Below are 112054 nucleotides of genomic sequence, written 5' to 3' on the forward strand. Positions count from 1 at the left end.
CTCTGGCAATCGCGCCTCAACCCGCTGGAAGAAGCGGATCGCCCGCTGCCCTTCCAGTTGGGTATCGTAGAGAAAACCCTGCCACTTTGGGCCACGCGCCAGATAGCGCTCCACCACATCGCGGGCATTGTTGCGGGTGTCGTGGTGGTCTTTGGTGGTCATCAGGGCAAGGCCAACGTTCGGATCGTAGGGCGGCAGCAGCACGGCGGCATTCGCACCATAGTAGGTGTCGGTGTCGTCCGTCTGCACCGCCAGAAATACCTTGCGCAGGTTCACCACCCCATAGGCCCGATCCAGATCGCTGATATCGGGAAACATGCTGTTATGTTCGCCGCTGACGATCTCCTTGCCGGTGATGCGCCCGCCACCATCCTCGGTGTCCGTCATCCGCTGGCTGGCCATCAGCTTGATATCGCCAGATAGAATGGTCATGGGGTTACCTCAGTCAGATTCAGGGTCAAGGCATAGGGGTCTCCCCCTTCCGGGTCGGCCATCTCGATCAGTGGCGTGGCCACCACGCCAGGGCGGCGCCACATCACGGTGCGGGCTACGCCATCAAGCAGGGTCAACGTCATCAGCTGAGCCACCTGCGCCTCCAGCACCTTGAGCTCCTGCACCTTGGCACGGGAGCAATGCCCGATCAGGGTCAGCGGCCGCCCCTCTGGCTTGGCGGTCTCCTCCACCAACAGGGCGCCGCTCAGGGTCGGGGTCACCACCTGCTCAACCGGCGCCCACTCGAACTCGTCGCACCAGACCAGATCATCTGGTAGCAGCACGCTGTTTAAGGTCACGTTCATTGCCGCAGTCCTTGCTGTTTAAGAATGTTGATAAAGGCGTTGGCATTGGCCTCATCGGCCTGCAGTTCGGCCGAGCCTCCCACCCCTTTGAGCTCGATGGTGATCCGCTCAGGCAAGGGTCTGCGCGCCCCTGGGTAGTTGGGGCCGGGGGCTGGCTGCTCTACAGTTGTGACTGGTGGCTGGGTGGCGGCCTGGTTGGTTTTGGCACTCTCTTTGGCAAGAGCCTTGTCGAGCTCCTTCTTAAGGCGGGCCCGCATGGCCTCCATCTCCTTTTGGAACTTCTCGCCGTAATACTTGCTCCACTCGCTGTAGGCCGGAATGTCCTTGACCTTCTGGCTGTAGCGGGCCAGCTCATCCTCAACACCAGCCAAGGTATTGGCCAGCCCCTCGGCATTGCCGCGCAGGCCATTGAGATCCACGGTTTTGTAGTAGAAAGACCCCGCCCCTACTGTGCGAGTCACCTCGCCACGGCCAGTGCTGGAAAGCGCCGAAGAGCTGCCACCGGCACTGGCGACAGCGGCGCCAGTGGCATCAGCCTGAGCTTTCACATCAGCCAGCCCAGCCTTCATGGTGGCCGTAGCACTCGATGCGTCTTTGGCCGCTTTGGTAAAGCCATCACCAATTGCGGCAACTGATTTCTTGGTTTCGCCGCTACTGCCAGTTAGTTTGTTCAACGCGCCAGCCATGGCACCAAGGGAGCGGGTGAGGCTGTCACCAGTGAGTTTGCCTTGCGCCTGCATCTCCTCCATTTTGCGGGTTACTGCATCAATCTCGGCGCGGTTTTTGGCCTGATTGAAGCCCACCATCAAGGCATCCTCACATGCCTGTGAGCTGGCACCGGTGTACTGCACCAGCACATCCAGCGCATCCAGGGTCTTTTGAAAACCGGCTCCGATACGGCCATTGGCTTGCTCGAAGTCGAGGCCAAGCGCCTTAAACGCCTCGGCCAGCTTGGCTGGGCCATCTGCCGCAGTCTTCTGGGCAGCGGCATTAAGCTCATCCATATAGTCACGGGTCTGCTTGGCCTGCTCCCCCGTATCCTTGATGGCCGCCGCGCCGAGCTGGTAGCTCCCGGTTGCTTCGTCGTAATGCACCTTGCCATCTGCGATCGCCTTATCCATGTCTTCCACACTGGTAATGGCAATACCCAGTTGTGCAGAGAGGGCGGCCAATTGGCCATTGAGCTGGGCTTGGGTCTGCGACCGCAGAGCCTGAGACTCTCGAAGTGCTAGCTCAGCCTGGATCCACTCCTTGAGGGCGGTGGCCATACGAATGATCTGACTGATCGATTCGACCGTCATGGCGGCCAGCAACCCCTTGACGGCCAAGCCTAGGGCCCTAACACCTATCGAGGCCGCTGCCGCTGCAGTTCCAGCAGTGGTCATGCCGCCTGCCGCTGTCGCTGTCGCCACTGGCATGGCGATAAACTGGGCATAAAGACCGCGCAGCTCGCCGATCCAGCTGGCAATTTTTAATCCCCACCAAGCCTGGGCCAACACGGTCAGCGCAGTGCGCCACTCATAGAGGGTCTGGATCAGCGACTTGAGGGTTTCCCCCATGGAGATAAAGCCATCGGATAGGCGCTGCGCCCACTCCTGCAGGCGACCATCATTGGCCATCCGAGCGAACTCTGCGTTTAAGTTGGCCAGCTGGTTTTTGAGCCAGGCCAGCGCACCGCTCTCGGCTACCATCCGGTAGAACGTTTCTAGGTTGTCCTGGGCATTGGAAATCAGCCCGGAGAGCAGACTCATGTTGTCGGCAGCCGCGCCGCGCGATTGGGTGGCAATCTCATTCATCAGGGCAGAGATGGTCTCGCGGCCCAGCTTGCCTGCCTCAGAGAGCTTCTGCAGCTCGGCAGTATTGCGTCCGGTGACCTTCTCCAACATGTCCCAAACAGGAACACCCCGCTCCATCAACTGCAGGATCTCCTCACCCTGCAGCTTCTGTTTGGCCCAGGCTTGGCCGAGCGCCAGGGAGATGCCCTGCACCTCTTCAAAACCGCCGCCCAATTTGAACGCCTGATCGACAATGCCCTGCATCGAACCATTCATTGGGTCGATGCCGAACGCCTTGAGCCGCACGAATACCTGAGTTACCTGATCGAGCTGCAGGGGGGTGTTCTTGGCAAAGTCCTTGATCCAAGCTGACGCCTCTTTGCCACCGGCAATCGACCCCATCACCGCCTTGAGCTGCACATCGAGGCGCTCGGCCTGATCGCCGCTTTTGAACATGGCAATCAACTGGGTCGTCAAGGTCTGGATACCAAACCAGGTACCGGCCATGGCCACCAGGCGGCCGGTCAGACTGCCGATGGCCCCTTGAAAACCACCGGCATGCTGCCCACCCTGGCTAAGCTCGCGCCCCAGCCGCTCGGTCTGGGCGACACTCTTGGTCAGCTCACGCTGCAGGCGCTGCTGTTCCTGGGCAAGGTTCTTGGTATCGAGCCCGGACTGCTTGAGCCCTGCGTGCAGGCGGGTATGACTGGCGGACTGAGCGACCAGCTGGCGCTCCAGTTGCTTGACCTCGGAAGCCAGCAACCGCTCTTGTTCGGCCAGCGCCTTGGCATCACCGGCGCCTGCTTGCTGCTCACGGCGCAACTGCTCCAGCTTGTCACGGCTGAGCACTGTCGCCAGTTCGAGCTGGGTCAGGGCGGCTTTGGAGTCATTGAACTGCTGGATCAGCGCCTGCTGGCTGCTTAGCGATTCGAGGGTTTCAGCCAGCCGTGTCGTCTCAGCGGCCGTCTCGTCCGAGATAGGGCCCAGCTCCTGCACCTCACCCGCCAACGCGGCCAGGTCTTCCCGGCCGGTGACTTTAGCCGCCAGCTCCAGGGCAAGTTTGAGGGTGGTGTTGGTGCTCATCAGATTTCCTGCGCTCATAAGGCTACTGGGCCGATTGCCATATGGTGCAGGATGGGCAGGGAGGGGCGGGTTTATGGCGGATTAGTCATAAGCAAAGGCCCCGAGAGATCGGGGCCTTTGCGTCGGTTGAACAACAAGCAGGGGTTAAACGGTGACCGGTCGATCCACATAGAAGGGGGCGGTCTCGCCATCCACGGCCAGCAACTCCCCCTCCAGCTCGATCTCGATGGGCTTATCGCTCATAAAGTCCACCGCCTTCTTGGGGGACAAGCTGGCACGGGGCACCGTCAGTTTGATGGCCTCGCCGCTGACGATACTGCGGCCATCGAGCAGCAGCCGCGCCTTGATCTCCGGCTGGATGTTGCCCGCGATGCGGGTACCGGTCACCGCGTTATAGGTACCGCTGACCGTCAGGCTACCGCCATCCGCTACCGAGCCCCCCTTAATCGCCCGTACCAGCCCGAGCGCATAGTTGACCTCGATATCGGTACCCACCACCAGCGCGGTGACCCCTTCCTTGATGGCCAGGCCAGTCGAGGCAATATTGCTCTTGCCCAGCTGGGCCCACTTCGGCCAAGCGGGCAGCACGACCGGCAGATCTGTCAGCGTCCCAGCCCCCTGATTGATGGGGCTCTCCAGACCCATAAAGGCAGCGGCCAGCAGCACGGGCGGGATCTCGGTGGTCTTGATGGTGACCATGGCAGGCTTGGGAATGTGGTAGTTCTCCCGCGCCTGACCGTATTGCCCCTTGCGCTTACTGGGAATGGAGATCTTCTGGCTGTCGGGTTTCACTTCCAGGCTATCCACATCGATGGGGCCAATCACCCCGGCCGAGACCCCGTTGGTAAAGGTCTCGATAAAGAGATCCCCTTCCAGGTGCAGTGTTTCGCTCATCATCGCTCTCCTTTGAATTTCACTCGGGTAGTAAAGGCAAGCGGCAAATAAGCCGCACCGCCGCTGTAACTGGGTTTGACCGGTGGGGTTTCGCGGCGAAAGGTACTGTCACCACATGCTCGCCCACTGACGGCCTGCAGGATGCGGGCAAGCCACACTCCGGCACTGACCTCCTTGGGGCTGGCACGATGCACCAGCACCAGCAACCAGAGCTGATCAAAGCTGCTGGCCCGGCCTGACTGGGTGCCTTCGCTCTCACGTTCGCCCTGATAGACCACATGCACCGCCGGGCTGTGCTGGCCCAGATTGGCGATGGCCGCCACATCGGTGGCCACAAACACCTCCTTGAGCCCTTTCGTTTTCAGTGGGGCCAGCAGCTCACGCAGCCGCTCGCCCGCCTGCAGGTAGTCGAGTTCGGTACCCGACTGGTTGGTGGGCTGGCTCATAGAAAGCCCCCCTTATCCCGCCCGAACACCCGACCATCTGACTGCAGTTGAGCCAGATTCTGGCTCTCCAGGGTGGCGCCATCGGATGCCAACCCCAGCGCCAGCTCCCCCTTGCCAACCGATTTCAGAAAGGCCAGGGCCGCCTCATTACGCTTGGCTATCTGCTCCGGGGCCTGTTCACCATAGAGACGGTGACGGGCGATATCGGCGCAGATAGGTACCAGGGCACTCGGGATATGGGCCAGCGGCAAGGGATAGCGACCCGCCAGATAGCCATCGATCAAGGCGCCTGCATCCTGCAGGGCGATGGTGATGGCCGCCTGATCCAGCTCACCGGTCGGTGTCATGGCCAGGCGCAGCAACTCAGCCTCGCCAAAGCGGATCACCATGTCATTGACGCTGGCATACATATCACTGCTCTCCGTTCTGGCCGGATGACTGCTCATCCTTGACCGGGTATTGCACTTCGGTCGCGGCGATCGCTGTCACCAGTTCGGCCTTCTTGAGCTTGGCCGCCTCCGGGATACCCATCTGCAGCGCCAGCTCGCGCAGCTCATCGACCTTCATCTCGGCCAGCGGCGTGACCTTGCCAGCCAAGGTGGCAACCCCTGCCAGATAGCCCGAACCAGTCAGGACGCCCAGTGTTGCGTCCAGATCCCCAGGCGCCGATGGTGCATCACCTGCCTGAAGGCTGGCGTCTTCAGCCAACCGGACGACCACCAGACGCGGGTCGTTCTCCAGGGTCGCGCACTGCTCAGGCGACACAACCATCTCAGACTTGCCCGGTACAATCGGCAGGCCCGCGCGAAAATAGACCTGACGAACTGTTGACGTAATCCCCACTCGAATAGCCAGTTCCATCTCTTGTTCCATCTCATGTTTTCCTCGTCGTATCTGATAGAGAGGCTGTTTAAACCGGGGGTAAACAGTGCCTGGCAGCTGTTTAACCCCGCTTTAAACAGGCATAACGCAGGGTTAGAGGTAGTCAGCCACCACCAGCTCCAACTTGCCTTTCAGCTCGTTGCTGCTGCTGCTCGACAGCTCTCGCTCCAACATCTGGGTCGCCAGCTTCTCAAGGGAGGGGGGTACCACCAACATGGTGGCCTTCACCCCAAGCTTGCGGCCGCCATCAGCCTGAAACTCCCGCATCTTGGAGAAGGAATCCCACAGGTTGTCGGGGGTCAACGCCCGCTTGTTGGCAAAGGCCAGTTGCCAGAAGCCAAAGCCTGCGGCATCACGGCAATCGACCCCGTAACGAAACTCCTTGCGGGTGAATACCGCTTCGTCATCGATCTTGGTCATGGCAATCAGCTGCGGTGACTTGCGATCCTGGAAGATGACCGGCTTGAGGGCACGGCTGGTATCGAGCAGGAACCAGGGCTCCCCCTGATAACCGGCATCCACCACCACGTTGGCAGTCATCACAGGGGTACCGGTGCCATCGGCCTTGGGATAGACCGGGTGATCGGTGTCGAAGAAATACTGGCCGTCATAGCAAGGCGTGGTGAAGCCAGCACCGAGCAGACCGAAACAGAGCTCATCGGGGTGAATGCCAGCCGAACGGCCCATCTCGGCAAACATCGGCGCGTAGATACCCAGCTCGTCATCTTCGATATCGTTGCGATCGACGCCGACGGTGGCCTCGAAGTCTTCGTTGACGATCTGGTAACCGTGCGCCTTCATCGACTCGATCACCCGATCACCGACCCACTTACGCAGATTGGGGAACTTGCCCAACCAGCCATAGGTGTTGGACTTGGTAGTCGATTTGATCACGGTGGCGATCTTGGTGTACTGGGCAGGCGCTTCACTCTTGGCGTCTTCAAAGTTCTTCTTGAAGCCGGTGAAGAGGGACTGCAACAGCGCGGGTGTAATCATGGCCATACGGGTGTTCCTTCTCTGGATAAATGGCGTGGTAGGGTCTGCGCTTAAGCCTGCTTGGCCTTGGCAAACTCCTCGTGGCTGATACCGAGCTGGTCGGCGGCATACTTGTCATCCGCCGAGAGCACCGCATCCCCCTTCTTCTCGGGCAGGGTCACCTGAGTGGTCTGGCTGGCGGACAGTGCGGCAATCGCCGGACGGGGATCCAGCAACGCCTTAAGGGCAGCTACCCCTTTCTGGGCGGCATAGGCGGTCAAATACTCTTCTTCGGCGGCCACCACCTTGCCCTGGGTACGGGCTTCCTTGATCAGGGTTGCGGCATCCGTGGTTTCCACCTTGGCGCTTAAACTCGCTACCTGGGCAACCAGGGCGTTATAGGTCGCCACCGGCACGAATTGCGCCAGGTCAACTTGGCCACCCGGCTGCGCTTTGAGCGCGGCCAGCGATGCCTTCTCGGCAGTGAGTGCCGCCTCCAGCTCCGGCGCTTTCTTGGCGCTGGCCTGCAGGCTATCGAGCTCGGTGAGCGCCTTCTGCAGTTGCTCATCAGTGGGATCGCCGGTCAGCTCGATGCCGAGCTTGGCCAACAGCTTTTTCAGCAGTTCATTCATGGATGTCTCCTTGGAGGGGTTGGCCAGCTGGCCAGGTTGGGAAGCGGGTAGCGCACTGAGCGCCGCCAGAGCCTGCATACCCACCACACCGGGATCATTGGTGATGGCGGCCATTCGCAGTTCTAGCGGGCGGCCCTGGGCGTCATAGGGAAAGACGGCAGAAAGGAATCGGTACTCTTTGGCAGCCACCATGGCAGCGGCACGATCCGTCCAGCGCGGTTTGATAAAGAGGCCCAGCCCCTCACGCCATTCGATCTCGTCACCGTTGAACCAACCGGCAGCCGGAGCCTCCTTGCCAGTCTTTTCGATATGGAGGGTCTGGTGGTCGTAGTCGATCAGGATGTCTTGCCCGAGCGCTTTGGCTCGATTGATCAGGGTGGTGGCGATGCTCTTGTCGAGCTGCCAGTGACCACCAGGAACATCAAAGGGGCGGCCATCGCGGGCCTTGAACGGGCCGACCGGTAGCAACTGGTGCCAACCGTCGTCGCTCGGGCCAAGGGCTGCATCGAGCACGGCCAACCCCAGGGCGGTTGGTCTTGCATTCAAGATGGCCACGGCAATGGCGGAACTGGCGGCAGATAGGGGCATCACTCTCACTCCGGCTGGTCACAGCAAACCTCATTGCGGCCAGTGTCATCGAACTGAGAATTGGGTGGGGTTTATGGTGGGTTACTGCAACAGCAGGGGTGGCGGCGCTGTTTAATGGTGTTTAAACGCTCTTTTGCCGTGCGAATAGCAGACGGGCCATGCCATCGTAGCAGCACAAGGCCCCAAAACGCGCTCAGGAGCATTCAGGACGTTTCGTTATCTTCCCGCTCAACCTCCTATTTCCCTATGGGCTGTTATGGGTAGCAATGCCACAGTCTGACCCGCAAGATCATGGGAGCAGTCAGAGAGAAATTGCGCTTCCCCATCGGTTACCCACGTATGGCATCGGTGGAGGTGTGTTTCTGATAAGATGCTCGGGCGTAGCGTCGGCTTGTCCGTATCTCCATTCCATGACCAGCACCCTGTGCCATCGCGTGTCCCACGCAGAATAACGGGCAGATAGCGCTGAGGTAGCGGCCCCGGCATATTCAACTCTACATGCGTAGCTTCGCTTACGGGGCATTCAAAATACCCTTGCCCATACACCAGCTTTACTGGTTTGGCTTTCATTGCCATTTGTTATTCCTCAAAGTAGGCCCCCACCAAGTCGAGCACCTGTTGCAAGTCGGTGGGTGAAGCCCCTAACCAAACACGCTCCGGCACACCTAAGCCTAACTGGTGATATTCACCGTACCCCATCGGCGTGCCGAAATAGAGTGCCAGCGGATCTACCTGATAGTTGAGCATATCCCTTAGGTAGTCATGCTCTCGCAGTATCAAGTCGTGCCCTTTACGCTCGATGGTCTCCTCGGAGAGGGGCTGCCAAGGAGTACCGTCAGGGGCCTGCTCTACCTGCCAGCGCTTTTGGTGGCTGATCAAAAACATTTCCCCGATATCTGCCAGCACCGGGCTCAGGTCACCAGTCTTCTCATAATACAGCTGTAGTTGTTCGAGCACCGGCTCATAGCCCGATGGGGTAATGGTGAGAAATGCCCCTGCCATGTTGCCTCCTTTATCATGTTACCGTCATACTTAACTCGATCCGAGACGGGTGCGGGCCGCCGCTATACCTGAGCAGGAGAGCCCGCCCGGCGGTCAGGGAGTGAGGGCCTCACCTTCTGTGTGAAGCAGTTGCCCAATCCGCTGGCGGTTTACATACTTCAAGTCGGACGTGCCAATCAGCGTCCACGCAGTCAACACTCCCCTTACAGCATTAAACGCCACCAAGATCGCCTGGTCTTTTCTCACCTGGTAAACCGTGACAAACCGAGTGCGTAGCACTATCTTGCCGGTTCCTTGATGCTGCTCGAAGCTCTGCCAGATCTCTTGCGGGTTGGTCAGCGCATCCATCAGCAAAGGCAGATACGCGGTTCGCTCAGCCTCGATGTGCGCCCCCAGCACTGATGCATCGACCAGCACAGTGCCAACTGGTGTGGAGATCAGTACCTCATCTGCCCCTAGTGCAGACTGCACCGCCTTGATGACATCCGCTTGGTCAACCGGTTGTTGCAGTGGTTGAGGCAGCTCCCTTGAGGTCAAACGCTCCGGGCGCTTTGTGCTCTGCCAGTTTCCCTTGCTCAGGCTCTGCCAAGCACTCCCCTTTTCCCCTTGCCACTGAGCAAACTCTTCTTGGGCTAATCGACGGCCAAACTTGGCCTCACCGACCGAGTAGTCAAAGCCGGGGTCTATCCCCTTCGGCACCTGCAGTACCTCGCCGGTCTTCTTGTTCACGTACTCATAGGTACCATCATCTGGCGCCTCGCCTATCTCGATCCCCTTGAGCCGGGCCCGTATCTTGGAGTATCCCTCAACCCGGCACTTGCAGCCCCAGCCGTTCTGGGGGAAGTGCGCCCGCCACCAAGGGTCATCCTTTGACAAAGTCAGTCCGTTCCAAGATAGGTGTAACTGACGGGGGTTGCGGCTGTCGCCGTGGTGATATACCCAGATAGGGAACTGCTGTAACTGCTGCCAGCGGCCCGCGTTGTAGGCTTGCCGAACGTTGGTGTCATAGATCACCTTCGTCCGCCAGGCCATCCCGGCCTCGCTCCCCTCGCCCCTGAAACCTGTCCAACCCCGCTTGGTAACAATGTCTTTGAACTCATCACGAAACTCCGCAAGGCTCATGCCCTCGGAAATAGCCTTGTCCACGCTCTGGCGCAAGTCACAGAGCAGATCGTCTTTCATGGCTCCCGCCACGGTGAAGGCAGTGGCATGCTGCCCTTGCCAGAGCGAATCCCACGCATCACCCTTGACATTGACCTTGTCGCGGAAGTAGTCGATCGCCTGCTGGAAATACTGGCTACCAGAGCGGGCATCCATCGGCCCCTCCGGGCCGCCCATAAACGGGCCAAGGCTCTGGCGACTGCGTTTGGTGCTTTCTGCCATTATGCCTCCTCAGACGAACCCACATCCGCCATTCCAGCCAGCTCAGCAGCAACCAGCGCACGCTGCATCAACATAGCCAGCTCCTCAGTCGGCAACTTGCGATAGCGCTCAAGCAACCGATCTCGAAACTCATCGAGCGAGTTAACTTCGCCCAGCAGATGCTCGACCTCTTGCGTCCATCCCTCTATCGCATCCTCCCCGGCTGCGCTTAACCGACCTGTCAGCAGGTCTGCCCGATCCTGCATCTGACGCTCTGCAGCCAGCGCGGCCAGTCCCTTTGCCTTGAGCGCGGCGTCTCCCTGCCCGGCCTGTTTGTCCACGATGATCAGTACCTCTTCCCCCTCTTTGGGGGCCGGGATCTGCAACTTATCCCGCACCCACTGCGCCGGGATCTGCATTCCCATCCCCACCAGGGCCCGCAGCGGATACGCCAAATCGCGCATATCCTCCGGCTCGGTCACATCAAACTCCAACCGGGGGCAACGGCGCGGCCCCTGGTAGCTCTTGCCGTTCAGGGCATAGAGCGGATAGACCAGATCGCGGGTCAGGGTAGCGGCCAACTGACGCAGGTCGGCATCCCGTACCTCCTGACGCACCTCGTTATGGACATTGCCCAGGGCATTGGTCGAGCTCTTGCCATCGGCTTGTGAGGTCAGGGGTGCCCCCCAGGATGGCCTTGCTCATGGAACGCTCGCACCAATCCATCATCACCACGAAGGGATCAGCCTGACCGCTGGCGGCGTTCTCGAACTCAATCTCCATCCCACGCGGGATAATGCCCCCGGCGTTATGACCGATGGAGAGCACCGCCTGCAGCAGGGTAGCCTTCTCTTTCTCGGTCGCCCCTTCCGGGTATTTCCCCAGCCGCACCGGCAGGCCGTAGATCTCCAGAAACTCGGCGAGATCCCGCACACTGTAGTTCTTGAACAGGAACGGCCAGACCAGGGTGCGGACAAGGCCGGTACGGGCCAGATACCCCGATTTGGACTTGGCCTTGTGCAGCAGCCAGCCAAACGGGTTGAGGGCAACCCCTTCCTGGCTGCCGTCTCGCAAGCGCAGCTGATTGCGATCGTCCGGGTGGGTCTGGAACCAGGCAGGGTCGCGCCAGATGATACCCTTGGGGATTTGCAGCCCCTCGACCATCTCCCAGCCGCTGAACTCCTGGGCACTGAACCCCTTGAGGATCCCGTCGGTGGCGTCAAAGATGGCATCATCCAACCAGGTGAAGTCCTCCAGCAGCTCCCGGATAAGCTCGGCATCGCGCTTCTCGGCCGGTGTGGCGTTGCGGGGTGGCTCGATTGTCCAGCTCACCCCAAGCAGGGCACGGCGGCGTTTGCCGAGCTCGCTCTGCAGGTGGGCATCCTTCTCCTCCATGTCTTCGGCCAGCTCGCACTGTGCGATCAGGCCCCCTTCCTCGGCCTCTTTCAGCGCCGCAGCCGCTTTGCCGGGGGTCAGCCCGATGGTCGGGTGATCGCTGTAGTGACGGCGCAGCTGGGCCAACTTGGCATCGTTCTCGGTCTGCGGCTCTTTTTCCAGACTCATGGCTTTGCCATGGATATCAATGATCCTGCCCATTACCAGGCTCCTCGCTCATATCGGTGATAGTCATCGTTGTTGTCGCTGCCATGGTCATCACGTTTACCTGGTAGTGGGGTGAACTCGATGGCGCCCCCCTCCATCCAGCTAGCCCGCACCGCCATGGCCAAGGCCACCGCAAAGTCACCGTGGCGCTGTTGGCCCCCTTGGCCGGTGTTCTTGCCCTTGTCGATCTTGGGGATGCCGTTGATGACCTGGATTTTCCCCAAGTCATCCTGCACGTCTGCATGGCGCGGGATGGTCAGGTTGCCATCCTCAAATTCTGCCTTGAGCTTGGGCATCCACTCCCGATACCAAGGGTCATTGAGCATCACACACTCGATCATGCTGGCGCCCCAGCGCAGTCTGGCAGCCTCTGCCAGATAGCCGCCGTTACCGGTGGCATCGAAGGCCGCCGCAGTGAAACGGTGCAACCCCTGCAGCAGGTAGAACAGGATCTGGCGCTGACTCTCATAGGGGGCATTGACCAGCTCCACCACAAAGGGCACCTGTTTGCGCAAGTTGGTGGCGATGGAGAGCGGCACGAACACCGACAAGTCCCCCTTGCGGGCGAAGTCCTCTCCAAACGCATGGCGGCAACTGCGATCGAGTGCTTCCAGACAGGGCTTGAGGTTCTCCTCGCACCAGATATCCACCACTGCCTTGCGGGTCTCCTCGCTCTGCAGTTCGAAATCTTTGGGGGCGGTAAAGCGCAGGATGGGGATATCCGGTTGCATCGCCCGCTCGATCAGGGTGCGCTTGATATAGACGCCGCTGCTCTGCTTGGGTACGCAGAAATACTCCTCAAGGGCATCCTCTTCGGTGGCGGTGGCCTTGAGCAGCCCCGCCTTCCAGGCGTCCTCTGCTTCCTGTGTCCAAAGGCCGCCCTTGACCTGGCAGATCCGGCGATAGAGCCCCTGGCGGCAAGCATCGTCCAGGCTGATGGTATGGATGGAATACTCTTTACGGCCCGCTCGGCTGTCGTTGATGAGCTGGTTAAACAGGTTATCGACGCCGTTATGGGTACTGATCAACCGCACCTTGGCGCCCCACATGGTCAGCGCCATGGCGGCCTTCAACACCTCGGCCAGTCGGTCGTGGAAAGCGGCCTCGTCGATGGTCACATTGCCCTGCATCCCCCGCAGGTTGGAGGGGTTGCTGGAGAGCGCCTGCACCTTGAAGCCCGAGGCGAAATAGACCACGAAGGTGAGGATCGCCTTGTCCTCGTCGTCGGTGAATACCTCCTCCTGGATCTCACCGGCCGCCTTTTTGTACGCCTTGGCCCACATCGCCACCGCATCGATAAACTCGCGGGCCATCTCCTTGTTACTGCCCACATAGAAGTGGTGGCAACCCCCGGCCGTTTTGGTCTTGGATGCCGTCAGAGCCGCATCAGCCGCCTCCGCCCAGGTGATACCGGTACGGCGGCTCTTCTCGGCAATCTTGAGCGGGCTCTCATCAGCGATCCAAATCTTCTGATAGGGCAGCAACACCTCGTTAGGGTTGTATTCAGTACCCAGGGTCTGGGCCAACTGCTGGGCGATCGTGCTCATCAGGCAATCCCCAGGATTTCGCGGCGAATCTCGGCGGCGGCTTCACCGCTCAAGCCCGCCTTGGTCACGATGGCTTCGGTCTTGGCTGCGATCTCTTCGGCAAATGCCTGGCGGATCTCTTTCTCCCGCTTATGACTCTGCATGGCGGTCGATTCGAGCCGCTGAGCCGCCAGCATGGCGTTCTTCAGCATGTCGATATCCACCGCCTCCTCCGGGTTCTGCACCTGAGCCAGCATCGCCTTGAACAGCTGAGAGCGACCCAGCTCCAGAATGAGCTTGGTGGTCTCCCCCATCGGCTTGTCGCCAAGCTGGGAGGTCAAGGCGGCCGTGGTTTCACGCAAATCCCGCAGGTGCTGGCCGACCTGTTCAACCTGGCTGGCATGACGGCTTAACCCGGAGCGGGAGAGCTTGAGCTCATCGGGCAACCCCGCCTCCTCGATCAGGCCATTGATCTCATCCAGGATGTCGGCCTGGCTGTTGCCCTTGTCCCGCAGCATCTCGTTGAGCGCGTTGCGGATAGACTCAGGCAGCAGCCACACCTTGCTGGCGCGGCCTCGGGTCGGTTTCTCGGCCATGCTTAATCCTCCGCTCGGGGCTTCTTGACACCGGGCACCGTTGCCCGGCCCTCTGCCGTGTCCTGACCCCGACCGGTCAGGTGAGCCACCTGCACCGTGGCCAGTCGCTCGATGCGCACCAGCCCCTGCTCTTCCAGCCAGGCCAGCAGGGTCTTCACCCGATCCCGCGTCACCCGGCCGGTACCCAGCTGGTCAAGGCAGTCATTGAGGATTGACTCGTTGGCGGCACCACCGATATCCAGCAGGGAGCGCAGGATCACCAGCCGCTGCTGGGCGTCCAAAATCGCTTGAATACTCATGCCTTCTCCTTGAGTTCATTTTCCAACAGCAGATCGGCAAGGCGGCGGGCTTGGCGCAGCTCCGGCTTTACCTCCCGCAGCTCCCCCCGCAGCTCGCTTATCTCCAACTGCAGCTTGTGCAGCTCACGCTCACTCGGCAGATCAGCCAGCACCTGCTCCACCCGCTGCACTCTCTGCACTAGGGCAGTGAGGTCTTCACGCTTGGCGTAGGTCTTGGAGAGCAAGATGATGACCACCAGACCCACCAGGCTGGCCAACGCATAGAGCGGGCCCCAGTTCTTAACGATGAATTCCCACACGGGTCGCCTCCTTGCGCTCATACAGGGTCTGGCACTCGATACAGCGCTCGGCACCAGGCTCGGCTGCAAGGCGGGAGGGCGGGATGGCTTCGTCACAATCGCAACAGATACCATCGCCGTGTGGCCTTGCCCTGTTCTGGTGGGCTTCGATAATGCGCCCAGTCCGATCGGCATCGGCCAGCTGGGCACGGTCTATGAGGTTTGTCACATGACCTCTCTTACTTGACGGTATGGGTCGCCTTGATGCGGCCCCAGATGGCGAGCAGGCCACCCACCGCACTGGCCAGATCCACCAGGGTGGATGCCAAGCTGGCTTGGGTACCCGCATCGACCGGCACACCGAACAGGCCCGCAATACCGGCCCCCACGGCAATCACACCACCGATCACGGTGCGGCTTTTGAAGGCAGACTTCGCTTGAGGTAACAGGGAATCAGGCATGATGGACTTCCTTTTGTTGAGGTTGGGAATGACGGGCACGGGCCCGCAGGCGATCCAGTTCGGTCACCGAACGCCACCCTTTCTCGAACAGGGATTGACGGGTCTGGTGGTGGCTATAGAGCGGGATCGCCTTCGGGTCAGCGATCTGATTGGCCAGAGCGGCCTTGAGATGGGCTTTGCGCCCATCCTTGAAGCAAGCGAGGTAACGGGGGTTCTTGAGCTCAGGAATGCCAAAGTAGCCCGCAGCCTGGATCGCGGCCGCCGCCTTCTGTTGCTTGATGGACAGCACGCTCATGCCACCACCTCGCCAACCACGTCGGAAAGGAGGTAGCTCTGCAGACGCAGCAGCCGGTTGATCCAGCCATCGGCATTGGCCCACTGGCTCGGGTCTTTGCGCACAATGCCGTGCATGAAGCTGGCCCGCTGCATCATCAGCGCCAGCAACAACTGGCCCTCGCCCTTGGCCCCCAGTTGCTGCTTGAGTCTGCCAATCGACACCGGGCCAAGGCGACCATCTGCCATCACCCCCAAGACCTGCTGCAGCTGTTGGATGGCGCGTTTCGGCCCGTGATGCACCGCTGCATCAAACACGGCGATAGAGAGGGCCGGGCTTAAGCTCGCAATCAGGTCACAGCGGGCGGGCATCCAGTAGTTCTGGCGGAAAAAGGGCTCAGTATGGGCAGGAGTCAGATCACCGATAGCGATATCGGGCACCCCATCCCGATCGAGGTCGGCCATGCCGTCCTTCTTGCCATCGGCGGCATCGGCAATGCCGTACTTGGTATGACCACCACGGTCGGCAGGATGGTTGACTTCGCCCCCTTCCACATCGGGACGAAGCAGCCATTTAAGTGCGAGTGATAACATAAAGGCCCCTCGGTTAACTGCGTTATCAGCAGCGTACCGAGGGGCCTCTATGGCATGGGTTTATGGTGGGTTAGTGTGAATTACTGTTCTGGATAGTGGCCATGCTTGAGCTTATACAGCTGGTCTTCTGCAGATCGCTCTGATGGGTTACTTATGCGCTCAAACAGCGCCTCTGTTTCTTGCTTAATCCGGGTTTCACGCTGCTGGTCTGACTCCAGAAAGCCAACACGCTGCAGAGCAGCAACCCCCAAGGGGTAACGTGAACGAGCCCCAATGATGGGCATATTCAGCAATTCATCGGTATTGATAAACATCTCGCTGAATCCAGCGGACAACCGGCCAACAAACAACGGGCCTTGGTATGTAGACCCTCTGACAATATGAACGTGAGCCAGAAACAGCACAATACCCAACAACAGCAGAGATCCCAACACGGGTACCGGGCCAATACTCCGATGGCGCTTTCTTGGCACCACATGCGGTTTTACTGGCCTAGCCGCTTCGACGGGGTCAATCAACGCACCATGACAGACAGAGCAAGCATTGGCTCCATCATCCTCCAAGTTACCGCACTGGCTGCATGAACGTAACACCGATAGATTCCTCCTTGAATAATCCATCATCAACGCTAATTGAGTCGTCACCAAATGAAAACCCCGCCGCAGCGGGGTTTCTCTTTAATGTGAGTCGCATCTCTATTGATAGCCAAACAGGTCAGGTTGATGGCGGCGGCGGGTCAGTTCGCGCTGTTCGGCCACCACCGCATAGGTCTGTGGCACTGAGAGGCCATGCTTACGGGCCAGCACATCGATATTCCGCCCATTGAACTCGTCCCAGATAGCCCGGTCACGCAACGCGGCCTTGAGATGATCCCCGGTGGGGATGTAGTAGGCACGGCCCCCCATGTAATGGGCCTGTACCAGCGCCAACTTGCGGGCCTGAGCCTTGGCCAGCTCTGGCTCCATTCCCCCTCTGACCAACTCGCAGGCCAGCACATCGACCAACTCGGCCAGGGCTTTGGGCCATTTGGCCGTCAGTTCGGTGGTCGGGATCTGATCCAGGCGATCGACAAGCTGCCCCAGCGACTCATGATCATCGGCGAACAAGTCCAGATTCTCAGCGTTAGCGTCCATCATTCATCTCCTCAAACGCCGCCACAACGGCCTGATAACCGGCCACTCGCCCGGACTTCTCATTGGTGGGGACGGTTTTCTCGGCCGCGACAAGGCGGGCAACCAGCTCCCGCTTGTGCCAGTTTTTCAGTGACTCAAGCACCTGGTAAGCCAACCCATCGGTGAGCCAGGCCACCTCTGCCACGCCGATGCCGTTGTTAAGCCGCACCGTTTGCCGCTCAACATAGTGATTCAAGGCCGTCTCACTGCCATCGCGCAGCAGGCCATGGCGGTGCATGGTGATCCATACAGCCCGGATCACGTTTATCTCGGCGGTTTTGGCATGAGCCCCACGGGCCGGGCTTAAACGCTTGTGCCCTTCCGCTTTAACAGCCCCTTTAACAGGGCGTTTAACCGTCGGTTTAAACCCTGCCCCCTTCATAGCCAGCAGCACCTTGTCCAGCTCCGGGATCGTCAACTCGGCCGCCGAACGCTTGCCACTCTGCTGCTCCAGCAACGCCCTATAGGTCTCCTCATCGAGCCCCAGGGTACGCCTGCCAACCTGAACCAGACGGATCAGGCGGGTACGATCACCACTCTGCGCAGCATTTGGCTGATTGTTAGCTAAGGTGTTCAATTCCCCCTCCCCGTCTTTTTCATCCAGATTTGCCCGGCCGCCATCACGTCAGGCCCACTACGCAACTGAGGGCAATGGCTATCGAGCCACTGCTCTGCCTGCTGCTGGCTCAGGTTGCCAAACTTCATCACGTAGGCCAGCAGTCGTTGCCAGTTAGACATGGCCATGGCTGGCCTCCAGCGCCACCGCTCTGGCTTGCTGCAGTTCAGCCACCAGTTGCCAGCGCATCTGGCTTGCTTCCCCCGCTAGGGCAAATAGCCCTTGGGCGCGGGCCTCTCGAATAAACTGTTTGAGCTGTTTGCACACAGCCCGTTTTTCAGCTGCCGCCAGTGCAATGGCTGCGGTGCTGAATATCTTGGTAAGCCGAATATCCATCTCTGTTTTAGTCATCGCCGTGCTCCTTTATTGGCGGTGAACGCCTGGGCCGCTCTTTTCCACACATAAGTCGGCTGCTCATCAGTGCCCGGCCACCACGCCGGGCAGACGCCCCTCAAGGCGTTTCGCAATGCCAAGTTGCCCTGGCGGTTTCACTCCGGCATGGTTAAAGCGCCAACCCAACCACAAGGAGTACGTTATGACCGATGCCAAACTCTATGAGCTGGCTGTTCAACTCGCTGCCGCCGAAATTCAGTGCGGCTTTATTGGCCAGGCTACTGTCGGCCGGGATATTCAGATTGAGGAGCGGATTGCGTTTTTTCACGATCTTCTGCGTCAGCAGTGGCGGGAACGCCATAACGTGGAAAATATTGAACCCTTCCCCCCTGTGACCCCCTGATATACACCGCTTCACCACTGCTCTGACTGGGGGTAGGCATACGGCCCTCAGTCTCTTCCACCTTCTTGTCCATCTGTCCTCCGGCTGCTCATCAGTACCCGATCACCACATCGGGCAGACAGGGCGGCATTGCCGCCCTGTTTCGCATCGGGCCGTTACTCGAACTGCAGTGGCTTCGCCCCTTCATACTCTTCGGCATTGAGGGGGGCAGGCCCCAGCCCCAGCGCCCAGAGCAGAGCGGCCTTGATGCCATCCTCATAGGTGTCGTCGGGGTAGCAGGTGCCCTCTGTTTCAGTGATCTGCTCACAGAGCTGCAGTTGCTCTTCGGCCATATCCACGTTGATTTCCATCGCGTCTCCTCCCCTTACAACTTGGCCAGATCCAGGCTCATCTGGATGTAACGCCCCTGGGCGTCACGCTCATAGAGCCGCAGGTATTGGCTGGTTCCGGTCACCTGAATGGCATCGGCGATCGCTTGCATGGCCTGCTCCCAGTCGGCGTCTTCGATGTTGAGCTGACGCAGGGAGAGCACCTGGTTAACGTCGATATGACCGGCTTTGGAAACCCGAAAAGCGTGGTCAACCAGGGCCCGCAGTTTAGGACTGGCCCCATCGCTCCAGCGGGCGATGCACTGGTCAATCAGCACCTTGGCAGCCTGGATCCGTTCATCAAATTTGCGGTGCTCCCCCACCGCCCGGATCAGCTTGTAACGGCCGTCGAAACTGAGCAGGGTCACGTTGCCCTTGGCGCCGCCCCACGCCACGCCGTACTGCTCGGATGACAGGTCAACAAAGTCGTTGATCTGCTGCATGGCGCCAATTTTGAAGGCGGCCAGCTGCGAACGCTGCTCGCGGGCAGCCGCAATGATGCCCATCACCACTTCATCACGCAGCTTGTCAGCTGGGGCGATCAGGTGTTCCGGTACCCAGTGCCCTTGGGCGTTCTGGCGCATCGGGGTGGTACTGCCGGTTTGTGCTTCTTGCATAGGGTTCTCCTTAATGGATCTTGTTGCTGCCGGGCATCTGATAGCACACGGCGGCAGCCTGCTGTTTCGCTGGGCCGAGTACCTGTTCTTCCAGGTGAGTCGCACGGCAAAATTCGAGGAACTTGGGTAATTGACGCAGCACGACCTTGGCCAGTGCTTCGTCTTCGATATCGAGCTCTATCTTGGCCATCTCAGTTCTCCTTACTGGCCGCTGTTTAGCACTAGGTCAAATTCACCTTTCTCAATCGCTGCCAATACTCGATATCCATTTACAGCCGTCTCCTGGCTTTCACTTTCCATCGGTACCCAACACTTCTCTTGCCGGTTGAACTGCATGATGGATTTTTCTGCATTGAGCCTTCTGATATCAGCCATTACGGTTTGCTCTGATATCCCAAATATCTGAATAGCCATCTCTTTCACGAAATATCGATAGAAATCCAAATTGGCTCTGATATAGGCCAACCGTACGATCTTCATTTGCCGTTCCGTTAATTTGGTCATGTCCAATTCCCCTTGTTAGATTACTGGCGCCAGTGCAGCAGGCAGCCGCCAAAGCGCACCAGGGCGACCTCCCGAACCACGCCAGCCAAGCATTCGCGGCTTAACACGGCGCGGTCTTTCATCGCCTGTGGCAAAGGGCCAGTGACGGCCAGCAGCGGGGTGTGGCGCACTTGGCTGGTGCGGACTTCACATCCCTTGGCTGTCAGCCACCTGCTGAGCTGCTCGGCGGTGTTTTGCAGATTTTTTTTCATCCCGTTCTCCTTGTGATTCATCACCGGGCCCACTGCCAACAAAGAGCCCCCTGCCTATCGAGCAGACACAGATCGCTATTTCTTCTCACCAGACTTTCTAAGCAGTTGGTTCAACCGCATAGCTACATGTTCCAGCTCATTACTGAGCAACTTCACCAGCTCACGCTCATCCCCATCAGCCTGGAAGGTCAAACGACTGATAGCCCTCCCCGCTTGGTAAAGCTCTACCTGCTCACCTTCAGTGCTCAATTGAATTGGGCGCTTAAGCTGTTTCTCTTCTGAGAGTCGGCTATGCGGACAACCACTTCGGCAAGCCTTGTAAACCTGGATGTAAAGCGGGTTACTACTGACACTTCGACGGTTTTGGTGCGCCAGGCACTGGTCTTGGCGGATCTCCCCCAGGATCGGGCACTGAACGGTGCAAGAGAGATAAACCCCTTCCACCAGTTTTTGTACCCGTTCCAAATCCCCCGGATATTTTTGGTTACAAACCTGACTCACCATGGTTCTGGATACCCCGAGGCGCTTGGCAACCGCCGCCAGCGAGCTACTTTTTACCGCCTGCTGTAAGGCTGCCAACCAAGCAGGCACATGGGGGTTACTCATGACTCAATTCCTCCTGTTGTGGCGAACGGGTAGAACCTTTGTTCGTTCTGATCCCATACACCGGCCTTGCGCACCAACGGGGCCAGCTGGCCGGTATTACGCAGCAGGGTGTAACGACTCAACTTCCCCTTGTTCTGGATCCCGGCTTTCACCTTGACCAGAAAGCGGATATACCCGGCCTTGTACAATGCGCTGAGAAATGATTTGGCATGGCTATCGGTAACCTCGGCAGTCATTTGCAGATCGATTCGGGTGAACTGTTTGTGCATCTTCATCGCGTTCCACATTTTCTGCTGCTTGGTTTTATGGTCACGGCGCCGAACTACTCGCCCTTCGCCGCAATGCCCACGTCCAAGAACTGGTTCCTGCCCTTCAATGCGGGCATATATTTTTGGACGCCCCGCCACACCAATCCCGGCGACTTGTTGGATAACCCCTCGTCGCTCGAATTCCTTAACTATTTCCCGTCCCTTTTCAGTTGACTCTGCAATTACCATGGCAATATCGTTAACCGTGAAACACTCATTGGCCGCGATATGGTTCCAAGCTGCAGCTCTTTTATTTCTTGTTTCCTGAGCCATTCAAAAATCCCCTCAAATATCCGTCTCAAGGTATTGGCTGTCTCCTAAGCCAATAATTCAGCCGAGCCGCCCCTTGCCGTTAAAGTCGAGGAAAAGCTCGGCCTCACGACCATGCAAATCAGCAAGGCTGACCACGGCCAGATCGTTTGCCAAAGCCAACGACTCCACTTTCTCCAACGCTGTGAGGATCCGACGCACTTCGCCATGACCTCTTTTGCTGATCATGTTGAGCAAGTCCTCCTCCAGCAGGATGTCGCCACCGATAAGGTGGTCTGCGAACATGCCCACATCGGCCAAATCGGCAGGTTGAAATTCGATCCAGTCAGAGATGCGGTTGAACAACTGCTTCCGGTGACTAATGCGTTTGGCGATTTGGTCCATACCAATCAGGATGACCGGCTGATCTGTGCCGTCGTAGATGTCACGGAAGCTATCCATGATCTTGTTGGAACCCACGACGTAATCGCACTCATCAACAAACAGCGTCAGCTCTTCAGCTCGCATACGCTCGATGACATCATCAACCATGCGCTGAATGGGGTAGCGTGGAACCATTCCCAGCTCACGGACAATACGCTCCAGCACGCTGCTGGGGGTATCAGTCGCATAGCAACGGATATAGATTGCATTCACCCCATCCTGATTGAACAACCAGGTCATGGTGGTGGTCTTACCAAACCCGCTCTGGCCATACACCAAGCCAATTCCAGGTACGACCTGAGAACGGCTGTTGAGGTTGTGAAACAGCGTCTCGGTACGGGTTACGTTTTTGACCGGAACAACCTTTTTTTTCATGATTTGCACTCCTGTTTAATGACGTTTAAATGGGGGGATAACCCCTTACAAACCTTGCTGCACTTTGAGTTCCTGCTCCTTGCGCAGGGTAAAATCGATCCGCCGAGCGACCAGGTAATAGTCCTTTCGGTACTGTTCCAACCACGCGGACTCCTTGTCTGATAGGGGCTCGTTGCAGGCTTTTCGGGACAAGTGCCACGCCTGCTCCTCTTCGCTCTTGAGTAATTTGGCTTTGCTCTCCTCCTGCTGACGCATCAGCTGGCGATCCTGCTCACGCCGACGAGCAAGAGCCTCTCGCTCTTCGTCGCTGAAGCTTTGCTCCGGTTTATTTATCAATGCGTTAGCTGAGGTACTGAGGGCTGTGATTGCTGCATTTTCGTGATCACGACTGCTCAATGGCATCCCAACCACACCTTGGTTTTGCGCTTTTTTGGCAGCCAACATGCGAGCCGCGATTTCATTGATCTCGAACTCATCCTCCAACCGTTTTGCCTCACGGCGGAAGTCACGCAGCACCTTGGTCGCCGCTTTACGACTGGCCCTAAACTCATCGGGCGCCATCGCCGTTCCGACCAATTCATCGTTGATCGCCTCGACATAGGTACCCCAGTCATCAAGCGGGTAGAGAGTGGCTCGGCCAACGTTGGCTGGATCGAGAAAGACTCTGACCCGGCGCCGATCCCACTCGGGTTGCATTAACTCAGGTGCGGTATATTTGAGACTGTCTGCTGCCACTTTGCCCCGAATGACGGTCGCCTCTCCGATGTACTGCAAGAGCATGTCCAACGCATGTTCCTGATTGATGAGGCGTGGCTGGTAACGGCTTTGCTGATATTTCTGAAAGGGAGACAAATTGCCCAACCCATCGTGTGGCTCGTGGTGATAGTGAAATTCCAACCAATCATTGAGAGCCTTTTCGAGTTGCTCCGGGGTTAACGCAAGTTCCAGAGCCTCTTTCTCTCCCTTTGCGCGGTTCTTACCGATCCGCTCGCAAAAGGCTCGCACCGCCTCGATTTTCTTACGATCACTGACGTTGTGGCCGATGTAACCAGGCAGCAGTTCCATCAAGCCGTGAGACATGGTGCGGAAGAACCGCTCAATAAACGGCTTCTCCCAACCCGAAAAGGCTTTGGCACGCTCAAGATTAATTTCCAAGAGATTGAAGATCCCGGTGGTGCGCTTGCTGACATAATCCGAACCGTTATCTGTCTTGCAGATCCCGTTTTCATTGGGCAGACCCCAACTCAGCAGGCACTTGCGCAGCAGCAGGCAGATCCCTTCCGAATCGGAGGTCGGTGTCAGTAACAGCTGCACCCGTCGGGTCATTACATCGATGGCGCCAATAATGGTGTAACGCTTGAGCTTGCCATCCACATTCAGTTGCACGTCTACCGGGGTGCTATCAAACTCCCAAACATCATTTGGCAGCTCATAGCGCTGATACATCTTCTGGAAGACAGGGCGATGCTTGCCATTAAAACCGTCAGGATCAGTGACGTAGGCAAATTCGGCGCTATGTGTTACCAGCCACTTGTTGACCCAGCGGCGAATACTGGAGGTTGAGGGTACGACCCAATCGTGTTCTTGCTTGGCTTGTTCAGCCACCATATCCAGTAGGGTGTGGGCCTTGCTGGCGAGATGCGGCTTGGAGGTCAATATCGCGATCAAAAACTTTTCCATTCTGGGAAAGGTTTCAACCATATGAGGACGTTCCAACTTATATGCGCCAGCCAGCGCAACGATGCCTTCCTGCTCGCGCTTTTTCTGCCAACGATAGAGGGTGGCCTGCGATAGTTTCTGCCGATGGGTAATGACCCACTCAGGCAAATCAAGCTGCCGCTGGTTGTAAGCGTCAATAAAACGCAGGGTGCCTTCAGTTTTTCGCCCGGCCATGCAATATGGTTCGATAAAGGCATCCAACGCAGACAAGATTGCCATCTTGGCGCTAGCGCGTTCCTGACGGGATTCAGGCAGGCTATTGAAGCGTACCAAGCCGATGTTCTTGCTTTCCTGTACGGCTGTTTTCACCGTCAATTCTTCCGCTTCCAGCTTTGCCACAAGCTGTTTTGCCGCAACAACAACCGTGTCGCACTCCTGCAACATGGCCTTGGCCTGCTGCTTAGCAAGGTCTTGCTGAGTGAGGTGCGGAAGACTGGAAAAGTGGTATTCCAATCCCTTAGCATTGGATCGTTTTCTGGCCTGCCAATTTTCTGCTGTCTCCTTGCTTCTCACCCTTCGATCCGTTGAAGGCATGCCATTCAGCCCTGCGAGTTCCTGAGCGGTAAACCATTGCTTATTCATGGTTACCCCCAATCAGATCAAACCCGATAGATGCTGATAAGGCCGCAATGATCTCCTTGGCATGAGGGCGTTTTGGCTTCCTCCCTGTATCTGGAGCGAACATCTGGATGCAATTCAAAACAGTTCGAGGATGATAGCCATGCGTCAAGGCCCATGACCTGCAGGTCATTCCCTGCGCCCTGAGGGCGGCATGGATATGGTTGGCATTATCTATTTTCATGACTTGTCACCGTGGTAATATCATTTGCTTGCGTGCGCATTTGGCAAGTTACCAAGTGCGCCATATAGAAAGCATTGATCCAACCAATATATCTAGTCAAGACCTTTTTATTGCGTCCGATTACTAACCACAACCAAAAGGTTGCAATAAGAAGAATTTACACATTAAAAACAAAGGCTTATATGGAATCGGACGACATCAACCACGATCGGACACTAGGTCCGATTCTTCCAGAAGGCATCGGACTTTTTAATGAGCGACTAAAAGAGTTAATCGGACATGAAAGCGTGCGAGCTTTTGGTCGCAGAGTTGGGATTAGTGACACTACGATACGCAAGTACCTGAGCGGTGAAACTGAACCAACCATCAGTCGGTTAGTCAGCATTGCTGTCTCATGTGAGGTGGCGCTGGAGTGGCTTGCAACTGGTGAAGGTCCAAAGCAACGAAGCCATCTGATTGAAGAGCGAGCCAGCCAGGACAAGTGGGAGCTATTTGGCCTTGAAAATGGATACTACAAGGATGAGTTTGACGAGGAATATGCGCTAGTCGATGGCTACCATGTCACCGTCAGTACTGGCTATGGCGCATTTAACGGCGACGATACCCCCGTTAAACGGCGGCTCGCATTTCGCCGTAAATGGTTGAAATACAGGGGTTTTAAAGCAGAGCAGCTTAAGGTGGTGTTTGCCAAGGGAGACTCGATGGAGCCCACCATAGCTAGTGGTGATAGCTTGCTTATCAACCTCGCGGCCTCTAAACCAATCGATGGTGAAATTTTTGTTGTGCGGCTAGGAGAGGAACTCTACGCCAAGAGAATCCAGAAACGCTGGGACGGCGCGATCGAGTTACTCAGTGATAACAAGGAGTATAAGGAGCAAGTCATCCCTGCCAGCGAATTAGAACGCCTCGCCCTTATCGGCCAGGTGGTATGGATCGGAAAAGACGTAGGTAAGTGACCATGGAAGAAGAATTGCGGGTGTACCACGGCACCAGCTTCGAAAAACTACAATCGATTCTGATCGAGGGTGTCAGGCCCCCGTCATTCTGGTCATACAAGCACCAGGCAACGTTAACTTATGCTGGTATCGAAGAGATGCGGGGCTATGGCGGTGCTGTCATCTCGGTGCGCATAAGAAATCATCACTGGCACGATGTAGACAAGCAAAATTTCAACTTCCTGCCCATCGATGGTACGGCTGATGAGGCCTATTACATCATGGAGAACAATGGTATCGGTATCGTCTGTCTAGATCATATCAGCCCCGCAGACTTGGAGGTTGTTTATGTGGCTGAGCCAGATGAGAGAAAATCCAGACGCAAGTTTAAACACCTGTAGTTTTGTTTTATCAAACTTGCCGCTGCGCTAGCTGTTTCTCACTTTTGGCGGAGTAGTAACCGCAACAAGTACCGGAATGGTTTTTTTATCACTCCCTCGCGGTTTCCTTTAAGCCATCTTTTCATGACACTAAACCGGCCTTAAACCTGTGCTACGACTGAGTTTTCTCCCACATGCTCCCACTTACTCCTGCGACCTCCCGGTTTATCACTGGTGACGGTCCTTTACATATCTGACGAGATGTTGATGTCTGCCACTCCTGCCCAGCTTGTCGCCCTGCTGCAACAACGCGTAGAAGCCTGCTTTGTGCAGGCCGAGGCGCGCCTTGGCCGTACCTTCCCCCGCCCGCGGATCTACTGCAATATGCGGGGCCGGGCGGCGGGATCGGCGCGGCTGCAAACCTGGGAGCTGCGCTTCAATCCCGCCCTCTATCAGGCCAACCAGCAGGCGTTTCTGGATGAGGTGGTGCCCCACGAGGTGGCCCATCTGCTGGTTTACGCCCTATGGGGTGAAGGACGCGGCAAAAACCGGGTGCTACCCCACGGCCGCCAGTGGCAATCGGTGATGCGGGAGGTGTTCGGCCTTGAGCCCAGAACCACCCACAGCTTCGATCTGGCGGTATTGGCCCAGCGCACTGTGCCCTATCGCTGCCTCTGCCAGCAGCATCAACTGTCGATACGCCGTCACAACAAGGTGGTGCGTGGCGAGGCCCGCTATCACTGCCGCCGCTGCAAGCAACCGCTGGAGCGGGAACGGCCGGAGCCAGAGCAGTAAGCCAGCTTGTGTCGCGCCCCTGTGGTAGGGTGCCCGCCATCGTTCGTCAATCATCCCGTTTGCAAGGAATCCCATGCGTTTCATCTCCTCCCTCGCCCTGACCCTGCTGGCCGGTTTGCCGCTGCTTAGCGCACCCCTGCACGCCCAGACCTTTCGTGAAGCCAAGCAGGATCTGGTGAAGCTCTATCGCAGCCAGCCTGCGGTCACCACCTTCTACTGCGGCTGTGACATCGACTATCAGGGCAAGAAGATGAGCCCGGATCTGGCCAGCTGCGGCTATGAGCCGCGCAAGCAGGCCAAGCGCGCCGCCCGCATCGAGTGGGAACACGTGGTCCCCGCCTGGGAGTTCGGCCACCAGTTGCAGTGCTGGCAGGATGGCGGCCGCAAAAACTGCGAAAAAGCGAGCCCCGAGTTCAACAAGATGGAGGGGGATATGCACAACCTCTTCCCCGCCATTGGCGAGGTGAACGGCGATCGGGCCAACTACCGCTTCTCCGACTGGAACGGCAAGCCGGATCAGTACGGCCAGTGCCAGATGCTGGTGGATTTCAAGGATCGTCGGGTGCAGCCGCCCAAGGGGCCGGTACGGGGCCAGATTGCCCGCGCCTACCTCTACATGAGCCAACAGTATGGGCTGCGTCTGGCAGCGCAACAGCGTAAACTGTTTGAAGCTTGGGATCGCCAGTACCCGGCAGAGGGCTGGGAGTGCGAGCGCAATCGCCGCATCGGCAAGCTGCAGGGCAATACCAATCCCTTTATTGAAAAGCAGTGCCAATAACCCCATTTGACCAGGGAGGGGGATTGCCCCTCCTATCATGAAACCCTTACCCACTGCCGCGTGAGCCTTGCTCGCCGTCTCGCAGCAGGATTTGAAGGGTTTCCAAGCAAGAGACTGACAAGCAGCCATGCGCATTCCACGTATCTATGAACCGGCCACCCTGCAAGTTGGCCAGACTATCGCCCTGTCGGAAGACGGCGCCAACCATATCGGCCGGGTACTGCGCATGCAGCCGGGCCAGCAGCTCGAGCTGTTCAACGGCGATGGCAATCAATACCCCGCCACCATCGCCAACGTCGGCAAGAAGTCGGTGGAAGTGACCATCGACCGCTGCGATACCCAATCGGTGGAGTCACCGCTGGCCATTCATCTGGGTCAGGTGATCAGCCGCGGCGACAAGATGGACTTCACCATCCAGAAATCGGTTGAGCTGGGCGTCACCTGCATCACCCCGCTCTTCTCCGAGCGCTGCGGCGTCAAGCTGCCGGCCGATCGACTGGAGAAGAAGCGCGAACAGTGGCAGAAGGTGGTGATCAGCGCCTGCGAACAGTGCGGCCGCAACGTGGTGCCAGAGGTGCGCATGCCGATGGAGCTGGACGCCTGGCTGGCGGAAGAGACCAAGGAGCTCAAGCTCAACCTGCACCCGCGCGCCGAGTACAGCATCAACACCCTGCCCGTTCCCGAGCATGGGGTACGCCTGCTGATTGGCCCGGAAGGGGGCTTGTCGAGCGACGAGATCGCCCGTACCGTGCAGGAAGATTTCAAAGAGATGCTGCTGGGGCCGCGGGTGCTGCGCACCGAAACCGCCGCCCTGACGGCGATTACTGCGCTGCAGTGCCGCTTTGGCGATCTGGCCTGAAGCAGGTTTTAAGAATCTCACTCGCAATCGAGCTACCAGAAGGATATTCGGATGACCATTAAACTCGGCATCGTGATGGACCCCATCTCGGCCATCAACATCAAGAAAGATTCCAGCTTTGCCATGCTCGAAGAGGCGCAAAAGCGCGGCTATGAGCTCTTCTATCTGGAGATGAAGGATCTCTACATGGAAGCCGGTCGTGCCTTTGGTACCATGCGCCCGCTCACTGTCAAATATGACTATGCCGACTGGTACACGCTGGGCGAGGTGGTGGATCAGCCCCTCTCCAACCTCGATGTGATCCTGATGCGCAAGGATCCGCCGTTCGATACCGAATTTATCTACGCCACCTACATGCTGGAGCGGGCCGAGGATGAGGGTTGCCTTATCGTCAACAAGCCGCAGAGCCTGCGCGACGCCAACGAGAAGCTCTACACCGCCTGGTTTGCCGAGCACACCCCGACCACGCTGGTGACTCGCCGCGCCGACAAGCTGCGCGCCTTCCACGCCCAGCACAAAGACGTGATCTTGAAGCCCTTGGATGGCATGGGCGGCGCCTCCATCTTCCGCATGAAGGAAGATGACGCCAACGTCGGTGTGATTATCGAAACCCTGACCGCCCACGGCAGCCAGTACTGCATGGCGCAGACCTATCTGCCCGCCATCAAGGATGGCGACAAGCGGGTACTGGTGGTGGATGGCGAACCGGTTCCCTACTGTCTCGCCCGTATTCCGGCGCAAGGGGAGACCCGTGGCAATCTGGCAGCCGGTGGCCGTGGTGAAGCGCGTCCCCTGAGCGAAGCCGACTGGGCCATCGCCCGTGCGGTGGGCCCGACGTTGAAAGAGAAAGGGCTCATCTTCGTCGGTCTCGACATCATCGGCGATCGGCTGACCGAGATTAACGTCACCAGCCCGACCTGCATTCGCGAGATTGAAGCCGCCTTCGATGTGCACATCACCGGCATGCTGATGGATGCCATCGAGCGTCGGCTGGACAAATAATCACCAGGAAGGCTAACCGGCCTGTTCAGGGGCAACCGCCCCCGACAAGCCCGGAAAAAGAGAGGGTGGCCCGGCGCCACCCTCTCTGTTTCAAGACAATCCGGAAAAGGGCGGGATCTCGCCCAGCCCAAAAAGCGGTTTTTCCCATGGGGATCAACTGCCATAATTGACCTCAAATACCTTTGCACTATTTGGCCTCTATGCAAACACTGCAAAATCACTTCCTGCTTGCCATGCCAAGCCTGACGGATCCCTACTTCGAGCGCTCGCTGGTCTATCTGTGCGAGCACAACGAAGAGGGCGCCATGGGCTTGGTCGTCAACATTCCGGTCGAGATGTCGCTGGAAACCATGCTGACCCAGCTCCAGCTCAACCCGCCCAACAACCCGGAGCTCAAGCAACCGGTACTGCAAGGGGGGCCGGTTCACGCCGATCGCGGCTTCGTGCTGCACAGCTTCCGCCCCGGTTTCAACTCCACCCTGCAGGTGGGGGATGAGATGATGGTAACCACCTCCAAGGATATTCTGGAAACTCTGGGTACGAGCGAGGCCCCTGCCCATTGGCTGGTGGCCCTTGGCTATGCCGGCTGGAGCGCCGGGCAGCTGGAGCAGGAGCTGGTGGATAGCGCCTGGCTGGTGATCCCCCCCAATCCGGCTCTGGTGTTCAAGACCCCCATTCACAAACGTTGGCAGCAAGCTGCCGCCAGCATAGGGGTGAACCCGGTTCACCTCTCCAGCGACATCGGCCACAGCTGATCGGCTGGCCCGCTCCGCTCTCTATTTCGAGGATTTATCAGTTATGTCATCACGCAGCATCATGGGCTTTGACTATGGCACCAAGAGCATTGGCGTCGCCATCGGTCAGGAGCTGACAGGCACAGCCCAGCCTCTGCGCGCCCTCAAGGCCAACGACGGCATCCCCAACTGGGACGAGATTGAGAAGCTGCTCAAGGAGTGGCAACCGGACCTGCTGGTGGTCGGTCTGCCGCTGAACATGGATGGCACCGATCAGGAGATCACGGTACGGGCCCGCAAATTCGGCAACCGGCTGCATGGCCGCTTCGGCAAACCGGTAGAGTTCAAGGATGAGCGACTCACCACCACAGATGCCCGCGCCCGCCTGTTTGAGCGAGGCGGCTATCGCGCGCTGGAAAAAGGCAGCGTGGACGGGGTATCGGCGCAGTTGATCGTAGAAGCCTGGATGGAAGAGCAGTACAACTAAGCCATCAACAGCAAGGCAAGGGTCGCAACCCTTGCCTTGTCTCGCACAATCCCCTCATTACGCCTGTGATTGTCCCGCTACCAGCCCTTCGGCCTCTGTCGGCGTCGCATTCATCATCCGGTTGAGCCAGGGCACCATCAGCCCCATCACCACCGCAATCAGCAGGGTCGCCATCCCGATCTTGCCAAATACGCCGGTGTAAATGGGCAAAGTTTGCAGCGGATCCGTCATCCCTTGCGGCACGGCGGTAAAGGTCGCCACATAGCCCCCCAGCAGGGACGCCATCGCCTGAGTCAGGAACCACATTCCGAGAATGAAGCCCATCAGGCGTTGTGGCACCAGCGCGGCGACCATCGCCAGTCCCAGCGCACTGATCATCAGCTCGCCCAGACTCTGGAACAGGTAGATAAACACCATAAACCAGGGGGAGGTCAGCCCCTGCTCATCGGCAAACCACCAGCCGGATGCCGCCGCCGTCAGAAAGCCCAGCGAGCAGAAGAACATCCCGAGGGTGAACTTGAGCGGCATGGTGAGATCCCGCCCCTTGCTGCCCATCCGAGTGTAGATCATCGCGAGTACCGGGCTACCCACCACCACCCAGAAGGGGTTGAGCGCCTGGAAGCTGATTGGGTTGACGCTCATGCCCAGCATCTCATGGTGCATGTTGTTGATGGCAAAAAAGTTCAGAGACGTCGGCATCTGGGCGTACAGCACGTAGAAGAGCACTGCCTCCAGCATCAGCACGAAGGCCACATACATCTTGTTGCGGCCCACGGTGTCAAGCCTGAATGCCTCGCGGAAGAAGAAGATCACCACGGCGATGGTTACCGTCATCAGCACCATGTTGGCGATCACCACGTGGTGCATCAGCCAGGCGCAGAAGAAGACCATGGCTACCGAACCCAATATAACCAGCAGCAGTTTGCTGTAATCGAGCGGCAGGTGATCCGGCGCGGAGCCAATATCCTTGACCATATTGCGGCAGGCAAAGAAGGTGAGCAGCGCAATAATCAGCCCCACCCCACACAGGTTATAGGTCACGGTATAGCCGTAGTGATCGGCAATTACCGGCGCGAGCGAGAGGGAAATAAGGGAGCCAATATTGATCGACATATAGAACAGGGTAAAAGCCCCATCCAGCCGCGGATCTTTTGGCTGGTAGCATTTTGACAGCAGGCTGGCCGGATTGGCCTTGAACAGGCAGTTACCGACTGCGATGGTGCCTAGCGCATAGAAAATCAGGTCGGGATTGTAGATAGAGAGGCCGGTCATAAAGTAGCCGATAACCAGCACCACGGCCCCCAGCACCATGGTGCGCTTGGTACCGAGAATATGGTCGCCGACATAACCACCGATCGAGATAAGGCCATACACCAGCGCCGAGAAGGCTCCGAAGGTGATAAACGACTGCTCCTGGGAAAAACCCAATTGCTGTACAAAGAAAACCGCCAATATCCCCTGCACGCCGTAATAACCGAAGCGCTCCCAGAGTTCGACAAAAAATATCATGAAGAAGGGTTTGGGCTGTTGTAACAACCCTGTGGGTGCTGTTGCTGGACGCATATCAACCTGCCTTTGCTGAGATTTATTTTTATTAATCTGGTGGTGGCTGCCGCACTATTTTTTCGTCCGTCATTGCCATTACGGGGAGTACAGTCAGCCTGCCAATCTGGCTATTTTCGGGTGCACGAGCCCCGTTCGATGAAAGGTGTTTTTCATCTAGCCGGTTTCAATTACGGGTTATCGGGGGATGGTGAGTGGCGTCTCCCGGTACAGTTACCGGCTCCGGGTTCTACCTTTGCTGCATCCCTTTACTCAAGCCGGTTTATCAACCTTGATGCTTATTCCCCTCAGCTCCGTCACTCATGGCTGGTGGCCAGATAGCCGGGGCATGGCACGGCCACAGACGACCTGTGGGGCTGGCTCACGCCGCGCTCTACTGGCAGTCACCCTACGCAGGCGCTATCTAACCCCGTCATTTCAAGGGGAGTCATGCTATATCACTGCAAATACAGGAACTTAATGGTCGATCACACTTTAAAAGTGACCATAGGTGAAGTTTTCTAATGAAACCACATGAATTCTTTTCGTGAAAAGAGCTTCACTCGAGACGTGCAACCAAGGCTAATCTGTGCATAAAGAGAGTTGAATGACACACAGCTGAACCCGAGCTCGGCACTTAAGTCGTGCAAAAGCCCACTCATCAGGGCGATGCGACAACAAAAAGCCGAAGCTGATGGCTCCGGCTGATCGATGGGCACAGTCACGGCCACATTAGCGTGGCGATTCGTCGTTGTAGAGTCGCCGGATCTCGTTGCGCAGCCACATCACCTTGGCATCCTGATTGTGCCGTTTGTGCCACAGCAGGATGAAGGCGATCTCCAGCTGGGCGTAGAGCTTCTCGGGGAGCGGCAGCGGCATGGCGATCAGATTGCCGTGATGCCGACTGGCATAACCACCGCAGTAGGAAGGAGCCACCGCAATCAGTTCGTGACTCGACTGGGAGGCGATATGCAGCGCCTGTTCGAAGCTGGAGACCATGATGGGCACCTCCCGCTTCAATCCCTCATCCTCCAGCAGACTGTCGAGAGCCCAGGTATCGTTCGCTTCCCACACCATGCTGATCTGGGGGCAGGCCAGAAAGTTCTCCAGCGACCACTTCTGCTGGAGCAAGGGGTGATCCTTGCGCAGGAACACGACCGGGCGATCGGTGAACAGCACCTCGTGATCGATGTAATAAGGCAAGCGGTTGACCTTGGCCAGGGAGCGGCCATGGGTCTCGCGGGCGCAGAAACCGAGATCCGCATCGCCATTGACGATGTCGTTGAGGGAGTGGTGATCCCACCCCAGCATCCTGACCACCGAGTTGGGGTACTTCTGGTAGATGGTCATGGGCAGATCGCTCAGGAAGCTGATGTAGAAGGGGGACTCCATCACCAGCGTGAAGCGGGCACCGTCTGGGATCGCCTCGCTATTGAGCGAGGTGATGCTGTCGGTGAGCTGGAACCAGACCTTCAGCTCCTCCTCCAGGGTCAGGGAGAGGTTGGTGGGCTGCAACCCCTGCCGCACCCGCACAAACAGGGGATCGTCAAACCACTCCCGCAATTTGGCCAGAGATTTGCTCACCGCCGACGGAGTGACGCAGAGCTTTTTGGCCGCCCCTGCCACACTGCGCTCCTGCATCAGGTACTTGAAGACCACCAGCAGGTTCAAATCGAGTTCACCCAGATTGCGCATATCCCCTCTCATCTTCCATCAGCCCTGCTACCGCACTTCACGAAGCGCGAGCCATGGTAACAGCCCTTTGACAGCCAGGTAACTGAGCAGTGCCAGCAGCAGGGCGCAGATCAGCATCTCGGACGGAGTAAAGCCAAGTTGGCCCAGCAGCCAGATATAGAGGCCGGAGAGGCTGATCTGCATGATGCAGAGCACGGCGCTGGCAAAGGCCACGTTATGCTGACAACCATCGAGCGCCTCTCCCATCGCCACTCCGAAGCCACAGGAGAAGCCGACACAGACCAGCGCAAACCCCGGCAGCAACAGATGGATATCGCCCCCCAACTGCCAGCACCCGAGTAGAAAACACGCAGCCAGCAGATAGGAGAGATGAGACACCGCCAGCACCTTCTGTTTGCCCAACCAGCGCAACAGCAGGGGCGTCAGGAAGGAGGTGGACATACTCACGCCGGCCATCACCATCATCACGATGGAGTACTGCTCGGTGGTGAAGCCAAACTCCTTCATCAGGATCAGCGGCGAGACGCTGACATAGACCAGAATGGCGGTCACGCTGGCACTGGTCAGCAGGGAGAGCAACATAAAGCGCGGGGAGCGCAGCAGGGCAAAGGGAAGCGCCGCGTCACTGCCCGGTTGCCGGGCCGGACGGGTCTCCTTGAGCAGCAACAGGTTGACCAGACCGCTGACGGCCGCCACCAGCGCCATCGCCACGAAGATCCCGCGCCAGTCAAAATGGGACAGGATAAGGTAACCGAGCACCGGCGCCAGCACCGGGATCACGCAGATGACCCCGTTAATCATTGAAAGTGCCATCGCCAGCCGCTCCTGACTAAGCACATCCCGCAGCACGGTAAAGGTCATGATATAGAGCGCCCCCGCCCCGACTCCCTGCCAGAAACGACCGAGGTAGAACTGGGTGATCCCCTCGGCATGACCCGCCACCAGCGAGGCAAGGACAAAGATCAACGCCCCCCCGAGCACCACCCAGCGCCGCCCGTAGCGATCGGCAATCATCCCGCCCAGCAGCACGGTGGCCGCCATACCGAACAGATAGATAGAGAAGGCGGTGTGGATCTGCGCCTCGCTCGCCTGCAGGGCATCGGCAATCTGGGGCACAGCGACCAGATAGAGATCGATCCCGACCGGATAGAGGATGATCATCAGAAAGGCGCACAACAGGAATACAGGCATGGATGCTCCATAACAGATTGGCGTGCCGATGCCTGCCAGATCACAGCGACAGGCGAACAGTGGCGGGGCCAAGGTGGTGACAAAGGTAGCAACACTGTGCGTCGCAATGGGGGCAACTATATGGGCGCCCAGCGCCCTCACCTAGTGAAGAGATGGCGATCGGTACATTCCAATCAGGAAATATTGTATTGAGTTACGTGCCATAGCGGCCATATTGAATCGAGCAGACTCACTAATAAACCGCGTCACCTCCCGCTCATTGCCATCCCTGCGCTGCACTTTACCGCCCGTCTGTTATCTGCCTTGGCCCTTGCGGGCGTATAAGCTGTAGGTGCGACGCAATACAGGGAATGTGTATGAAGGGAATGAAAAGAGAAGAGCAGATTGCTGGGCTGCTGGCGGCACTGGAGCAAGTCATTCTGGGCAAGCCGCTGCAACTGAAAATCGCGCTGGTGACCCTGCTGGCGCGCGGTCATCTGCTGATCGAGGATCTGCCCGGTATGGGCAAGACCACCCTGGCCCACGCGCTGGCGCAGGTGCTGGGGCTGGCATGCAGGCGCATGCAGTTCACCGCCGATCTGCTCCCCGCCGACCTGCTGGGGCTGCAGATTTTTGACCCCCAGCAACAAACATTTCGCTTTCACCCCGGCCCCATCTTCACCCAGGTTCTACTGGCAGACGAGATCAACCGCGCCAGCCCCAAGGTGCAGAGCGCCCTGCTGGAGGCGATGGCCGAGGGCAAGGTGAGCATTGAGGGGAATACGCATTCCCTCCCCACTCCATTTTTCGTCATCGCCACCCAGAATCCGGCGGATCAGGCGGGCACCTATCCGCTGCCGGAGTCCCAACTCGACCGCTTCGCCGTGCGACTCTCGCTGGGTTTTCCGCCGCCGCGAGAGGCGGAGCGCCAGTTGCTGCGCGGCAACCAGCCGACTGGCCCGTTGCCCGCCATGCTGAATGCCGCCGAGCTGACTGCCCTGCAAGCGGAAGGTGATGCTATCCATGTTTCCGATGCCACCCTCGACTACCTGCTGGCACTGGTGTACCAGAGCCGCTTTGCTGGGGATCTGCCACAGCCCCTCTCCCCCCGAGCAGCCCAGACCTTGCTGGCGGTGAGCCGGGCCTGGACGCTGGTGGCCGGGCGGCGCTTCGTCACGGTAGAGGATGTGCAGGCGGTATTCCCCTATGTGGCCGAGCATCGGCTGCGGGGCAGCTTTGGCGTGCAGCACGGCGAAGCCTGCCCCCTGAGCCAGCGGTTGCTGGCCAGGGTCGACCCGGACAATCCCTGATGAGCAAATGGCTAAGCCGTTGGCAGCAGTGGCGTGCCCGCTGGCAGCGGCGCTGGCTCGATCGCCGTATTCCGCCGGCCCGCCAAATCACGCTGGGTACCCGCAGCCTCTTTATCCTCCCCACCCGCATGGGGCTGCTCTATCTGCTGGTGCTGCTCGCCATCTATCTGCTCGGCACCAACTACCAGAACAATCTGGTATTGCTGGTGGCCTACTGCCTCGGCAGCCTGTTTATGGCCGCCATGTGGCTCACCCACCGCAACCTGCTGGGGCTGGAGCTGCTGGGGGGCCCACTGATGCTCGGGGAAGCGGGTAGCCAGCTGCCTATCCGTATCTTGGTGCAGAGCCCGCGCCCGGTGCAGGCACTTCACTTTAGCCTCAACGAAGGCGCCCTCTGGCTGGCACAGGCCGACGCTGTGCCCAGCACAATTATCCTGCCAGTATCGGGCTCGCGCCGTGGGCCACTGCCCCTTGGCAGATTGCGGGTTGAGAGCCGCTACCCCCTCGGCCTGTTTCGCTGCTGGTCCCTGCTGGACTTGCAACTGGAGGGCTGGCTTTTCCCCAAACCCGCGTTCGGGACGCTAAGAGGGGAACATGCGACCCAAAGCGAGGGGCATCAGGGCCAACCGGCTCCAGCCACTCTCGGTGACTTTGATACCCTGCGGACACATCAGGCCGGTGAACCACTGAGCCGGGTCGCCTGGAAGCAACTTGCCCAAGGGCGCGGCTTGCTGACCAAACAGTTCCATGAACCACAGCAGGATGACAGCCACTTCACCTTACAGCGGGTCGCGGGTGGGGATCTGGAGCAGCGGCTGGCGGTGCTGGCCTGGTGGTGCGCCGATTACGGCAAGCGGGGCATCCCCTTTACCCTGACACTGGCAAACCAGACGCTGGGGCCCGATAGCGGCGCCGCCTTTGTGCAGCGCTGCCTGCTGGTACTGGCCCAGTTCGATGCAACACCATCGAAGAGCACGCCAGATGCTGCTCGATAACCGCCGCCTGCTGCCATTCATCGCCCTGCAACAGCTGCTGCTGGTCGCGGCGCTATGGCCCCAGTTGCAGCTCTGGGTGGTGGCGGTAAGCGCCGCTACCCTTGGCGTCCGGGCCATGATGCTGTGGCGCGGCTGGCCGCCCCTGCCTGCCCGCGGGTTGGCACTGCTGGCCATCACCACTGTGCTGTTGCTGGGGCTGCAGTGGCGTGGGCTAGGAACCCTGCCCGCCCTGATCAATCTGCTCTGGCTCGGCTATAGCCTCAAGATGATCGAGGTACGGCGCGAGCGGGATATCGAGCAGGTGCTGCTGCTCGCCTTCTTTCTGATCGCGCTGGCGCTGGTGCAGCGACAGAACATCGGCTGGACGGCCGGAATGACAGTAGCACTCTGGCTGGCAGTGACCGCGCTGGTGGCCGCCATCGCTCCCGAGCAGAAACGGCCTTGGCGCAGTGCGGGGGGTACCCTGCTGCTGGCGCTTCCCCTGCTCATCACTCTGTTTCTGCTGCTGCCGAGGCTCCCGCCCCTCTGGCAGATGCACACCACCAGCCGCGCCCTGTCGGGGCTCTCGGAAGAGCTGGCCCCCGGCGATATCAGCGAACTGGTCAACTCCTCCGAACTGGCGTTTCGGGTCACCTTTGCCGATGGCCCGCCCCCTGTCCGCGAGCGCTATTTTCCGGTGATGCGCCAAGAAGTTTTCGATGGTCAGCGCTGGTTGCTGAGCCCCGAGGTCAAAACATGGCAGCAGACAGTGCCGGTGCAGACCGGGCTGACCCTTCTGGCATCCTCTTCACAGGCCAACACTCAACTGGCAGATAGTCCGTTACCCGCCGGGAGCTACGAGGTGATCGCCGAGCCCCAGCGCCACCGCTGGGCCTTTGCTCTGAGTGAACCGCACCTGCTGGCGGGTCCGGTGCTGCTTACCCCTCTCGACACCCTCTATCGGCAGGGGAGCGGCGAGGTGGCAATCCGCTATCGCATTGGCCGCAGCGAAGCGCAGCCCGAGGACGACAACCAAGCCGCCCAGCGCAACCTGCAACTGCCTGGCGGGGGCAACCCGAGAGCGCGAGCCTATGGCCAAGAGCTTGCGGCACGCTATCCGGATCGCAGCACGCTGGTCGCCGCCCTGCTCGAACAGTTTCGCAGCCAATCCTATTACTACACTCTGACCCCGCCACGACTTGGCAGCGATGGGGTGGATGAGTTCCTGTTCGATACCAAGCAGGGCTTTTGCGGCCACTACGCCATGGCGACCGCCTTCGTGCTGCGCGCCGCCGGTATTCCGGCACGGCTGGTCACCGGTTATCTCGGCGGTGAGTGGAATCCCAGAGGCAACTATCTGGCGGTACACCAGTTCGATGCTCACGCCTGGGTGGAATATCTCGATGAAGGGGGAACATGGCGGCGAGTTGACCCCACGGCGGCAGTGGCACCGGAGCGCATTGAAGGCGGCGTGAGGGAGGCGCTAAGCGACGAGTTTACCGCCGCCGACCCCCTCGCTTTGCAGCGTTATCGCAACTGGGCTCTGCTCAATCAGCTGCGCTGGTGGGGCAACAATATCGACTACCAGTGGAGTCGCTGGGTGATTGGTTACGATGCGGGCCAACTCTGGCAACAAATCGGTCTGCGCTGGCCTACACTGGCGGGACACACCCCTTGGTTGATCCTCGCCAGCCTGATGCTGGTCGCCCTGCTGGTGAGCCTGCCCCTGCTGTTGCCCGCCCGCCTGCCGCCAGAGCGGCGCATCTGGCAGCCCCTGCTCAAACGGGGCAAACGCAGCGGCTACCCACCAGAGCCCGCCGAGAGCATGGGGGCATGGTGCGAGCGGCTGGCACGGCTGCGTCCCGACCTTGCCCACTCCCTGCTAAAGAGTGCGTGGCTCTATCGACTCTGGCGTTATGCCCCCCTCAGCGAACGGCAACAAGGGCGCTGCGGGCGCCAGTTGCAACGGCGTGTCAGACAGCTCGCCCAGCGCTGGGATCAACAGCCAACGAGTGCGCCATAAAAGAAGGGGGAGCCACTGGCTCCCCCTTCAGGTTTTAATCAAGAGGTTTGACTCACCGCTTGTTATTTTTTGGTCGGATTGTCCCAGATCCCCTCTTCCAGCTGGGAGCGGATCTCGGGGTATTTGTTGGCATCGAAGGTGGGCACCTTGCCCAGCCGGAGCTGGTCGTTGTAATCCTTCGCCAGCTTGATGGCAACGCTGGAGAGCAGCAGGATCGCCACCAGGTTGACGATGGCCATCAGCCCCATGGAGACATCCGCCATCGCCCACACGATCGGCAACTCACCCACGGCACCGAACATCACCATCCCCAGCACGAACACCCGGAACAGCATCAGGCCACCCTTGTGGTTGTGCTCGAGGAACACCAGATTGGTCTCGGCATAGGAGTAGTTCGCCACGATAGAGGTGAAGGCGAAGAAGAAGATGGCCGCAGCAATGAAAATGTTGCCACCGCTGCCAATCTGGGAGGAGAGCGCCCGCTGGGTCAGCTCGACACCGGTCACACCGGAGCCCGGCTCAAACTGACCGGACATCAGGATGATGGCGGCGGTACAGCTGCAGATGACGATAGTGTCCATAAAGACCCCCAACATCTGCACATAACCCTGGGAGGCCGGGTGCGGCGGATAGGGAGTGGCAGTAGCCGCAGCGTTGGGCGCAGAGCCCATGCCCGCCTCGTTGGAGAAGAGACCGCGCTTGATACCGTTGATCATCGCCTGGGAGATGGCATAACCGAGCGCACCCGAGCCTGCCTGCTCAATCCCGAAGGCGGACTTGATGATCAGCATGAAGACATGGGGCAACTCGGTGATGTTCATCGCCACGATCACCAGCGCCAGCAGGATGTAGGCCAGCGCCATAAAGGGCACCACCAGCTCGGCAAAACGGGCAATGCCACGAATGCCGCCGAAGATAATCAGGCCGGAGAGCGCCACCAGCGCCAGACCGCTGACCCAGTCAGGAATGCCAAACGCCACCTTCATCGCCAGACTGATGGAGTTGGCCTGCACCGCGTTGAACACCAGACCAAATGCCAGGATCAGGCAGAGCGAGAAGACCACCCCCATCCAGCGCATGCCAAGGCCTTTCTCCATGTAGTAGGCCGGGCCACCACGGTAGTTGCCATCCTCATCCTTGACCTTGTAGAGCTGGGCCAGAGTGCTTTCAACGAAGGCGGTCGCCATGCCGATAAAGGCAATCAGCCACATCCAGAAGATGGCGCCGGGGCCACCCAGATAGATGGCGACTGCCACACCGGCCAGGTTGCCGGTGCCGACACGGGCGGCAAGGCTGGTACAGAGGGCCTGGAAGGAGGAGATGCCCGCGTTGTCCGATTTACGACTGTTTTTCAGCACGGAAAACATGTGGCCAAAGTGACGGATCTGGATAAAACCCAGGCGGAAGGTGAAAAAGATACCGACCCCGATGAGCAGGTAGATGAGCACGGCTCCCCACATCAGGTCGTTTAGCATCGCAATCAAGGTGTCCATAATTCTCTCGTTGTTATTCACATCCATGGTCAGTCTGCGCTGACCGTTTTCTGTCTGTCGTTTAATTAGCGTTTCGCTAAAGGGGCGGAATCTAGCACAGCGGGAGAGCCCGGAATAGTGATCCCGGTCACGCGAGACACAAAAAACGAACGGTAAAAGCCCATAAAGCTCCATTTAAATCGCAAACTTTCAACAAACTCAATAATTCAATCAGACAGGCCACCATTAAGCCCCATAAGAGAACCATTTTGATATATCCCTGATGAGCTATGCGAAAACGCAAACGCTTGCATGAAATGGTTTTCAAACTGCGATATTTCGCCAAACGTTTTCGCTGTAATTAAATTTCAAGTACGTAGCGAGATAATTTATGTGATCGACGACACAAATATGGATATTGGCTAAAAAAGTTCAGCTGAAAGCAAACCGGAGCGAGGTCGGGAGGAAATGTAAAAAACCTTACTAATCATATAGTTTCAAGCCATAAAACGGGATAACTCAACAGCCTGAATGTTTAACAACCAAGCGCCCCTATTGCAGGATGCAGCACATCAGTATTAATTAGGCAGGCAATGACGATGGGCCGCCCCCATCGCGCTTTTCTGAGCCTGAGGCACCAAGATCCTGTAATTTTATTTCAGAACCACCGTCTCAAGCCCGCAACCCAGGGATTACTCCCTCATTAAGAGATGATATTCGCTATGGCCGATAAATTAACCCAGCTGAAAGCCCTGACCACTGTTGTTGCCGACACCGGTGATATCGAAGCCATCAAACGCTATCAGCCCATCGATGCCACCACCAACCCCTCTCTGGTTCTGAAGGCCTCCGAGATCCCCGAGTACGCTCCGCTGATCGAAGACGCCATCAACTGGGCCAAAGCCCAGAGCCAGGACAAGGCACAGCAAATCATCGACGCGGGCGACAAGCTGGCCGTCAACATCGGTCTGGAAGTGCTGAAGATCGTTCCGGGCCGTATCTCTACCGAAGTGGATGCCCGTCTCTCCTTCGATACCGAAGCCAGCATCGCCAAGGCCCGCAAGCTGATCCGTCTCTACAACGAAGCGGGTATCAGCAACGACCGCATTCTGATCAAGTTGGCCTCCACCTGGGAAGGGATCCGTGCCGCCGAAGTACTGGAGAAAGAGGGTATCCAGTGCAACCTGACCCTGCTGTTCTCCTTCGCCCAGGCCCGTGCCTGTGCCGAAGCCGGTGCCTTCCTGATCTCCCCGTTCGTGGGTCGTATCCTCGACTGGTACAAGGCCAAAAATGGCCGTGATTACACCGCCAGCGAAGATCCGGGCGTGGTCTCCGTCACCTCCATCTACAACTACTACAAGCAGCACGACTACCCGACTGTCGTGATGGGCGCCAGCTTCCGCAATACCGGCGAGATCCTGGAACTGGCCGGTTGCGACCGCCTGACCATCGGCCCGGCCCTGCTGGAAGAGCTGAGCAAGACCGAAGGCGCCGTGGTACGCAAACTGGACTACACCGGTGAGCGCAAGGCCAAACCGACCCCGATGACCGAAGCCGAATTCCGCTGGGAACTGAACCAGGATGCCATGGCTCACGAGAAGCTGGGCGAAGGCATCCGCATGTTCGCCATCGACCAGGGCAAGCTGGAAACCATGCTGGCAAGCCGCCTGTAATCGGTTCTTTTTTCTGATAAAAACCGGGCCCCTAACAAGGGGCCCGGTTTTTTTCATGGGCTTTTTTAGCGCTGTCATAGAGTCGTCACGAAAACGTTTTAATTTCAGATTCGTTATGTTATACGGGTGGTGAAAACGATAAAAACCAAGGAGGGAGCCATGGAAATGTTCAACTTCGATTATGACGAGGTGGTTGAACTCGGTTCGCGTAGCCGCGGGACAACGGGAAAAAAACGTAAATGGCGTGAAATCGAGGCGTTGAAAGACAAGCACCGCCTGCAGAAGGAGCTGCAATCCATCGATATCGCCTATGAAGGTCTTACAGACGAGATTGAACTGTAATACCGCCAGACACCTGTAAAAGCGCTCCGCATAGTCGGGGCGCTTTTTTATGCCGCTATCGGATGATCAAGCGGCTTGTCATGCCACCGCTAGCGATGCCAAAGGATGCTGCAGGCTACTGGCAGCCCTCACCAACGGTATGGTATACCAACCCTTCCTCTCACCCGCGAAGAGTGAGCAGCGCCGTTTCAGGGCGCGTTGGCACAATCACCGCAAGACAGGTCATCAGCAATAAAAAACCCCCATCGATGACGGGGGCCTGAATAGTCGGGGTTGACGGCAGCGCTTAGCAGTAGCCGTAGCCTAGCAGACGCTGGTAGCGCTGCTCCAGCAGTTGCTCGGTATCGAGCGGACGCAGGGCGTCCAGATCCTGCTTGATGCGGGCCTTGAGGTTTTTGGCCATCTTCTCCACATCGCGGTGAGCACCGCCGAGGGGCTCGTCGATCACGTGGTCGATCAGCTTGAGCTCTTTCAGACGCTGGGCAGTGATACCCATCGCTTCGGCAGCTACGGAGGCCTTGTCGGCACTCTTCCACAGGATGGAGGCACACCCTTCCGGCGAGATGACGGAGTAGGTGGAGTACTGCAGCATGTTGACCCGGTCACCCACGCCAATGGCCAGCGCACCACCGGAGCCACCCTCACCAATCACGGTGCAGACAACCGGCACGGTCAGACCGGCCATCACTTTCAGGTTGCGGGCAATCGCCTCGGACTGGCCACGCTCTTCGGCACCGACGCCAGGGTAAGCGCCCGGGGTGTCGATAAAGGTGATGATCGGCATCTTGAAGCGCTCGGCCATCTCCATCAGACGCAGGGCCTTGCGGTACCCTTCCGGACGCGGCATACCGAAGTTGCGCTTGATCTTCTCTTTGGTCTCGCGACCCTTCTGGTGACCAATCACCATCACCGGCTCACCGTCGAGACGGGCGATGCCGCCGACGATAGCCTTGTCATCGGCATAGGCGCGATCGCCAGCCAACTCGTCGAAATCGGTGAAGATATGCTCGATATAGTCAAAGGTGTAGGGGCGCTGGGGATGACGCGCCATCTGGGATACCTGCCAGGCACCCAGATCACCGAAGATCTTCTTGGTCAGCTCTTCGTTTTTCTTCTCCAGCCGGCGGATCTCGTCTTTCAGATCCACGGCGTGATTGCCTTCACTCACATGTTTGAGTTCATCAATCTGCGCCTGCAACTCGGCAATCGGCTGTTCAAAATCCAGAAAAAGACTCATAGGGCCTTAGAACCTCTAATCAAAAACCAATTCAACCCGCTCTCGTCCAAGCAGGACTCGCAAGTCATCTATCAGTTGATCGGTGGGCGTCACCCGCCACTCGGTACCGAGCGTCAATCGCACCCGGGAGCCGGGGCGACGATAGTTTACCTGAACCGGACAGACTCCGGCACGGGCGGGCTCCAAAATCTCGCACAAACGCGGGAAAAAGCGATCATCAATCCGCTGTTCATCGAGGGAGATGCGGATTGCTCTGGCAAAACGCTCCCTCGCATCGTTGATATCCAGTAATTCTCGAGCCGACATTTTAAGGCCACCGGAGAAGTCATCAAAGCTGACCTGTCCAGAAACCACCAAAATGCGGTCTTTTTGCATCAATTCTTCATATTTTTCCAGCGCTTCACTGAACAGGGTCACATCAAGGCGACCAGAACGGTCGTCCAGGGTGAAGATCCCCATCTTGTTGCCACGCTTGGTCACCATGCTGCGAGCCGCGATCACCAGCCCCGCCGCCGTGGTCACGGTATCGCGGGAGGTGGGATGCAGATCGCACAGGCGACCCGAGGTATAACGACGCAATTCGCTGCTGTACTGGTTGATGGGGTGGCCGGTGAGATAGAGCCCGAGGGTCTCGCGCTCCCCTTCCAGCCACACCTTGTCAGGCCAGTGCGGCACGTTGGCAAACGCCTTTTTGACGTCGTCAATCTCTTCGGTGAGCACGCCGAACATGTCGACCTGCCCCACTGCCTGCGCCTTGGCGTGCTGCTCGGCGGCGCGCATCGCCTCCTCCAGGGTCGCCATCAGGGCGGCGCGGTGGGGGCCGAGCCGATCCATGGCACCGGAGAGAATAAGCTTCTCCATCACCCGCTTGTTGAGCTTCTTGATGTCGACCCGGTTGCAGAAGTCGAACAGGTCGCGGAACGGGCCGTCCCGATCCCGCGCGTCCAGAATCGCGTCGATAGGGCCTTCACCGACCCCCTTCACCGCGCCGATACCGTAGACGATATGACCATCTTCATTGACGCTGAAGCGGTAGCGGCCGGTATTGACGTCCGGCGGGATCACGGTGAGCCCCATCCGCTGGCACTCGTCCACCAAGGTCACGATCTTGTCGGTGTTGTCCATATCGGCGGTCATGACCGCCGCCATGAACTCGGCCGGGAAGTGGGTCTTGAGCCAGAGGGTCTGGTAGGAGACCAGCGCATAGGCGGCGGAGTGCGACTTGTTGAAGCCGTAGCCCGCAAACTTCTCCACCAGATCGAAGATCTTCATCGCCAGTTCGCCGTCGACGCCATTCTTGATGGCGCCCTCTTCGAAACCGGCCCGCTGCTTGGCCATCTCCTCGGGCTTTTTCTTACCCATCGCCCGGCGCAGCATGTCCGCACCACCGAGCGTGTAGCCCGCCAGGGTCTGGGCGATCTGCATCACCTGCTCCTGATAGAGGATGATGCCGTAGGTGGGTTCGAGGATGGGCTTGAGGCTCTCGTGCTGCCACTTCTCGTCCGGATAGGAGATGGCTTCATTACCGTGTTTGCGGTCGATGAAGTTATCCACCATGCCTGACTGGAGCGGGCCCGGACGGAACAGGGCCACCAGTGCGATCATGTCTTCGAAGCAGTCGGGGCGCAGCCGCTTGATGAGGTCCTTCATACCGCGGGATTCGAGCTGGAATACCGCCGTGGTCTCGTAGCGCTGCAGCAGGTCGAACGACTTCTTGTCATCAATGGGGATGGCGGCGATATCGACCGGCGGCTTGCCCTCTTTGGCAAGACGCGGGTTGATCATGCCGAGCGCCCAGTCGATGATGGTGAGCGTTCGCAGACCCAGGAAGTCGAACTTCACCAGACCGGCGTACTCCACATCGTTCTTGTCGAACTGGGTGACCGGGTGATGACCCTCGTCATCGCAGTAGAGCGGCGCAAAGTCGGTGATCTTGGTGGGCGCGATCACCACGCCACCAGCGTGTTTACCGGCGTTGCGCACCACCCCTTCCAGGCGGCGGGCCATATCGATGAGGTCTTTGACCTCCTCATCCTGCTCGTAAAGCTCGGGCAGCTTGGGCTCGGCCTCGAACGCCTTGGCCAGCGTCATGCCCGGATCCGGCGGGATCAGCTTGGAGATGCGGTCGACAAAGCCGTAAGCGTGGCCCAGTACCCGGCCCACATCCCGCACCACCGCCTTGGCCGCCATGCTGCCGAAGGTGATGATCTGCGACACCGCCTCCCGGCCATACATGTCGGAGACGTGCTCGATCACCTCGTCGCGCCGATCCATGCAGAAGTCGACGTCGAAGTCGGGCATGGATACCCGCTCGGGGTTCAGGAAACGTTCGAACAGCAGGTCAAATTCCAGCGGATCCAGATCGGTGATCTTGAGGGCGTAGGCCACCAGAGAGCCAGCACCCGAGCCCCGGCCCGGACCAACGGGAATGCCGTTGTCCTTGGACCACTGGATAAATTCCATCACGATGAGGAAGTAACCCGGGAAGCCCATCTGGTTGATCACTTTCAGCTCAACATCGAGGCGCTCGTCATACTCGGGACGGCGCTCGGCCCGCACCGCCGGATCCGGGAACAGAAACTCGAGACGCTCCTCCAGACCCTCTTTCGATTTGGCCACCAGAAAATCTTCGGTAGTCATGTCGCCGGTCGGGAAGTTAGGCAGGAAGTATTCGCCGAGACGCACCGTCACGTTGCAGCGCTTGGCGATCTCCACCGTGTTTTCCAGCGCTTCGGGGATATCGGCAAACAGCTCGGCCATCTCCTCCTGACTGCGCAGGTACTGCTGGGGGCTGTAGCGACGGGGGCGGCGTTTGTCCATCAGGGTATAGCCATCGTGGATGGCCACCCGGATCTCGTGGGCGTCGAAGTCATCGGCGTTGAGGAACACCACCTCGTTGGTGGCGACCACCGGCAGCTCGAACTCGGTGGCGATGGCCACCGCCATGTGCAGGTAGACCTCTTCGTCGGGTCGACCGGTACGCAGCAGTTCGAGGTAGTAGGCATCGGGGAAGTGGGTCTGATAGAAGGCAACACACTGCTCGGTCATCTGCCGGTTGCCCTTGAGCAGGAACTTGCCCACATCCCCCTCGCGGCCGCCGGAGAGGACGATCACCCCCTTGGCGTGTTCGGCGAGCCAGCTCTTGTCGATGACCGGCCGCCCCTGCACATGGCCGCGCTGGTAACCGCGGGAAATAAGCAGGGTGATGTTCTGGTAGCCGTCGTTATCCATGGCGAGCAGGGTGAGACGGAACTGCTCGTCGCCGAGCTCATCGCTCTGCACCCAGAAGTCTGCCCCGACGATGGGCTTGATCCCCTTGCCGTGGGCGGCACCATAGAAACGCACCAGACCGCACATGTTCATCTGATCGGTCAGCGCCAGCGCCGGCATGTTGTTGGCCGCCGCAGCCCCGACGATGGGATTGATCTTCTGCAGGCCATCGACCATGGAGAAGTCGGAGTGGACTCGCAGGTGGATAAAACGGGGGTCAGCCATCGTCATCTCCTCTCGCTGCTCAAACTAAATGGCATGGTCTACTCGATCCCCAGTGCGCGGCGCACCGGTTTGAAGCTCTTGCGATATTCGGGCAACGGGCCGCGCTCGGCCAGAATGGCGAGATGCTCCGCAGTCGGATAGCCCTTGTGGCGGGCAAAACCATACTCGGGATGACGGCTGTCCAGCTCGGTCATCTCCGCATCTCGGGTCACCTTGGCGAGGATCGAGGCGGCGCTGATGGCGGCCACCAGGCTATCGCCCTTGACCACGGCGCGCGCTTCCATCGGCAATGCCGGGCAGCGGTTGCCATCGATAAAGACCAGCTCGGGGGTGACCTTCAGTCCCGCCACGGCGCGCTGCATCGCCAGCATGGTGGCATGCAGGATGTTGAGCTCGTCGATCTCCTCCGGAGTGGCGCGACCGATGGCCCAGGCGAGCGCTTTCTCTTTGATCTCGTCAAACAACGCCAGCCGCTTCTTCTCGGAGAGCTTCTTGGAGTCGTTGAGCCCCGCGATCGAATTGGCGGGATCGAGAATGACCGCAGCGGTGACCACATCACCCACCAGGGGGCCACGGCCCACTTCGTCCACACCGGCAACCAGCTTGTCGTCAGGAATATCGATCATCATCTTGTAGCCTTGAATCAAAACAGGCCCCGCGGGGCCTGACAGGAGTCGACTGGCGCCGCATCACCGCTAGGAAAACGGATGAACGGGCTGCGCGGCGCAATCGACGGTCCGAAATAGCGTTATCTGCCGAGCAGATCCGCCACCGCATCGGCGGCCTGCGAGTCGGCATTGCAGCGGATCAGCTGGTGCAGCTCGGTGAAGGTGTTGACCAGCGCACTGTTGTCGTGCTCGAAGTACTTGCTCACCTCTTCCACCAGATTCTCCGGGGTGCACTCGTGCTGGATGAGTTCCGGCACCAGCATGCGACCGGCGAGCAGGTTGGGCAGAGAGACAAATTCGGTCTTTACCAGTCGCTGGGCCAGCCAATAGCTGAAGGGCTTGAGCTTGTAGCCCACCACCATCGGCTTTTTCACCAGCATGGCTTCGAGCGCCGCGGTGCCGGAGGCCAGCATCACCACGTCGGCGGCGATCATCGCCTCGCGCCCCTGCCCTTCCAGCAACACCATCTCGAGATCCGGTGCCACTTCAGCCTTGATGGCCATGAATTGCTCACGCCGTTTCTGGTTGACCAGCGGCACGATAAAACCGAGATCCGGATAGCGCACCGTCAGGTGTTTGCACGCTTCGAGAAACAGAGGGGACATAAAGCCCACTTCCGCCGTGCGGCTGCCCGGCAGTACCGCCAACCAGCGGCGGTTGGCATCGATACCCAGCTTGCGACGCACGGCAGCCTGATCCGGCACCAGCGGAATGTCATCCGCCATGGTGTGGCCAACAAAACGACAAGGGGCCTCGAAACGGTCGTAGAAAGCTTTCTCGAACGGCAGGAAGGCGAGCACCATGTCGGTAGCGGCCTTGATCTTGTGAATGCGGTTCTGGCGCCAGGCCCACACCGAGGGGCTGACATAGTGAACCGTCTTGATACCGGCGCGGCGCAGTTTCAGCTCCACTCCGATATTGAAATCCGGTGCATCCACGCCGATGAAGATATCGGGCGGATTGGCAATAAAGTGGTGCAGCAGTTCGCGACGAACCTTGAGGATGCGCGGCAGACGGCCCAGCACCTCGGTGATCCCCATGACGGAGAGCTCTTCCATCTCGAACAAGGCCTTGACGCCGAGGGCCTGCATCCGCGGCCCGGCGATCCCTTCGAACTGCGCATCCGGGTAGCGGGCTTGCAGCTCGCGCACCAGACCGGCAGCCAGAATGTCACCGGAGACCTCTCCGGCGACGATACCGATACGAACCGGATCAGGCACGGATGATCCCGCGCTCGTTATCTCTGAGGAAGTCCACATAGAGCTGGACGGCCGGTTCGGCTTGCGCCATCTCAATCAGCACAGGCAGCACCTCTTCGATGGTCTTGCCAGAGCGGAAGATCTCTTTGTAGGCACGCTTGACGGCAGAGATGGCCTCGGCGCTGAAACCGCGGCGACGCAGACCTTCGGAGTTGACCCCGAACGGTTTGGCGTAGTTGCCGGCGGCCATCACGTAAGGCGGCACGTCCTTGTTCAGGGCTGCGCAGCCACCGACGAAGGCGTGGGAACCGACGCGGCCGAACTGGTGAATGGCGGAGAGACCACCGAAGATCACGAAGTCACCGATCACCACGTGGCCCGCCAGGGTCGCATTGTTGGCGAAGATGCAGTTGTCACCGATGATGCAGTCGTGGGCAACATGAACGTTGACCATGAACAGGTTGCCGCTGCCCACCTTGGTCAGGGATTGATCCTGAATGGTGCCGCGGTGGAAGGTGCAGTTCTCGCGAATGACGTTGTTGTCGCCAATCTCGAGGAAGGTGCGCTCACCGGCGTACTTCTTGTCCTGGCAATCCTCACCGATGGAGGTGTGCTGGAAGATCTTGTTGCCGCGCCCAATCTTGGTCGGGCCCTTGATCACCACATGGGAACCTACCCAGGTGTTGTCACCGATTTCCACCTCGGCGCCGATGACAGAAAAGGGGCCGATTTCAACCCCTTTACCGATCACGGCAGACTCATGGACGATGGCAGTATCGTGAATGATGGCAGTCTGGTCGATCACGTGTGTTAAACCTCGCGTTTGGCGCACATCAGCTCGGCGGTACAGACCACTTCACCGTCGACAGTGGCGACACCGGTGAACTTGGCAATACCGCGACGCTCTTTCAGGAACTCCACGTCGAGCACCAGTTGGTCACCGGGGCCGACCGGACGCTTGAAGCGAGCGTTGTCGATTGAGGCAAAATAATAGAGTTCGTTGGGAGACGGCTTGCCCACCATGGTAAAGGCCAGGATACCGGTGGCCTGTGCCATCGCTTCCAGGATCAGTACACCAGGGAACACCGGCTTGGCCGGGAAGTGCCCCTGGAAGATCGGCTCGTTGAACGAGACGTTCTTGATGGCGCGCAGGGTTTTGCGCTCATCGCTGATCTCGTAGTCGTCTACACGATCCACCATCAGGAAAGGATAACGGTGGGGCAGCAGATCCATGATTTCCTGGATACCCAGGCTCTTCTTTTCAGTAGTCAAAACAGTACCCTATACCAATCGTGATTATTCTTGATCCAGCTTCTTCTCAAGCTTGCTTAACCGCTTGTGCATCTCTTCGATACGCATCACCCGGGCGGCGGTCTTGCGCCACTCTTTATTGGTTTGCAGAGGGATGCCAGAAGAGTAAACACCGGGCTCGGTAATGGGTCGCATCACCATGGCCATACCGGTGACGGTGGCCTGGTCGCAGATCTCCATATGCCCGTTAAAGACGGAAGCGCCGCCAATGATACAGTATTTGCCGACCTTGAGACTACCAGCCATCACGGTGGAGCCCGCCACGGCGGTGCCGTAACCGATCTCCACGTTGTGGGCGATCTGGCACTGGTTGTCGATGATGACGTTGTCAGCGATGCGGGTATCTTCCAGTGCACCGCGGTCAATGGTGGTACAGGCACCGATCTCGACCCGGTTGCCAATGGTCACGCCGCCGAGCTGTGGGATCTTGATCCACTCGCCACGCTCGTTGGCATAACCGAAACCATCGGCCCCGATCACTGTGCCGGATTGAACCAGACAGTCGGTGCCCATGGTCACATTGTGATAGAGGGTGACGTTGGCCCACAGCCGGGAGCGCGCTCCCAGCCGGGTATTTTTGCCAACAAAACAGCCCGGGCCAATGCGTACATCGTCACCCAGCACGACGCCGGATTCGATCACTGCATTGGCGCCGATGGCCACTCTCTCGCCCAGTTGCACGTCAGCCGCGATAACGGCGCTCGGATGGATATCCATGGCCGGCTGCGGGGTGGTGTCCAGCAGTTGGGCTACCCGGGCAAAGCCCACATAGGGGTCTTTGAGCACCAGGGCATTGGTGGGACAAAATGGCAGATCCGCTTCGGTAATGAGCACGGCGGTCGCCTTGCTCTGCTCCAGATAGTGCCGGTACTTTTTGTTGGACAGGAAGGTGATATCCCCCTCCCCGGCCTTTTCCAGTGTCGCTACCTTGCGGATTTCCAGGGTTCCGTCGCCATGGACCTGGGCCCCCAGTTGCTGGGCCAGCTGTGCGAGAGTGAATGCCATCAATTAGTTGCTCTTGCTTACCTGAGAAATAACCTGGCCGGAGATGTCCAGCTTGCTGGCGGCATACGGGGCGGCATTGCGCTCCAGCACCAGATCGTAACCATTGCTCTTGGCGATGGAATCGATGGCAGCCTGCACCTTGGTCAGGATCTTGTTGCGCTCTTCGGACTGACGGCGACCGTTGTCCTGCTCAAAGGCTTGACGCTTCTGGTTGAACTCCATCTGCAGCTTGGCCAGCTTCTCCTGGTTCTGCTTCTTCTGCTCGGCGCTCATGAAGGCTTCATCCTTGCGGAACTTCTCGACCAGCTTCTGGCCTTCCTGTTCCAGCTTCTGCAGCTCACGCATACGCGGCTCGAATTCACCTTTCAGCTTGGCTGCAACGGCTTCACGCTGGGGCAGCTTTTGGAAGACTTCGCCCATATCAACCACGGCGATCTTGGTCTCAGCGAAGGCAGAACCCATGCCGGCAGCCATCAGTGCAAAGCTCAAACCAGCTACTTTCAACGCTTTATTCACACTTACTCCTTGTTCCCTCATGGCGAGGGCTACCTGATTTACCCGATTATGCAAGCGGCGTTAGGACCGTCTTGTTACCTGGTGAGGCACGCATACCGCGCGTCCCATCATTGAAGACCCCCACCGCATGGGTGGGGGCGAAACTCTGCTTAGAAAGTACGACCGATGTTGAAGGAGAAGAACTCGGTACGATCCCCTTCGTATTTCTTGATCGGCTTGGCCAGGGCGAACACCAGCGGGCCCATCGGCGAGAGCCACTGCAGGGAGACACCGGCAGAGACCCGGATATTGCCCGGACTGGAGTAGTCCTGGCTCACATAGCTACAGTTAGCATTACCGCTAGGATCGCAGGTATAAGCACTGTTGGCAAAATCAGTGCTCCAGACGGTACCGGCATCAATAAATGCGGTGGTACGGATCTGCGGACGATAGGTCTCGGAAACGAACGGGGTCGGGAAGACCAGCTCCAGTGAGGCGACGGCCAGAGCATTGCCACCGACAGAAGTATCCGAGCCCTCGTAATTGCCGGTCTTACAAGGTTGATTGCCAGTACAACCGTTTTTACCTAGAGGGTTATAGGTCGCATAGATAGCCTTGGGGCCTATGGTGTTGCTCTTGAAGCCACGTACTGTATCGAAACCACCCGCATAGTAGTTCTCGAAGAACGGCAACATGGAGTCGTCGCCATAGCCGTTACCGTAGGAGACACGGCCCTTGCCGATCATCACCCAGCTGTGATCCACATCGAGCGGGAAGTAGTGGGCATCTTCGGCGGAGAGCTTGTAGTACTGCAGCTCCATGCCCGGCACAGTCACCTTGGCGTTCACTCGTTGACGCTCACCGGCGGTCGGAAACATCCCCTTGTTCAGGGTTGAACGGGTCCAACCAGCGGTGAGGTCGACTGTCACGAACTCAACACTATCCTCACCCTTGGCATAAAGATCCCAGAACTGATCCATCTGCACTGACTGACGGTTGTCATTCCATTGGTTATAACAATTGTTGTTCTCGTCAACGCCATCAGAACCGATACACTCCTTGAATTTTGCCTCATTAAATGTCGGTCGGCTGAGCTTGGAGCTTTCAATACCGGTACTGAAGTCGAGACGGTTGAACTCGTTGACCGGGAAGCCGCTGGAGAGACGAAAACCGATGGTTTCGTTCTCGTAATCGACGATATCGGCATCATCGGCGCGGAACTGGTTGTAGTAGACCCGACCACCCAGGCTGACACCATCCACGGTGAAGTAGGGGTCGTTGTAGCTCAGGTCAACGTTCTTGGAGTAGTCGTTGGTGCTGGCGTTGATGGAGACCTTTTTACCGGTACCCATAAAGTTGTCCTGGGAGATCCCCGCCTGCAGGCTCAGACCCGATTCGGTACCGTAACCGATACCGGCGTTGATGGAGCCTGCTGGCTGCTCCTTGACCTTGAAGTCGAGGTCAACCAGGTCATCGTTGCCCGGCACCCGCTTGGTGTCCACTTCGACGCTCTCGAAGTAGCCAAGGCGGTTGAGACGGCTCTTGGACTGCTCGATGTTGTCGGAGGAGAGCCAGGTGCCTTCCATCTGGCGCATCTCGCGACGCAGCACCTGATCTTCGGTGGTGGCGTTACCGCTGAAGTTGATATTGCGCACATAGACACGGGGGCCCGGCTCAACGTTGACGATCAGCTCTACTTCCTTGGTTTTGTCATTGATCTGCGGGAAGGTGACCACTTTCGGATAGGCGTAGCCGTAGCGGCCGAGGAACTTGGAGAGCACCTCTTCGGTATGAGTCACCTGGCTGGCGGAGTAGGTGCTGCCGGCAGCGATCGGGATCAATCCCTTCATCTCGCCACCGCGGTCGATCAGGTCACCCTTGAGCTGGACACCGGAAACCTTGTACTGATCCCCTTCCTTGATGTTGAGGGTAACGTAGACGCCCTTCTTGTCGGGGGTCATGGAGACCTGGGTAGACTCCTGCTGGAAGCGGATATAACCGCGGTCCATGTAGTAGGAGCGCAGGGTCTCGATATCACCAGCCAGTTTCTGCTTCTGATAGCGCTGGTCGGCGGTAAAGTTCCACCAGGGCACTTCGTCGCGCAGGGAGAGCTGGGCAATCAGCTTCTCTTCAGGGAAGACGCTGTTGCCGACGATGTTGATCTGCTGGATCTTGGCCGCTTCCCCTTCCACGAAGGTGAACTTGAGGTCGACCCGGTTGCGCGGCAACGGGGTGACGATGGCCTTGACCTTGGCGGAGTATTTACCCACGCCATAGTAGAAATCTTCGAGTCCCTTCTCGAGGGAGGTGAGTACGGTGCGATCCAGCGGATCACCCACACGAATACCGGAGGACTCCAGACTCTGGGTCAGTTGCTCCTCTTTGATATCCTTGTTGCCGGCAAACTCGATGCTGGAGATGGTCGGACGCTCCTTGACCATCACCTGCAGCACCTGGCCATCACGGTAAACCTTCACATCCTCGAAGTTACCCGAGGCATAGAGCTTTTTGATGGCGCTGGCCAGAGCCACGGAGTCGACGGTATCACCGACCCGGATCGGCAGGTTCAACAGTGCGGCACCCAGGGTCACCCGTTGCAGACCTTCGACCTGGATATCTTGCACCACAAAAGAGGCAGGGGCCGCCTGGGCCAGGAAACTGGCACCCAGCAGGCAACTCAACACCAATGCTTTTTTAACAGCCATTTTGTTCTTATGTGTCCTTGTTGATGCTCTGGCCTCAGAGGCGAGCGAAATCGTTAAACAGCGCAATGCCCATCAATAACATCAGAATGGCGGCGCCGATCCTGAAACCCACTTCCTGTATTTTCTCTGATACCGGCTTGCCGGTGACCGCTTCGATCAGGAAATAGACCAGATGGCCACCATCGAGCACCGGCAGGGGGAACAGATTGATAATCCCCAGGTTGACGCTGATCAGCGCCAGAAAACTCAAGAAATAGACCAGACCATAGTCGGCACTGCTGCCGGCGCCCTTGGCAATGGAGATGGGGCCACTCAGGTTATCCAGCGACACGATGCCACCGATCAACTTGCCAATCATGTCAAAGGTGAGTGTGATCAGGCTCCAAGTCTTGTCCGCGCCATGCCACAGCGCCTGCAAAGGCCCATACTGTAACAGAATTCGATATTCATCCGGTAATGGAACCAGTTGTGGCGAGAGACCGACGAATCCTACCAGCTTGCCCTGCACCTTGCGGCTATCCGGGGTCAGGGTCACGTTGAGAGCGCTGTTGTTGCGCTCAACCACCACTTGCAGGGGTTCGCCCGGTGCCTGTTGCACCAACTCGACAAACTGGGCCCACGCGGTAATAGGCTGATCGCCGACCTGTTTGATACGGTCACCGACCTGCAGCCCCGCCTTTTCACTGGCACTCTTGGCCACCACGGCAGCCACGACGGGCAGCACTTTGCCACTCAGGGGGACGATCCCCAAGCTACCGATAGGCGACTCTTTATCCGGATCGAAGGTCCAGCCGGTCAGCGACAAGGTTTTATCGGTGGCATAGCTGGTATTGGGTGCCTGCACCTTGAGAGTCACAGCATCATCACCCAGATGGCTGATAAGGGCGTAAGTGACGCTCTCCCAGTCACCGGTCTGCTCATCGCCGACCCCGACAATCTCCATCCCCGGCAGCACACCCGCCTCGGCCACGATGGATGCCGGACGCACTTCACCGATCACCGGCTTGACGCTCGGCACCCCGATGATAAACATCAGCCAGAGGGCGAACAGGGCAAAGACAAAGTTGGCCATGGGGCCTGCGGCGACAATCGCCATCCGCGCCCAGACACTCTTGTGGTTGAAGGCATACTGCTCGTCACCGGGCTTGAGTTCATCGACCCGGCCATCGAGCATCTTGACGTAACCACCGAGCGGGATCAGCGCCAGCACATATTCGGTGCCATCTTTACCCATCCGGCGCCAGATCGCCTTGCCAAAACCGATGGAGAAGCGCTCAACCTTGACGCCACAACGACGGGCCACCCAGAAGTGACCAAACTCGTGCACTGCGACCAGCAGGCCCAGCGCAACAACAAAGGCACCGATATTCCACAACACACCGCCCATCAGCCAAGCTCCTCAATCAAAGTGTGAGCACGGGCTCTTGCCGCACCGTCCAGGGCAAACAGATCATCGAGTGAACCGACTGCGCTGCTCTCCAGCGCCAGCATCACTGCCTCGTTGATCCGGGCAATATCCATAAAGCCGATGCGCCCGGCCAAGAAGGCGGCAACCGCCTCCTCGTTGGCCGCATTGAGCGCAGTGGTCGCCGCTTGTCCCTTCTGGCAGGCATTGATGGCCAACGCCAGACAGGGGTAGCGATCGTAATCAGGCCGGATAAAGCTGAACTCTCCGACACTGAAGAAATCCAAAGGTTCCACACTGGAGGGGATGCGATTGGGATAAGCCAGCGCATGGGCGATGGGGGTACACATATCCGGATTGCCAAGCTGAGCCAGCACGGAGCCATCCTTGTACTGCACCATGGAGTGGATCACCGACTGCGGGTGGATCACCACCTGGATCTGCTCGGGCGCCGCATTGAACAGCCAGCGTGCTTCGATGTACTCCAGCCCTTTGTTGATCATGGTGGCGGAGTCGACCGAAATCTTGGCCCCCATCGACCAGTTGGGATGAGCGATGGCCTGCGCCGGCGTCACCTTCGCCAGCTCGCTGATCTCGGTGTAACGGAACGGGCCGCCAGAACCGGTGAGCAAAATCTTGCTGATCCCCGCCGCCGCCAGATCGCAAAAACCGGGCTGGCGCTGCACGGCGGTCGGCAGACACTGGAAGATAGCATTGTGTTCGCTGTCGATGGGCAGCAGCTCGGCGCCATGTTCGCGCACGGCTTCCATGAAGAAAGCACCGGACATCACCAGCGCCTCCTTGTTGGCCAGCAAAATTCGCTTGCCGGCACGTACCGCGGCCATAGTCGGGGCCAGTCCGGCCGCACCGACGATGGCGGCCATCACGCTATGGGTGTCGGGGTGAGCGGCAACCTCGCAGAGGGCTGCTGCACCAGACATGACCCGGGTCGCACTGCCGTGCGCTTTCAGACGGGCAGCCAGTTCACGGGCGGCATCCTCATCGACCATCACGGCAAAACGGGGGAGAATTCGAGGCAGTCCCGCAACATGGCATCCACGTTGCGGGCGGCGGTCAACGCCAACACTTGCCAACTGCCCGGGTTATGGCGCAGCACTTTCAAGGTACTCTGACCGATGGAGCCGGAGGCCCCCAGAATAACCAGTGACTTGTGCATCAAAACTCCTGACTGAGTAGCAGATAACTGAGCAGAAACACCGGCAGGGCGGCGGTCAGGCTGTCGATCCGGTCGAGAATGCCGCCATGACCCGGCAACAGGGTGCCGGAGTCCTTGATGCCCGCTTCGCGCTTGAACATGCTCTCGGTCAGATCGCCGAGTACGGAGGCCAGCACCGCCAGCAGAGAGCAAAACAGCACGGTGATCATCTTGGCAGGAACAAATCCCATCGACCAGGTGACACCGATGGCCAGCAGGCTGGCGGTAAAGAGGCCGCCACACATCCCTTCGATGGTTTTGCCCGGACTCACAGCCGGTGCCAGCTTGTGCTTACCGAACGCCTTGCCGAAAAAATACGCGCCAGAATCTGCCGCCCAGACCAGTCCCATCACGAACAAGAGGATCCAGGCCCCCATCATGGGGTCATGGTAAAAGTTGTAACCACGGATAGCGACCAGCGACCAGAAGAAGGGAACCAGGGTCACCAGACCAAACAGCGACTTGAGCCAGATAGACTCTTTCCACAGCTTGGCGCTTTGGGGATAGCGCAGCACCAGCAGCAGACCCAGCAGCCACCAGCTTACCGCTGTCCAGAGCACGCCCATCACGAGGGGGTGCAGGTGGGGCGTCCAGAGTTGCTCCACCGGCAGCCAAAAGAGGCTGGCACCGAGCAACAGACAAAATACGATGGGCAACCATTGTTGCGGAGCAGCAGAGACAAACCCACTCCATTCGCGACTGGCCAACAAAAACACCAGCGCAGCCAACAGGGCAAAAAATTTCAATGGCAGAAAGAAGAGCGCCCCCAACACCAGGGGGATCAACATCAAAGCAGTAATAATTCGTTGTTTTAGCAAAAGAAACCTCTCTCTTGGGAGCGGGGTTTAGCCGGTCTGCTGCTCGGCGATCAATTCCCGTATCTGTTCACCCGTGCAACCGAAGCGACGCTCGCGGGCAACGAAAGAGGCGACCGCCTCACTGAACTCGGCCTCGTTGAAATCGGGCCACAATACCGGGGTAAAATAGAGCTCGGCATAGGCGAGCTGCCATAACACAAAGTTGCTGATGCGATGATCGCCACCGGTGCGGATCAACAGGTCCACGGGTGGCAGATCGGCCATGCAAACCTCACGGGTCAACATGGATTCATCAATGTCGTCAGCGGCCAGTTCACCGGCCGCCACTGCTTTAGCCAGCTTGCGGGCCGCCTGGGCGATATCCCACTGGCCGCCATAGTTGGCCGCAATGTTCAGGGTCAACCCCTTGTTATTGGCGGTCAAGGCTTCCGCCTTGGCGATTTTGGCCTGCAACCGCTCACTAAAGCGAGCAGTATCGCCAATCACCTTGAGCCGGATCCCGTTGTTGTGCAGTTTCTGCACCTCACGACCCAGCACTGTGATGAACAGTTCCATCAAGGCACTGACCTCCCCTTCCGGGCGGCGCCAGTTCTCGCTGGAGAATGCAAACAGGGTCAATGCCTCGATCTTGGCACGCGCAGCAAAGGTAACGGCCTCGCGCACTGACTTGACGCCCGCCTTGTGGCCATAAACCCGCATCTTGCCTCGGTTCTGGGCCCAGCGACCGTTACCATCCATGATGATGGCGACGTGACGGGGTAAAGACGAGTTGGCACAATCACCCAACGCAGCCAAAAGCGACATGTAATTCTCCCACAAAGACAAAAGCGCCGTGCAGGGGCACTACACGGCGCTCGTAATATACCTTTCAGACGGTTAGATTTCCATTAGCTCCTTCTCCTTTACGGCAAGGGCCTCATCGACCAGCTTGATGTAGGAGTCGGTCAGTTTCTGGATCTCTTCCTGGGCGCGACGGTCGTCGTCTTCGGAGATCTCTTTGTCCTTCAGCAGCGCTTTCAGATCGGCGTTGGCGTCACGACGGATGTTGCGCACGGCAACACGGGCGTTTTCCGCTTCGGCACGGACAATCTTGGTCAGGTCGCGACGGCGCTCTTCGGTCAGCGGCGGCAGCGGCACGCGCAGGGTCTGGCCATTGCTGGACGGGTTCAGGCCCAGATCGGAGGTCAGGATCGCCTTCTCTACCGCCTGGATCATGGAGCGGTCAAAAATGGAGATGGAGAGGGTGCGAGCATCTTCTGCCACGACGTTGGCCAACTGTTTCAGCGGAGTGGCAGCACCGTAATACTCAACCTGGATACCGTCGAGCAGGCTCGGGTGAGCGCGGCCGGTACGGATCTTGGACATTTGAGTCTTGAGCGCTTCTACGCTCTTGCCCATACGGTCCTTGGCGTCGTTTTTAATCTCGTTGATCACAGTGGTTTTCCTTTTGGCGAACGAGCCGCTACACGGCCCGTGTCTATCTTATTTACTGACGTGATGGATAGGATAAGAGCGCCAGGTGGCTCACTTTTATCTTATTTACCAACGTGGTGGATCAGAGTGCCTTCCGGTTCACCCATGACAACCCGGCGCAGGGCACCCGGTTTGTTCATGTTGAACACGCGGATCGGCAGATCATGGTCACGTGCCAGGGTAAAGGCAGCAAGATCCATCACCTTGAGCTCTTTTTCAAGAACTTCATCATAACTCAGTTCATGATACAGCACGGCATCCGGATTCTTGACCGGATCTTCGTTGTATACACCATCAACCTTGGTGGCTTTGAGCACCACATCAGCTTCGATCTCGATCCCGCGCAGGCAAGCCGCAGAATCGGTAGTGAAGAAGGGGTTGCCGGTACCGGCAGAGAAGATAACGACTTTGCCAGCACGCAGCTGGCTGATTGCCTCGGCCCAGCTGTAGGAGTCACAGACACCTTGCAGGGAGATGGCAGACATCAGACGGGCATTCACATAAGCACGATGCAGGGCATCACGCATGGCCAGACCGTTCATCACGGTTGCCAGCATACCCATGTGGTCGCCCACCACGCGGTTCATGCCCGCTTTGGCAAGACCGGCACCACGGAACAGGTTGCCGCCACCGATGACCAGACCGACCTGAACACCCAACTCAACCAGTTCTTTGATCTCTTGGGCCATCCGCTCCAGCACCGCCGGATCAATGCCGAAACCCTCGGATCCTTGCAGGGCTTCACCACTCAACTTCAGAAGAACACGTCTGTATGCAGGTTTGGGATTGGTACTCATGTCACTGATTCCTGGTCATATAAAGACCGCGACATAAGTCGCGGTCTGGGGAAACGGAAAAACCGGTTCGATTAGGCCTTTTGAGCGGCCGCGATTTGGGCTGCAACTTCAGCAGCGAAATCGGTCTCTTGCTTCTCGATGCCTTCGCCCACTTCGAAACGGGTGAAGGAGACAACGTCAGCGCCTTCTTTCTTCAGCAGTTCGGCAACGGTCATGGAAGGATCTTTCACGAACGGTTGACCAGTCAGGGAAACCTCACCGGTGAACTTCTTCATGCGGCCTTCAACCATCTTCTCGGCGATCTCTTTCGGCTTGCCGGAGTTGATGGCGATGTCGATCTGGATTTCGCGCTCTTTGGCAACGACTTCAGCAGACACGTCTTCAGGCTTGACGAATTGCGGGCTGTTGGCAGCAACGTGCATGGCCAGATCTTTGGCCAGCTCGGCAGAACCACCGGTCAGCTTGGTGATAACACCAATGCGGGAACCGTGAACGTAGGTACCCAGGTTGTCACCTTCAACCAGCATCACGCGACGCAGGTTCATGTTCTCACCGATCTTGGCGATCAGGTTGGTGATGGTCAGCTCGACGGATTCGCCGTTACCGAAGTCAGCGGCTTTCAGCGCGTCAACGTCAGCAATTTTCTGGGTCGCAGCGATGTCAGCGATCTTCTGGCCCATTGCCATGAAGCTGGCATCTTTGGCGACGAAGTCGGTTTCGCTGTTCAGCTCGATCATGACGGCAACGTTGCCTTCGGTGCGAGCAAAGATAACGCCTTCAGCGGCGATACGGCCAGCTTTCTTGGCGGCTTTGGCCTGACCGGATTTGCGCATGTTCTCAATTGCCAGCTCGATATCACCAGCAGCTTCTTCCAGTGCTTTTTTGCAATCCATCATGCCAGCGGCAGTGCGCTCGCGCAGTTCTTTTACCAGGGCGGCAGTAACGTTAGCCATGTCCAGTATCCTCGGTCTTGAATTGACAAGAAACAGGGGCCACAAGGGCCCCTGCTAACCAATTACATCAGCTTGGTTAATAAGGGCTTTGCAGTCCTTATCAATTACTCAGCTTCAACGAAGCCATCTTGTTCAGCTTGAACAACGATGTCCTGAGCGCGAGCTTCCAGTACGGTGTCAGCAGCAGCATTCAGGTACAGCTGAACAGCACGGATAGCGTCGTCGTTACCCGGGATGACGTAATCAACGCCGTCCGGGTTGGAGTTGGTATCAACGATGGAAACTACCGGGATACCCAGGTTGTTGGCTTCTTTGATAGCGATGTGCTCGTGGTCGGCATCGACAACGAACAGAACGTCAGGCAGGCCGCCCATGTTCTTGATACCACCCAGGCTCTTCTCCAGCTTTTCCATTTCGCGAGTACGCATCAGCGCCTCTTTCTTGGTCAGCTTGTCGAAGGTACCGTCCTGGCTCTGGGTTTCCAGATCTTTCAGGCGCTTGATGGACTGACGAACGGTTTTCCAGTTGGTCAGCATGCCGCCCAGCCAGCGGTGGTTAACATAGAACTGGTCGCAACGCTCAGCGGCTTCTTTTACGGCTTCAGACGCGGCACGCTTGGTACCTACGAACAGTACCTTGCCTTTCTTGGCAGCTACGGAGCTGATGAAGTTCATGGCATCGTCAAACATCGGAACGGTTTTTTCCAGGTTGATGATGTGAACTTTGCTGCGAGCACCGAAGATGTAGGATTTCATTTTCGGGTTCCAGTAACGAGTCTGGTGACCGAAGTGAACGCCGGCTTGCAGCATGTCGCGCATAGAAACTTTAGCCATTTTATACCTCTGTATTGGGGTTAGGCCTCCACACATCCCATATAACCGACCCGTTAAGGCACCCCGGCATATGTGTCGATGTGTGTGTGTTGTTTAAGTAAGGGTGATGAAATCGGGACGCAAGTTCCCCATTCCGGCGCGCTTTATACCATAACTTTGTTCAGGACACCACCGGCCGACACCCTAAACAGGTGTAAATATGGATCCCGCCAGAGGATGCTGCGATGCCGATTTGACGTTGTGATGACAATCACACTGGAAGTACGCGGGGGTTGCGGATAAAATTTTGCCCTGATTGCAAACGCATCTATTTTTCATTACCTGTCCTGTCAGCCCTCGCAGGCCCAGCGGCAGGCCGCAAGAGAGATCCCATGTCCATTAAAATCAAGACACCGGAAGAGATTGAAAAGATGCGCGTTGCCGGCCAATTGGCCGCCGATGTGCTGGTCATGATTGCGCCCCATGTCAAAGCTGGCGTCACCACTGACGAACTGAACACCCTCTGCCACGACTATATTGTCGACGTACAACAGGCGGTTCCAGCTCCGCTCAACTACCACGGCTTCCCCAAATCCATCTGCACCTCGGTGAACGATGTGATCTGCCACGGTATCCCGAATCACAAGAAACTGCGCGATGGCGACATCATTAATCTGGATATCACCGTCATCAAGGATGGCTACCACGGCGATACCTCGGCCATGTTCATCGTGGGCGAGACCACCCCACTGCGCCGCCAGCTCTGCAAGGTTGCGCAAGAGAGCCTCTACGCCGCCATCAAGAAGGTGCGTCCGGGTGCCTGCATCACCGAAATTGGCGCCGTGATCCAGCCCATCGTCGAGAAGGCCGGCTTCTCCGTGGTGCGTGACTACTGCGGTCACGGTATCGGTGCCGAGTTCCACGAAGAGCCGCAGATCCTCCACTACCGCAACAGTGGCAAGCTGGAGCTGAAAGCGGGCATGTGCTTCACCATCGAGCCGATGGTCAACAGCAAGAAGTATCACTGCAAGGTCAATCCGAAGGATGGCTGGACCGTGACCACCAAGGATGGCGGCGACTCCGCCCAGTGGGAACACACCCTGCTGGTGACCGAGGATGGCTGCGAGGTGCTCACCCTGCGCCCCGATGACACTATCGACCGCTTCATCAAACACAGCTAACATCGAACCCCGGCCCTGAACTTCCAAAGCGCCGGGGTTTTTACTTCTGTTTCAGCCGTTTGCCTGCCACTGTGTGTGAGATGCCATGGACGCCAGCCTACTTTCCCCCCATTTGTTACCCGATGATCAGCTCACTCGCGACAACTGCAAAGAGTACCTGAGCCGCTTTCTCGGCTGGCTGCACGCCCGTTTTGATGCCGGCGACAACATCATCGAGCTGGTCGCCACCCGCTCCGAGTACATGGATCAGTTGCTCTGCCGGTTGTGGCAGAAGTTCGGCTTCGACAAGAGCGACCTCACCCTCATCGCGGTGGGGGGCTATGGTCGCGGCGAGCTGCACCCCCACTCCGATATCGACCTGCTGATCCTCTATGACGGCGACGAGCTGGACGAGGTGTTGGGACTGCGCATCGGCGAGTTCATCACCTTGCTGTGGGATCTCAAGCTTGAGGTGGGTCAGGCGGTGCGCAACGTGGCGGAGTGCCTCGAGCAGGGGCGCGCCGATATTACGGTCGCCACCAACCTCATCGAGGCCCGCTACATCACCGGTCGCCAGGAGGGCTTTCGGCAACTGAAAGAGGCCACCGGCCCCCAGCACTTCTGGCCGAGTGAAGCCTTCTTTCGCGCTAAACGGCAAGAGCAGGCGGAGCGTCATCAGCAGTTTCTCGGCACCGCCTACAAGCTGGAGCCGGATCTCAAGAGCAATCCGGGCGGCCTGCGGGATATTCAAACCCTCGCCTGGGTCGCCCGCCGCCACTTTGGCGCCACTACCTTGTTCGAAATGACCAGCCACGGCTTTCTCAATCGCGCCGAGTACCGCGAACTGCTCGACTGCCAGAATTTTCTCTGGAAGGTGCGTTTCGCCCTGCATATGGCCATCAACAAGGGAGATAACCGCCTGCTGTTCGATCGCCAGCGCACTGTAGCCCAAATGTTGGGGTTCGAAGGGGAAGGCAACACTCCGGTCGAGCAGATGATGAAGCGCTTCTACCAGACGGTGCGGCGGGTCTCGGAGCTCAACGAGATGCTGCTGCAGCTGTTTGACGAGGCGATCCTCGGCAACACCGCCATGGATGTGCGCCGCCTGTCCGACGAGTTCCAGCTTCGTGGCCGCCTCATCGATGCGGTGGATGCGGAGCTGTTTAGCCGTGAACCAGCCGCCATCCTGCGCCTCTTCTATCAGATGGCCCAGCATCCCGAGATTGCGGGCATCCACTCGGCCACCTTGCGCCAACTGCGCGAGGCGCGCCGCAAACTCAACTGCTGGTTGCAGGACTTGCCTGACTGCCGTCGCCTCTTTATGGCGCTGCTGCGCCACCCCAACGGCATCGGCCTGCCGCTCACCCTGATGCACAAGTACGGCATTCTGGCGGCCTATCTGCCCCAGTGGAACCTGATCGTCGGCCAGATGCAGTTCGATATGTTCCACGCCTACACGGTGGATGAGCACACCCACAGGCTGCTCAAGAACATTCATCAGTTTCCCAATCCGGCCAGTCGCCAGAGCCACCCGCTCTGCCACGAGGTCTTCACCCGGCTGCGCAAACCGGAGCTGCTCAGCATCGCCGCCCTGTTCCACGATATCGCCAAGGGACGGCGTGGCGATCACTCGGAACTGGGCGCCGTCGATGCGCTGGAGTTCTGCCAGCTGCACGGTCTGGATCGCTACGAGAGCCGACTGGTCGCCTGGCTGGTGCGCCACCATCTGCTGATGTCGGTTACCGCCCAGCGCCGCGATATCTACGATCCCGACGTGGTCACCGACTTTGCCCAGAAGGTGCGCGACGAGCAGCATCTCGACCTGCTCTACTGCCTTACCGTGGCTGATATCTGCGCCACCAACGACACCCTGTGGAACGACTGGAAGGGCACCCTGCTGCGGGAGCTCTACTTCGCGACCCAGAAGGCGCTGCGCCAAGGGTTGGAGAACCCGCCCGACATGCGGCTGCGCATTCGCGAAAACCAGCGTCAGGCCAAGCAACTGCTGGCACAACGGGATGTATCGGAAGAGGCAATCAACCTGCTCTGGGCCGATTTCAAGGCCGACTACTTCCTGCGTCACAGCCCGGAGCAGATCGCCTGGCACTGCCGCCATATCATCGAGCATGGCGACAATCCGGCACCGCTGGTGATCATCGGCAAACACCCGACCCGCGGCGGCAGCGAGGTATTTATCTACTGCCGCGATACCCCGAATCTGTTTGCCACCGTGGCCTCGGCGCTGGATCAGAAGAACCTCAACATCCACGACGCCCAGATCATGAACTCGCGCAGCAACTATGTGCTCGATACCTTCGTGGTGCTGGAGCCGAGCGGCGAACCCATCAGCCCCAACCGCACCGCCACCATCAAGAAGGCGCTGGAGAAGGCGCTGCAGGAGCCGGGCAAGCTGGTGCTGCGCAACAAGCCGCTGTCGCGGCGCCACCGCCAGTTCAGCGTACCGACCCGGGTAGTCTTCCTGCCTCATAAAGGGGAGAGCCGTCACACCCTGATGGAGCTGACGGCCCTCGATACCCCCGGCCTGCTGGCGCGGATCGGTGCCGTTTTCCAGCAGTGCGGACTGTCGCTGCACGCCGCCAAAATTGCCACTTTCGGTGAGAGGGTCGAGGACTTTTTCAGCCTGACCAGCCTCGATGGCGAACCATTGACCGCCGAGCAGCAAAAACAGCTGGAAGAGCGACTGGTACACCAACTCAATCCCCAGCAGTCGGTACTGGATTAAGCGAAGAGTGATTCGAAAGAGGCTGGTTGTCGGGCGCTTTTTGCCATGCCAAACAACTGGTTGGCGCACACCGGATGAAGAAATGGCCGCTGGCCGGAAGAATTCTGGTCAACCCCTTAAAAACAGTCGGAAAAGTGTGATACAACAAACAGAATTTTTTAAAGGAAACCTGTCATGACCGAGTTGCAACAGATCATTGAAGCGGCCTTCGAGCGCCGCGACACCATTACTCCGGGCTCCGTGGATAGCGCCACCAAGTCCGCCATCCTGCAAGCCATCGACCTGCTGGACTCTGGCAAGGCGCGGGTTGCCGAGAAGATCGCCGGTGAGTGGGTTGTCCATCAGTGGTTGAAGAAAGCGGTATTGCTCTACTTCCGCATCAACGACAACGGCATCATCAAGGGCGACGATGCCCAATACTACGACAAGGTTCCCCTCAAGTTCTCCAACTACACCGCCGAGCAGTTCAAGGAAGCTGGTGTGCGCGTGGTGCCGCCGGCAACAGCCCGCAAAGGCTCCTTTATCGCCCCCAATACCGTGCTGATGCCCTCCTACGTCAACATCGGCGCCTTCGTTGACGAAGGTACCATGGTCGATACCTGGGCCACTGTCGGCTCTTGCGCCCAGATCGGTAAAAACGTGCATCTCTCCGGCGGCGTCGGCATCGGTGGCGTACTGGAACCGCTGCAGGCCAACCCGACCATCATCGAAGACAACTGCTTTATCGGTGCCCGATCCGAAGTGGTTGAAGGGGTCATCGTCGAGGAAGGTTCCGTCATCTCCATGGGCGTCTTCATCGGCCAGTCCACCCGCATCTATGACCGCGAAACCGGCGAGATCCACTACGGCCGCGTACCGGCTGGCTCCGTGGTCGTCTCCGGCTCCCTGCCCTCCAAATGCGGCAAGTACAGCCTCTACGCGGCGGTGATCGTCAAGAAGGTTGATGCCAAGACTCGTGCCAAAGTCGGCATCAACGCCCTGCTGCGCTCCATCGACGAGTAATCAGCATTGCTGTGATGAAAGGGCGCCTGATGGCGCCCTTTTCATTTTGGCGCCCCTGTCACAGGCAAGCCATGAGGCATCGGTTAAGATGGATGGGACAGGATCGTTTCAAACCGAGGAAGCCTGATGTACGAGAATCTGAAGAGCCTGGGGATCCAGGATCCCGCCTCCGTCGACAGCTATACCCTGCGCCAGGAGGCCAACCACGACATCCTCAAGATCTACTTCAAGAAGCAGAAGGGCGAGTTCTTCGCCAAGAGTGTCAAATTCAAATATCCCCGCCAGCGCAAGACCATGCTGGTCGACTCCGGTACCCATGAGTACAAGGATGTCACCGAGATCAACGCCAACCTCAAGTATGTGGTGGACGAGCTGGACAACCTGACCCAGGGCGTCCATCAGCAGGCCGACCCGGACATCAAGCAGAAGATCCTGCGCGACCTGCGCCATCTGGAAAAAGTGGTACAAAACAAGATCAGCGAAATCGAACGGGATCTGGAGAAACTCTAATCCCCTCGACTCGACAAAAGAGCGCCCAGGTGGCGCTCTTTTTATTGGCTGATTACTGGATGACTTTATCTGGCGATAGGTTGATCTGGTGATGGTGTGCGATAAGGCGAGCGAGGTACAACACCGACAGAATGTATCCCGTTACACATCGCATCTTGGGCAAAGAGACTCCTGCCGAGATCGATCTACAGCGACTCGCACGCTCCATAACCACAAATAGCAAGAGGGAGGCTTTCGCCTCCCTCTTCAAACACGCTGATATTCAGGCAACAGAATTAGTTGCTCTTCATCCAGATGTCCATGTCGGTTTTCAGGTTGTCAGACTTGGTACCGAAGATGGCTTGAACGCCGGAACCAGCCACTACCACACCGGCAGCACCCAGTTTCTTCAGACCAGCCTGGTCAACTTTGGCAACATCTTTCACGCCAACACGCAGACGGGTGATGCAGGCATCCAGAGAAGCGATGTTCTCTTTACCACCGAAGGCGGCAACCAGAGCAGCAGACATCTCGTCTTTGCCTTGGCCAACGGCCTCTTCAGCAGTCTCGTCTTCACGACCCGGGGTTTTCAGGTTCATGGCACGGATAACGAAGCTGAATACCACGTAGTAGATGGCCGCGTAAACCAGACCCAGACCAACCAGCAGCAGCATGTTGTCGGCACGCGGTGATTGCACCACGAAGTCGATGAAGCCGTTGGAGAAGGTGTGACCGTGTACGATACCCAGAGAGTTGGTCAGCACATAAGCCAGACCAGCCAGTACTGCGTGGATGGCGTACAGAACCGGAGCGATGAACAGGAAGGAGAATTCAATCGGCTCGGTGATACCGGTCAGGAAAGAGGTCAGGGCTGCAGAGGCCATGATACCAACGATCTTGGCGCGGTTTTCCGGCTTGGCAGCGTGAGCAATGGCGAACGCAGCAGCAGGCAGACCGAACATTTTGAACAGGTAGCCACCAGCCAGCTGACCGAAGCCGTTACCGGCAGCGCGGGACGCGTCATCAGCAGTCAGGAAGCAGGTCATGATACCGTGAACAGTTTCACCGGCACCGTTGACGCAGGTACCAGCCTGATAGAAGAACGGTACGTTCCAGATGTGGTGCAGACCGAACGGGATCAGGGAGCGCTCAACCACGCCGTAGATACCGAAGGCCAGTACCGGGTTCTGGTTGGCAGCCCAGTCAGAGAAGGCACCGATGGCACCACCCACTGGCGGCCAAATCACAGACAGGATCACACCCAGACCGATGGAGAGGAAACCGGTGATGATGGGTACGGCACGTTTGCCCGCGAAGAAGCCCAGGTACTCTGGCAGCTGGATCTTGTAGAAACGGTTGAAGGCCCAGGCAGCAATACCACCGGCCAGGATACCACCCAGCACGCCGGTTTCGATGGTTTCAACCCCCATCACAGGTGCCATGACCTTCAGGGTTGCGACCATGATGCCGTAGCCAACGATGGCTGACAGACCGGATACACCGTCGTTATTGGTAAAGCCCAGAGCAACACCCACTGCAAACAGCAGGGCCATCTGGCCAAATACGGAACCACCGGCTTGCTCCATCAATTGGGAGACAATTTCCGGCATCCAGCTGAAGTGGGCAGCACCCACCCCCAGCAGAATACCTGCGACTGGTAAGACTGATACTGGCAGCATCAGCGCCTTACCAACCTTTTGCAGATTAGAGAAAGCATTTTTGAACATTGTGTGCGCTCCTGAATGGATTGTCGTCCCTGAACGATCTATCTGGATGAAATAAGCACTGATTCATTCAGATATCTTCGAGTCGGGCTTGTTTATTTTGACCATCAGAATATAACCCAGCGGGTCATAAATTGCTGCTTTCGAAGGTGGGGGAATATTGAATTTGGAGGGAAGATCACAACTTGTTTAGCGGCTAAAAAACGCATCTAATATAAGTTAATAATCCGCACTATCACTCTATTACAAAGACATATAAATAGCAGTTTCACTTTGTATTTTAATAATGCCGTTTACATCAAACAGCAACTCATTGTAACCAAATGTAACGGCGTGATTTTTATTTATTACAGTCTACCGATTAAAAAGGCCTCCAACAAGGGAGGCTTCAATAAATATATCTGACCAGTAAATGGTCGTATTATTCTATTTTTGCGAGCGCTTGACCGCATCAATAAACACGCTTTTTGCTTTGGTTGAACCAGCCCGCTCGGCCTCGTTCACCAGCTTCATCGCCTTGTCGATATCCCCCGCCTTGACCGCTTTTTCGATCTGAGTCTGATAGAAGGCTTCAGTTTCACTCAACATGGCAGGAGCAGGTTTGGCAACTACCGAGGCACTGGTTGCGACAACCGCAGTTGCAGCAGGGACGACCAGTTTATTAGGAACCACTTCCACAGTTGAGCGTCTCGCCTGCTCTTTTATCTCATCAGTACCAATTGCATACGCTGGCTTGTACACATTTCCACCATCTTTTCCTGCGCTAAGGTCTACAACAGAGAAACGGATAACCCCCCAAGGCGAATGTGGAATAACTGGGTCCTTGATGCCGTAATCATTGACAACCTTTGCTTTGGCCATCAACTTGGCATCACTGGGAATCGTTAGGGTCTCACTCAATCGCGATTCATCTGTATAGATAAGCAGGTAGCTCTCATTGTTCGGATTACCGATGTGACTACGGTCGACGGTAAAGGTTCCACTAACAGCATTCCCACTGATCAATCTCGCTGGGTCATATCTAAAAACGTTCCGCCCCATCGTTCGGGTGACCTGAAAACGCGAGTCCAACATAACCACGACTGGCTCAAACATAGTCTGATCGATGATCCCTTCGACAGTGATACTGAGGTCACCAGAATGAGTAGGGAGACGATAAGCAGCAAAATAACTCTTGCCTTCAGAAAACGCATATACGGGAGAATTTGCATCAATGGCGGCTAGCTGAGATGTCCCAAGCACCATATCCACATACGGGATATTCGCAAAATCCTTGCAACACGCTTTAGCCAAATCCAGAGATTGCATGGCACGTTCTCGATCCGTAACGGCTGCTTTGAACCCTTTGGTTGGAGAGAGCTGTGCTTCGAGCGAGGCACACCCGCCCAACAACAAAGAGCCTAGCAAAACGACTGCGAGCTTGGTGTTATACATGATTCGACGCATCCATTAACAGAATAAACAAAGAAGCCCCCGACAAGCGGGGGCGTGACTATACAAGCATTTAATACACCTATTACCACCAAGCTTCTGCTTGCACACCGACGGTGAAAGCATCATCTTGCGGAACTCCATTGGAGTCTTTTTCAAGTGCACCGTCTTGCTGCAGGTAGCTAGCAAAAACCCGAATTTCCGGACGAGCCCAGTAGCCACGGCCAGCAGACCATGCCTGCGCGATAGTGTATTTACTACCTTCGGTAGACTTTTCTACACTATTTTTAATCTTCTCGTTATCCTTGAAGTAACCCAGCTCAAGGTAGGTCTTCATAGTATCAGTCCAGTTATAGGCAGGACGAACAACCACAGAGAAGGTATCAATGTCTGCGAGTTTTTTGTTAACGTAAACATCATTGGCTTCACCATAGACCAGTTGATGGCCAACTTCGAAGTTACTTGCGCCCAAAGCGATGACACCGTGGTTGATTGCACGGAAACCTTTCCCATCACCTTGTTCGATAACCAAACCGTTTCCGTTACCAGCACCGTAACCAGCAGCTTGATTGGCCAAACCACCACTCATGTACTGCAGAACTGTCTTATTAAAGCCGCCAGACAGCCCCCAAGTCAGCTCTGCCGTACCCATTTGCCCATCTTCTGCATCATAACCAAGTCGAGCTTTCTGATCGTCAGTGACATTTGCTTGCGCAAAATCGTAACCCAGCTCCAAGCTGGCGTCTTTCCACAAAGGGATACCAGCATAACGAACATCCAAAGTGTTGGTATCGACACGCTCTTTACCTGCTTTGAACTCAGCACTGGTATCAGATTGAATCAAAGCAACAGATGCCTTACCAGGGCCAATGTTCACATTTTCAAGACCACCACCGATACCAGACACATCCCAGTAGTAGAAGTCACTAAGATGAATATCATGGCGCTGATAGTAGCGCTGACCAGCCCAAAGGGTCTCGCCACCACCAAACAGATTCTTGGCCTGAACGTTAAATTGGCGACCTGCAATGTTGTCATTCCATGTGCTCTTGGCTGAATCGTCATCACCAAAAGCAATCATTGAGTCAACATAAAATGAAATATCATTTTTATTGTATACTTCTTGGCCAAGCTGAATTTCGCCGAAAACGTTTTTTTCGTTACCAAGACGACCAACTTTTTGCTGGCTCAGGGTCTGCTGACCGCCATTGTCAGAAACACCAAAACCACCACGCATATAACCGTGGAAATCTACGGCAAAGGCGGCTTGGGAAGCCAGGGCGGCAGTAACAGCTGCTGCAATCGGGAGCCACTTCATTTTCATTGTCATATTCCTTATTTCCCGCAGTGAGGAGTGTGATCCTGAATATTCAACTTCTTATCACCATGTAATCCTGTTGGTGATAACCGAGGTTGATTATAGGGAGCGTATTTCACGACAAATATGAAGCGACTCACAAAATGGCGACAAATCGCTCGGCAAACGATAGCCACAACACCTGCCAGCAAAAAAACGGCCAACAAGGCAACAGTTAACCAATAAAACCGCAAAACAAGCAATCACACCAAACCTGAAAGCGTTACCAGCAATTAATTCGCGACTGAACCAAAGTCGTTATTTTACGATCGAATGACAAAAACATGACTGAGATCGCTTTCAAGATTGAACTTTTATTTGGAGAACGGGTCTGCGGTGCGCTTGAAACCATTACGCCGATGGAATGCCAAAAGGGGAAAATATCCCTCCGCCACTATCGACAATAAGAGTGGGAAATATGCTTGCTGAGTGAGATGACATTTGTGCAAATAACAATCCCCTGCCGGTTAAGGATCAGGGGATTGATATGGCTCTTTTTCAGAGAATATTCAGGGCTGAATATCCCACTTTTTCAGCCAGCTGAGTGCCACCTGTTCGGGTTCATCGTGCACGGTAGCATCTAGCTCCAGCGGGGGAATCACTCGCGTGGCGCCCAGCTCTTGCAGCAATCCGTCCAGCCGACGGCCCGCGCCACAAAAATGGTCATAGCTGCTGTCGCCCATGGCAATCAGGGCATACCGCAGCCCCTTGAGCCAGGGCGCCTTGTCAGCCAGCTCGCTGGCAAAGGGCTGCAGATTGGGAGGAATGTCCCCCTGTCCTGTAGTGGCACTGACCAGCAATAAAAAACGGCCGGGGTCGATGTCCGCCAGCCGTGCTTCTTCGTGCAGAGAACAGTGATGCCCCTTGCGTTCCAGCTCATCTGCCAAGGTCTCGGCCACCAGCATGGCTGCGCCGTAGACAGTTCCTACCACGATATCGATCTGCGCCATTCTCCTCTCCCTGCTTGAGTCACTCTTTTGAGCAACTCTATCAGCAAGCTGGCGTCAGATGCCACCGGTTCAAGGCTGAGGATCAGGCGCTTAGTAGTCGCTCTCGCAGGCAGGCCAGCCCAGCTCGGCAAACAGGCGCAGCACATCCTGACCGAGTGGCGCCTGGATCCGCATCGGCACCTTGAGCACCGGATGGGTAAAGCTCAGGGTGCGGGCCACCAGCAGCAGCCGTTCGCAGCCAAAGTGCTCGCGAAAGAAACGGTTGTGACGACCATCCCCATGGGTGGTATCCCCGACGATGGGGTGGAACAGGTGATCCATATGACGGCGCAGCTGATGCTTGCGGCCGGTCTTCGGGAACAATCTGACCAGACTGTAGCGACTGGTGGGGTGCTTTTTGGAGACCGCGTGGGGCAGCTCGACCTGATGCAAGCGCCGGAAGGTGGTGACGGCATCCTGCGCCGGGCGATCCGGGTTGCTCATGGCATCGGCAATCTTGTCCAGCTGCTCCTTGAGGGGATAGTCGATCACCCCCTGCTCGGGTGCCCAACCGCGCACCAATGCCAGATACTCCTTGTGCACTTGACGCTGGGTAAAGGCTTCGGTCAGCGCGCGGGCAATCACCGGATCGAGCGCAAACAGCAGCACGCCTGAGGTGGGCCGATCGAGGCGATGCACCGGATAGACATGGCGACCGCCGATGAGATCCCGGGTCATCTGCATGGCAAAACGGGTCTCGCCCTTGTCGAGCCAACTGCGATGCACCAACAGACCGGACGGCTTGTTGACCGCCACCAGCCACTCATCCTGATAGAGCAGGGTCAGCTTCAGGTCACTCTCTTCTCGGGTTTGCGCTGGCATCATTGTTCGATCACTTTGCCGGAGAGCAGCAGATCGAAGCGGGCGATCAGGCGCAGCAGCGCTTCTGCTTCGGCCAGATCCTCTTTGTAGACTTCGCTGGCCATGGGATAGAGGGAGACGCTGGTGGGCAGCGGCGCCTGCAACATCACCAGCTGCTCCATGCGCGGGATCAGCACGAACTGCAGCCACTGATCAAAGCTCAGGGTATCGACACAAAAAGGCAGGGTACTGGCCAGGGCTTCGTCACCGGGATGGTCAGCTTGCCAGCGCTCAAGGCGCTGCAACTCGGCGGTGAGTTCCCCCAACAGGCCAGCTACCAGCAAATATTGATTCATCTCGCTCTCTTCCTCATAACCACAGATTGATCCGCTGACCCGACAGGGTCAGCCAGAATGCCGATATATTCGGTCGCGCAGCACCGGCGATTCAGCCGGCTCGTCGACATACACGGCAGCCAGCGCGGCCTGCCGACTTTAAAAAAGGGCGATACTATACACCTCCCCCCGCATGGCTGCCATGTTGATATCTGCCGCAGCGCGCGTCTGCTGCCACTGGCTATCCTCGGCAAGGGCCTTATAATCGGCCCGCATCACCATTAGCCGGATCTCACCATGTCTGCGACGCCTACTGCCATCAATACCTTGACCGAATTTCTGACTCAGGCTGGCACCCAGTTCCAGCTGTTTGACATGGGCCGCCAGGTGCGGTCACTGGCAAGCGATACCTTTGTGCGCATCGAACAGCAGCAGGAGCCCTATCCCTGGCCGCTGCAACAGCACGCCTGGCTGGGTGTGCACTTCTTCCAGCCGAGCGAGTCTCGCCACTACCTCTGGTTCCTCAAGTTCGCCCTCGATGAGCGCGGCCTGCTGATGTCAAATGGCCCCAAGCTGTTCATGGATCAGGTGGTGGAGACCCTGGGCTACAAGCTCACCGGCGATCTGGACGAGGAAAAAGCCCAGCGCTTGGCCGACAATCCCTACACCTTCCGCCCGGCAGAGGCAAAAATGGCCAGTCTGCACGCCAAACTGGCGCGCCAGCTGGAGCAGGCCCCTTCTGCCTATTACGATGCCCTCTGCCACTATCTGGCCGCCCCCAACGACACCGGTTGGCAAACGCTGGGGCTGCAGGGCTTTGCCGATCTGGCCGAGCGACTGCATGATGAACGCAATCTGGCGCTGATCTGCAAGGCGCTGCCCAAACTGCCGCAAGAGCCGCTCTACGCCCTCTGCCAGAGCCTTGAAAACGCCCCGCTGCCGCCGGCAGTACAAGGCGCCCTGCTCGAGCGGATCGGCAAGGAGCAGGAGTGCGCCGCCCCCAACCCTGAGACCCTGGCCTACCTCTGCCGCGCCATGGCCTCCTGCCCCGGCAGCACTTTGCGCACCAACAAGCTGCTGACCCTGCTGCAAACCCAGCCAAGCCCGGCGCTGCTGCTCGCCATTGCGGGCCGGCTCTGGCCCGATCTGAAAGATGCCAATCTGCTCAGCCACTATCTGGAACAGCTGGCACTGCAACCGACCCAGTTCTTCAATCAGGTTTTTGCCGAGTTGGTCACTTTACCGGCCCTGCGCAATGATATGCTGGCCAGACTGCGTGACCCCAACCGCAGCGATGCGCTGGGCAAGGCCATCGGCCGTCTGTTTGCCTCGGCCTGATCCCTCGCCTCCCCCTCACGCCACGAGGCAACACGGCGGGAAATAGAAAAGGAGATCGGGAGTGCCGAGCAGGACTCCCGGTTATCGACATCACGATAAGGAAGCCCGCCTATGGGAGAGATGCTCGGAATTTTGTTGCTGATTGCCGTAGCCGGCCTGTTCTGGCTGCAACGCCAACAGGCAGAAGTGGCCTGGCAATACATGCGCCGCTACTGCCAGCACCATGATCTGCAACTGCTGTCACTGGCTCGCCATCGGCGGGAGCTGGCGCATAATCCCCTGCGGCTGCTGACCCACTATCAGTTTGAATTCTCCAGCGATGGCGAGAGCCACTATCAAGGCACCCTCAAGATGCAGGGGCTGCACATCGTGGGCGTCGATCTGCCCCCCCATCGCATCCCCTCTGCCTGATCCCCAATCTCGTCTCTGCGCCCGGTTGCTGTGCCGGTCTATAATCTCAGGGATTAAACAAAGGGAGAGACGAGATGGAACCCCTTGTCCACGATCTGCCAGCCCTGTTTGCCCAGCTCGGGATGGCCAACGACGAGCTGAGCCTGCACCGCTTTGTGCACGACCATCACCTCGACAATGAGACCCTGCTGCCGGAGGCCGGTTTCTGGAACGCCGCCCAGGCCAGCTTTCTGCGCGACGCCCTGTGGAACGACTCCGACTGGTGTGAAGCGATCGACCAGCTCGATGTGATGCTGCGCCAGCCCCGCTAAGCCGCCCTTTCCTCCCCTGCCGGCTTTGGTTAAGATCCCGCCCCGATATCGATCCCCCCTTCTCACCCAGAGCATGCTTATGTCCGCCCACGAGATCATCCGAATTGCCAACGAGCTGGCCGCCAAGGGCCTGACGCCCACCACTGCCATGATCAAGGCCCGCCTCACCCAACCTGTGCCGATGGCCGAGCTGCTGAAAGTGCTGAGCCAGTGGAAGCAGCAACCCGTCGCGACCGCCGAGAGCGAGATCCTGCAAGAGGTAGCCCCCCAGCCTGCACCGGAGCTCACCCTGCAGCAACTCGCCAAACAGCTCGCGCGCATCGAACAGAAGGTGGATCGCCTGACCGACCTGCTCCTCCAGCAAGGGCAAGGCTGAACCATGTATATCGTCGAACTCTGCTTTGAATGTTACCGCGATACCTCCCTTGGCGACGCCGAGCGGGCCATCGTCAACTACCTCGACATGCTGCGTTATCAGGGCCAGATCCTCGGGCGGGAGTTCCCCACCAGCATGCATGAGGGCTATTTCGTCAGTCGGGTGGTTTGCCCGGAGCAGGATAGCCTGCACCCCGACAACCAGAGCGATCAGGTCAAGCTGGCCGAACAGCAGCTCAATCAGGCCGGGCTGCTGGCGCCCAAACTCCAACTGCAGGGGGCGGATCTGCTCTCCGACAGCACAGATCCTTGCGGCCAGCAGGGCAAGCGGCCGAGCTGGATGATGCTCTACACCAGCTTCCTGCACACCTGCTCGCCGCTGCGCTGTGGCGACCACTTCGCCCCGATTCCGCTCTACCAGCTGCCCGCAGTCGCCAACGGCGATCAGAAGCAGATCATCAAGTGGCAGGAGGATTGGGAGGCGTGCGATCAGTTGCAGATGAACGGCTCCATCGCCGAACATGCGGCGCTGCATGAAATCGGCGAAGTGGGCAGCCGCCTCTACCGGCGCGGCAGCGATCTGGCCAAACGGTTGGAAGTGCTGAGCGGCATCCCCACCTACTACTACCTCTACCGGGTGGGCGGGCTGAGCGCGGCCGAGGAGAAGGCGCGCCCCTGCCCCAGCTGTGGCGGTGAGTGGGCGCTGGCAGAGCCACTGCACGAGCTCTTCGACTTCAAGTGCGACAGCTGCCGTCTGGTCTCCAACCTCTCCTGGGATTTCAAGGATTAAGCGCGTTCCCTGTACGCGATGCCATAAACAAGAGCCTTGCCGCATGGCAAGGCTCTTGTCGTTCCGATGGGTAACCTTGGCTCGAAGCGGCGCTATTGCGGCAACGTCTCCAGCCGCTCCAGAAACGCCGGTAAGGAGGGAGCCAGCGTCAGACGGCGGCCTGAATCGAGCCACTCCAGCCACACCTGACCACTCTCGTTATCAAGGGAGATGAGCGTCATCTCGTTGCGGGTGGTGGCAATAAAGATGGAGGGGGTTCGTTTTAGCTTGCGCAGCATCAGCAGGTGGCCGATGAGGTTCTCCCTGAGCAGGTCGAGATCCCCGTCGTTCCACGGCAAGATCAGTTCAAGGCGCAGCCCCTTGAAAAGGCAGGGGATAGGGCGACTGAACCAGTGTCCGAACAAGGCCATGGCGCTGGGATGAATCGTCAGCTCAAGGGCATCGGCCATGGCCGTAAAATCGGCGGGCTCGGAGCGATAGTGAGGACGCCAGGCCACCCGACCATCGGCGGGCTCACCAAGCTGGCAGGGGGAACGCCAGTCCGCCTCCCACTCGCACAGGGGCAGGCCTCGTCTGGCCTCGCCATCCCGTTGCCAGCGGGCAAAAAAGTGCTCCAGGGCAGACAAAACTTGATCCGACATCGAAAATCCCCACAATTGCTGGCAAAGTCCGCTATTGCACCACCAAACCCGGTAACAGACAAGGTTGCCAGCCGACCTTGCGACCCGGGAAACAGAACACGGGATACAGAGAGGCCGACGCCCAAGCCAAACGGCTGCAACCATCCGGCCCTGCAATGGCCCGTTTCATTCAACTCATCATGAGCACATTACGTGAGCAACCCTGTGAGCAAACAAGATAGATACGCCGGGGCCAGCGCCCTGACCGGCCTGAGCCTGGGCCAGCAATCCGATTACATCAGCCAGTACACCCCCTCCCTGCTGCAGCCGGTTCCACGTAGCCTGAACCGGGATGATCTCAAGCTGGGCGATGATCTCCCCTTCACCGGTTGCGATGTCTGGACCCTCTATGAGCTCTCTTGGCTCAATGCCAAGGGCAAGCCGATGGTGGCGGTGGGTGAAGTGACCATCCCGGCCACCAGTGCGAACCTGATCGAATCCAAATCCTTCAAGCTCTACCTCAACTCCTTCAACCAGACCCGTTGCGACTCAATAGAGGCAGTCGCCGCCATGCTGACCAAGGATCTGAGTGCCTGTGCGGGCGAGACCGTCAAGGTGACCCTGTTCCCCCTCGACAAGGCGCCGCACCAGATTGCCCTGCTGCCCGGCGAGTGCATCGATGAGCAGGATATCGAGGTAGACAATTACGAGTTTGATGCGTCCCTGCTGCAAGGGGCAGCCGGTAGCGATCAGGTAGAAGAGACCCTGCACAGCAACCTGCTCAAATCCAACTGTCTGGTCACCAGCCAGCCCGACTGGGGCTCTGTAGTGATCCGCTACAAGGGGCCGAAACTCGATCGGGAGAAGCTGCTGCGCTATCTCATCTCGTTCCGCCAGCACAACGAGTTCCACGAGCAGTGCATCGAGCGGATCTTTATCGACCTCAAGCACTATTGCCAGCCTGAGCAGTTGACCGTCTATGCCCGCTATACCCGCCGCGGCGGCCTCGACATCAACCCGTTCCGCTCCGATTTCGAAGCCGTGCCCGCCAACCTGCGTCTAATCCGCCAATAAAGTCGAGTTGCGACAGATAGGGCAGTCGCACTGCCCTCCATGACTGGCAAAAAGGTTTCGATCGATGCTTTACGCAGCTGTGATAAGGGGGCTGGATAATAAAATCCAGACGAAACCCACTTGCCGGCCACCAGCAAACCACAGTAAACACTGGACTCGCAGGGGGGGGCTTGGATAACATGCCAACACCTCTGCGCCGTCCTTAATCCAATGAATCAACTGTTTTTTCTGGCCATGATGATGTCCTCCCTGTCAGCTCCGAATCTGGATCTGGACAAGGAGCAACTCTCTATCGATCTGCAACAAGCGCAATCGATGGTACTGACCGATCCTGCCAGATGCGTCCAGATCACCACCGCCTTCCTGACGCGCGCAGCCAATAATCCCCAGCAAATCATCAGCAATCGCCAGGAGTTCGGTTATCGCGAACCCATCCTGAGTTACAGCACGGCAGCCCAGACCATCGGCGCCCATCTGCTCAAAGGGGAGTGTCTGCTGCAACTGGGCCAATATCAGGCCACCCAGCAAGCGCTCGACAAGGCGATGGCGCTGGCAGACAAAGAGCGGCAACCGGAACTCAAGGCCCACGGCCTCTATCTCAAGATCCGCAGTCAGGCCCTCAAACCGGATAACCAGAGCACCAGCCGCGCCCTGATGGATCAACTGGACGAGCAGCTGGCCGTCCCCACTCTCAAGCAGAGCCAGCTCCAGATTTATGGCCGCCTGCAACGCACCAGCTACGACATCGAGAACCAGCACTTCGATGATGCCAAGGCCCACTTGGCAGATGCGCGGATCTGGGCCGCCAAGACCCCTAATCCCCTCGCCAGTGCCTGGGTCAGCGCCATCAGCGGCGACCTTTATCGCGCGCTGCAGCAGCCGCAACTGGCGCTGGGGGAATATATTGATGCCCAGCAACAGGCCAAAAGCCTCAACGACCCGCTCTTTCTCGGCCTGCTGTCGAACCAGATAGTGAAACTCTACCAGCAGGAACAAGAGCCCCAGAAAGCGCTGCAGTATGCCAATGAGGCGGCCAACTACTTCCACTCCATCGGCAACCCCTCCCTGCTGTGCGACTCCCTGATGGTGCTGGCGCGACTCAACCGCGAGCAGGGCGACCTCAATATGGCGCTGGTCTACTTCTTCAATGCGCTGGATCTGCTCGATGAGGGGAGCAACCGACCACAAGCCTCCCTGCTCAAATACGAAATCGGCAAAACCTACCTGCAAAGCGGCAACCTCTCGCTGGCCAGCAACTACCTCAATGCGGCCCGTCAGTCTCACGAACTGAGCGATGCCAAAGAGCCGCTGATCGATACCCTGTTGCTGCTCGGCGAGCTCTATCTGAAGAAGCAGGAGGCCGCCATCGCCATCCTGCAGTTGGAGAACGCACGCGCGCTGGCCAATCAGCTCGGCGATACTCGCCGTCAGTACGAGGTATTCCGCCTGTTGTCGCTGGCCTACGAGCAGAAGGGGTATCTGCGTCAGGCACTCGACAGCTACAAGCGCTTCCACCGTCTTGGCGAGGAGGTGCGCCAGCAGGAGCAAGCCATGGAGCAGGCGGCGATCCGCGACAACTATGTCCAGGTCGAGCGGGTGCAACATATCAAGGAGCTGGAGCAGCGACTTAACAACAGCCAGCACCAGCAGGAGCGCTATCTCTGGTCGAGCATCACCACCAGCCTGCTGCTGGCGCTCTTTATCTACCTCTTCTTCACCCTCTGGCTCAAGCTGCGTACTGCCCGCCTGCAACTGAAACGGACCAATGAGGCCCTGCTGATCGAGCCACGCTCGGGGCTGGCCAACTGGCAGCGGCTGATGAACCGCTGGCCGCGGGAGATGGCAAAGCGCCAGCTGAAATCGGATCGCTGGTACCTCAGTGAACAGCCCTCCAGCGAGTTCGATGACAAGCTGCACTATCTGCTGTTCCGTGTGCCTTTCCTGGTCAACACGCTGGAGCGCCACGGCTATCAGGCCAGCAGAGAAATCGAACAGGCCTTCGGTGCCTATATGGACACCCTGACCCCGCAAGATGGCCGTATCTATGACTTGCGTGAAGGACACATGCTCTATGTGGTGCCACAGCGCCACGTCACCAACCTGCATCAACTGGCGGGAGACCTGCTGACTGCCATCGCCGCCTTCCCTTGCAGCTATCCGCTGGATCGCCAGATCAGCCTCGGGATTGTCAGTCACCCCTTCCTGCCGAAAGCGGCGACCGCGCTCGATCACAATGGCCTGTTTGACCTCTGCTATCTCGCCCTGTCGGGAGCCATTCAGCTCAGTGAAAAATGCCAGCAAAACGCCTGGTTGGAGCTCGCGGCGATCGATTGCCAACAAGCGGCATTTTTTAATGGAGATGTGTGGCAATGCGGCCTGATGGCAATTGACAAGGGACTGGTAAAAGTCAATTCTTCTCATGAAAAGCAATGGGTTAATTGGCCCAGCCTTGCAAGGAAGCCGGCAGCCGATAACCACCAGGAAATAATGTAGATAACAGGCGAGGATCGAAACCAAGTTCGACCACTGTTGCTATCCAACACCAAAAACAATAATGACAACAGGGCGACCTGATAATGAATGACATCGCTGCCGTAGCAGGACAATTGGCAAGACTCAGGGAATCCCTTCAGCAGAAACAGCTGGAACTCGATGGCGTGCTGTCGTTTTCCGATGCAGAGCGTGCTCGCGGCATCCAGTTTATCAACAAGTTGATGCTCTCCTGCCGTGGCTTCGACCGCGAGCTGGACAATCGCTTCGCCAAGCTCAAGCAGAAACTGGATAACAATCCCGCATTTACCTCGCTGGACGCCGACCTGCTGGCCATTGAAAAATTGCTGCAGCAGCACAGCAATGCGCTGGAAGAGTCGATCACCCTGACTCAAACTGCCATCGATCTTGGTTCCAAACAGCTGAAAACCATCAAGGGCTTCCCGGAAGAGACCCGCAAGTCCCTCAAGGAATTTCTGGCAAGTCCCGCCGGTTACGGCATTGCCGATCACCAGAAGAAGGTGATCAAGCTGCTGGAGTTCTACCAGCAGGCGATCAAGATCCAGCTGCTGCCAAGCCAACCCCTGTTGGCACCTTCAGGTGCAACTCAACAAGAAAGCGATACTGCCAGCAACGATGGCCAGCCCGATGTAGACCCGTTTGATCTAAAGGATCACGCGCGCATCGCCGATGAGCTGCAGCGGCTTATCACCGAACTCGACTTTGCCGGCGCCATCGGCGAGAGCCTGAGCGACATTCGCCGCCAGCTGCTGATCGGGCTCAACCCTGCCCTGCTGGCGGAAACCTGCCTGCAGGTGATCGAGCTCATCATCGAAGGCACCCGTGAGGAGCGCAAAGCCTCCCGCGCCTTCCTCAGCTCCCTCAACGAGAGCCTCTCTGCAGTACATGTCGGGTTTACCGAATCCCTCGATGAGGGGCGTGCGCTGCAAAACGAAACCCGAGAGACCCGCGAGGCGCTGGTCAACGAATTGCAGGCGATCGATCACTCCCTGGCCAGCCATAACTCCATCGATGCGCTCAAGCGCGCCATCTCCGGCCATATGGGCGCCATCAACCTGCTGCTGCAAGAGCGTGACAGTACGGCGGCGCGAGAGCGTCACCTGCTCACCCGCCTCTCCACCATGGAGTCCAAGCTGCGCTTGATGAAGGAGGAGACCGCCGAGTACAAGAAGCGGCTGACCATTCAAAAACACAAGCTGTTCCTCGACAGCCTGACCCAGGTACACAACCGGGCCGCCCTCGATGAACGGCTGGAGCAGGAGTACAAACGTTGGCTTCGTTACCGCACTCCGCTCTGCATGGCGATCATCGACATCGATCACTTCAAGAACATCAATGACAACTACGGCCATATGGCGGGTGACAAGGCGTTGAAAGTGGTCGCCAAGGCGCTGCAAAGCGCGCTGCGTGACACCGACTTCATCGCCCGTTTTGGTGGGGAAGAGTTCGTGGTGTTGCTGCCCAACATTAACCCGGACAAGTTCCAGAAGCCGCTGGAAACCCTGCGCCAGACCATCAAGAGCATCCCGTTCCGTTTTCGCGATGCCAAGGTGGAGATCACCATCTCCATCGGCGCAACCCTGTTCAAGGATGGGGACAACCCGTCCGATGTGTTTGAACGGGCGGACAAGGCGCTCTACCACTCCAAGCACACCGGCCGGGATCAAGTGACACTGGCCTGACAAGCGGCTAAAAAAACAGCGAACAGTCGTCGCCCTATTTCCCTCCACCCTCTGTTACCACTACTATCGATCTCAGGGGATGCAACATAGCATCCCCTTTTCTCCCCAGGGAAAAACACAACGATAACAAGTGAGTAAAGGGGAACCTATGATTACGCACATCAATCCCGTTGGCAGCATGGATTTGCTGTCACAGCTTGAGGTGGATCGCCTCAAGCAGACTGCCTCCAGCGATATCTATCAACTGTTTCGCAACTGCTCGCTGGCAGTGCTCAATTCCGGTAGCCATACCGACAGCTCCAAGGAGATCCTGGAGCGCTTCAAATCGTTCGATATTCATGTGATCCGGCGCGAGCGCGGGGTCAAGCTGGAACTGTTCAATGCCCCCGAGCACGCCTTTGTCGATGGCGAGATCATTCGCGGCATTCAGGAGCACCTCTTCTCGGTGCTGCGCGACATTCTCTATGTCTCCAATCAGCTCGAGTCCAACCGCCAGGTCAATCTGACCAACTCCACTCATATCTCCAACGTGGTGTTCGCCATTCTGCGCAACGCCAAGGTGATCCTGCCCGGCGCCGATCCCAACCTGATCGTCTGCTGGGGTGGCCACTCCATCAACGAGATCGAGTACCAGTACACCCGCGCCGTGGGCAGCGAACTAGGCTTGCGTGAGCTGAACATCTGTACCGGCTGTGGCCCGGGTGCCATGGAGGGCCCGATGAAAGGGGCCGCCGTCGGCCATGCCAAACAGCGGGTACGCAACGGGCGCTACATCGGCCTGACCGAGCCCTCCATTATCGCGGCCGAACCGCCCAACCCCATCGTCAACGAGCTGGTGATCCTGCCGGATATCGAGAAACGGCTGGAAGCCTTCGTACGCCTCGGCCATGGCATCATCATCTTCCCGGGCGGGGTCGGCACCGCCGAAGAGCTGCTCTATCTGCTCGGCATCATGATGCACCCGGCCAACGAGCGGCAGCCGATGCCCATCATCCTGACCGGCCCGAAAGAGAGTGCCGACTACTTCCGAGCCATCGACGACTTCATCAAGGCGACCCTCGGTGAACCTGCGACCAAACTCTACCGGATCATTGTCGGCGATGCACCGGAAGTGGCCCGGGTGATGAAAGAGGCGATGCCAAAAATCCGCGAATACCGCAAATCGGTCGGTGATGCCTACTCCTTCAACTGGTCCCTCAAGATTGAGCCGGAGTTCCAGCTCCCCTTCGAACCGGATCACGCCAGCATGGCCAGTCTGGATCTGCACCGCAACCAGCCGCCCCAGTTGCTGGCCGCCAACCTGCGTCGTGCCTTCTCCGGCATCGTCGCCGGCAACGTCAAGGAAGGGGGCATTCGCGCCATCGAGAAGAAAGGCCCCTTCAAGTTGCACGGCGACAAGGAGCTGATGCACCTGATGGACAAGCTGCTGGAGAGCTTCGTCAAGCAACAGCGGATGAAGCTGCCGGGCAGCCAATATGTGCCCTGCTACGAAATCGTCCGCTAAGGTACAGATACATCATCGACAGAGGGGCGCATAGGCGCCCCTCTTTATTGGCGCTATGCCTTCCCGACCGCCATCAATCCCCCATAAGGCGAGCGGTTTGTTACAATGAGGCGTCCCGACCGCCAAGAGTGCCCCATGTCAACTATCCGGCCACACCTGCTCATCATCGATGCCCTCAACCTCATTCGCCGTCTGCACGCGGTACAGGCCCAGCAGGCACTGACCCCTGCCCAGGCGCTGGTCGCCACCCGAGCCAACCTTATCAATACCTGCCGCAAGCTGCTGGCCAATAGCGAGCCGACCCATGTCATTGCCGTGTTTGATGGCGAAGTGCATAGCTGGCGCAAGGAGGTCTATCCGGCCTACAAGGAGGGGCGAACCCCCATGCCCCCCGAACTGCGTGAAGGGCTGGCGACCCTGCAGGATGCCTTTTGGGAGTGCGGGGTCGATGCCCTGCTCTCCGAGACCGATGAAGCGGATGACCTTATCGCCACCCTCGCCAGCGGCATCGCCAGCCACGGCCATCAGGCGACCATCATCTCCACCGACAAGGGTTTTTGCCAACTGATCTGCCCGCAGATCCGGGTGCGCGACTACTTCAACAAGCGCTGGCTGGATGCCGCCTTCGTCCAGCAGCAATATGGGGTAGCCCCTGCTCAGCTGGTCGACTTCTGGGCCCTGACCGGTATCAGCGGTTCCAATATCAAGGGGGTTCCGGGGATCGGCCCCAAGACCGCCACCCAACTGTTGCAGCAATATAGCAATCTGGCAGCCATGCTCGAAGCCTGTCAGCAAGAGGACGCAGCCAAGCCACTGCTCAAGCTGCGCCAGCATCAGGATGAGGCCCTGCTGGCCCAGCGGCTGGTGCGCTTGCAGCGGGATATTCCGCTGGGATTCAACCTGCGGGACATCCGCTACCCGCCCCAGCCAGACTGAAGTGCCGAACAAAAATGCAGGCAAGGGCGTGAACCATGACGAGACTCACCCTCGCTGTTGATAAAAGTGAGTAGAATGTAAAGGAATGTGGTTGGTTTGCTGAGTAAATGCTATAAAGCAGCCCCATCCTCCCCTATACCCTGGAAGTGGAACCCTCTCATGTCCAAAAGAAAAATTACCGTGATCCCCGGCGACGGCATCGGCCCCAGCATCATTGAATCAGCCATCCAGATCCTGACCCATGCGGGCTGTGACTTTGAGTACGAATACGCTGATGCGGGTCTGGTTGCCCTCGAGAAGCATGGCGAGCTGCTGCCCCAGGCTACCCTGGATCTGATTGAGAAGAACAAGGTGAGCCTGAAAGGGCCATTGACCACACCGGTCGGCGGCGGTTTTACCTCCATCAACGTCTCCCTGCGCAAGAAGTTCAACCTCTACGCCAACGTGCGTCCGGTCATCTCCTTCAAGGGCACCAGAAGCCGTTACGACAACATCGATATCATCACGGTGCGTGAAAACACCGAAGGGATGTACTCGGGTGCAGGTCAGAAGCGCAGTGATGACAACAAGAGTGCCGAGGCGATGAGCATCATCACCCGCGAAGGGGCCGAGCGCATCGTCAAGTTTGCCTTCGAGCTGGCTCGTCAGGAAGGGCGCAAGAAGGTCACCATCATCCACAAGGCGAACATCCTCAAGTCAACCTCCGGCCTGTTCCTCGAAGTAGCCCGTGAAATCGCCAGCCACTATCCGGATATCCAGAGCGAAGAGATGATCGTCGATGCCGCCTGCATGAATCTGGTGATGTACCCGGAGCGTTTCGATGTCATGGTCACCACCAACCTGTTCGGCGACATCCTCTCGGATCTTTGCGCCGGTCTGGTTGGCGGCCTTGGCATGGCGCCCGGCGCCAACATTGGCGATGGCGCGGCCATCTTCGAAGCGGTCCATGGCTCTGCCCCCGACATCGCAGGCAAGAACATTGCCAACCCGACCTCGGTGATCCTCGCCTCCATTCAAATGCTGGAGTACCTCGGCATGCAGGATAAAGCAGAGCGGATCCGCGAGGCAGTACGAGCTACCATCGAATCCGGTGATCGGGTCACCCGTGATCTGGGCGGCACGGCTTCCACCAGCGAATTCACCCAGGCCATCATCGATCGCCTGTGAGTTAATTCATTGATTTTAAAAGGGAGCTTCGGCTCCCTTTTTTATATTTCCGAATCCTTTGCCACTCCCCGAACAGCAACTATGTTCAATAGAGAAGAAGAACAGGGAGTGTTTTTCATGAAGGGATACGGGTGCTATCTGGTGTCGGGCCTGCTGCTGGTGTGTGGTACTGCAAGTGCTTTCGAGCAGGATCAACAGACCCAAACCGCCAAACTGCCACAGCAGGAAAAACGGACTGCCACCGAGGTATGGCGCTCGAGCCTGAATACCAACGACCTGCTCAAGGCACCCAAACCCCTGTCGTTTGGTATTGAAGTCTCCACCGACAACTTTGGCAATCAAAAGATCACCTCCTACCCGCAGCTCAATCTGACCCCGGAAAAGAGCGTCAGTCTGTCGGTCGAACGCTTCAGACCCAAGGTCAAGTTCAAGGCTGGCGGAATGAACACCGCCCTCAGGCTGAGAGGAGACGGGATAAAGATGCAATTCAATCCGGTCGACAAAACCATCCCGCTGCAGATAGAGATCAAGGTGACCGACGACGAATCCTCCCTGCGCCTCGATTACCGTTTCTGATATTTTCCGGCAACCGAATAGCAAAAGGCCGACAGGTTTCCCTGTCGGCCTTGGTATTTATCGTACGGGCAGAACTGCTACATCACGCCTTGGGCTCGAGTTTGGAGACCCAGTACTTGTTGTAAACATGCACGGTGATCTCTTCTCGATCGTGATAGAGCTGCTTGGCCTGGATCACGAACGCGTTGTCGATCTCCTTGAGCATCTCGCGCAATACCTCGATATTGTGCACCGACTCGGCATAACGCTTCTTCATCGGCAGCTTGAGGTTGAACATCGCCTCCTGGCAGTCGCCCTCACGGAACCAGTCTGCAATCATGTGAACGACCCGCGCCGGTTTATCGACCATGTCGCACACCAGCCAGTAGGTGTTCTTCTTGCTCGGACGCCAGACGAAACCGTCATCCCGGATATGCTTGACCTGACCGGTATCCATCAGGGATTGGGCCATCATGCCGTTGTCGACCGCCGTCACCATCATGCCACGGCGCACCAGCTGATAGGTCCAGCCGCCCGGGCAAGCACCCAGATCCACCGCCTTCATGCCGGAGCAGAGACGCACATCCCACTCTTCCCGCGGCACGAACACGTAAAACGCCTCCTCCAGCTTGAGGCTGGAGCGGCTCGGCGCATCGGCCGGGAAGCGCAAGCGCGGGATCCCCATGTGGAATCCTGAGTTGTTGAACGAATAGGAGTAGCCCAGCAACACGTGATCATTGGCCATGAAGAAGGCGTGGAACACCGGACGGTTTGGCGTTTCCTTCTTGGTCAGGATCTCGTTGCTGCGCAGCGCCTGACGCAGCGGCACGGTGAACTTGCGGCAGAAGGCCGACAGCTCTTTCGCTTCGTTGGTGTCCGCGGTTTCGACCCGCAGATCGCCGCAAATGGTGTAGTCACTCACCGCCTCAAGGATGGGGGAGATCCTGTCCGCGACATCCAGATCCTTCAGCTCATGGGTGACCACCAGCATCTGACGGATGAAGATGAGCTCCCGGAATGGCAGCTTGCGAGCCAGCAGGTCCGCCTGCTCCTCGTCATACAGTTCGAAGATCACATAACCGCTGTCGTCCTTGACCCGGGCGAAACCGTAGCACTGCATGTTACCGGCACGCTCGGTGATCTCTGCAGCCGCCTCTTTCTCAAAACCGGGGCGGCAATAAAGCAGCAGATTATTCATTTTTTCCTCCAAGACGACAGCCGGCCCAGATCAGGGCCGTCCATCCCAACATAAAACAGAGGCCACCGGCCGGGGTAATCAACCCCAGCCCCTTGCTGCCAAGCAGCACCATGGCGTAAATACTGCCGGAAAATCCGATGATCCCCAGCACAAAAGCGGTGCCAGCCAGGTGGATCACCTTGCTGCGCACACCACACCAGCCCAGAACCAGCAGGGCCAATGCGTGAAAAAACTGATATTGCACGGCGGTATTGAACGCCGCCAGACGCTCGGGCGTAATGCCGGTCGCCGCCAATCCATGGGCGCCATAAGCCCCCAGCATGGTGGCAGTCAACCCGAAGAGACCGGCTAGTATCAGCCAATGTCGATGGATCTGCATCCTCACTCTCCCTCTCTCATCACCGCTGGCAATAAAACCAACCCTATCGTGCTATCCGTGCCGGGCCACAAAATGGCTGATGGCCGCCGCTGCATGCTGCATATTCTCCTGCTCACTCACGCCACTGGTTTTACGCGGTTTGAAACCATGATCACCATCGGTCAACCAATGGACCGATACGGCGGGTGAGAAGGGAAAATCGGACAGTTCGGCGCGACTACCGAAGGTATCGCGCTCCCCCTGCAACAGCAGGGTTGGCACTGCAATATGCTTGAGTACCTCGCCTCGCCAGCTGTCGGGCTTGGCCGGAGGGTGGAAAGGATACCCGAGAATGAGCAATCCTGCAGCATTCATCTCACCCTCGCCTTCACGATAGAGTTCCGCCGCCATCCGCCCGCCCATCGACTTGCCCGCCAGAAACAGTCGTGGATGGGCAAACTCGCGGATCATGTCGTGCCAATGGGCGAGCAGCACAGGCGCCCTGTCAGGCGGGCGGCGCTTGCCATCCTGTGCACGCCTTGTCATGTAGGGAAAGTTGAAGCGCACCACTTCGATATCCGGCCCGGCCAGCAGACATGACAACTCGGCAAGAAAGGGGTGATCCATCCCCGCGCCTGCCCCGTGGGCCAGCAAAATGCGAACGGGGGCATCAATTGCCCCCTCGCGGATCACATCAGGCATCGGCGAGCCTTGCCCTGCGACGCGCCTCTTCCTGCTCCACCAGCTCCAGCATCCAGTCGCGGAAGGCAACGATCTTGCCCTGATCCGACTGTTGTTCCTGGCACACCAGATAGAAAGCATTCTTGCTCACCAGCACCTGCTCGAACGGGCAGATAAGGCGGCCGGCCTCAATCTCGGGTTGTGCCAGCACGCTGTGGCCAAGCGCCACCCCCTGGCCGTGGATCGCCGCCTGGATCACCATGGTGGAGTGGCTGAAGATGGGCCCCTGATTAACGTTGGGGGCATCGATATCGAGCTGGCGGAACCAGGCCTTCCAGTCGCGGCGGGAGGTATCGTGCAGCAGGGTATGAAGAGTCAAATCTTGCGGCGTACGCAGTGGCTTGGGCCCGGTCAGCAGCAAGGGGGAACAGACCGGGATCAGGTATTCGGTATGCAGCTTGTCCGAGCGCAGACCCGGCCAGTTGCCGCGGCCGTAGTAGATGGCCACATCCACATCGTCGGTGAGCGACCCTTCGTCGAGATCGACCGCCTTGATCCGCACGTCGATATCGGGGTGGCGCTCGCTGAACTTGACCAACCGCGGCACCAGCCACTGGATGGCGAAACTCGGCTGCAAACTGACAGTCAACGCCCCCTTGGCACTGCGGGCCAGCAGCTTGTCGGTCGCCTCAGAGATGGAGGCAAAGATGTCCTTGATATCCAGGAAATAGCCCTGCCCCTCTTCGGTCAGCAACAAGGAGCGGTTTTTGCGGCGGAACAGCTTGATGCCAAGATACTCCTCCAGCGCCTTGATCTGGTGACTGATGGCAGCCTGAGTCACAAACAACTCTTCTGCTGCGCGGGTAAAGCTTAAGTGACGAGCCGCTGCTTCAAAGGCCTTGAGGGCATTGAGCGGGGGTAAACGACGAGACATGACACCAGCCGACGATGAGTTTTTCTAATGGGGCGCATTATAATTTGTCGGTTGCGGGTCGACCAGTGAATAAACATAATTCGCCCAGCAATCAGTCGTCATATGGCTCACATTTTCTACTACGTGTTGGTTTACATGTGTTTTTAGTGAGTCTTTCGACTGCGATTGTGGTGTTGTGTTTCTTCCTCTGCGGGAAGAGGGGCTCAAATCTCACCGGTTTGACCCAGTCTGTCATCTGAATGTGTTTGGCGCCTCCAGCTGGATGGCGCCTTTTTTCATCCCTTCTATACCTTGAACTGCCCCACCAGCTGCTGCTGCTTGTCCGCCAGCGCAGAGAGCTCGCGACCATTTTCGGCGGAGGTCGCCGCCTCGGCCCGAATGGTGTGGCTCACATCGCGAATGTTGCTGACGTTGCGGTTGATCTCGTCCGCCACCCGGCTCTGCTCCTGTGCCGCCCGGGCAATCTGCTCGTTCATCTGATGGATGGTGGAGACCGACTGGATAATCTGCTCCAGCACCTGCACCGAGAGATCCACCTTGGCGAGGGTCTCGTCAGCCTGTCCATGACCATCGCGAATCGCCTTGACCACGGCGCCGGTACCGGATTGCAGTTGGCTGATCAGGGTTTGGATCTCGACGATGGCATTCTGGGTGCGACCCGCCAGATTGCGCACCTCATCGGCCACCACGGCAAAGCCACGGCCCTGCTCACCGGCCCGCGCCGCTTCAATAGCCGCATTCAGCGCCAGCAAGTTGGTCTGCTCGGCAATTCCCTGGATCACAATGAGGATGTCATTGATGTTGTCGCTGTTGGCGGAGAGCCGTTCCACCACCGGCTGGGCATCGTTGATGATGGTCATCAGCTTGCGCATCGCCTCCTGGGTGTCGGCAACGACATACTTGCCCTCTTGCGCCGCGGCATCAGTGGTGTTGGCAGCCGCCACCGCCGAGCCGGCATTACCGGAGACCTGCAACGCCGTAGCGCTCAGCTCTTCAAATGCCGTCGCCACCAGATCGATCTCCTGATACTGGGCCTGCATGCCGCTGCTGGTGCGCTCGGCCACCTGCGCGGCTCGCTCGGCACTGTTGCGCGTACCGGAGACGGTATCAATCACCTGACTGATGGTGGATTGCAACTTGTTGAGGAAGCTGTTGAACCACTTGGCCAACTCGCCGATCTCGTCTTGCCGCAGGATCTCGATACGCTGGGTCAAATCCCCCTCGCCGCTGGCGATATCCTTGAGGCGGGCAACCACAGCGCGGATGGGCGCCACGATCTGGCGCGCCATCAACCAGATAAAACTCAGGGCCACCAGCGAGATCAGCACCCCGATTGACAGCTGCGAGACCACGCTGCGATTGGCTTCACTGGCCAACTCATCTTGCAGTTGCTGGGCCGAAGCCAGTACTACGGCCCGTGGCAATTCGATGTAGATGCCCCATTTACGGTCGGTGCCACGCATGGATACCGGGACAAAGGTCTGCAACAGGGCGCCGTCGCTGCTCCAGCGAGTCAACTCCTGACCCTGACTGAGCCAGCCTTTCAGCTCGCTGGCCAGCCCCTGATACTTCTGATCCAGCCCGCGCCCCATGGTCACATCGAACTCATCGGCTCCCGCCACGCGCCCCTCGTGACTGACCAGCAATATTCTGCCCTTGCCGTCATAGAGCTCCTTGTCCATGGTACTGACCAGACTCTGCAAAGTGGCCAGCGAGATATCAACCCCGACCATCCCCAGCAAGGTCTCCTGCTCCAGCAGCGGGACCGTCACCGAGGTCATCAATATCTGTTTATCGCCCACATCGTCCAGATAGGGCTCCAGCAGGCAGAGGGAACGGGTGCGAATACTGCAGCGATACCACTCGTTTTCGATTCCACCAGCCTCGGTCGGGCTCTCATCGGCCAGTACATCCTCATTCTGCACTTCCGGCTCTATCTTGCCGTTGTCGTATGCCCAGTAACTGGAAAAACGCCCCTTGTCGTTGGAACCCAGTGCCGTGGAGCCCTGATAGTTGCTGTCTTCCCCATCCAGCTGGTCAGGCTCGAACACCGCATAGACACCAAGCAGATTGGTCGATGAGGCAACGGCATCGTGCAGTTGCTGATTGACGGCGCTGCGCAGCGCCTCCGAATGGACAAAGTTCTCAGCCGCATTCTTGCGCTGGAACAACACGCTCTCCGCCAGCAAACTGGCGCGGAAATAGGCCTCATCGAGATAGCTGGTCACCTTGGCCGCCTGCTCCGAGCCCATCGCCTTCATCCAGTTCTCGGCAGACTGCTGCGCCTCGTGCATGGTGGCTTGCCGCACCTGCTGCTGCATCTTGTTCGCGTTGTAAATCGAAGAGGCAACCAGAGCGGCGGCTGTCACCAACAGACAGCAACCGGCGATCAGGGTAATCCGACCCTGGACAGAAAGAGCGCTCATGCCAATATTCCTACGTCATACAGATATGGATAGATTATCGACTTTATAAACAAAAACTTAACTCTCTCACAGCAAATCCAGCGAGAGTTGATTAACTTCACCCTCTTTTGGCAAACCCACCACCAAGCCCAGCAGGCGAACCGAACGCCCTTGCGCCCGCTGTAGCCCCTCTTTGAGCAGGGGAACAAACAAGGCTGGCTGATAGCCACCCTGACTGCGATAGACGGTGGTCTGGTGGAAATCGGCAAACTTGAGCTTGATCCCCTGCCCCATCACCTGCTCGGCATGGCACGCCAGCTGAAATCGCCGCTCCAGCTCCGGCAGCAGTTGCTGCAATACCGTCAGGCAGGCGGCTTCGTCACAAACATCGCTCGCCAAAGTGGTCTCCACCCCGATGGTTTTGCGGATCCGGTGCGCCTGCACCGGCTGTTCATCCAGCCCCCAGATCCGGGTCGTCAGCATCTCCCCCAGCTTGCCAAAACGGCTGCACAGCTCTTGTGCCGACAAGGCCCGCGCATCCTCACAGGTGTAAAGCCCCTGAGCCTCCAGCCGCTCGGCAGTCTTGCGCCCCACCCCGGGCAGTTTGCCAAGTGGCAACTGGCAGACAAATTCGGCCACTTCGTCGGGACGAATGACAAACAGACCATCAGGCTTGCGCTGCTCCGAGGCGAGCTTGGCGAGAAACTTGTTGGGGGCCACTCCGGCCGAGGCGGTCAATCCCAGTTCGGAGACGATGGCTTGCCGGATCTCTTGCGCCATCAGGGTGGCGCTGCCGCCACAACAGCGACTGTGGGTCACGTCGAGGTAAGCCTCATCCAGCGACAGCGGTTCAACCTGATCGGTATAGCGCAGGAAAATGGCCCTGAGCTGACGGGAGATATCCTTGTACACCGCCATTCGCCCAGGGATCAGTACCAGCGGCGGGCAGAGTTTTTTCGCCAGCGCGCTCGGCATGGCGGAGCGCACCCCGAACCGGCGCGCCACATAGTTGCAGGTCGAGATGACGCCGCGCCGCTCGGAGGACCCACCGATGGCAAGCGGCACCTCCCGCAACGCCGGATTGTCCCGCATCTCCACCGCGGCAAAAAAGCAGTCCATGTCGATATGGATGATTTTGCGCATACCACTGTATAAATAAACAGACATGGCACCATCTTACCCCAAGGATAACCGCAGCTCTATCTCTCTCGTTGCGGCTAAAATAGTAGACTCCAAGGAGACCTTTACTACCACAATGACAAGGAGCGTTCGGGATGAAATATCTTTGGCTGGGACTCTGTTTGCTGCCGTTGACCGGCATCGGCAAGAACAACCCGACGGCAGAGTGCCGCTGGCTGTACGACCGGATTGAGATACTGGAACAGGCCATCAAGAAAGGGGACACACTCGGCACAGAGCAAGAATTGGCACGCTGGAAAACTGAGTACAACAAAAAACAGTGCTCACAGTACGACTACTGAGCCGGACAAGATGGCGTGACCGACAACGGCAGATAACAAACGGGCCCCGATCAAAACGCTCGGGGCCCGTTTTTCAAAGCATGGCCAGATTGATTCTGCAGCAGAGTGCGCTCAAGGCAGCACCATAGTGCCAGCAACAGTGGCAGCCACCTCATCCCCACGCAGCACCCGGACCAGTTCAAGGGCAAACTCGATGGCACTGCCCGGCCCCTGACTGGTAATCAGGCGATGAGCCTCATCCCTGACTACCCGCTCATGTGACAGTTGCGATGTTGACAGTTGGGACTGAAAGCCGGGATGACAGGTGACGATGGCATCACCCAGTAGAGCGTGATGTTGCAACACCACCACAGGGGCGGCGCAGATGGCAGCGCGCCAGCGACCAAGAACCGCCTGCTCTTTGAGCAAATCGATGGCCAGCGGGGTATCGCGGATCACTTCGCTGCCGGGCAGACCGCCAGGCACCACGATGGCTTCAAACTCCCGACTTATCAGCTCGTCGATATGACAATCGGCCACCAGCTGTACCCCGCGCGATGCTTTCACCTGCCGGGATCCAGCAGGGCAACAAGAGGCCAGCACCACCTCGATGCTGGCGCGCACCAGGGTATCGACAATGGCGACCGTCTCTATCTCTTCCGACCCAGGGGCCACCAGCACCAATACCCTCATTCCTGCCTCCTTGCTGCTTGCTCTGTCATGTAATCAGTCAGGCGACCTGACTCTTCTCTTTGATCGCCTGATAGAGACCCTGATTGACCGGTACGGCGATGCCATGTCGGGCAGCCTTGGCCAACAGGAAACCGGTAATGGCCTCAATCTCGGTCTCTCGTCCCAGCTCCATATCCTGATACATGGAGGAGTAATTGTCCGCAGTCAGTTCCACCACTGTCATCACCCGGCGCAGCAGCTCTTCTGCCGTGGTAGGCATCCCTTCGGCACACATCACATCCGCCACTTCCACACAGATCTGCTGCAGGGCATCGGCAAAACGGGGGCCAGCCAGCTCGCCATTTTTCAGCTTGTGCAACGCAGTCAGCGGGTTGATGGCGCAGTTAATGGTCAGCTTTTGCCACTGGCGCGCCAATATCTGCTCGTCCCAACCGGCCTGACCGAGGGCCTGCGCCAACTCATCCGCCAGAGCGGCATGGGCCTTGGCGGCATCGTTGATCGGGCCGAGCCAGGTTTCGCCCTTGCCAGTATGACGGAAGACAAAATGGCCGCACTGCATGGCACCATGGCTGGTGACACCGGCAATTACCGGGTTGTGCGGGAACATCTCGACCACCTGCTCGGCAATCCCCATCCCGTTGTGCAGCAGCACGATCGGCACGCCGGCATCCAGCTTGCCCACCAGCGGCGCCAATGCGGCAATCACCTGACTGGCCTTGGTCATCACCAGCAGACGCTGGATCTTGCCAGGCTTGCTGACAAATTCGCGCTCGATATTGAGCAGTTGAACATGCCCCTCCAGCGAGGTGAAATCGATCCCTGGATGGAGCGTAGACTTGTGGTGTTCACGCAACAAGACACGGGTAGATTGACCGCTCAGGGTCAACAGGGAGGCAAAAACGCCGCCGAGGGCGCCGCAACCCAAGATGGACCACTGAGCAGTTGCAGGTTGTCGGGAATGTTTTAATCCGCTTGGCATGGTGTGACTCTGTCAGGGTAAGGGTTGCAATCCTCTCAACCTGTTACCGGGGATAAATGAAGATGTCGCTGATGGACACTAACGGGTCCACCTATCCTGTGCGCAGGGGATTCTAGCAGAGCAGCCCCATCAAAATCAGCAAATTTGCCCGTTTTCTGGTAGATTTGCCCCCCGATAACGCAACATGAGGAGCTCCGGCTATGCCGTCATTCGATATTGTCTCAGAAGTCAAAATGAACGAGGTGTTGAACGCAGTCGACAACGCCAATCGTGAACTGGCCACCCGTTTCGATTTTCGTGGGGTAGAAGCCAGCTTCGAGTTGAACAAGGAAGAGGTAAAACTGGAAGCCGATGCCGATTTCCAGCTCAAGCAGATGGTCGAAATCCTGCGCGGTGCCCTGCTCAAACGCAATATCGAGAACAGCTCCATGGAAGTAGGCGATTCCGTTCACTCCGGCAAGCGCTTCCACCTGACCGTCAAGTTCAAGCAGGGGATCGAGAAAGAGATCGCCAAGAAGCTGGTCAAGCTGATCAAGGACTCCAAGATCAAGGTACAGGTCGCCATCCAGGGTGATGAAGTACGTGTCACCGGCAAGAAGCGTGACGATCTGCAAGAGACCATGGCACTGGTCCGTGGCGCCGAGCTGGGTCAGCCGATGCAGTTCCAGAATTTCCGCGACTAAATAATGCTGTTGCGTGGCGCCGCTACCGAGCGCGTCACGCATAAGCGCGAAAATAAAAAACCGGAGCCAAGGCTCCGGTTTTTTGTACCTCAAGTTTGATTAGAACTTGTAGGTAACAGAGAAGTAGTGACCGAAACCAGTTGAGTCACCGTATACACCGTCTTTGATACCGTAGACATCTTTGAAGTACTTCAGACCGTAACCAACAGCGTAACGATCGGAGTGCCAGTAGATGCCGTGGAAGGTACCCAGACCATCGCTAGAGCGATCAGCCGCATACTCATCCATGCCGAAGGTGTAATCCAGATAGCCTTGGTAGGAGACGAAGCTGCCATTGGAGAAGGTATAGAACGGCTTGAACCAGTTCATCGAGAACTGATAGCCATCCCAACCTTCTGCACCCGCATCGAAGGATTCGTTAGCGTGGCGAGCATACAGGTTCATACCCATTTTGCCGAACCAAGGCACCATAACATCAGCACCCAGACCAACCAAAGATTCGTTCAGGCCTTCAACACCGCCAATGTTGAACAGGGTGGAAACGTACATTTCCTGCACAGGACCAAAGGAGAGATCTTTACCGGTCAGTGCATCCAGAGACATGCGCGGCGCGAACTTGATGAACAGGTTTTCTTGCTTGTGCTTATCGCTGTGCTTGGAATCAAAGATATCGAAGACGTCAACATAGCCATACAGATCAAAGATGCCGGAACGACCGCCGAACTCCATCTCAAAATAGGTATCGTTGTAGTTGCCATCTTCGGTAAAAATCGGACGCTGGTCGATGGTGTGCATTACGTTGAACTGCATCCACTTGTAATCGTTCTTGTGGATGTCGCCGCTGTAGTCAGCAGCAAAGGCCGGGGTAGCGGCGGCAGCCAGCAGACCGGCAGCGATCAGAGTCTTGGTAAATTTGGCCATTTTATTGGTCTCTTGTGCGTTAGTTGAGGTTTTCCGTAGCCTGCCCACAAGGAGCGAGAGGGATTCTAATCAAATAAAATTGGGGGTGAAACAACTTCTCGGGAACTTTATCCGGAAGTGTGAATCTAATCACCCCCGATTCTACGCAAACGCTTGCTATTTGTCAGCCGTTGAGAGCAACTCACTCCCTTTTCTGGCGACAAGCACAATCAACAACAACACGGGCAAGCCCAATAAACTGGTGCCGACAAAGAAGGCACTGTAGCCAATCTGCTCCACAACCTGTCCGGAAAAACCGGCCAGCAACTTGGGTAGCAGCAACATTACCGAGCTGAACAGGGCGTACTGAGTGGCCGAAAATGCCACATTGGTCAGGCTGGAGAGATAGGTCACGAAGGCTGCGGTAGCGATACCGGCACTGAGGTTATCCAGCGAGATAATCAGCGTCAGCAGTTCCAGGTTGTGACCAACCTGATTGAGCAAGGCAAACAACAGGTTGGTGCTGGCGGTGAGCAGCGCCCCCAAGAACAGGATGCGCAGCGTGCCGAAGCGCATCACCAGCACGCCCCCCAGCGCAGCGCCCACCAGCGTCATGATGACGCCAAACACCTTGGTAATGGTGGCAACCTCGGTCTTGCTGAACTGCATATCCACATAGAAGCTGTTGGACATCACCCCCATCACCACATCGGCAACCCGATAGCAGGCGATCAGAGCCAGGATCAGCAGCGCCGAGCTGCCATAGCGACGAAAGAAGTCAGCAAACGGACACCAGACCGCCTCATAGCCCCAGGCCCCCGCACTCGCCAGCAGCGCAGGCCACCCTTTTTCCAGGAGCTGCGCCTTGCGTTCGGCCTGTTGTTTGCCCTGCTCGGCCAGATCGATATCCGGCTCGTGGCAAAACAGCGTGGTGATGACCCCGAGTGACATCAGACCCGCCATCACCAGATAGGTAATCTGCCAGCCACGATAGTCATAGCCACTATTGCTGCCAAACCAGGCTGCCAGCGCCAGCGCACCGGCGCCCGCCATGATCATCGCCAATCGGTAACCGGTCATGTAGGAGGCCGCCATCGCCGCCTGTAGCCGCTCGGGAGCAGATTCGATGCGATAGGCGTCGATAACGATATCCTGAGTCGCCGAGGCAAAGGCCACCAGCAGGGCAAACATCGCCAGCTGGGCCAGCTCGGTCTTGGGATCGCAGAACGCCATGCCGACCAGCGCGGCGGCAATCAGCAACTGGGAGAAGAACATCCAGCTGCGGCGACGCCCCAGCAGCGTGGAGAGCAACGGCAGCGGCATGCGATCCACCAGCGGCGACCACAGCCATTTAAAGCCATAGGCGAGCGCCACCCAGCTCATATAGCCGATATCGGTCAGGCTGACATCGGCCTCGCGCAACCAGAATGAGAGGGTACCGAACACCAGCAGCAGCGGCAGACCCGATGAAAAACCCATGGCAAAGAGAATAAACACCCGAAATTCGAGATAGACGGCGAGGGACTCTCTCCAGCTTGGTTTGCGGATCATGTTCAACTACCTGACGACTTTGGAAAAGTGCGTCATTTTGGCAGGTTGATGGCAGATAGCCAAGGCAAGCAAAGAGATAGGCAAAAGAAGCCCGGATAGAGAAAAGACCCATCCCGAACGGGATGAGCCTTGTATCGTGACCTGACGAGGCGAGGTGACGAACCGCGTCCAGTGAGGATTACTTGCCCGCTTTCTTGTCGACTTTCTTGTCTGCCGGAGTTTCTGCCAGCAAGACCACCTTCTTCAGAATGATGGGACTGGTCGGCACATCGTTGGCACGCAGAATGGGGCTGTAACCGGTCTGTACCTGAGCCAGCTTGTCCAGCACCTCCATCCCCTGCACCACCTGACCGAACACGGTATAACCCGCAGAGCCACCGGCGTTGAGGTTATTGTTGTCGACCAGATTGAAGTAAAACTGGCGAGTAGCGCTGTCGACCGCCTGGGTGCGAGCCATAGCGATGGAGCCACGCTTGTTGGGCAGACCGCCGCGCGACTCGTTGACCACAGGCTCATAAGTCGGCAGTTGCTGGAACTGCTGGTTGTAGCCCCCACCCTGCACCACGAAATCCTGGATCACCCGGTGGAAGATGCTGCCGTCATAGCTGCCATCAGCCACGTAGCGCAGGAAGTTCTTCACCGTCTGGGGCGCCTGCTTGGACGCCAGCTCCACCACGATATTGCCGTGGTTGGTCTCCATTCTGACTTTCGGGCCTGCGAACGCCAGCGGGGCGATCAGCATGGCCAGCAACCAGAGTTTTTTCATCATCAGACCCCTGCGCCGTTCGGTTGACCTTTAAGGTAACCGCGCAGCGCATCATCCGCCATGATCTGCTGCAGCACGCTACCCAGTTGCAGGTTCAGTGTAGACTCCAGGTCGGCCATGCTTGGCTCGCTCGGGCTCTCCTTGCTGGAGGACATGTTGAACTGCTTGGTCAGACGGTTGCCCTGGAAATCGGCGATCACCTGCAGGCTGACGCGGGATTTGGTGACATAGGTAAAGGTCTTCTCTTCCACATTGACTGCGGCGTTGGAGATCACCAGCGTCAGGTTGGTGGTGCCACTGTTGCCCACTTCGAGACCCTGGCTGCGCAGCCCTTCGGCCAGCCGCTCGGCCATCAGCAGGTTGAGCGGACGCTCACTGTTGACCAGGACGGGGGCTTTCTCTTTATGTTTGATAGAGAAGACGTAGGCAGCCTCACGCTTGTCTACCCCTTCCATGGTGATGCGATTGCCAGAGTAGTATTGCTGGTTGGCGGGGATCACCTGCGGATTGAGCAGCGCCGTCTCCGGCCAATGAGTGGCACACCCGCCCAGCATCAGGGCGGCCAGCAGCAAGAGTGACTTTTTCATCATGGTTTCCTTTGGCTTTAGCGTTTGATGGCTTTCAAAATAACGAATTTGCTGTTCGACGCAACGACTTGTGCGTTGGCAAACAAGCGCTTGAGTTTGTTGTGATAGTCCAGATGACGGTTGCCTACTATCCAGAGTTCCCCCCCCTGAGGCAACACCCGGTGCGCATCACTGAACATCTGCCAGGCGATATGATCGGTGATCGCCTGTAACTGATGGAAAGGAGGGTTGCAGAGGATCCGATCCGCCGAGCCGACCGCCACCCCGTCGAGACAGTTATTGACCATAAAACGGGCGCGCGGCAGTGCATCGGGCTGATTATGCTCGACGTTGAGCTGTGCCGAGGCGACCGCCATATAGGATTCATCGATAAAGGTCACCTCCACCTCGCTGTCTTTGGCGAGCAGCGACAACCCCAACACCCCGTTGCCACAGCCCAGATCGATCACCTTGCGGGCACTGTGGATGGGCAGGTTGTCCAGCATAAAACGGGCACCGATATCGAGACTGGTGCGCGAGAAGACATTGGCATGGTTGTGGATGAGCATGCCACTCCCCTCCAGCGGCCAGACAGTCGGGAAGGGGTTGGCCAGCGCGGGTTGTCCGGCCTGCGGCTCACAGTGAATGAGACGCGCCTTTTTCCAGGCCAGCGAGGTACGGGTAGGCCCCAAATACTTCTCGAACAACTTGAGGGTGGAAGTATGAATATCCTTCGCCTTGCCGGCAGCAATAACGCGGGTTGCCGGTGTCACCACCGCACGCAATGCCAGCAGTTGCTGCTCCAATAGAGCCTGATATTTGGAGACCTTGATCACCACAAGTGCTGGGGCATCGGGCAGCGGCGCCAGCGCATCCTGCAAGCGGATACCACCCGCATCCAGTCCGTTTTCGGCCAAATTGGCCAGGGTCGCCCGCTCACTGATGTAGGAGTCGGTGACGCAGCAGGGGGAGTACGGATGCAGATAGGCCGCCAGCGCGCCAAAGCCATCATTCATGATGATGACGGGGCCCGCCTGCTCGAGGGGAGACTCCGCCAGGGTGTTGATCAGGTATTCGTCAGCCGCATCCCAGGCTTGCAGGGTCTCCTGACTCAGGCGCGGATAGCGGTAGAGCGTGAGCTGGCAATGGGGAGTGTCGAGAAGGGTTTGCATAGGAAGAGTCCAACCTCGGCTTGATTCGTGTATACAGGCGCCAGGGGCGACGCAAAGTGGCGCTATTCTAGCGAGGAGCAGGAATTTCACCAGTTCGATGCGCATCAAGGGGCAACTGACGGGTGATTTCCCTCTTACGGGGGCTTATTCCATCCCGCGACTGCCGATAGAATGGCCCGACATTCACTCTGGAAGCCGATCCGATGACCATCCAACAACTGATTGAAGCCAAGCTGACCGCCGCCCTCTCCCCCACCGTGCTGGAGGTGATCAACGAGAGCCACATGCACCGAGTGGAACCGGGATCTGAGAGCCACTTCAAGGTGGTGATCGTCAGCGAGCAATTTGCAGGGCTGCGGCTGCTGGCACGACATCGTCAGGTCAACGCGGTGCTGGCCGACGAGCTGGCCGGTGCCGTTCATGCACTGGCACTGCATACCTACACAGAGACCGAGTGGCAGGAAAAAGGCCGCGCCCCACGAACCCCGAGCTGCGTTGGCAAACCGTCACTCTCCTGAAAGCGGTTGTACCACTGGATTCCCCTCGAGAACCTGCCAACAAAAATTAAACATATTTCCCCCATTGGCTCCGAAAAGGCTACATCGAAGGGGGTATATTTCGACATCAAGGCTTTTTGCTGATAGTGGAGGCAACGGCAAATACCCCCATCGAGGTATCGAAATAAAAAAACCTTTAAAACCACTACTTACAAGGTGTCAGGGGCTTATTCATTGCAGGTTAATTTTGTGATGGCACGGGGATTTTGCCCATTTGGCATGGCAGAAAATGCACCTTAAGTGGTAAACTCAAGCGCTTTTGAGTGAGCCTGCATGTTGAATAATTGTTGAGCCTGCCCACCTGGCGCAACCACAACATCGACTCATTCAACCACCCGTCGTGATGTATTTCTCGGCGCTAACCAACCTCTCCCGTAACGGTAGTGCAAGTAAGTATGATTACAATCAAAAGAGGACTGGACATCCCCGTGCTGGGTGCGCCAGAGCAAGTAATCTACGATGGCCCCGCCATCACCCGTGTTGCGACACTGGGCGAGGAGTTTGTGGGGATGCGACCTACTATGTTCGTCAAAGTAGGTGATCGCGTCATCAAAGGTCAGGATCTTTTTGAAGACAAGAAGAATCCGGGCGTTAAATTCACAGCTCCTGCCACCGGTGTGGTTTCAGAGATCAACCGTGGTGCCAAACGTGTTCTCCAGTCTGTGGTCATCGACCTCGACGGTTCCGATGAACAGGTGACGTTTGAGCATTTTGCCTCTGCCGAGCTGGCCAAGCTCGAGCGCAGCAAGGTGCAAGAGATCCTGGTCGCATCAGGTCAGTGGACTGCGTTGCGTACCCGTCCGTTCAGCAAAGTCCCCGCGGTAGCGTCTGCCCCGCGCGCCATCTTTGTGACTGCAATGGACACCAACCCGCTGGCAGCCGATGCCGAGCTGATTATCAAGGAACAGCCGCAGGCCTTCCTCGATGGTCTGGCCGTATTGACCCGCCTGACCGACGGCGCCGTCTACGTCTGTAAAGGCGAAGGCAGTCTGCCCCACTCTCCGCTGGCTCAGGTCAAGGAAGAGATCTTCGTTGGTCCGCACCCTGCCGGTCTGCCGGGTACCCATATCCACTTCCTGGATCCGGTCAGCAGCACCAAGGTGCAGTGGCACATCAACTATCAGGATGTGATCGCATTCGGCAAGCTGTTCACCACCGGTCAGATCTTCACTGACAAGGTGATCGCCCTTGCCGGCCCGAACGTGCTCAAGCCGCGTCTGCTGCGTACCCGTCTGGGCGCCTGCATCAGCCAGCTCACCAATAATGAGCTGCGTGCCGACGAAAACCGTATCATCTCCGGTTCTATCCTGAGTGGTGCCAAAGCCGAAGGTGTTCACGACTACCTGGGCCGCTACCACAATCAGGTTTGCGTGCTGGGTGAAGGTCGCGAGAAAGAGTTCCTGGGCTGGATCAACCCCAGCGCCAACAAGTTCTCTATCACCCGTACCACCCTCTCTCATCTGATGAAGGGCAAGCTGATCAACTTCACCACCACTACCAACGGTAGTGACCGTTCCATGGTGCCTATCGGCAACTATGAGCGGGTGATGCCACTCGACATCCTGCCGACCCTGCTGCTGCGGGACATGGTCTCCGGCGATACCGATGGTGCGCAAGCACTGGGCTGCCTGGAGCTGGATGAGGAAGATTTGGCGCTCTGTACCTTTGTCTGCCCCGGCAAGACAGAGTACGGCCCGATCTTGCGTGAGTGCCTGACCAAGATTGAACTGGAAGGTTAAGCGATGAGTTTCAAGCAACTTCTTGAAAATATGGAACACCACTTCGAACCGGGTGGAAAGTACGCCAAGTACTATGCCCTGTTCGAAGCGGCGTACACCCTGTTCTACACCCCGGGTAGCGTTACCCGCAACGCCTCCCACGTTCGTGATGCGCTCGATCTGAAGCGCATGATGATCATGGTGTGGCTGGCCGTGTTCCCGGCCATGTTCTGGGGCATGTACAACGTTGGTAACCAGGCGATTGCCGCCATTGCCCACATGGGCTCGGCTGCTGGTGCCAGCAGCTGGCAATATGCCCTGGCTACCATGCTGGGCGCCTCCCTCGATCCGGCTGTAGCCGGTATCGGCAGCAAGATGCTGATCGGCGCCACCCACTTCTTCCCGATCTACATCACCGTCTTCTTTGTCGGTGGTTTCTGGGAAGTGCTGTTCGCCATGGTGCGCAAACACGAGATCAACGAAGGCTTCTTCGTAACCTCAATTCTGTTTGCCCTGATCGTGCCGCCCGAGCTGCCCCTGTGGCAAGCTGCGCTGGGTATCACCTTCGGTGTGGTGATGGCCAAAGAGGTGTTCGGTGGTACCGGCAAGAACTTCCTGAACCCGGCGCTGGCTGGTCGTGCGTTCCTGTTCTTCGCCTACCCGGGCCAGATCTCCGGTGACGCTGTGTGGGTTGCCGTTGACGGCTTCTCCGGCGCGACTGCCCTGAGCCAGTGGGCCCAAGGCGGCCAGATGGCGCTGATCAACGGTGCAACCGGCCAGGCTATCAGCTGGATGGACGCTTTCCTGGGTAACCTGCCGGGTTCCATCGGTGAAGTCTCTACCCTGATGATCCTGCTGGGTGCAGCCATGATCGTCTACATGCGCATCGCCTCCTGGCGCATCATCGCCGGCGTGATGATCGGTATGATCGCCACCTCCCTGCTGTTCAACGTCATCGGTTCCGATACCAACCCCATGTTCAACATGCCGTGGCACTGGCATCTGGTACTGGGTGGCTTCGCCTTCGGTATGGCCTTCATGGCGACCGACCCTGTCTCCGCAGCCTTTACCAACAAAGGCAAGTGGTGGTATGGCGCCCTGATCGGCGTAATGGTCGTGCTGGTTCGCGTGGTCAACCCAGCGTTCCCGGAAGGCATGATGCTGGCCATTCTGTTTGCGAACCTGTTTGCTCCCCTGTTTGACCACTTCGTCGCTCAGGCAAACATCAAGCGGAGGATTGCTCGTGGCGTTTAATAAAGATTCAACCCTCGGCACCGTCAGCGTGGTCACCGGCCTCTGTCTGGCCTGTTCCATCGTGGTATCCGTTGCCGCTGTGGGCCTGCGTTCTACCCAGCAGGAAAACAAGGCGCTGGACAAGCAGAGCAACATTCTCGCCGTAGCCGGTGTGGATGTAAGCGAAGTGGCCAAGCGCGACCTGGCCAAACTGTATGGCGAGAAGATCGAAGCGCGTCTAGTGGATCTGGCAACCGGTGACTTTGTTGACGGCGATGCCGACAACTTCGACACCAAGCAGGCAGCCAAAGATCCGGCCCGCAGCATCCGTCTTGCCGCCGCTGACGACAAGGCCAGCCTGCGTCAGATCTCCAAGCAGATCCCGGTATTCTTCGCCAAGGATGCCGAAGGCAAGATCGACAGCATCATCCTGCCCATCTACGGTCAGGGTCTGTGGTCGACCATGTATGCCTTCGTCGCCGTTGCCGCTGATGGCCAGACCATCAAGGGCATCACCTACTATGACCACGGTGAAACACCGGGTCTGGGTGGCGAGATCGAAAACCCGGCCTGGCAGGCGCTGTTCAAGGACAAGAAACTGTTCGACCAAAATGGCATGCCGGCGCTGCGCGTCATCAAGGGCCATGCTCCGGCGGGCTCCGAGCACGAGATCGATGGTCTCTCCGGTGCCACTCTGACCGGTAACGGCGTACAGCATACCTTCGACTTCTGGATGGGTCCCAAGGGCTTCGGTCCTTTCCTGGCCAAGGTTCGTGCAGGAGAAATCATCAATGGCTGACAAGAGCGAAATGAAGAAGTTGCTGTTGACGCCTGTGCTGGGCAACAACCCCATCGCCTTGCAGGTGCTGGGCGTCTGTTCTGCACTGGCGGTTACCAGCCAGATGAAAACTGCGTTTGTAATGACCCTCGCGGTCATGGCGGTCACCGCCTTCTCAAACCTGTTCATCTCCCTGATCCGCAACCAGATCCCGAACAGCGTCCGGATCATCGTGCAGATGGCGATCATCGCCTCACTGGTTATCGTGGTTGACCAGGTGCTCAAGGCGTACGCCTATGACATCTCCAAGCAACTGTCGGTCTTCGTGGGTCTGATCATCACCAACTGTATCGTAATGGGCCGCGCTGAAGCGTATGCCATGAAGAGTGCCCCGCTGCCCTCCTTCCTGGATGGTATCGGCAACGGTCTGGGCTATGGCGCCATTCTGCTGAGCGTCGCGACCGTGCGTGAACTGCTGGGCTCCGGCACCTGGTTTGGCATCGAGCTGCTGCCGCTGGTGAACAACGGTGGCTGGTATGTGCCCAACGGCCTGCTGCTGCTGCCGCCGAGTGCATTCTTCATCATTGGTCTGATCATTTGGGGCGTACGCACCAAGGATCCCAAGCAGGTGGAGGCGAAGGATTAAGGTATGGAACACTATCTGAGTCTGTTGATTAAATCGATCTTCATCGAAAACCTGGCACTCTCCTTCTTCCTGGGGATGTGTACCTTCCTGGCGGTGTCCAAGAAGGTAAAGACCTCCATGGGTCTGGGTATTGCCGTTATTGTGGTGCAGACCATCGCGGTTCCTGCCAACAACCTGATCTACAACTACGTGCTTAAAGATGGCGCTCTGGTATCCGGTCTGGATCTGAGCTTCCTGAGCTTCATCACCTTCATCGGTGTGATTGCAGCACTGGTACAGATCCTGGAGATGGCGCTGGACAAGTACTTCCCGGCACTCTACAACGCGCTGGGTATCTTCCTGCCGCTCATCACAGTGAACTGCGCCATCTTCGGTGGCGTCTCCTTCATGGTGCAGCGTGACTACAACTTCATGGAGTCTGTGGTCTACGGTGTGGGTTCAGGGGCAGGCTGGATGCTGGCGATCGTTGCGCTGGCAGGTATCCGCGAGAAGATGAAGTACTCCGATGTTCCGGAAGGCCTGCGTGGTCTTGGCATCACCTTCATCACCGCCGGTCTGATGGCGCTGGGCTTCATGTCCTTCTCTGGTATCTCCCTGTAATCGGCTTTCCTGCAATCAGAAAGGAACGATAGATGGAAATTATTTTGGGTGTGGTCATGTTTACCGTGATCCTGCTGGCACTGGTGGCAGTCATTCTGTTCGCCAAGTCCAAGCTGGTGACCGCGGGCGACGTGACAATCAGCATCAATGGTGACCCGGCCAAGGCTGTGACCAGCCCGGCCGGTGGCAAGCTGCTCGGCGTGCTGGCTGGCAGCGGTATCTTTGTCTCCTCCGCCTGTGGCGGCGGTGGCTCCTGCGGCCAGTGCAAGGTACGGGTGAAATCCGGTGGTGGCGACATTCTGCCGACCGAACTGGATCACATCAGCAAGGGCGAAGCCCGTCATGGCGAGCGTCTGGCCTGTCAGGTTACCGTTCGCTCCGACATGGACATCGAACTGCCGGAAGAGATCTTCGGGGTGAAGAAGTGGGAATGTACTGTTATCTCCAACGATAACAAGGCCACCTTCATCAAGGAGCTCAAGCTGCAGATCCCCGATGGCGAGAGCGTGCCGTTCCGCGCCGGTGGTTATATCCAGATTGAAGCCCCGGCTCACCACGTGCACTACAAGAACTTCGATATTCCCGAGGAGTATCGCGGTGACTGGGATCGCTTCAAGATTTTTGAGCTGGAGTCCAAGGTCGATGAGCCAATCATCCGTGCCTACTCCATGGCCAACTATCCGGAAGAGTTCGGCATCATCATGCTGAACGTGCGTATCGCGACCCCGCCCCCCAGCAACTGGACTGCCCCTCCGGGACAGATGTCCTCCTACATCTTCAGCCTGAAGGCTGGCGACAAGGTGACTATCTCCGGTCCGTTCGGTGAGTTCTTCGCCAAAGACACCGATGCCGAAATGGTATTCATCGGTGGTGGTGCAGGTATGGCGCCGATGCGTTCCCATATCTTCGACCAGCTGCGTCGCCTGAAGTCCAAGCGCAAGATGAGCTTCTGGTACGGTGCCCGTTCCAAGCGCGAAATGTTCTATGTCGAAGACTTTGACATGCTCGCCGCCGAGAACGAGAACTTCACCTGGAACGTCGCCCTGTCTGATCCGCAACCGGAAGACAACTGGGACGGCTACACCGGCTTCATCCACAACGTGCTCTACGAGAACTATCTCAAGAACCACGAAGCACCGGAAGATTGCGAGTTCTACATGTGTGGACCTCCGGTGATGAACGCTGCCGTCATCAACATGCTCAAAGACTTGGGCGTTGAAGACGAAAACATCCTGTTGGATGACTTTGGTGGTTAATCCATGCACAGTGTTGTAAAGACCTGGCTAGCCTTCGGGCTAGCCTTTTTCTTGACTGGGTGCGATCAGGAGACGGTCCAATCCAAACCGGAGATCCACATCACCGGTAGCACCATGGGCACTTACTACTCCATCAAGGTGGCGGACAGCGCCATCAGCGATCCGGCCAAGCTTCAAGCTGAGGTGGATGTCTTGCTGGAGCGGGTCAACGATCAGATGTCGACCTATCGCCCCGATTCCGAACTGTCGCGCTTCAACCAGAGCCGTGACAACAAACCGGTAGTGGTCTCCCGCGATACCGCACGGGTCGTCACAGAGGCCATTCACATTGGCCGTGAGAGCCAGGGGGCGCTGGACGTCACCGTTGGCCCCTTGGTCAATCTGTGGGGCTTTGGCCCGGACAAGAAGCCGACCAAGGTCCCTTCCGACGAGCTGATCACCCAGACTCGCCAGAAGACCGGTCTGGGCAACCTGCACGTTATCACCTCGGTGGATGCCGATACCCTGCAAAAAGATATTCCGGACCTCTACGTCGATCTCTCCGCCATCGCCAAGGGCTTTGGTGTGGACAAGGTAGCCGAGTATCTGGAGTCACTGGGTGCGCGCAACTATCTGGTGGAGATTGGCGGCGAGCTGCGGATCAATGGCGTCAACGGTAAGGGTCACCCCTGGCGCGTGGCCATCGAGAAGCCCACCGCAGGCACCGGCACGGTGCAAGAGGTGATCGTGCCCGGTGACAACGGGGTGGCCACCTCCGGCGATTACCGCAACTACTATGAACTGGATGGTCAGCGCTTCTCCCACACCATAGATCCGCGCAGCGGCAAGCCGATCCAGCACCGTCTGGTATCGGTTACCGTGATCCACCCCTCCTGCATGACCGCAGACGGGTTGGCCACCGTGTTTATGGTGATGGGGACCGAGAAAAGCCTGGCCTATGCCAACGAGCGCGGCCTGGCGATCTTCGTGATCACCAAGACGGACAACGGCTTTGAAGAGGCTTACTCCGATGCCTTCAAGCCCTATCTGGTCAAGAAGTAAGAGGTAGAGATGCAGATTTTTCTGATCACCTTCGGGGTATTTATGCTGGTGATAGCCGCCATGGCTATCGGTTACATCTTCCAGAAGAAGACCATCTCCGGCTCCTGTGGCGGTCTGGGTAGTGTCGGCATCGAGAAAGAGTGCGATTGCCCGGAACCCTGCGACAACCGCAAGAAGAAGATGGCCAAGGAAGAGGCCCGTCGCAAGATGCTGGAAGAGAACCGCATCATCTGATGACTCTGGTTTTTCGGTACACAAAAGCGCGCCATCGGCGCGCTTTTTACTGGGCGTTATCTTGCGTTAACGGTCAGGGCTGACGTTCGATATAGAGGATCACCTCGCCAAGATGGATACCGAACTTGCTGATTTCGGCACGATTGATCAGACGCTCTTCGTCCAGCAGGTACATCCAGTCATCGAAGCTCACCCGCACCACCTCGCCATCCGGCAGCGCCAGATCGAGCTGATAACGCCAGTTGAGGGCAAACCCTTCACTTTTACCCAGCGCCTCCCCCACCACATCGGAAGCAGTACCGCGCCAGTGACCATCATCACCCTTGCTCAGATACCAGGTACGGGTCTGCTCGCGGCCATCGTCAAAGTAGAACTGCTCGAACAACTCTCCCTTGCCATCCTTCCAACGACCCACCATCTCGACCCGAAAGCGACTGGTCACTTCGCCGCTGCGGTCGGTCACCAGGCCGTGAGCCACCAGTTTGCCGTTGAAGAAACGGGCAAGATCCCAGTTTGGCCCCTGCCCCCGATAGTCATCGAGACTGGCACCACAGCCACTCAGCAGCAAAAAGGGGAGCAACAGCAACCAGCGGTATGCACGATAGAAAGACATCAGAGACTCCATGTTCAGGGTTGGCCACGCAGACGGCGGGTCAGGGCGGGATCGCGGCTGTTGTCAGCCAGCCAGATGGCGAGAAAAGCGGCCGAGAATTGCGGATCGGCCAGAGTCCCGAGGGACTTCTCCTGCCACCAGAAGTGGCCTGCCCCGCCCTTGTCGACATAGAAGGTGAGCTTGTCGCCAGCCTGTACATCGGGCCAGAGTGCAGCGAGCTGGCCAAGCCAGCGCTGACGCTCGGCGTCAGAGCCAAGACCGAGTCGCTGCCACTCGGCGGCAGTGGCGCTCAGCAGATCTTCCCGCTCGATGGATCTGGCATAGGTGAGGGTCAGGGCCTGCGGATAGTGACCGGGCTGATAGCGCCCGCTTTCACTGTAGAGGGTGGCATCGTAGAGCTTGAACCAGAGCCAGTTCATCTCCCCCTGCCCGACCGGGCGCAGCTGCTGCCAGGGGGAGGCAGAGGCCTGCACTGCGGTTGCAGCCAAGAGCGTAAACGCCAGCAGTAGCGGGTTAATTCCACCCCATATGCCAGTGGTTGGGGTCTTCCAGTTCATGCCAGTCCATCTCCTGTTCCTGCAGGGTGTTGATATCCTGCATCACCACCTGCACCAGCCGACCTTGCGCATCCCGCTGGCAGGCAACCACCAGATAGAAGCGATCAGTCAGCTCATGCTGGCTCTCTTTGGTCCATTTGGAAAAAAGCAACGAGTCGGTCGAAAAGGTGTTTGTCATGACTCACCCTCCAGCTTGACCATTACCCACAGGAGTACGGGTAACCACCACATCCAGATCACTGCCAGCAGCGCCGAACTGATCCAGATGCCCCAGGGTAAGTTTACTGCCCCCATGGCGGCCCCCGCCACATAGGAGGAAGCACCACCAAATACGCCAAACAGTGCCTGCTGCCAGCGAGGCAAGCGCAGCAGCCAGCGCATACCGTGGGCCAGCGTCAGGGCAAAACCGAGCCAGAGCAGCACCAGCCAGAGGGGAAAACCGGACGGGAAACGGAACAGGCCGAGCTGCCAGAGCAGGGCATCAAGCAGGCAGCCGACGACCGCGATGGGAAGCAGCCGCCAGTCACGCTGGCGTCTGGGTGAGAAGATAAAGTGCAGCAGCAACATTGCCAGCAGCG

The 112054-nt window shown here is 57.9% G+C and carries 121 protein-coding genes, 2 other RNA genes and 1 pseudogene (2 of these 124 running past the window's edge); 41 read left to right on the plus strand and 83 right to left on the minus strand.

The genetic code is table 11. The features are described 5' to 3' along the window. From ACTG2G_RS05635 to ACTG2G_RS05770, 28 genes are all read right to left on the minus strand, one after another. A protein-coding gene (locus tag ACTG2G_RS05635) for a curculin (mannose-binding) lectin protein (protein ID WP_439985260.1) crosses the window boundary here: on the minus strand, positions 1–432 show its 5' portion. It extends 3210 nt beyond the left edge of the window; the window shows 432 of its 3642 coding nt (coding positions 1–432); the start codon lies at positions 430–432; the stop codon falls past the left edge of the window. Further along, a complete protein-coding gene (locus ACTG2G_RS05640; protein ID WP_439985261.1) occupies positions 429–797 on the minus strand; it encodes a hypothetical protein in 369 nt (122 codons plus the stop codon). Before ACTG2G_RS05640 ends, ACTG2G_RS05635 begins: the two co-directional genes overlap by 4 nt. Next, positions 794–3655 (minus strand): tape measure protein, encoded by a 2862-nt coding sequence (locus tag ACTG2G_RS05645; RefSeq protein WP_439985262.1) that lies wholly within the window; start codon positions 3653–3655, stop codon positions 794–796. Before ACTG2G_RS05645 ends, ACTG2G_RS05640 begins: the two co-directional genes overlap by 4 nt. Before the next feature lie 144 nt (positions 3656–3799). Next, positions 3800–4549 carry a hypothetical protein gene (locus tag ACTG2G_RS05650; RefSeq protein WP_127007631.1) on the minus strand — a complete coding sequence of 250 codons (750 nt, stop codon included), beginning with the start codon at positions 4547–4549 and terminating at the stop codon, positions 3800–3802. Then, positions 4549–4995 (minus strand): phage tail terminator protein, encoded by a 447-nt coding sequence (locus ACTG2G_RS05655; protein ID WP_439985263.1) that lies wholly within the window; start codon positions 4993–4995, stop codon positions 4549–4551. Before ACTG2G_RS05655 ends, ACTG2G_RS05650 begins: the two co-directional genes overlap by 1 nt. Further along, positions 4992–5405: a gp436 family protein gene (locus ACTG2G_RS05660; protein ID WP_016350132.1), complete on the minus strand. Its 414-nt coding sequence runs from the start codon at positions 5403–5405 to the stop codon at positions 4992–4994. Before ACTG2G_RS05660 ends, ACTG2G_RS05655 begins: the two co-directional genes overlap by 4 nt. 1 nt (position 5406) lies before the next feature. Next, a complete protein-coding gene (locus ACTG2G_RS05665) occupies positions 5407–5868 on the minus strand; it encodes a Rho termination factor N-terminal domain-containing protein (RefSeq protein ID WP_227096314.1) in 462 nt (153 codons plus the stop codon). Positions 5869–5970: 102 nt separating this feature from the next. Next, entirely contained in the window at positions 5971–6879 is a 909-nt protein-coding gene (locus ACTG2G_RS05670) for a Mu-like prophage major head subunit gpT family protein (protein ID WP_227342528.1), read from the minus strand. Positions 6880–6923: 44 nt separating this feature from the next. Continuing rightward, positions 6924–8072 (minus strand): phage protease, encoded by a 1149-nt coding sequence (locus ACTG2G_RS05675; RefSeq protein ID WP_439985264.1) that lies wholly within the window; start codon positions 8070–8072, stop codon positions 6924–6926. Positions 8073–8300: 228 nt separating this feature from the next. Continuing rightward, entirely contained in the window at positions 8301–8648 is a 348-nt protein-coding gene (locus ACTG2G_RS05680; RefSeq protein WP_439985265.1) for a DUF6527 family protein, read from the minus strand. A 3-nt stretch (positions 8649–8651) separates the two neighbouring features. Further along, positions 8652–9074: a phage virion morphogenesis protein gene (locus ACTG2G_RS05685; RefSeq protein WP_439985266.1), complete on the minus strand. Its 423-nt coding sequence runs from the start codon at positions 9072–9074 to the stop codon at positions 8652–8654. A gap of 93 nt (positions 9075–9167) precedes the next feature. Next, positions 9168–10457 carry a PBECR2 nuclease fold domain-containing protein gene (locus tag ACTG2G_RS05690; RefSeq protein ID WP_439985267.1) on the minus strand — a complete coding sequence of 430 codons (1290 nt, stop codon included), beginning with the start codon at positions 10455–10457 and terminating at the stop codon, positions 9168–9170. Beyond that, a complete protein-coding gene (locus tag ACTG2G_RS05695; RefSeq protein WP_439985268.1) occupies positions 10457–11053 on the minus strand; it encodes a phage portal protein family protein in 597 nt (198 codons plus the stop codon). Before ACTG2G_RS05695 ends, ACTG2G_RS05690 begins: the two co-directional genes overlap by 1 nt. A gap of 4 nt (positions 11054–11057) precedes the next feature. Further along, positions 11058–12032 carry a phage portal protein family protein gene (locus ACTG2G_RS05700; protein ID WP_439985269.1) on the minus strand — a complete coding sequence of 325 codons (975 nt, stop codon included), beginning with the start codon at positions 12030–12032 and terminating at the stop codon, positions 11058–11060. Beyond that, entirely contained in the window at positions 12032–13585 is a 1554-nt protein-coding gene (locus ACTG2G_RS05705) for a terminase large subunit domain-containing protein (protein ID WP_439985270.1), read from the minus strand. Before ACTG2G_RS05705 ends, ACTG2G_RS05700 begins: the two co-directional genes overlap by 1 nt. Further along, positions 13585–14160: a DUF3486 family protein gene (locus ACTG2G_RS05710; RefSeq protein ID WP_439985271.1), complete on the minus strand. Its 576-nt coding sequence runs from the start codon at positions 14158–14160 to the stop codon at positions 13585–13587. The genes ACTG2G_RS05705 and ACTG2G_RS05710 overlap by 1 nt, the downstream gene beginning before the upstream one ends. Positions 14161–14162: 2 nt before the next feature. After that, positions 14163–14459 carry a VpaChn25_0724 family phage protein gene (locus tag ACTG2G_RS05715; protein WP_439970771.1) on the minus strand — a complete coding sequence of 99 codons (297 nt, stop codon included), beginning with the start codon at positions 14457–14459 and terminating at the stop codon, positions 14163–14165. Beyond that, a complete protein-coding gene (locus ACTG2G_RS05720) occupies positions 14456–14758 on the minus strand; it encodes a DUF2730 family protein (RefSeq protein ID WP_081042918.1) in 303 nt (100 codons plus the stop codon). Before ACTG2G_RS05720 ends, ACTG2G_RS05715 begins: the two co-directional genes overlap by 4 nt. Continuing rightward, on the minus strand, positions 14739–14966 hold the full coding sequence (locus ACTG2G_RS05725) for a TraR/DksA C4-type zinc finger protein (RefSeq protein WP_136501540.1): 228 nt from the start codon (positions 14964–14966) through the stop codon (positions 14739–14741). The genes ACTG2G_RS05720 and ACTG2G_RS05725 overlap by 20 nt, the downstream gene beginning before the upstream one ends. Before the next feature lie 10 nt (positions 14967–14976). Then, positions 14977–15198 (minus strand): hypothetical protein, encoded by a 222-nt coding sequence (locus ACTG2G_RS05730; protein ID WP_058059549.1) that lies wholly within the window; start codon positions 15196–15198, stop codon positions 14977–14979. After that, a complete protein-coding gene (locus tag ACTG2G_RS05735; RefSeq protein ID WP_244775100.1) occupies positions 15191–15493 on the minus strand; it encodes a hypothetical protein in 303 nt (100 codons plus the stop codon). The genes ACTG2G_RS05730 and ACTG2G_RS05735 overlap by 8 nt, the downstream gene beginning before the upstream one ends. Further along, complete coding sequence (locus ACTG2G_RS05740; RefSeq protein WP_323912636.1) at positions 15490–16065, minus strand: glycoside hydrolase family 108 protein; 576 nt, start codon at positions 16063–16065, stop codon at positions 15490–15492. Before ACTG2G_RS05740 ends, ACTG2G_RS05735 begins: the two co-directional genes overlap by 4 nt. 80 nt (positions 16066–16145) lie before the next feature. After that, complete coding sequence (locus tag ACTG2G_RS05745) at positions 16146–16379, minus strand: hypothetical protein (RefSeq protein ID WP_127007477.1); 234 nt, start codon at positions 16377–16379, stop codon at positions 16146–16148. Positions 16380–16760: 381 nt separating this feature from the next. Continuing rightward, complete coding sequence (locus ACTG2G_RS05750) at positions 16761–17198, minus strand: Mor transcription activator family protein (protein ID WP_058059553.1); 438 nt, start codon at positions 17196–17198, stop codon at positions 16761–16763. Next, positions 17188–17814, minus strand: a complete 627-nt coding sequence (locus ACTG2G_RS05755; RefSeq protein WP_439985272.1) for a gp16 family protein — start codon at positions 17812–17814, stop codon at positions 17188–17190. The genes ACTG2G_RS05750 and ACTG2G_RS05755 overlap by 11 nt, the downstream gene beginning before the upstream one ends. Next, positions 17811–17981, minus strand: coding sequence for a hypothetical protein (locus tag ACTG2G_RS05760; protein WP_439985273.1), 171 nt, complete (start codon positions 17979–17981; stop codon positions 17811–17813). Before ACTG2G_RS05760 ends, ACTG2G_RS05755 begins: the two co-directional genes overlap by 4 nt. Beyond that, positions 17968–18204 (minus strand): hypothetical protein, encoded by a 237-nt coding sequence (locus tag ACTG2G_RS05765; RefSeq protein ID WP_224967834.1) that lies wholly within the window; start codon positions 18202–18204, stop codon positions 17968–17970. The genes ACTG2G_RS05760 and ACTG2G_RS05765 overlap by 14 nt, the downstream gene beginning before the upstream one ends. A gap of 53 nt (positions 18205–18257) precedes the next feature. Further along, an RNA gene (locus tag ACTG2G_RS05770) (hammerhead ribozyme type II) lies at positions 18258–18320 on the minus strand. A 68-nt stretch (positions 18321–18388) separates the two neighbouring features. On the opposite strand from ACTG2G_RS05770, the gene ACTG2G_RS05775 reads away from it, so the two are divergent. Beyond that, the gene (locus tag ACTG2G_RS05775) at positions 18389–18589 is read left to right on the plus strand and encodes a hypothetical protein (protein WP_439985274.1); all 201 of its coding nucleotides are present in this window, start codon (positions 18389–18391) and stop codon (positions 18587–18589) included. A 78-nt stretch (positions 18590–18667) separates the two neighbouring features. On the opposite strand, the gene ACTG2G_RS05780 is transcribed toward ACTG2G_RS05775, so the two are convergent. From ACTG2G_RS05780 to ACTG2G_RS05825, 10 genes are all read right to left on the minus strand, one after another. Then, positions 18668–18737, minus strand: an RNA gene (locus ACTG2G_RS05780) — hammerhead ribozyme type II. Positions 18738–18744: 7 nt separating this feature from the next. After that, a complete protein-coding gene (locus ACTG2G_RS05785) occupies positions 18745–18939 on the minus strand; it encodes a hypothetical protein (RefSeq protein WP_058059558.1) in 195 nt (64 codons plus the stop codon). 14 nt (positions 18940–18953) lie between these two features. Further along, positions 18954–19574, minus strand: a complete 621-nt coding sequence (locus tag ACTG2G_RS05790; protein WP_439985275.1) for a DUF3164 family protein — start codon at positions 19572–19574, stop codon at positions 18954–18956. Positions 19575–19584: 10 nt separating this feature from the next. Further along, the gene (locus tag ACTG2G_RS05795) at positions 19585–19764 is read right to left on the minus strand and encodes a hypothetical protein (RefSeq protein WP_076495035.1); all 180 of its coding nucleotides are present in this window, start codon (positions 19762–19764) and stop codon (positions 19585–19587) included. 11 nt (positions 19765–19775) lie between these two features. Then, entirely contained in the window at positions 19776–20078 is a 303-nt protein-coding gene (locus ACTG2G_RS05800) for a hypothetical protein (protein ID WP_439985276.1), read from the minus strand. 20 nt (positions 20079–20098) lie between these two features. Next, positions 20099–20329: a hypothetical protein gene (locus tag ACTG2G_RS05805; RefSeq protein WP_182932664.1), complete on the minus strand. Its 231-nt coding sequence runs from the start codon at positions 20327–20329 to the stop codon at positions 20099–20101. Between the two features lie 75 nt (positions 20330–20404). Then, on the minus strand, positions 20405–20935 hold the full coding sequence (locus ACTG2G_RS05810) for a helix-turn-helix domain-containing protein (RefSeq protein ID WP_421309740.1): 531 nt from the start codon (positions 20933–20935) through the stop codon (positions 20405–20407). Further along, positions 20932–21516 (minus strand): hypothetical protein, encoded by a 585-nt coding sequence (locus tag ACTG2G_RS05815; protein WP_215783549.1) that lies wholly within the window; start codon positions 21514–21516, stop codon positions 20932–20934. Before ACTG2G_RS05815 ends, ACTG2G_RS05810 begins: the two co-directional genes overlap by 4 nt. A 57-nt stretch (positions 21517–21573) precedes the next feature. Next, positions 21574–22311 (minus strand): AAA family ATPase, encoded by a 738-nt coding sequence (locus ACTG2G_RS05820; protein WP_215783548.1) that lies wholly within the window; start codon positions 22309–22311, stop codon positions 21574–21576. Positions 22312–22356: 45 nt separating this feature from the next. After that, positions 22357–24612: a DNA-binding protein gene (locus ACTG2G_RS05825; protein WP_439985277.1), complete on the minus strand. Its 2256-nt coding sequence runs from the start codon at positions 24610–24612 to the stop codon at positions 22357–22359. Positions 24613–24942: 330 nt separating this feature from the next. On the opposite strand from ACTG2G_RS05825, the gene ACTG2G_RS05830 reads away from it, so the two are divergent. The 8 genes from ACTG2G_RS05830 (at position 24943) to ruvX (ending at position 30802) form a co-directional block, all read left to right on the plus strand. After that, positions 24943–25788, plus strand: coding sequence for an XRE family transcriptional regulator (locus ACTG2G_RS05830; protein WP_439985278.1), 846 nt, complete (start codon positions 24943–24945; stop codon positions 25786–25788). A 2-nt stretch (positions 25789–25790) separates the two neighbouring features. Next, complete coding sequence (locus tag ACTG2G_RS05835) at positions 25791–26168, plus strand: hypothetical protein (protein ID WP_439985279.1); 378 nt, start codon at positions 25791–25793, stop codon at positions 26166–26168. A 246-nt stretch (positions 26169–26414) separates the two neighbouring features. Continuing rightward, the gene (locus tag ACTG2G_RS05840; protein WP_139443203.1) at positions 26415–26942 is read left to right on the plus strand and encodes a SprT family zinc-dependent metalloprotease; all 528 of its coding nucleotides are present in this window, start codon (positions 26415–26417) and stop codon (positions 26940–26942) included. A 73-nt stretch (positions 26943–27015) separates the two neighbouring features. Further along, entirely contained in the window at positions 27016–27720 is a 705-nt protein-coding gene (locus ACTG2G_RS05845; RefSeq protein WP_021229195.1) for an endonuclease, read from the plus strand. Positions 27721–27847: 127 nt separating this feature from the next. Further along, positions 27848–28579: a 16S rRNA (uracil(1498)-N(3))-methyltransferase gene (gene rsmE / locus ACTG2G_RS05850; protein WP_139474048.1), complete on the plus strand. Its 732-nt coding sequence runs from the start codon at positions 27848–27850 to the stop codon at positions 28577–28579. Positions 28580–28630: 51 nt separating this feature from the next. After that, positions 28631–29581, plus strand: coding sequence for a glutathione synthase (gshB, locus tag ACTG2G_RS05855; RefSeq protein ID WP_439985280.1), 951 nt, complete (start codon positions 28631–28633; stop codon positions 29579–29581). Between the two features lie 200 nt (positions 29582–29781). Beyond that, positions 29782–30336 (plus strand): YqgE/AlgH family protein, encoded by a 555-nt coding sequence (locus ACTG2G_RS05860; RefSeq protein WP_439985281.1) that lies wholly within the window; start codon positions 29782–29784, stop codon positions 30334–30336. Between the two features lie 43 nt (positions 30337–30379). After that, complete coding sequence (gene ruvX / locus ACTG2G_RS05865) at positions 30380–30802, plus strand: Holliday junction resolvase RuvX (RefSeq protein ID WP_005343821.1); 423 nt, start codon at positions 30380–30382, stop codon at positions 30800–30802. A 57-nt stretch (positions 30803–30859) separates the two neighbouring features. On the opposite strand, the gene dtpB is transcribed toward ruvX, so the two are convergent. The 3 genes from dtpB to ACTG2G_RS05880 all read right to left on the minus strand — a co-directional run bounded on the left by dtpB (position 30860) and on the right by ACTG2G_RS05880 (position 35230). Next, a complete protein-coding gene (dtpB, locus tag ACTG2G_RS05870; RefSeq protein WP_439985282.1) occupies positions 30860–32365 on the minus strand; it encodes a dipeptide/tripeptide permease DtpB in 1506 nt (501 codons plus the stop codon). 711 nt (positions 32366–33076) lie between these two features. Then, positions 33077–34039: an HTH-type transcriptional regulator YidZ gene (gene yidZ, locus ACTG2G_RS05875; RefSeq protein WP_064338536.1), complete on the minus strand. Its 963-nt coding sequence runs from the start codon at positions 34037–34039 to the stop codon at positions 33077–33079. Between the two features lie 27 nt (positions 34040–34066). Further along, complete coding sequence (locus ACTG2G_RS05880) at positions 34067–35230, minus strand: MFS transporter (protein ID WP_439985283.1); 1164 nt, start codon at positions 35228–35230, stop codon at positions 34067–34069. 356 nt (positions 35231–35586) lie between these two features. Here ACTG2G_RS05880 and ACTG2G_RS05885 point away from each other — a divergent pair, with 356 nt between their 5' ends. From ACTG2G_RS05885 to ACTG2G_RS05895, 3 genes are read left to right on the plus strand one after another with little or no spacing between them, the layout of a single operon-like run. Continuing rightward, a complete protein-coding gene (locus ACTG2G_RS05885; protein ID WP_439985284.1) occupies positions 35587–36519 on the plus strand; it encodes an AAA family ATPase in 933 nt (310 codons plus the stop codon). Beyond that, positions 36519–37514 carry a DUF58 domain-containing protein gene (locus ACTG2G_RS05890; protein ID WP_439985285.1) on the plus strand — a complete coding sequence of 332 codons (996 nt, stop codon included), beginning with the start codon at positions 36519–36521 and terminating at the stop codon, positions 37512–37514. Before ACTG2G_RS05885 ends, ACTG2G_RS05890 begins: the two co-directional genes overlap by 1 nt. Further along, positions 37501–39516 carry a transglutaminase family protein gene (locus tag ACTG2G_RS05895; RefSeq protein WP_439985286.1) on the plus strand — a complete coding sequence of 672 codons (2016 nt, stop codon included), beginning with the start codon at positions 37501–37503 and terminating at the stop codon, positions 39514–39516. The genes ACTG2G_RS05890 and ACTG2G_RS05895 overlap by 14 nt, the downstream gene beginning before the upstream one ends. A gap of 62 nt (positions 39517–39578) precedes the next feature. On the opposite strand, the gene ACTG2G_RS05900 is transcribed toward ACTG2G_RS05895, so the two are convergent. Continuing rightward, entirely contained in the window at positions 39579–41009 is a 1431-nt protein-coding gene (locus ACTG2G_RS05900; RefSeq protein ID WP_013724018.1) for an alanine/glycine:cation symporter family protein, read from the minus strand. Positions 41010–41710: 701 nt separating this feature from the next. Between ACTG2G_RS05900 and tal the strand changes: the two genes are divergently transcribed. Together tal and ACTG2G_RS05910 are read left to right on the plus strand one after the other, a co-directional pair. Continuing rightward, positions 41711–42661 carry a transaldolase gene (tal, locus tag ACTG2G_RS05905; RefSeq protein WP_005338545.1) on the plus strand — a complete coding sequence of 317 codons (951 nt, stop codon included), beginning with the start codon at positions 41711–41713 and terminating at the stop codon, positions 42659–42661. Between the two features lie 159 nt (positions 42662–42820). Further along, positions 42821–43003 carry a DUF3545 family protein gene (locus tag ACTG2G_RS05910; protein ID WP_005338547.1) on the plus strand — a complete coding sequence of 61 codons (183 nt, stop codon included), beginning with the start codon at positions 42821–42823 and terminating at the stop codon, positions 43001–43003. A gap of 286 nt (positions 43004–43289) precedes the next feature. Here ACTG2G_RS05910 and accA read toward each other — a convergent pair whose 3' ends face one another. From accA to rpsB, 17 genes and pseudogenes are all read right to left on the minus strand, one after another. Further along, entirely contained in the window at positions 43290–44240 is a 951-nt protein-coding gene (gene accA / locus ACTG2G_RS05915; protein ID WP_005338549.1) for an acetyl-CoA carboxylase carboxyl transferase subunit alpha, read from the minus strand. A gap of 15 nt (positions 44241–44255) precedes the next feature. Then, positions 44256–47735 (minus strand): DNA polymerase III subunit alpha, encoded by a 3480-nt coding sequence (gene dnaE, locus ACTG2G_RS05920; RefSeq protein ID WP_421386971.1) that lies wholly within the window; start codon positions 47733–47735, stop codon positions 44256–44258. 38 nt (positions 47736–47773) lie between these two features. Then, the gene (gene rnhB, locus ACTG2G_RS05925; protein ID WP_144714765.1) at positions 47774–48364 is read right to left on the minus strand and encodes a ribonuclease HII; all 591 of its coding nucleotides are present in this window, start codon (positions 48362–48364) and stop codon (positions 47774–47776) included. 119 nt (positions 48365–48483) lie between these two features. After that, positions 48484–49623 (minus strand): lipid-A-disaccharide synthase, encoded by a 1140-nt coding sequence (gene lpxB, locus ACTG2G_RS05930; RefSeq protein ID WP_088869957.1) that lies wholly within the window; start codon positions 49621–49623, stop codon positions 48484–48486. Then, positions 49616–50407: an acyl-ACP--UDP-N-acetylglucosamine O-acyltransferase gene (lpxA, locus tag ACTG2G_RS05935; protein ID WP_201904712.1), complete on the minus strand. Its 792-nt coding sequence runs from the start codon at positions 50405–50407 to the stop codon at positions 49616–49618. Before lpxA ends, lpxB begins: the two co-directional genes overlap by 8 nt. A gap of 5 nt (positions 50408–50412) precedes the next feature. After that, the gene (gene fabZ / locus ACTG2G_RS05940) at positions 50413–50874 is read right to left on the minus strand and encodes a 3-hydroxyacyl-ACP dehydratase FabZ (RefSeq protein WP_005338559.1); all 462 of its coding nucleotides are present in this window, start codon (positions 50872–50874) and stop codon (positions 50413–50415) included. Positions 50875–50898: 24 nt separating this feature from the next. Next, positions 50899–51918 (minus strand): UDP-3-O-(3-hydroxymyristoyl)glucosamine N-acyltransferase, encoded by a 1020-nt coding sequence (gene lpxD, locus ACTG2G_RS05945; RefSeq protein ID WP_042081138.1) that lies wholly within the window; start codon positions 51916–51918, stop codon positions 50899–50901. 3 nt (positions 51919–51921) lie between these two features. Further along, the gene (locus tag ACTG2G_RS05950) at positions 51922–52434 is read right to left on the minus strand and encodes an OmpH family outer membrane protein (RefSeq protein ID WP_005338563.1); all 513 of its coding nucleotides are present in this window, start codon (positions 52432–52434) and stop codon (positions 51922–51924) included. Positions 52435–52583: 149 nt separating this feature from the next. Then, positions 52584–55118: an outer membrane protein assembly factor BamA gene (gene bamA / locus ACTG2G_RS05955; RefSeq protein WP_320545314.1), complete on the minus strand. Its 2535-nt coding sequence runs from the start codon at positions 55116–55118 to the stop codon at positions 52584–52586. A gap of 34 nt (positions 55119–55152) precedes the next feature. Further along, a complete protein-coding gene (rseP, locus tag ACTG2G_RS05960) occupies positions 55153–56505 on the minus strand; it encodes a sigma E protease regulator RseP (RefSeq protein ID WP_040066584.1) in 1353 nt (450 codons plus the stop codon). Beyond that, a pseudogene (gene ispC, locus ACTG2G_RS05965) lies at positions 56505–57700 on the minus strand (1-deoxy-D-xylulose-5-phosphate reductoisomerase). Before ispC ends, rseP begins: the two are co-directional and overlap by 1 nt. Next, positions 57700–58557, minus strand: a complete 858-nt coding sequence (locus ACTG2G_RS05970; protein ID WP_026034918.1) for a phosphatidate cytidylyltransferase — start codon at positions 58555–58557, stop codon at positions 57700–57702. The pseudogene ispC and the gene ACTG2G_RS05970 overlap by 1 nt, the downstream one beginning before the upstream one ends. Before the next feature lie 27 nt (positions 58558–58584). Beyond that, positions 58585–59361 (minus strand): polyprenyl diphosphate synthase, encoded by a 777-nt coding sequence (gene uppS / locus ACTG2G_RS05975; protein WP_005338574.1) that lies wholly within the window; start codon positions 59359–59361, stop codon positions 58585–58587. Between the two features lie 72 nt (positions 59362–59433). After that, positions 59434–59991 carry a ribosome recycling factor gene (frr, locus tag ACTG2G_RS05980; RefSeq protein WP_005338576.1) on the minus strand — a complete coding sequence of 186 codons (558 nt, stop codon included), beginning with the start codon at positions 59989–59991 and terminating at the stop codon, positions 59434–59436. 101 nt (positions 59992–60092) lie between these two features. Further along, positions 60093–60827 (minus strand): UMP kinase, encoded by a 735-nt coding sequence (gene pyrH / locus ACTG2G_RS05985; RefSeq protein ID WP_005338577.1) that lies wholly within the window; start codon positions 60825–60827, stop codon positions 60093–60095. Positions 60828–60898: 71 nt separating this feature from the next. After that, on the minus strand, positions 60899–61780 hold the full coding sequence (gene tsf, locus ACTG2G_RS05990) for a translation elongation factor Ts (protein ID WP_005338578.1): 882 nt from the start codon (positions 61778–61780) through the stop codon (positions 60899–60901). A 104-nt stretch (positions 61781–61884) separates the two neighbouring features. Beyond that, positions 61885–62613, minus strand: coding sequence for a 30S ribosomal protein S2 (gene rpsB / locus ACTG2G_RS05995; protein ID WP_005303470.1), 729 nt, complete (start codon positions 62611–62613; stop codon positions 61885–61887). 371 nt (positions 62614–62984) lie between these two features. Here rpsB and map point away from each other — a divergent pair, with 371 nt between their 5' ends. From map to ACTG2G_RS06015, 4 genes are all read left to right on the plus strand, one after another. Next, on the plus strand, positions 62985–63773 hold the full coding sequence (gene map / locus ACTG2G_RS06000) for a type I methionyl aminopeptidase (protein WP_005338579.1): 789 nt from the start codon (positions 62985–62987) through the stop codon (positions 63771–63773). Between the two features lie 85 nt (positions 63774–63858). Next, positions 63859–66495, plus strand: coding sequence for a bifunctional uridylyltransferase/uridylyl-removing protein GlnD (gene glnD, locus ACTG2G_RS06005; RefSeq protein WP_106842373.1), 2637 nt, complete (start codon positions 63859–63861; stop codon positions 66493–66495). A gap of 174 nt (positions 66496–66669) precedes the next feature. Further along, positions 66670–67497 carry a 2,3,4,5-tetrahydropyridine-2,6-dicarboxylate N-succinyltransferase gene (gene dapD / locus ACTG2G_RS06010; RefSeq protein ID WP_005338581.1) on the plus strand — a complete coding sequence of 276 codons (828 nt, stop codon included), beginning with the start codon at positions 66670–66672 and terminating at the stop codon, positions 67495–67497. Positions 67498–67623: 126 nt separating this feature from the next. After that, positions 67624–68007, plus strand: coding sequence for a DUF3461 family protein (locus tag ACTG2G_RS06015; RefSeq protein ID WP_005338583.1), 384 nt, complete (start codon positions 67624–67626; stop codon positions 68005–68007). A 275-nt stretch (positions 68008–68282) separates the two neighbouring features. On the opposite strand, the gene ptsG is transcribed toward ACTG2G_RS06015, so the two are convergent. The 6 genes from ptsG to ACTG2G_RS06045 form a co-directional block, all read right to left on the minus strand. Continuing rightward, positions 68283–69713, minus strand: coding sequence for a PTS glucose transporter subunit IIBC (gene ptsG / locus ACTG2G_RS06020; RefSeq protein ID WP_005338586.1), 1431 nt, complete (start codon positions 69711–69713; stop codon positions 68283–68285). Between the two features lie 423 nt (positions 69714–70136). Further along, positions 70137–71144: a MalM family protein gene (locus ACTG2G_RS06025; RefSeq protein WP_157161246.1), complete on the minus strand. Its 1008-nt coding sequence runs from the start codon at positions 71142–71144 to the stop codon at positions 70137–70139. Between the two features lie 82 nt (positions 71145–71226). Beyond that, positions 71227–72465, minus strand: coding sequence for a maltoporin LamB (gene lamB, locus ACTG2G_RS06030; protein WP_157161247.1), 1239 nt, complete (start codon positions 72463–72465; stop codon positions 71227–71229). A gap of 542 nt (positions 72466–73007) precedes the next feature. Continuing rightward, positions 73008–73448 carry a flavodoxin gene (locus ACTG2G_RS06035; RefSeq protein WP_042055099.1) on the minus strand — a complete coding sequence of 147 codons (441 nt, stop codon included), beginning with the start codon at positions 73446–73448 and terminating at the stop codon, positions 73008–73010. A 90-nt stretch (positions 73449–73538) separates the two neighbouring features. Then, positions 73539–74312, minus strand: coding sequence for a tRNA pseudouridine(65) synthase TruC (gene truC, locus ACTG2G_RS06040; protein WP_157161248.1), 774 nt, complete (start codon positions 74310–74312; stop codon positions 73539–73541). Next, positions 74309–74644 carry a YqcC family protein gene (locus ACTG2G_RS06045; protein WP_005338596.1) on the minus strand — a complete coding sequence of 112 codons (336 nt, stop codon included), beginning with the start codon at positions 74642–74644 and terminating at the stop codon, positions 74309–74311. The genes truC and ACTG2G_RS06045 overlap by 4 nt, the downstream gene beginning before the upstream one ends. Positions 74645–74920: 276 nt before the next feature. Here ACTG2G_RS06045 and ACTG2G_RS06050 point away from each other — a divergent pair, with 276 nt between their 5' ends. From ACTG2G_RS06050 to ACTG2G_RS06070, 5 genes are all read left to right on the plus strand, one after another. Beyond that, complete coding sequence (locus tag ACTG2G_RS06050) at positions 74921–75961, plus strand: DUF3549 family protein (RefSeq protein WP_058057873.1); 1041 nt, start codon at positions 74921–74923, stop codon at positions 75959–75961. Positions 75962–76072: 111 nt separating this feature from the next. Further along, positions 76073–76372, plus strand: a complete 300-nt coding sequence (locus ACTG2G_RS06055) for a DUF3301 domain-containing protein (RefSeq protein ID WP_047435589.1) — start codon at positions 76073–76075, stop codon at positions 76370–76372. Between the two features lie 74 nt (positions 76373–76446). Further along, on the plus strand, positions 76447–76683 hold the full coding sequence (locus ACTG2G_RS06060; protein ID WP_005338602.1) for a DUF2789 family protein: 237 nt from the start codon (positions 76447–76449) through the stop codon (positions 76681–76683). A 79-nt stretch (positions 76684–76762) separates the two neighbouring features. Further along, a complete protein-coding gene (locus ACTG2G_RS06065; RefSeq protein ID WP_429187281.1) occupies positions 76763–77059 on the plus strand; it encodes a hypothetical protein in 297 nt (98 codons plus the stop codon). A gap of 3 nt (positions 77060–77062) precedes the next feature. Further along, positions 77063–77848 (plus strand): Zn-ribbon-containing protein, encoded by a 786-nt coding sequence (locus ACTG2G_RS06070; RefSeq protein ID WP_429187280.1) that lies wholly within the window; start codon positions 77063–77065, stop codon positions 77846–77848. A 92-nt stretch (positions 77849–77940) separates the two neighbouring features. On the opposite strand, the gene syd is transcribed toward ACTG2G_RS06070, so the two are convergent. Beyond that, positions 77941–78489 carry a SecY-interacting protein gene (syd, locus tag ACTG2G_RS06075; protein ID WP_429187279.1) on the minus strand — a complete coding sequence of 183 codons (549 nt, stop codon included), beginning with the start codon at positions 78487–78489 and terminating at the stop codon, positions 77941–77943. 204 nt (positions 78490–78693) lie between these two features. On the opposite strand from syd, the gene queF reads away from it, so the two are divergent. From queF to ACTG2G_RS06110, 7 genes are all read left to right on the plus strand, one after another. Beyond that, on the plus strand, positions 78694–79542 hold the full coding sequence (queF, locus tag ACTG2G_RS06080; RefSeq protein WP_429187278.1) for an NADPH-dependent 7-cyano-7-deazaguanine reductase QueF: 849 nt from the start codon (positions 78694–78696) through the stop codon (positions 79540–79542). A gap of 210 nt (positions 79543–79752) precedes the next feature. After that, positions 79753–82035 (plus strand): tetratricopeptide repeat protein, encoded by a 2283-nt coding sequence (locus ACTG2G_RS06085; protein ID WP_157161254.1) that lies wholly within the window; start codon positions 79753–79755, stop codon positions 82033–82035. Between the two features lie 83 nt (positions 82036–82118). Then, on the plus strand, positions 82119–83735 hold the full coding sequence (locus ACTG2G_RS06090) for a diguanylate cyclase (protein ID WP_439985287.1): 1617 nt from the start codon (positions 82119–82121) through the stop codon (positions 83733–83735). Between the two features lie 148 nt (positions 83736–83883). Beyond that, positions 83884–85239, plus strand: coding sequence for a nucleotide 5'-monophosphate nucleosidase PpnN (gene ppnN / locus ACTG2G_RS06095; RefSeq protein WP_005338611.1), 1356 nt, complete (start codon positions 83884–83886; stop codon positions 85237–85239). Positions 85240–85374: 135 nt separating this feature from the next. Next, positions 85375–86175, plus strand: coding sequence for a flap endonuclease Xni (gene xni, locus ACTG2G_RS06100; RefSeq protein WP_362784574.1), 801 nt, complete (start codon positions 85375–85377; stop codon positions 86173–86175). Between the two features lie 159 nt (positions 86176–86334). Then, positions 86335–87342, plus strand: coding sequence for an isocitrate dehydrogenase (locus ACTG2G_RS06105; RefSeq protein ID WP_005349723.1), 1008 nt, complete (start codon positions 86335–86337; stop codon positions 87340–87342). 117 nt (positions 87343–87459) lie between these two features. Next, positions 87460–87918, plus strand: a complete 459-nt coding sequence (locus ACTG2G_RS06110) for a hypothetical protein (protein ID WP_005358627.1) — start codon at positions 87460–87462, stop codon at positions 87916–87918. Between the two features lie 82 nt (positions 87919–88000). On the opposite strand, the gene rlmM is transcribed toward ACTG2G_RS06110, so the two are convergent. From rlmM to dinB, 6 genes are all read right to left on the minus strand, one after another. Further along, positions 88001–89095, minus strand: a complete 1095-nt coding sequence (gene rlmM, locus ACTG2G_RS06115) for a 23S rRNA (cytidine(2498)-2'-O)-methyltransferase RlmM (RefSeq protein ID WP_005338617.1) — start codon at positions 89093–89095, stop codon at positions 88001–88003. Continuing rightward, positions 89088–89474, minus strand: coding sequence for a DUF423 domain-containing protein (locus ACTG2G_RS06120; protein ID WP_075115000.1), 387 nt, complete (start codon positions 89472–89474; stop codon positions 89088–89090). Before ACTG2G_RS06120 ends, rlmM begins: the two co-directional genes overlap by 8 nt. A 51-nt stretch (positions 89475–89525) precedes the next feature. Next, complete coding sequence (locus tag ACTG2G_RS06125; protein ID WP_439985288.1) at positions 89526–90155, minus strand: alpha/beta family hydrolase; 630 nt, start codon at positions 90153–90155, stop codon at positions 89526–89528. Continuing rightward, the gene (locus tag ACTG2G_RS06130; protein ID WP_005338622.1) at positions 90148–91068 is read right to left on the minus strand and encodes a transcriptional regulator GcvA; all 921 of its coding nucleotides are present in this window, start codon (positions 91066–91068) and stop codon (positions 90148–90150) included. The genes ACTG2G_RS06125 and ACTG2G_RS06130 overlap by 8 nt, the downstream gene beginning before the upstream one ends. Positions 91069–91352: 284 nt before the next feature. Then, a complete protein-coding gene (locus ACTG2G_RS06135; RefSeq protein ID WP_157161260.1) occupies positions 91353–93494 on the minus strand; it encodes a methyl-accepting chemotaxis protein in 2142 nt (713 codons plus the stop codon). 66 nt (positions 93495–93560) lie between these two features. Then, on the minus strand, positions 93561–94616 hold the full coding sequence (dinB, locus tag ACTG2G_RS06140) for a DNA polymerase IV (protein WP_439985890.1): 1056 nt from the start codon (positions 94614–94616) through the stop codon (positions 93561–93563). A 131-nt stretch (positions 94617–94747) separates the two neighbouring features. On the opposite strand from dinB, the gene ACTG2G_RS06145 reads away from it, so the two are divergent. Then, the gene (locus ACTG2G_RS06145) at positions 94748–94954 is read left to right on the plus strand and encodes a hypothetical protein (RefSeq protein ID WP_076495539.1); all 207 of its coding nucleotides are present in this window, start codon (positions 94748–94750) and stop codon (positions 94952–94954) included. A gap of 111 nt (positions 94955–95065) precedes the next feature. Here the strand turns inward: ACTG2G_RS06145 and ACTG2G_RS06150 are convergent, their stop codons facing one another. Both ACTG2G_RS06150 and ACTG2G_RS06155 read right to left on the minus strand, forming a co-directional pair. Further along, positions 95066–95626: a DJ-1 family glyoxalase III gene (locus ACTG2G_RS06150; RefSeq protein WP_439985289.1), complete on the minus strand. Its 561-nt coding sequence runs from the start codon at positions 95624–95626 to the stop codon at positions 95066–95068. A 37-nt stretch (positions 95627–95663) separates the two neighbouring features. Beyond that, the gene (locus ACTG2G_RS06155) at positions 95664–96605 is read right to left on the minus strand and encodes a ketopantoate reductase family protein (protein WP_439985290.1); all 942 of its coding nucleotides are present in this window, start codon (positions 96603–96605) and stop codon (positions 95664–95666) included. A 200-nt stretch (positions 96606–96805) separates the two neighbouring features. Between ACTG2G_RS06155 and ACTG2G_RS06160 the strand changes: the two genes are divergently transcribed. Continuing rightward, on the plus strand, positions 96806–97288 hold the full coding sequence (locus tag ACTG2G_RS06160; protein WP_005338634.1) for a YajQ family cyclic di-GMP-binding protein: 483 nt from the start codon (positions 96806–96808) through the stop codon (positions 97286–97288). 99 nt (positions 97289–97387) lie between these two features. Here the strand turns inward: ACTG2G_RS06160 and ACTG2G_RS06165 are convergent, their stop codons facing one another. The 5 genes from ACTG2G_RS06165 to ACTG2G_RS06185 form a co-directional block, all read right to left on the minus strand. Continuing rightward, positions 97388–98209 (minus strand): nucleoside-specific channel-forming Tsx family protein, encoded by an 822-nt coding sequence (locus ACTG2G_RS06165; protein WP_439985291.1) that lies wholly within the window; start codon positions 98207–98209, stop codon positions 97388–97390. A 156-nt stretch (positions 98210–98365) separates the two neighbouring features. Beyond that, on the minus strand, positions 98366–99745 hold the full coding sequence (locus tag ACTG2G_RS06170; RefSeq protein WP_041202292.1) for an AmpG family muropeptide MFS transporter: 1380 nt from the start codon (positions 99743–99745) through the stop codon (positions 98366–98368). A gap of 172 nt (positions 99746–99917) precedes the next feature. Then, positions 99918–100505, minus strand: a complete 588-nt coding sequence (locus tag ACTG2G_RS06175; RefSeq protein WP_042053243.1) for a peptidylprolyl isomerase — start codon at positions 100503–100505, stop codon at positions 99918–99920. 2 nt (positions 100506–100507) lie between these two features. Next, entirely contained in the window at positions 100508–101092 is a 585-nt protein-coding gene (locus tag ACTG2G_RS06180) for a YajG family lipoprotein (protein WP_005349692.1), read from the minus strand. A gap of 17 nt (positions 101093–101109) precedes the next feature. Next, positions 101110–102243: a methyltransferase gene (locus tag ACTG2G_RS06185; protein ID WP_421386941.1), complete on the minus strand. Its 1134-nt coding sequence runs from the start codon at positions 102241–102243 to the stop codon at positions 101110–101112. Positions 102244–102446: 203 nt separating this feature from the next. Between ACTG2G_RS06185 and ACTG2G_RS06190 the strand changes: the two genes are divergently transcribed. The 9 genes from ACTG2G_RS06190 to nqrM all read left to right on the plus strand — a co-directional run bounded on the left by ACTG2G_RS06190 (position 102447) and on the right by nqrM (position 110306). Further along, the gene (locus ACTG2G_RS06190) at positions 102447–102761 is read left to right on the plus strand and encodes a BolA family protein (RefSeq protein WP_421386940.1); all 315 of its coding nucleotides are present in this window, start codon (positions 102447–102449) and stop codon (positions 102759–102761) included. Between the two features lie 434 nt (positions 102762–103195). Beyond that, positions 103196–104539, plus strand: a complete 1344-nt coding sequence (locus tag ACTG2G_RS06195; RefSeq protein WP_005349684.1) for a Na(+)-translocating NADH-quinone reductase subunit A — start codon at positions 103196–103198, stop codon at positions 104537–104539. Positions 104540–104542: 3 nt separating this feature from the next. Further along, positions 104543–105772, plus strand: a complete 1230-nt coding sequence (locus ACTG2G_RS06200; RefSeq protein WP_005338642.1) for an NADH:ubiquinone reductase (Na(+)-transporting) subunit B — start codon at positions 104543–104545, stop codon at positions 105770–105772. Then, positions 105762–106550: a Na(+)-translocating NADH-quinone reductase subunit C gene (locus ACTG2G_RS06205; protein ID WP_421386939.1), complete on the plus strand. Its 789-nt coding sequence runs from the start codon at positions 105762–105764 to the stop codon at positions 106548–106550. Before ACTG2G_RS06200 ends, ACTG2G_RS06205 begins: the two co-directional genes overlap by 11 nt. Continuing rightward, positions 106543–107175 (plus strand): NADH:ubiquinone reductase (Na(+)-transporting) subunit D, encoded by a 633-nt coding sequence (locus tag ACTG2G_RS06210; protein ID WP_005338644.1) that lies wholly within the window; start codon positions 106543–106545, stop codon positions 107173–107175. Before ACTG2G_RS06205 ends, ACTG2G_RS06210 begins: the two co-directional genes overlap by 8 nt. Before the next feature lie 3 nt (positions 107176–107178). Further along, positions 107179–107775, plus strand: coding sequence for an NADH:ubiquinone reductase (Na(+)-transporting) subunit E (nqrE, locus tag ACTG2G_RS06215; protein ID WP_005338645.1), 597 nt, complete (start codon positions 107179–107181; stop codon positions 107773–107775). 32 nt (positions 107776–107807) lie between these two features. Further along, positions 107808–109031, plus strand: coding sequence for an NADH:ubiquinone reductase (Na(+)-transporting) subunit F (gene nqrF, locus ACTG2G_RS06220; protein ID WP_005338656.1), 1224 nt, complete (start codon positions 107808–107810; stop codon positions 109029–109031). 3 nt (positions 109032–109034) lie between these two features. After that, positions 109035–110072 carry an FAD:protein FMN transferase gene (locus tag ACTG2G_RS06225; protein ID WP_421386936.1) on the plus strand — a complete coding sequence of 346 codons (1038 nt, stop codon included), beginning with the start codon at positions 109035–109037 and terminating at the stop codon, positions 110070–110072. A gap of 9 nt (positions 110073–110081) precedes the next feature. Beyond that, positions 110082–110306 (plus strand): (Na+)-NQR maturation NqrM, encoded by a 225-nt coding sequence (gene nqrM / locus ACTG2G_RS06230; protein WP_005338668.1) that lies wholly within the window; start codon positions 110082–110084, stop codon positions 110304–110306. Between the two features lie 73 nt (positions 110307–110379). Here nqrM and ACTG2G_RS06235 read toward each other — a convergent pair whose 3' ends face one another. The 4 genes in view from ACTG2G_RS06235 to ACTG2G_RS06250 are tightly spaced (at most 14 nt apart) and all read right to left on the minus strand, a layout consistent with a single transcriptional unit that may run on beyond the window. Further along, positions 110380–110919 (minus strand): DUF3833 domain-containing protein, encoded by a 540-nt coding sequence (locus ACTG2G_RS06235; RefSeq protein ID WP_421386934.1) that lies wholly within the window; start codon positions 110917–110919, stop codon positions 110380–110382. A gap of 14 nt (positions 110920–110933) precedes the next feature. After that, a complete protein-coding gene (locus ACTG2G_RS06240; RefSeq protein ID WP_263717447.1) occupies positions 110934–111476 on the minus strand; it encodes a chalcone isomerase family protein in 543 nt (180 codons plus the stop codon). Further along, positions 111433–111654: a TIGR02450 family Trp-rich protein gene (locus ACTG2G_RS06245; protein WP_019445887.1), complete on the minus strand. Its 222-nt coding sequence runs from the start codon at positions 111652–111654 to the stop codon at positions 111433–111435. Before ACTG2G_RS06245 ends, ACTG2G_RS06240 begins: the two co-directional genes overlap by 44 nt. Continuing rightward, a protein-coding gene (locus ACTG2G_RS06250) for a DUF2878 domain-containing protein (protein WP_421386933.1) crosses the window boundary here: on the minus strand, positions 111651–112054 show its 3' portion. It continues 73 nt past the right edge of the window; 404 of the gene's 477 nt are visible here — the last part of the coding sequence; its start codon lies beyond the right edge, outside the window; it ends in the stop codon at positions 111651–111653. The genes ACTG2G_RS06245 and ACTG2G_RS06250 overlap by 4 nt, the downstream gene beginning before the upstream one ends.

It is taken from the genome of Aeromonas sp. 55A (genome assembly GCF_051919665.1).
GTDB classification, from domain to species: domain Bacteria; phylum Pseudomonadota; class Gammaproteobacteria; order Enterobacterales; family Aeromonadaceae; genus Aeromonas; species Aeromonas veronii.

Coding starts and splice junctions, on each gene's coding strand:
- ACTG2G_RS05640 (WP_439985261.1), bottom strand. CDS start 797: ATGAACGTGACCTTAAACAGCGTGCTGCTACCAGATGATCTGGTCTGG.
- ACTG2G_RS05645 (WP_439985262.1), bottom strand. CDS start 3,655: ATGAGCACCAACACCACCCTCAAACTTGCCCTGGAGCTGGCGGCTAAA.
- ACTG2G_RS05650 (WP_127007631.1), bottom strand. CDS start 4,549: ATGAGCGAAACACTGCACCTGGAAGGGGATCTCTTTATCGAGACCTTT.
- ACTG2G_RS05655 (WP_439985263.1), bottom strand. CDS start 4,995: ATGAGCCAGCCCACCAACCAGTCGGGTACCGAACTCGACTACCTGCAG.
- ACTG2G_RS05660 (WP_016350132.1), bottom strand. CDS start 5,405: ATGTATGCCAGCGTCAATGACATGGTGATCCGCTTTGGCGAGGCTGAG.
- ACTG2G_RS05665 (WP_227096314.1), bottom strand. CDS start 5,868: ATGGAACAAGAGATGGAACTGGCTATTCGAGTGGGGATTACGTCAACA.
- ACTG2G_RS05670 (WP_227342528.1), bottom strand. CDS start 6,879: ATGGCCATGATTACACCCGCGCTGTTGCAGTCCCTCTTCACCGGCTTC.
- ACTG2G_RS05675 (WP_439985264.1), bottom strand. CDS start 8,072: ATGCCCCTATCTGCCGCCAGTTCCGCCATTGCCGTGGCCATCTTGAAT.
- ACTG2G_RS05680 (WP_439985265.1), bottom strand. CDS start 8,648: ATGGCAATGAAAGCCAAACCAGTAAAGCTGGTGTATGGGCAAGGGTAT.
- ACTG2G_RS05685 (WP_439985266.1), bottom strand. CDS start 9,074: ATGGCAGGGGCATTTCTCACCATTACCCCATCGGGCTATGAGCCGGTG.
- ACTG2G_RS05690 (WP_439985267.1), bottom strand. CDS start 10,457: ATGGCAGAAAGCACCAAACGCAGTCGCCAGAGCCTTGGCCCGTTTATG.
- ACTG2G_RS05700 (WP_439985269.1), bottom strand. CDS start 12,032: ATGGGCAGGATCATTGATATCCATGGCAAAGCCATGAGTCTGGAAAAA.
- ACTG2G_RS05705 (WP_439985270.1), bottom strand. CDS start 13,585: ATGAGCACGATCGCCCAGCAGTTGGCCCAGACCCTGGGTACTGAATAC.
- ACTG2G_RS05710 (WP_439985271.1), bottom strand. CDS start 14,160: ATGGCCGAGAAACCGACCCGAGGCCGCGCCAGCAAGGTGTGGCTGCTG.
- ACTG2G_RS05715 (WP_439970771.1), bottom strand. CDS start 14,459: ATGAGTATTCAAGCGATTTTGGACGCCCAGCAGCGGCTGGTGATCCTG.
- ACTG2G_RS05730 (WP_058059549.1), bottom strand. CDS start 15,198: ATGCCTGATTCCCTGTTACCTCAAGCGAAGTCTGCCTTCAAAAGCCGC.
- ACTG2G_RS05735 (WP_244775100.1), bottom strand. CDS start 15,493: ATGAGCGTGCTGTCCATCAAGCAACAGAAGGCGGCGGCCGCGATCCAG.
- ACTG2G_RS05740 (WP_323912636.1), bottom strand. CDS start 16,065: ATGTTATCACTCGCACTTAAATGGCTGCTTCGTCCCGATGTGGAAGGG.
- ACTG2G_RS05745 (WP_127007477.1), bottom strand. CDS start 16,379: ATGTTTATCAATACCGATGAATTGCTGAATATGCCCATCATTGGGGCT.
- ACTG2G_RS05750 (WP_058059553.1), bottom strand. CDS start 17,198: ATGGACGCTAACGCTGAGAATCTGGACTTGTTCGCCGATGATCATGAG.
- ACTG2G_RS05760 (WP_439985273.1), bottom strand. CDS start 17,981: ATGGCCATGTCTAACTGGCAACGACTGCTGGCCTACGTGATGAAGTTT.
- ACTG2G_RS05765 (WP_224967834.1), bottom strand. CDS start 18,204: ATGACTAAAACAGAGATGGATATTCGGCTTACCAAGATATTCAGCACC.
- ACTG2G_RS05775 (WP_439985274.1), top strand. CDS start 18,389: ATGACCGATGCCAAACTCTATGAGCTGGCTGTTCAACTCGCTGCCGCC.
- ACTG2G_RS05785 (WP_058059558.1), bottom strand. CDS start 18,939: ATGGAAATCAACGTGGATATGGCCGAAGAGCAACTGCAGCTCTGTGAG.
- ACTG2G_RS05790 (WP_439985275.1), bottom strand. CDS start 19,574: ATGCAAGAAGCACAAACCGGCAGTACCACCCCGATGCGCCAGAACGCC.
- ACTG2G_RS05795 (WP_076495035.1), bottom strand. CDS start 19,764: ATGGCCAAGATAGAGCTCGATATCGAAGACGAAGCACTGGCCAAGGTC.
- ACTG2G_RS05800 (WP_439985276.1), bottom strand. CDS start 20,078: ATGACCAAATTAACGGAACGGCAAATGAAGATCGTACGGTTGGCCTAT.
- ACTG2G_RS05805 (WP_182932664.1), bottom strand. CDS start 20,329: ATGAAAAAAAATCTGCAAAACACCGCCGAGCAGCTCAGCAGGTGGCTG.
- ACTG2G_RS05810 (WP_421309740.1), bottom strand. CDS start 20,935: ATGAGTAACCCCCATGTGCCTGCTTGGTTGGCAGCCTTACAGCAGGCG.
- ACTG2G_RS05815 (WP_215783549.1), bottom strand. CDS start 21,516: ATGGCTCAGGAAACAAGAAATAAAAGAGCTGCAGCTTGGAACCATATC.
- ACTG2G_RS05820 (WP_215783548.1), bottom strand. CDS start 22,311: ATGAAAAAAAAGGTTGTTCCGGTCAAAAACGTAACCCGTACCGAGACG.
- ACTG2G_RS05825 (WP_439985277.1), bottom strand. CDS start 24,612: ATGAATAAGCAATGGTTTACCGCTCAGGAACTCGCAGGGCTGAATGGC.
- ACTG2G_RS05835 (WP_439985279.1), top strand. CDS start 25,791: ATGGAAGAAGAATTGCGGGTGTACCACGGCACCAGCTTCGAAAAACTA.
- ACTG2G_RS05840 (WP_139443203.1), top strand. CDS start 26,415: ATGTCTGCCACTCCTGCCCAGCTTGTCGCCCTGCTGCAACAACGCGTA.
- ACTG2G_RS05845 (WP_021229195.1), top strand. CDS start 27,016: ATGCGTTTCATCTCCTCCCTCGCCCTGACCCTGCTGGCCGGTTTGCCG.
- rsmE (WP_139474048.1), top strand. CDS start 27,848: ATGCGCATTCCACGTATCTATGAACCGGCCACCCTGCAAGTTGGCCAG.
- gshB (WP_439985280.1), top strand. CDS start 28,631: ATGACCATTAAACTCGGCATCGTGATGGACCCCATCTCGGCCATCAAC.
- ACTG2G_RS05860 (WP_439985281.1), top strand. CDS start 29,782: ATGCAAACACTGCAAAATCACTTCCTGCTTGCCATGCCAAGCCTGACG.
- ruvX (WP_005343821.1), top strand. CDS start 30,380: ATGTCATCACGCAGCATCATGGGCTTTGACTATGGCACCAAGAGCATT.
- dtpB (WP_439985282.1), bottom strand. CDS start 32,365: ATGCGTCCAGCAACAGCACCCACAGGGTTGTTACAACAGCCCAAACCC.
- yidZ (WP_064338536.1), bottom strand. CDS start 34,039: ATGCGCAATCTGGGTGAACTCGATTTGAACCTGCTGGTGGTCTTCAAG.
- ACTG2G_RS05880 (WP_439985283.1), bottom strand. CDS start 35,230: ATGCCTGTATTCCTGTTGTGCGCCTTTCTGATGATCATCCTCTATCCG.
- ACTG2G_RS05885 (WP_439985284.1), top strand. CDS start 35,587: ATGAAGGGAATGAAAAGAGAAGAGCAGATTGCTGGGCTGCTGGCGGCA.
- ACTG2G_RS05890 (WP_439985285.1), top strand. CDS start 36,519: ATGAGCAAATGGCTAAGCCGTTGGCAGCAGTGGCGTGCCCGCTGGCAG.
- ACTG2G_RS05895 (WP_439985286.1), top strand. CDS start 37,501: ATGCTGCTCGATAACCGCCGCCTGCTGCCATTCATCGCCCTGCAACAG.
- ACTG2G_RS05900 (WP_013724018.1), bottom strand. CDS start 41,009: ATGGACACCTTGATTGCGATGCTAAACGACCTGATGTGGGGAGCCGTG.
- tal (WP_005338545.1), top strand. CDS start 41,711: ATGGCCGATAAATTAACCCAGCTGAAAGCCCTGACCACTGTTGTTGCC.
- ACTG2G_RS05910 (WP_005338547.1), top strand. CDS start 42,821: ATGGAAATGTTCAACTTCGATTATGACGAGGTGGTTGAACTCGGTTCG.
- accA (WP_005338549.1), bottom strand. CDS start 44,240: ATGAGTCTTTTTCTGGATTTTGAACAGCCGATTGCCGAGTTGCAGGCG.
- dnaE (WP_421386971.1), bottom strand. CDS start 47,735: ATGGCTGACCCCCGTTTTATCCACCTGCGAGTCCACTCCGACTTCTCC.
- rnhB (WP_144714765.1), bottom strand. CDS start 48,364: ATGATGATCGATATTCCTGACGACAAGCTGGTTGCCGGTGTGGACGAA.
- lpxD (WP_042081138.1), bottom strand. CDS start 51,918: ATGGCATTCACTCTCGCACAGCTGGCCCAGCAACTGGGGGCCCAGGTC.
- bamA (WP_320545314.1), bottom strand. CDS start 55,118: ATGGCTGTTAAAAAAGCATTGGTGTTGAGTTGCCTGCTGGGTGCCAGT.
- rseP (WP_040066584.1), bottom strand. CDS start 56,505: ATGGGCGGTGTGTTGTGGAATATCGGTGCCTTTGTTGTTGCGCTGGGC.
- uppS (WP_005338574.1), bottom strand. CDS start 59,361: ATGTCGCTTTTGGCTGCGTTGGGTGATTGTGCCAACTCGTCTTTACCC.
- pyrH (WP_005338577.1), bottom strand. CDS start 60,827: ATGAGTACCAATCCCAAACCTGCATACAGACGTGTTCTTCTGAAGTTG.
- tsf (WP_005338578.1), bottom strand. CDS start 61,780: ATGGCTAACGTTACTGCCGCCCTGGTAAAAGAACTGCGCGAGCGCACT.
- rpsB (WP_005303470.1), bottom strand. CDS start 62,613: ATGGCTAAAGTTTCTATGCGCGACATGCTGCAAGCCGGCGTTCACTTC.
- map (WP_005338579.1), top strand. CDS start 62,985: ATGTCCATTAAAATCAAGACACCGGAAGAGATTGAAAAGATGCGCGTT.
- glnD (WP_106842373.1), top strand. CDS start 63,859: ATGGACGCCAGCCTACTTTCCCCCCATTTGTTACCCGATGATCAGCTC.
- dapD (WP_005338581.1), top strand. CDS start 66,670: ATGACCGAGTTGCAACAGATCATTGAAGCGGCCTTCGAGCGCCGCGAC.
- ACTG2G_RS06015 (WP_005338583.1), top strand. CDS start 67,624: ATGTACGAGAATCTGAAGAGCCTGGGGATCCAGGATCCCGCCTCCGTC.
- ptsG (WP_005338586.1), bottom strand. CDS start 69,713: ATGTTCAAAAATGCTTTCTCTAATCTGCAAAAGGTTGGTAAGGCGCTG.
- ACTG2G_RS06025 (WP_157161246.1), bottom strand. CDS start 71,144: ATGTATAACACCAAGCTCGCAGTCGTTTTGCTAGGCTCTTTGTTGTTG.
- lamB (WP_157161247.1), bottom strand. CDS start 72,465: ATGAAAATGAAGTGGCTCCCGATTGCAGCAGCTGTTACTGCCGCCCTG.
- ACTG2G_RS06035 (WP_042055099.1), bottom strand. CDS start 73,448: ATGGCGCAGATCGATATCGTGGTAGGAACTGTCTACGGCGCAGCCATG.
- truC (WP_157161248.1), bottom strand. CDS start 74,312: ATGATGCCAGCGCAAACCCGAGAAGAGAGTGACCTGAAGCTGACCCTG.
- ACTG2G_RS06045 (WP_005338596.1), bottom strand. CDS start 74,644: ATGAATCAATATTTGCTGGTAGCTGGCCTGTTGGGGGAACTCACCGCC.
- ACTG2G_RS06050 (WP_058057873.1), top strand. CDS start 74,921: ATGTCTGCGACGCCTACTGCCATCAATACCTTGACCGAATTTCTGACT.
- ACTG2G_RS06055 (WP_047435589.1), top strand. CDS start 76,073: ATGGGAGAGATGCTCGGAATTTTGTTGCTGATTGCCGTAGCCGGCCTG.
- ACTG2G_RS06060 (WP_005338602.1), top strand. CDS start 76,447: ATGGAACCCCTTGTCCACGATCTGCCAGCCCTGTTTGCCCAGCTCGGG.
- ACTG2G_RS06065 (WP_429187281.1), top strand. CDS start 76,763: ATGTCCGCCCACGAGATCATCCGAATTGCCAACGAGCTGGCCGCCAAG.
- ACTG2G_RS06070 (WP_429187280.1), top strand. CDS start 77,063: ATGTATATCGTCGAACTCTGCTTTGAATGTTACCGCGATACCTCCCTT.
- syd (WP_429187279.1), bottom strand. CDS start 78,489: ATGTCGGATCAAGTTTTGTCTGCCCTGGAGCACTTTTTTGCCCGCTGG.
- ACTG2G_RS06085 (WP_157161254.1), top strand. CDS start 79,753: ATGAATCAACTGTTTTTTCTGGCCATGATGATGTCCTCCCTGTCAGCT.
- ACTG2G_RS06090 (WP_439985287.1), top strand. CDS start 82,119: ATGAATGACATCGCTGCCGTAGCAGGACAATTGGCAAGACTCAGGGAA.
- ppnN (WP_005338611.1), top strand. CDS start 83,884: ATGATTACGCACATCAATCCCGTTGGCAGCATGGATTTGCTGTCACAG.
- xni (WP_362784574.1), top strand. CDS start 85,375: ATGTCAACTATCCGGCCACACCTGCTCATCATCGATGCCCTCAACCTC.
- ACTG2G_RS06105 (WP_005349723.1), top strand. CDS start 86,335: ATGTCCAAAAGAAAAATTACCGTGATCCCCGGCGACGGCATCGGCCCC.
- ACTG2G_RS06110 (WP_005358627.1), top strand. CDS start 87,460: ATGAAGGGATACGGGTGCTATCTGGTGTCGGGCCTGCTGCTGGTGTGT.
- rlmM (WP_005338617.1), bottom strand. CDS start 89,095: ATGAATAATCTGCTGCTTTATTGCCGCCCCGGTTTTGAGAAAGAGGCG.
- ACTG2G_RS06120 (WP_075115000.1), bottom strand. CDS start 89,474: ATGCAGATCCATCGACATTGGCTGATACTAGCCGGTCTCTTCGGGTTG.
- ACTG2G_RS06125 (WP_439985288.1), bottom strand. CDS start 90,155: ATGCCTGATGTGATCCGCGAGGGGGCAATTGATGCCCCCGTTCGCATT.
- ACTG2G_RS06130 (WP_005338622.1), bottom strand. CDS start 91,068: ATGTCTCGTCGTTTACCCCCGCTCAATGCCCTCAAGGCCTTTGAAGCA.
- ACTG2G_RS06135 (WP_157161260.1), bottom strand. CDS start 93,494: ATGAGCGCTCTTTCTGTCCAGGGTCGGATTACCCTGATCGCCGGTTGC.
- dinB (WP_439985890.1), bottom strand. CDS start 94,616: ATGCGCAAAATCATCCATATCGACATGGACTGCTTTTTTGCCGCGGTG.
- ACTG2G_RS06145 (WP_076495539.1), top strand. CDS start 94,748: ATGAAATATCTTTGGCTGGGACTCTGTTTGCTGCCGTTGACCGGCATC.
- ACTG2G_RS06150 (WP_439985289.1), bottom strand. CDS start 95,626: ATGAGGGTATTGGTGCTGGTGGCCCCTGGGTCGGAAGAGATAGAGACG.
- ACTG2G_RS06155 (WP_439985290.1), bottom strand. CDS start 96,605: ATGCCAAGCGGATTAAAACATTCCCGACAACCTGCAACTGCTCAGTGG.
- ACTG2G_RS06160 (WP_005338634.1), top strand. CDS start 96,806: ATGCCGTCATTCGATATTGTCTCAGAAGTCAAAATGAACGAGGTGTTG.
- ACTG2G_RS06165 (WP_439985291.1), bottom strand. CDS start 98,209: ATGGCCAAATTTACCAAGACTCTGATCGCTGCCGGTCTGCTGGCTGCC.
- ACTG2G_RS06175 (WP_042053243.1), bottom strand. CDS start 100,505: ATGAAAAAACTCTGGTTGCTGGCCATGCTGATCGCCCCGCTGGCGTTC.
- ACTG2G_RS06180 (WP_005349692.1), bottom strand. CDS start 101,092: ATGAAAAAGTCACTCTTGCTGCTGGCCGCCCTGATGCTGGGCGGGTGT.
- ACTG2G_RS06185 (WP_421386941.1), bottom strand. CDS start 102,243: ATGCAAACCCTTCTCGACACTCCCCATTGCCAGCTCACGCTCTACCGC.
- ACTG2G_RS06190 (WP_421386940.1), top strand. CDS start 102,447: ATGACCATCCAACAACTGATTGAAGCCAAGCTGACCGCCGCCCTCTCC.
- ACTG2G_RS06195 (WP_005349684.1), top strand. CDS start 103,196: ATGATTACAATCAAAAGAGGACTGGACATCCCCGTGCTGGGTGCGCCA.
- ACTG2G_RS06200 (WP_005338642.1), top strand. CDS start 104,543: ATGAGTTTCAAGCAACTTCTTGAAAATATGGAACACCACTTCGAACCG.
- ACTG2G_RS06210 (WP_005338644.1), top strand. CDS start 106,543: ATGGCTGACAAGAGCGAAATGAAGAAGTTGCTGTTGACGCCTGTGCTG.
- nqrE (WP_005338645.1), top strand. CDS start 107,179: ATGGAACACTATCTGAGTCTGTTGATTAAATCGATCTTCATCGAAAAC.
- nqrF (WP_005338656.1), top strand. CDS start 107,808: ATGGAAATTATTTTGGGTGTGGTCATGTTTACCGTGATCCTGCTGGCA.
- ACTG2G_RS06225 (WP_421386936.1), top strand. CDS start 109,035: ATGCACAGTGTTGTAAAGACCTGGCTAGCCTTCGGGCTAGCCTTTTTC.
- nqrM (WP_005338668.1), top strand. CDS start 110,082: ATGCAGATTTTTCTGATCACCTTCGGGGTATTTATGCTGGTGATAGCC.
- ACTG2G_RS06235 (WP_421386934.1), bottom strand. CDS start 110,919: ATGTCTTTCTATCGTGCATACCGCTGGTTGCTGTTGCTCCCCTTTTTG.
- ACTG2G_RS06240 (WP_263717447.1), bottom strand. CDS start 111,476: ATGAACTGGAAGACCCCAACCACTGGCATATGGGGTGGAATTAACCCG.
- ACTG2G_RS06245 (WP_019445887.1), bottom strand. CDS start 111,654: ATGACAAACACCTTTTCGACCGACTCGTTGCTTTTTTCCAAATGGACC.